This window comes from Streptomyces sp. BK340 (assembly GCF_007827595.1).
In the GTDB taxonomy this organism is placed as follows: domain Bacteria; phylum Actinomycetota; class Actinomycetes; order Streptomycetales; family Streptomycetaceae; genus Streptomyces.
In genome coordinates this window covers 110,696-226,038 of sequence record NZ_VISR01000013.1, presented here as the reverse complement: position 1 = coordinate 226,038, position 115,343 = coordinate 110,696, and the positions used below count along the sequence as shown (strand labels likewise).

Annotated in this window: 92 protein-coding genes, 2 tRNA genes, 1 other RNA gene and 2 pseudogenes (1 of these 97 cut by a window edge); 57 read left to right on the top strand and 40 right to left on the bottom strand. The window is 71.7% G+C overall.

Annotated features, from left to right (window positions below; translation table 11 throughout):
- Positions 1-103: 103 nt before the first annotated feature.
- Positions 104-793 carry a ribosome hibernation-promoting factor, HPF/YfiA family gene (gene hpf, locus FB157_RS23665; RefSeq protein WP_385166542.1) on the top strand — a complete coding sequence of 230 codons (690 nt, stop codon included), beginning with the start codon at positions 104-106 and terminating at the stop codon, positions 791-793.
- A gap of 204 nt (positions 794-997) precedes the next feature.
- Positions 998-1,744, top strand: a complete 747-nt coding sequence (locus tag FB157_RS23660) for a response regulator transcription factor (protein WP_145882607.1) — start codon at positions 998-1,000, stop codon at positions 1,742-1,744.
- On the opposite strand, the gene FB157_RS23655 is transcribed toward FB157_RS23660, so the two are convergent.
- A complete protein-coding gene (locus FB157_RS23655) occupies positions 1,741-2,943 on the bottom strand; it encodes a winged helix-turn-helix domain-containing protein (protein ID WP_145882606.1) in 1,203 nt (400 codons plus the stop codon). The two genes, FB157_RS23660 and FB157_RS23655, sit on opposite strands and share 4 nt — an antisense overlap.
- 63 nt (positions 2,944-3,006) lie before the next feature.
- Positions 3,007-3,579 carry a GNAT family N-acetyltransferase gene (locus tag FB157_RS23650; RefSeq protein ID WP_145882605.1) on the bottom strand — a complete coding sequence of 191 codons (573 nt, stop codon included), beginning with the start codon at positions 3,577-3,579 and terminating at the stop codon, positions 3,007-3,009.
- A gap of 252 nt (positions 3,580-3,831) precedes the next feature.
- Between FB157_RS23650 and secA the strand changes: the two genes are divergently transcribed.
- On the top strand, positions 3,832-6,642 hold the full coding sequence (secA, locus tag FB157_RS23645) for a preprotein translocase subunit SecA (protein ID WP_145882604.1): 2,811 nt from the start codon (positions 3,832-3,834) through the stop codon (positions 6,640-6,642).
- A gap of 98 nt (positions 6,643-6,740) precedes the next feature.
- Here secA and FB157_RS23640 read toward each other — a convergent pair whose 3' ends face one another.
- Entirely contained in the window at positions 6,741-7,226 is a 486-nt protein-coding gene (locus FB157_RS23640; protein ID WP_145882603.1) for an Rv3235 family protein, read from the bottom strand.
- Between the two features lie 291 nt (positions 7,227-7,517).
- On the opposite strand from FB157_RS23640, the gene FB157_RS23635 reads away from it, so the two are divergent.
- Complete coding sequence (locus tag FB157_RS23635) at positions 7,518-8,030, top strand: DUF6912 family protein (RefSeq protein ID WP_145882602.1); 513 nt, start codon at positions 7,518-7,520, stop codon at positions 8,028-8,030.
- 59 nt (positions 8,031-8,089) lie between these two features.
- Complete coding sequence (locus FB157_RS23630) at positions 8,090-8,758, top strand: HAD family hydrolase (protein ID WP_145882601.1); 669 nt, start codon at positions 8,090-8,092, stop codon at positions 8,756-8,758.
- 24 nt (positions 8,759-8,782) lie between these two features.
- Here FB157_RS23630 and FB157_RS23625 read toward each other — a convergent pair whose 3' ends face one another.
- Complete coding sequence (locus tag FB157_RS23625) at positions 8,783-9,349, bottom strand: DJ-1/PfpI family protein (RefSeq protein ID WP_145882600.1); 567 nt, start codon at positions 9,347-9,349, stop codon at positions 8,783-8,785.
- A gap of 588 nt (positions 9,350-9,937) precedes the next feature.
- Between FB157_RS23625 and FB157_RS23620 the strand changes: the two genes are divergently transcribed.
- The 3 genes from FB157_RS23620 (at position 9,938) to FB157_RS23610 (ending at position 16,972) form a co-directional block, all read left to right on the top strand.
- Entirely contained in the window at positions 9,938-14,896 is a 4,959-nt protein-coding gene (locus FB157_RS23620; RefSeq protein ID WP_145882599.1) for an NAD-glutamate dehydrogenase, read from the top strand.
- Positions 14,897-15,042: 146 nt separating this feature from the next.
- A complete protein-coding gene (locus tag FB157_RS23615) occupies positions 15,043-15,516 on the top strand; it encodes a GtrA family protein (protein WP_261386480.1) in 474 nt (157 codons plus the stop codon).
- Positions 15,497-16,972: a hypothetical protein gene (locus FB157_RS23610; protein WP_186581650.1), complete on the top strand. Its 1,476-nt coding sequence runs from the start codon at positions 15,497-15,499 to the stop codon at positions 16,970-16,972. The genes FB157_RS23615 and FB157_RS23610 overlap by 20 nt, the downstream gene beginning before the upstream one ends.
- 108 nt (positions 16,973-17,080) lie before the next feature.
- Here FB157_RS23610 and FB157_RS23605 read toward each other — a convergent pair whose 3' ends face one another.
- From FB157_RS23605 to FB157_RS23590, 4 genes are all read right to left on the bottom strand, one after another.
- Positions 17,081-18,745 carry a glycosyltransferase family 2 protein gene (locus FB157_RS23605; RefSeq protein WP_145882597.1) on the bottom strand — a complete coding sequence of 555 codons (1,665 nt, stop codon included), beginning with the start codon at positions 18,743-18,745 and terminating at the stop codon, positions 17,081-17,083.
- On the bottom strand, positions 18,742-20,937 hold the full coding sequence (locus tag FB157_RS23600) for a CDP-glycerol glycerophosphotransferase family protein (protein ID WP_145882596.1): 2,196 nt from the start codon (positions 20,935-20,937) through the stop codon (positions 18,742-18,744). The genes FB157_RS23605 and FB157_RS23600 overlap by 4 nt, the downstream gene beginning before the upstream one ends.
- Before the next feature lie 97 nt (positions 20,938-21,034).
- On the bottom strand, positions 21,035-21,892 hold the full coding sequence (locus tag FB157_RS23595) for an ABC transporter ATP-binding protein (RefSeq protein ID WP_145882595.1): 858 nt from the start codon (positions 21,890-21,892) through the stop codon (positions 21,035-21,037).
- Positions 21,885-22,796, bottom strand: coding sequence for an ABC transporter permease (locus FB157_RS23590; protein ID WP_145882594.1), 912 nt, complete (start codon positions 22,794-22,796; stop codon positions 21,885-21,887). The genes FB157_RS23595 and FB157_RS23590 overlap by 8 nt, the downstream gene beginning before the upstream one ends.
- Positions 22,797-22,997: 201 nt before the next feature.
- Between FB157_RS23590 and FB157_RS23585 the strand changes: the two genes are divergently transcribed.
- Positions 22,998-23,624 carry a TetR/AcrR family transcriptional regulator gene (locus FB157_RS23585; RefSeq protein WP_145882593.1) on the top strand — a complete coding sequence of 209 codons (627 nt, stop codon included), beginning with the start codon at positions 22,998-23,000 and terminating at the stop codon, positions 23,622-23,624.
- On the opposite strand, the pseudogene FB157_RS23580 reads toward FB157_RS23585, so the two are convergent.
- The 4 genes and pseudogenes from FB157_RS23580 to FB157_RS23565 all read right to left on the bottom strand — a co-directional run bounded on the left by FB157_RS23580 (position 23,611) and on the right by FB157_RS23565 (position 28,605).
- Positions 23,611-24,545, bottom strand: a pseudogene (locus FB157_RS23580) (ADP-ribosylglycohydrolase family protein). The gene FB157_RS23585 and the pseudogene FB157_RS23580 overlap by 14 nt on opposite strands.
- 48 nt (positions 24,546-24,593) lie before the next feature.
- Positions 24,594-25,574, bottom strand: coding sequence for a UDP-glucose 4-epimerase GalE (gene galE / locus FB157_RS23575; RefSeq protein WP_145882592.1), 981 nt, complete (start codon positions 25,572-25,574; stop codon positions 24,594-24,596).
- A gap of 105 nt (positions 25,575-25,679) precedes the next feature.
- A complete protein-coding gene (locus tag FB157_RS23570) occupies positions 25,680-27,290 on the bottom strand; it encodes a glycosyltransferase family 2 protein (protein ID WP_145882635.1) in 1,611 nt (536 codons plus the stop codon).
- A gap of 43 nt (positions 27,291-27,333) precedes the next feature.
- Entirely contained in the window at positions 27,334-28,605 is a 1,272-nt protein-coding gene (locus FB157_RS23565; protein ID WP_145882591.1) for a glycosyltransferase family 87 protein, read from the bottom strand.
- 262 nt (positions 28,606-28,867) lie between these two features.
- On the opposite strand from FB157_RS23565, the gene FB157_RS23560 reads away from it, so the two are divergent.
- Positions 28,868-30,415, top strand: coding sequence for a glycosyltransferase family 39 protein (locus tag FB157_RS23560; protein ID WP_145882590.1), 1,548 nt, complete (start codon positions 28,868-28,870; stop codon positions 30,413-30,415).
- Here the strand turns inward: FB157_RS23560 and FB157_RS23555 are convergent.
- Positions 30,363-30,875, bottom strand: coding sequence for a MarR family winged helix-turn-helix transcriptional regulator (locus FB157_RS23555; protein ID WP_145882634.1), 513 nt, complete (start codon positions 30,873-30,875; stop codon positions 30,363-30,365). The two genes, FB157_RS23560 and FB157_RS23555, sit on opposite strands and share 53 nt — an antisense overlap.
- 98 nt (positions 30,876-30,973) lie before the next feature.
- Between FB157_RS23555 and FB157_RS23550 the strand changes: the two genes are divergently transcribed.
- Positions 30,974-31,387: an organic hydroperoxide resistance protein gene (locus FB157_RS23550; RefSeq protein ID WP_145882589.1), complete on the top strand. Its 414-nt coding sequence runs from the start codon at positions 30,974-30,976 to the stop codon at positions 31,385-31,387.
- A 44-nt stretch (positions 31,388-31,431) separates the two neighbouring features.
- Here FB157_RS23550 and FB157_RS23545 read toward each other — a convergent pair whose 3' ends face one another.
- The 7 genes from FB157_RS23545 to FB157_RS23515 all read right to left on the bottom strand — a co-directional run bounded on the left by FB157_RS23545 (position 31,432) and on the right by FB157_RS23515 (position 45,854).
- On the bottom strand, positions 31,432-33,657 hold the full coding sequence (locus FB157_RS23545) for a bifunctional glycosyltransferase/CDP-glycerol:glycerophosphate glycerophosphotransferase (protein ID WP_145882588.1): 2,226 nt from the start codon (positions 33,655-33,657) through the stop codon (positions 31,432-31,434).
- A 6-nt stretch (positions 33,658-33,663) separates the two neighbouring features.
- Complete coding sequence (locus FB157_RS23540) at positions 33,664-35,874, bottom strand: bifunctional glycosyltransferase/CDP-glycerol:glycerophosphate glycerophosphotransferase (RefSeq protein ID WP_145882587.1); 2,211 nt, start codon at positions 35,872-35,874, stop codon at positions 33,664-33,666.
- Between the two features lie 125 nt (positions 35,875-35,999).
- On the bottom strand, positions 36,000-38,264 hold the full coding sequence (locus FB157_RS23535; RefSeq protein ID WP_145882586.1) for a bifunctional glycosyltransferase family 2 protein/CDP-glycerol:glycerophosphate glycerophosphotransferase: 2,265 nt from the start codon (positions 38,262-38,264) through the stop codon (positions 36,000-36,002).
- Between the two features lie 154 nt (positions 38,265-38,418).
- Entirely contained in the window at positions 38,419-39,330 is a 912-nt protein-coding gene (locus FB157_RS23530) for a carbohydrate ABC transporter permease (RefSeq protein ID WP_145882585.1), read from the bottom strand.
- On the bottom strand, positions 39,327-40,670 hold the full coding sequence (locus FB157_RS23525) for a carbohydrate ABC transporter permease (RefSeq protein ID WP_186581648.1): 1,344 nt from the start codon (positions 40,668-40,670) through the stop codon (positions 39,327-39,329). Before FB157_RS23525 ends, FB157_RS23530 begins: the two co-directional genes overlap by 4 nt.
- A 7-nt stretch (positions 40,671-40,677) precedes the next feature.
- Entirely contained in the window at positions 40,678-42,060 is a 1,383-nt protein-coding gene (locus tag FB157_RS23520) for an ABC transporter substrate-binding protein (RefSeq protein WP_145882584.1), read from the bottom strand.
- Positions 42,061-42,215: 155 nt separating this feature from the next.
- Positions 42,216-45,854 (bottom strand): FtsK/SpoIIIE domain-containing protein, encoded by a 3,639-nt coding sequence (locus FB157_RS23515; protein WP_145882583.1) that lies wholly within the window; start codon positions 45,852-45,854, stop codon positions 42,216-42,218.
- A 341-nt stretch (positions 45,855-46,195) separates the two neighbouring features.
- Between FB157_RS23515 and FB157_RS23510 the strand changes: the two genes are divergently transcribed.
- The 4 genes from FB157_RS23510 (at position 46,196) to FB157_RS23495 (ending at position 51,684) form a co-directional block, all read left to right on the top strand.
- Positions 46,196-47,881: a serine/threonine-protein kinase gene (locus FB157_RS23510; protein ID WP_145882582.1), complete on the top strand. Its 1,686-nt coding sequence runs from the start codon at positions 46,196-46,198 to the stop codon at positions 47,879-47,881.
- A gap of 111 nt (positions 47,882-47,992) precedes the next feature.
- On the top strand, positions 47,993-49,219 hold the full coding sequence (locus FB157_RS23505; RefSeq protein WP_145882581.1) for a serine/threonine-protein kinase: 1,227 nt from the start codon (positions 47,993-47,995) through the stop codon (positions 49,217-49,219).
- Positions 49,220-49,383: 164 nt separating this feature from the next.
- Positions 49,384-50,490 (top strand): peptide chain release factor 2, encoded by a 1,107-nt coding sequence (gene prfB / locus FB157_RS23500; protein WP_145882580.1) that lies wholly within the window; start codon positions 49,384-49,386, stop codon positions 50,488-50,490.
- A 291-nt stretch (positions 50,491-50,781) separates the two neighbouring features.
- Complete coding sequence (locus FB157_RS23495; protein WP_145882579.1) at positions 50,782-51,684, top strand: hypothetical protein; 903 nt, start codon at positions 50,782-50,784, stop codon at positions 51,682-51,684.
- Between the two features lie 93 nt (positions 51,685-51,777).
- Here the strand turns inward: FB157_RS23495 and FB157_RS23490 are convergent, their stop codons facing one another.
- Positions 51,778-51,972 carry a hypothetical protein gene (locus tag FB157_RS23490; RefSeq protein ID WP_145882578.1) on the bottom strand — a complete coding sequence of 65 codons (195 nt, stop codon included), beginning with the start codon at positions 51,970-51,972 and terminating at the stop codon, positions 51,778-51,780.
- A 340-nt stretch (positions 51,973-52,312) separates the two neighbouring features.
- On the opposite strand from FB157_RS23490, the gene ftsE reads away from it, so the two are divergent.
- The 5 genes from ftsE (at position 52,313) to ssrA (ending at position 56,344) form a co-directional block, all read left to right on the top strand.
- A complete protein-coding gene (gene ftsE, locus FB157_RS23485) occupies positions 52,313-53,002 on the top strand; it encodes a cell division ATP-binding protein FtsE (RefSeq protein WP_145882577.1) in 690 nt (229 codons plus the stop codon).
- A gap of 35 nt (positions 53,003-53,037) precedes the next feature.
- Positions 53,038-53,955 carry a permease-like cell division protein FtsX gene (gene ftsX, locus FB157_RS23480; protein ID WP_145882576.1) on the top strand — a complete coding sequence of 306 codons (918 nt, stop codon included), beginning with the start codon at positions 53,038-53,040 and terminating at the stop codon, positions 53,953-53,955.
- A 67-nt stretch (positions 53,956-54,022) separates the two neighbouring features.
- Complete coding sequence (locus FB157_RS23475) at positions 54,023-55,255, top strand: S41 family peptidase (RefSeq protein WP_145882575.1); 1,233 nt, start codon at positions 54,023-54,025, stop codon at positions 55,253-55,255.
- A 67-nt stretch (positions 55,256-55,322) separates the two neighbouring features.
- Positions 55,323-55,865 (top strand): SsrA-binding protein SmpB, encoded by a 543-nt coding sequence (smpB, locus tag FB157_RS23470; RefSeq protein ID WP_116150776.1) that lies wholly within the window; start codon positions 55,323-55,325, stop codon positions 55,863-55,865.
- Positions 55,866-55,975: 110 nt separating this feature from the next.
- Positions 55,976-56,344: a transfer-messenger RNA gene (gene ssrA / locus FB157_RS23465) on the top strand.
- A gap of 69 nt (positions 56,345-56,413) precedes the next feature.
- Here the strand turns inward: ssrA and FB157_RS23460 are convergent.
- From FB157_RS23460 to FB157_RS23450, 3 genes are all read right to left on the bottom strand, one after another.
- Positions 56,414-57,340 carry a hypothetical protein gene (locus tag FB157_RS23460; protein WP_145882574.1) on the bottom strand — a complete coding sequence of 309 codons (927 nt, stop codon included), beginning with the start codon at positions 57,338-57,340 and terminating at the stop codon, positions 56,414-56,416.
- Positions 57,341-57,359: 19 nt separating this feature from the next.
- Complete coding sequence (locus FB157_RS23455; RefSeq protein WP_145882573.1) at positions 57,360-57,809, bottom strand: hypothetical protein; 450 nt, start codon at positions 57,807-57,809, stop codon at positions 57,360-57,362.
- A gap of 163 nt (positions 57,810-57,972) precedes the next feature.
- Positions 57,973-59,277, bottom strand: a complete 1,305-nt coding sequence (locus tag FB157_RS23450; RefSeq protein WP_145882572.1) for an MFS transporter — start codon at positions 59,275-59,277, stop codon at positions 57,973-57,975.
- Between the two features lie 84 nt (positions 59,278-59,361).
- Here FB157_RS23450 and FB157_RS23445 point away from each other — a divergent pair, with 84 nt between their 5' ends.
- The 3 genes from FB157_RS23445 to FB157_RS23435 all read left to right on the top strand — a co-directional run bounded on the left by FB157_RS23445 (position 59,362) and on the right by FB157_RS23435 (position 63,147).
- Positions 59,362-60,327, top strand: coding sequence for a LysR family transcriptional regulator (locus FB157_RS23445; RefSeq protein WP_145882571.1), 966 nt, complete (start codon positions 59,362-59,364; stop codon positions 60,325-60,327).
- 185 nt (positions 60,328-60,512) lie between these two features.
- Positions 60,513-61,901, top strand: coding sequence for a NarK/NasA family nitrate transporter (locus tag FB157_RS23440; protein WP_145882570.1), 1,389 nt, complete (start codon positions 60,513-60,515; stop codon positions 61,899-61,901).
- An 85-nt stretch (positions 61,902-61,986) separates the two neighbouring features.
- Positions 61,987-63,147, top strand: a complete 1,161-nt coding sequence (locus FB157_RS23435; RefSeq protein WP_145882569.1) for a uroporphyrinogen-III synthase — start codon at positions 61,987-61,989, stop codon at positions 63,145-63,147.
- A gap of 79 nt (positions 63,148-63,226) precedes the next feature.
- On the opposite strand, the gene FB157_RS23430 is transcribed toward FB157_RS23435, so the two are convergent.
- Positions 63,227-63,790, bottom strand: a complete 564-nt coding sequence (locus FB157_RS23430) for a DUF1772 domain-containing protein (RefSeq protein ID WP_145882568.1) — start codon at positions 63,788-63,790, stop codon at positions 63,227-63,229.
- Positions 63,791-64,105: 315 nt separating this feature from the next.
- On the opposite strand from FB157_RS23430, the gene FB157_RS23425 reads away from it, so the two are divergent.
- Positions 64,106-64,639 (top strand): helix-turn-helix transcriptional regulator, encoded by a 534-nt coding sequence (locus tag FB157_RS23425; RefSeq protein ID WP_145882567.1) that lies wholly within the window; start codon positions 64,106-64,108, stop codon positions 64,637-64,639.
- On the opposite strand, the gene FB157_RS23420 is transcribed toward FB157_RS23425, so the two are convergent.
- Complete coding sequence (locus tag FB157_RS23420; protein ID WP_145882566.1) at positions 64,590-65,129, bottom strand: peptidoglycan-binding protein; 540 nt, start codon at positions 65,127-65,129, stop codon at positions 64,590-64,592. The genes FB157_RS23425 and FB157_RS23420 overlap by 50 nt on opposite strands.
- Before the next feature lie 318 nt (positions 65,130-65,447).
- On the opposite strand from FB157_RS23420, the gene FB157_RS23415 reads away from it, so the two are divergent.
- The 6 genes from FB157_RS23415 to FB157_RS23390 all read left to right on the top strand — a co-directional run bounded on the left by FB157_RS23415 (position 65,448) and on the right by FB157_RS23390 (position 72,501).
- The gene (locus tag FB157_RS23415) at positions 65,448-66,044 is read left to right on the top strand and encodes an ABATE domain-containing protein (protein WP_145882565.1); all 597 of its coding nucleotides are present in this window, start codon (positions 65,448-65,450) and stop codon (positions 66,042-66,044) included.
- Between the two features lie 279 nt (positions 66,045-66,323).
- Positions 66,324-66,908 (top strand): sigma-70 family RNA polymerase sigma factor, encoded by a 585-nt coding sequence (locus FB157_RS23410; RefSeq protein WP_079071569.1) that lies wholly within the window; start codon positions 66,324-66,326, stop codon positions 66,906-66,908.
- Between the two features lie 50 nt (positions 66,909-66,958).
- Positions 66,959-67,723, top strand: a complete 765-nt coding sequence (locus FB157_RS23405; protein WP_186581646.1) for an anti-sigma factor — start codon at positions 66,959-66,961, stop codon at positions 67,721-67,723.
- A 60-nt stretch (positions 67,724-67,783) separates the two neighbouring features.
- Positions 67,784-70,153, top strand: coding sequence for a UvrD-helicase domain-containing protein (locus FB157_RS23400; protein WP_145882563.1), 2,370 nt, complete (start codon positions 67,784-67,786; stop codon positions 70,151-70,153).
- A gap of 355 nt (positions 70,154-70,508) precedes the next feature.
- Positions 70,509-71,939: an NAD-dependent malic enzyme gene (locus FB157_RS23395; protein ID WP_145882562.1), complete on the top strand. Its 1,431-nt coding sequence runs from the start codon at positions 70,509-70,511 to the stop codon at positions 71,937-71,939.
- A gap of 280 nt (positions 71,940-72,219) precedes the next feature.
- A complete protein-coding gene (locus FB157_RS23390) occupies positions 72,220-72,501 on the top strand; it encodes an HU family DNA-binding protein (protein WP_018549700.1) in 282 nt (93 codons plus the stop codon).
- A gap of 137 nt (positions 72,502-72,638) precedes the next feature.
- Here FB157_RS23390 and murA read toward each other — a convergent pair whose 3' ends face one another.
- Positions 72,639-73,979 (bottom strand): UDP-N-acetylglucosamine 1-carboxyvinyltransferase, encoded by a 1,341-nt coding sequence (murA, locus tag FB157_RS23385; RefSeq protein ID WP_145882561.1) that lies wholly within the window; start codon positions 73,977-73,979, stop codon positions 72,639-72,641.
- A gap of 265 nt (positions 73,980-74,244) precedes the next feature.
- Here murA and FB157_RS23380 point away from each other — a divergent pair, with 265 nt between their 5' ends.
- The 9 genes and pseudogenes from FB157_RS23380 to FB157_RS23345 all read left to right on the top strand — a co-directional run bounded on the left by FB157_RS23380 (position 74,245) and on the right by FB157_RS23345 (position 83,937).
- A complete protein-coding gene (locus tag FB157_RS23380) occupies positions 74,245-74,817 on the top strand; it encodes a YqgE/AlgH family protein (protein WP_186581645.1) in 573 nt (190 codons plus the stop codon).
- Between the two features lie 29 nt (positions 74,818-74,846).
- Positions 74,847-75,128 carry a DUF3039 domain-containing protein gene (locus FB157_RS23375; protein WP_031159440.1) on the top strand — a complete coding sequence of 94 codons (282 nt, stop codon included), beginning with the start codon at positions 74,847-74,849 and terminating at the stop codon, positions 75,126-75,128.
- Between the two features lie 227 nt (positions 75,129-75,355).
- Positions 75,356-75,786: pseudogene (locus FB157_RS23370) on the top strand (carbohydrate ABC transporter permease); the annotation flags it as partial.
- Position 75,787: 1 nt separating this feature from the next.
- Positions 75,788-77,431 carry a beta-N-acetylhexosaminidase gene (locus tag FB157_RS23365; protein WP_186581644.1) on the top strand — a complete coding sequence of 548 codons (1,644 nt, stop codon included), beginning with the start codon at positions 75,788-75,790 and terminating at the stop codon, positions 77,429-77,431.
- Positions 77,432-77,655: 224 nt separating this feature from the next.
- Complete coding sequence (locus FB157_RS23360) at positions 77,656-78,549, top strand: xanthine dehydrogenase family protein subunit M (RefSeq protein ID WP_145882559.1); 894 nt, start codon at positions 77,656-77,658, stop codon at positions 78,547-78,549.
- Positions 78,546-80,114: a 2Fe-2S iron-sulfur cluster-binding protein gene (locus FB157_RS47430; protein WP_186581643.1), complete on the top strand. Its 1,569-nt coding sequence runs from the start codon at positions 78,546-78,548 to the stop codon at positions 80,112-80,114. Before FB157_RS23360 ends, FB157_RS47430 begins: the two co-directional genes overlap by 4 nt.
- On the top strand, positions 80,111-82,420 hold the full coding sequence (locus FB157_RS23350) for a xanthine dehydrogenase family protein molybdopterin-binding subunit (protein WP_145882558.1): 2,310 nt from the start codon (positions 80,111-80,113) through the stop codon (positions 82,418-82,420). Before FB157_RS47430 ends, FB157_RS23350 begins: the two co-directional genes overlap by 4 nt.
- The gene (locus FB157_RS48640; protein ID WP_261386469.1) at positions 82,417-82,542 is read left to right on the top strand and encodes a hypothetical protein; all 126 of its coding nucleotides are present in this window, start codon (positions 82,417-82,419) and stop codon (positions 82,540-82,542) included. The genes FB157_RS23350 and FB157_RS48640 overlap by 4 nt, the downstream gene beginning before the upstream one ends.
- Before the next feature lie 234 nt (positions 82,543-82,776).
- Positions 82,777-83,937 (top strand): SUKH-4 family immunity protein, encoded by a 1,161-nt coding sequence (locus FB157_RS23345; RefSeq protein ID WP_145882557.1) that lies wholly within the window; start codon positions 82,777-82,779, stop codon positions 83,935-83,937.
- 25 nt (positions 83,938-83,962) lie between these two features.
- On the opposite strand, the gene FB157_RS23340 is transcribed toward FB157_RS23345, so the two are convergent.
- The 3 genes from FB157_RS23340 to FB157_RS47425 form a co-directional block, all read right to left on the bottom strand.
- On the bottom strand, positions 83,963-84,751 hold the full coding sequence (locus FB157_RS23340) for a VOC family protein (RefSeq protein ID WP_145882556.1): 789 nt from the start codon (positions 84,749-84,751) through the stop codon (positions 83,963-83,965).
- A gap of 207 nt (positions 84,752-84,958) precedes the next feature.
- Positions 84,959-85,033 (bottom strand) — tRNA-Cys (locus FB157_RS23335).
- Positions 85,034-85,052: 19 nt separating this feature from the next.
- Positions 85,053-85,150 (bottom strand) — tRNA-OTHER (locus tag FB157_RS47425).
- Between the two features lie 175 nt (positions 85,151-85,325).
- Between FB157_RS47425 and FB157_RS23330 the strand changes: the two genes are divergently transcribed.
- The 6 genes from FB157_RS23330 (at position 85,326) to dapE (ending at position 93,037) form a co-directional block, all read left to right on the top strand.
- Positions 85,326-86,753, top strand: a complete 1,428-nt coding sequence (locus tag FB157_RS23330) for an MFS transporter (protein ID WP_145882555.1) — start codon at positions 85,326-85,328, stop codon at positions 86,751-86,753.
- Positions 86,754-87,003: 250 nt separating this feature from the next.
- Entirely contained in the window at positions 87,004-87,378 is a 375-nt protein-coding gene (locus tag FB157_RS23325; RefSeq protein WP_145882630.1) for a type II toxin-antitoxin system death-on-curing family toxin, read from the top strand.
- A gap of 117 nt (positions 87,379-87,495) precedes the next feature.
- Positions 87,496-89,295 (top strand): DEAD/DEAH box helicase, encoded by a 1,800-nt coding sequence (locus FB157_RS23320; RefSeq protein ID WP_145882554.1) that lies wholly within the window; start codon positions 87,496-87,498, stop codon positions 89,293-89,295.
- Positions 89,296-89,594: 299 nt separating this feature from the next.
- Positions 89,595-90,236, top strand: coding sequence for an IclR family transcriptional regulator (locus tag FB157_RS23315; protein WP_145882553.1), 642 nt, complete (start codon positions 89,595-89,597; stop codon positions 90,234-90,236).
- 198 nt (positions 90,237-90,434) lie between these two features.
- Positions 90,435-91,985, top strand: a complete 1,551-nt coding sequence (locus FB157_RS23310) for an amino acid permease (RefSeq protein WP_145882552.1) — start codon at positions 90,435-90,437, stop codon at positions 91,983-91,985.
- A complete protein-coding gene (gene dapE / locus FB157_RS23305; protein ID WP_145882551.1) occupies positions 91,982-93,037 on the top strand; it encodes a succinyl-diaminopimelate desuccinylase in 1,056 nt (351 codons plus the stop codon). The genes FB157_RS23310 and dapE overlap by 4 nt, the downstream gene beginning before the upstream one ends.
- Here the strand turns inward: dapE and FB157_RS23300 are convergent.
- Complete coding sequence (locus FB157_RS23300) at positions 93,018-94,586, bottom strand: CdaR family transcriptional regulator (RefSeq protein ID WP_145882550.1); 1,569 nt, start codon at positions 94,584-94,586, stop codon at positions 93,018-93,020. The two genes, dapE and FB157_RS23300, sit on opposite strands and share 20 nt — an antisense overlap.
- Before the next feature lie 118 nt (positions 94,587-94,704).
- Here FB157_RS23300 and FB157_RS23295 point away from each other — a divergent pair, with 118 nt between their 5' ends.
- From FB157_RS23295 to FB157_RS23285, 3 genes are read left to right on the top strand one after another with little or no spacing between them, the layout of a single operon-like run.
- On the top strand, positions 94,705-95,466 hold the full coding sequence (locus FB157_RS23295) for a chorismate synthase (RefSeq protein WP_145882549.1): 762 nt from the start codon (positions 94,705-94,707) through the stop codon (positions 95,464-95,466).
- Entirely contained in the window at positions 95,463-96,572 is a 1,110-nt protein-coding gene (gene menC, locus FB157_RS23290) for an o-succinylbenzoate synthase (RefSeq protein ID WP_145882548.1), read from the top strand. The genes FB157_RS23295 and menC overlap by 4 nt, the downstream gene beginning before the upstream one ends.
- 40 nt (positions 96,573-96,612) lie before the next feature.
- Complete coding sequence (locus tag FB157_RS23285; protein ID WP_145882547.1) at positions 96,613-97,404, top strand: S16 family serine protease; 792 nt, start codon at positions 96,613-96,615, stop codon at positions 97,402-97,404.
- Positions 97,405-97,448: 44 nt separating this feature from the next.
- On the opposite strand, the gene FB157_RS23280 is transcribed toward FB157_RS23285, so the two are convergent.
- The 4 genes from FB157_RS23280 to FB157_RS23265 all read right to left on the bottom strand — a co-directional run bounded on the left by FB157_RS23280 (position 97,449) and on the right by FB157_RS23265 (position 99,822).
- Positions 97,449-97,631, bottom strand: a complete 183-nt coding sequence (locus tag FB157_RS23280; protein ID WP_145882546.1) for a hypothetical protein — start codon at positions 97,629-97,631, stop codon at positions 97,449-97,451.
- Between the two features lie 31 nt (positions 97,632-97,662).
- Positions 97,663-98,247 carry a transcriptional regulator gene (locus FB157_RS23275; RefSeq protein WP_145882545.1) on the bottom strand — a complete coding sequence of 195 codons (585 nt, stop codon included), beginning with the start codon at positions 98,245-98,247 and terminating at the stop codon, positions 97,663-97,665.
- Positions 98,248-98,261: 14 nt separating this feature from the next.
- Positions 98,262-99,176, bottom strand: a complete 915-nt coding sequence (locus FB157_RS23270; protein WP_261386484.1) for an ABC transporter permease — start codon at positions 99,174-99,176, stop codon at positions 98,262-98,264.
- A gap of 163 nt (positions 99,177-99,339) precedes the next feature.
- Positions 99,340-99,822 (bottom strand): Lrp/AsnC family transcriptional regulator, encoded by a 483-nt coding sequence (locus FB157_RS23265; protein ID WP_186581642.1) that lies wholly within the window; start codon positions 99,820-99,822, stop codon positions 99,340-99,342.
- 122 nt (positions 99,823-99,944) lie between these two features.
- Between FB157_RS23265 and hppD the strand changes: the two genes are divergently transcribed.
- Positions 99,945-101,090, top strand: coding sequence for a 4-hydroxyphenylpyruvate dioxygenase (gene hppD, locus FB157_RS23260; RefSeq protein ID WP_145882543.1), 1,146 nt, complete (start codon positions 99,945-99,947; stop codon positions 101,088-101,090).
- Between the two features lie 31 nt (positions 101,091-101,121).
- On the opposite strand, the gene FB157_RS23255 is transcribed toward hppD, so the two are convergent.
- Positions 101,122-102,609, bottom strand: coding sequence for a lipopolysaccharide assembly protein LapB (locus tag FB157_RS23255; protein ID WP_145882542.1), 1,488 nt, complete (start codon positions 102,607-102,609; stop codon positions 101,122-101,124).
- Positions 102,610-102,701: 92 nt separating this feature from the next.
- On the opposite strand from FB157_RS23255, the gene FB157_RS23250 reads away from it, so the two are divergent.
- Complete coding sequence (locus FB157_RS23250) at positions 102,702-104,117, top strand: FAD-binding oxidoreductase (protein WP_145882541.1); 1,416 nt, start codon at positions 102,702-102,704, stop codon at positions 104,115-104,117.
- A 38-nt stretch (positions 104,118-104,155) separates the two neighbouring features.
- On the opposite strand, the gene FB157_RS23245 is transcribed toward FB157_RS23250, so the two are convergent.
- Positions 104,156-104,569, bottom strand: coding sequence for an SsgA family sporulation/cell division regulator (locus FB157_RS23245; protein ID WP_145882540.1), 414 nt, complete (start codon positions 104,567-104,569; stop codon positions 104,156-104,158).
- Positions 104,570-104,802: 233 nt separating this feature from the next.
- On the opposite strand from FB157_RS23245, the gene FB157_RS23240 reads away from it, so the two are divergent.
- Together FB157_RS23240 and FB157_RS23235 are read left to right on the top strand one after the other, a co-directional pair.
- Positions 104,803-106,344, top strand: a complete 1,542-nt coding sequence (locus FB157_RS23240) for an RDD family protein (RefSeq protein ID WP_145882539.1) — start codon at positions 104,803-104,805, stop codon at positions 106,342-106,344.
- Positions 106,345-106,419: 75 nt separating this feature from the next.
- Positions 106,420-107,172: an RDD family protein gene (locus FB157_RS23235; protein WP_145882538.1), complete on the top strand. Its 753-nt coding sequence runs from the start codon at positions 106,420-106,422 to the stop codon at positions 107,170-107,172.
- A 129-nt stretch (positions 107,173-107,301) separates the two neighbouring features.
- Here FB157_RS23235 and FB157_RS23230 read toward each other — a convergent pair whose 3' ends face one another.
- Positions 107,302-107,538, bottom strand: a complete 237-nt coding sequence (locus FB157_RS23230; protein WP_145882537.1) for a hypothetical protein — start codon at positions 107,536-107,538, stop codon at positions 107,302-107,304.
- A gap of 364 nt (positions 107,539-107,902) precedes the next feature.
- On the opposite strand from FB157_RS23230, the gene FB157_RS23225 reads away from it, so the two are divergent.
- Together FB157_RS23225 and FB157_RS23220 are read left to right on the top strand one after the other, a co-directional pair.
- Positions 107,903-110,257 (top strand): immune inhibitor A domain-containing protein, encoded by a 2,355-nt coding sequence (locus FB157_RS23225; RefSeq protein WP_145882536.1) that lies wholly within the window; start codon positions 107,903-107,905, stop codon positions 110,255-110,257.
- Positions 110,258-110,378: 121 nt separating this feature from the next.
- Positions 110,379-110,717, top strand: a complete 339-nt coding sequence (locus FB157_RS23220) for a hypothetical protein (protein WP_145882535.1) — start codon at positions 110,379-110,381, stop codon at positions 110,715-110,717.
- A gap of 71 nt (positions 110,718-110,788) precedes the next feature.
- Here the strand turns inward: FB157_RS23220 and FB157_RS23215 are convergent, their stop codons facing one another.
- Together FB157_RS23215 and FB157_RS23210 are read right to left on the bottom strand one after the other, a co-directional pair.
- Positions 110,789-111,382 carry a nicotinamidase gene (locus FB157_RS23215; protein ID WP_145882534.1) on the bottom strand — a complete coding sequence of 198 codons (594 nt, stop codon included), beginning with the start codon at positions 111,380-111,382 and terminating at the stop codon, positions 110,789-110,791.
- 98 nt (positions 111,383-111,480) lie between these two features.
- Positions 111,481-112,827 carry a nicotinate phosphoribosyltransferase gene (locus FB157_RS23210; protein ID WP_145882533.1) on the bottom strand — a complete coding sequence of 449 codons (1,347 nt, stop codon included), beginning with the start codon at positions 112,825-112,827 and terminating at the stop codon, positions 111,481-111,483.
- Between the two features lie 140 nt (positions 112,828-112,967).
- Here FB157_RS23210 and clpS point away from each other — a divergent pair, with 140 nt between their 5' ends.
- From clpS to FB157_RS23190, 3 genes are all read left to right on the top strand, one after another.
- Positions 112,968-113,285, top strand: coding sequence for an ATP-dependent Clp protease adapter ClpS (gene clpS / locus FB157_RS23205; protein WP_145882532.1), 318 nt, complete (start codon positions 112,968-112,970; stop codon positions 113,283-113,285).
- Between the two features lie 12 nt (positions 113,286-113,297).
- Positions 113,298-113,903 (top strand): DUF2017 domain-containing protein, encoded by a 606-nt coding sequence (locus FB157_RS23200; protein ID WP_145882531.1) that lies wholly within the window; start codon positions 113,298-113,300, stop codon positions 113,901-113,903.
- A 353-nt stretch (positions 113,904-114,256) separates the two neighbouring features.
- Positions 114,257-115,343, top strand: the 5' portion of a protein-coding gene (locus FB157_RS23190; protein WP_145882530.1) for an amino acid permease. It continues 332 nt past the right edge of the window; 1,087 of the gene's 1,419 nt are visible here — the first part of the coding sequence; its start codon is at positions 114,257-114,259; its stop codon lies beyond the right edge, outside the window.

The following is a 115,343-nucleotide window of genomic DNA, read 5'->3' as shown; positions in this document are numbered from 1 at the left end:
GAGGTGAAGTCACCGAGTCCGAGGTTCCGGGGCTCACCGGAACCTGGTGCAAAAGGGAGATGCTCCGCCGATGGAGCGGAGCGATCCGGGAACGGAGTTCTGCGTGGACATCGTCGTCAAGGGCCGCAAGACCGAGGTGCCCGAGCGGTTCCGCAAGCACGTGGCCGAGAAGCTGAACCTGGAGAAGATCCAGAAGCTCGATGGCAAGGTGATCAGCCTCGACGTCGAGGTGTCCAAGGAGCCCAACCCCCGTCAGGCCGACCGGTGCGACCGAGTGGAGATCACGCTCAGGTCCCGCGGTCCGGTGATCCGGGCGGAGGCGGCGGCCAGCGATCCGTATGCGGCACTCGACCTGGCGGCGGAGAAGCTGGACGCCCGGCTGCGCAAGCAGCACGACAAGCGATTCTCGCGCCGCGGCGCCCGCCGGATCTCGGCGGCGGAGGTTCCCGACCATGTCCCGGGCGTGGCGACGCTCAACGGCAACGGCGTCCCCGTCCACGAGGACGAGTCGGACGGAGTGCCGACCAGGAAGATCGGTTCGCTGGAGGTCAAGGGTGAAGGCCCCCTGATCGTCCGCGAGAAGACGCACGTCGCCTCCCCGATGAGCCTCGACCAGGCCCTCTACGAGATGGAACTGGTCGGCCACGACTTCTACTTGTTCGTCGACTCCGAGACCAAGGAACCGAGTGTCGTCTATCGGCGGCACGCCTACGACTACGGCGTCATCCACCTCAGCACTGAAGCGATGGTCGCCGAGGCGCCCCCGGCGGCAGGGGGCACGCTGGGTGGCTGACCCACCCGGCCGAAGCTGAGCCGGTGCCCCTGGATGCGCGCGTGCGCCCCCAGGGGCACCCGTGTGCGACCACTTCGCGCCCCGCTCGTCACCTCGGCGTCGTCCGGGCATGAAATCATGACCGCACCGGCCCAACCGGTGGGCCGGTGCCTTGGGTTGGCGATGGCGCAGGACCACAGGCCACAGCCTTCAGGGGGAGGAACGATGGCGGACACCTTCGGGCCGATGCGAGGCGATGACGCGGGCGACGATGTCATCGGCAGGGGCCCGGACACGGACTCTTCGCGCCGGGAGCCGATCAGAGTCCTGGTCGTGGACGACCATGCGCTCTTCCGCCGTGGCCTGGAGATCGTGCTCGCGGCCGAGGAGGACATCCAGGTCGTCGGCGAGGCGGGAGACGGTGCCGAGGCCGTCGACAAGGCCGCGGACCTGCTGCCCGACATCGTGCTGATGGACGTGCGCATGCCCAAGCGCGGCGGGATCGAGGCCTGCACCTCCATCAAGGAGGTCGCCCCCAGCGCGAAGATCATCATGCTGACGATCAGCGACGAGGAGGCCGACCTCTACGACGCGATCAAGGCGGGCGCGACCGGATACCTCCTCAAGGAGATCTCCACGGACGAGGTGGCCACCGCCATTCGTGCCGTGGCCGACGGGCAGTCGCAGATCAGCCCGTCCATGGCGTCCAAGCTCCTGACCGAGTTCAAGTCGATGATCCAGCGCACCGACGAACGCCGGCTGGTGCCCGCGCCACGGCTGACCGACCGCGAGCTGGAGGTCCTCAAGCTCGTCGCCACCGGGATGAACAACCGGGACATCGCCAAGGAGCTGTTCATCTCCGAGAACACCGTGAAGAACCACGTCCGCAACATCCTGGAGAAGCTTCAGCTGCACTCCAGGATGGAAGCGGTGGTCTACGCGATGCGGGAGAAGATCCTCGAGATCCGCTAGCCGAGAAGGCCGGCGAGTTCCCTGGTGAGGGGCTCGCGGAGCTCGGGTGCGTCCACCCGCTCCACCCGGACGTCCGTGCAGTTCACCCAGGTCGCGGCCTCGACGAGAGCCTGCGCCACCGCCGGGACCGCCTTCGGGCCGTCCAGGGTGACCTGCCTGGCCACCAGGGTGCTGCCCTCGCGGGCCGGGTCGACGCGCCCGACCAGCAGACCGCCCGCCAGCACCGGCATCGCGAAGTAGCCGTAGACCCGCTTCGGCTTGGGGACGTAGGCCTCCAGGCGGTGGGTGAAGCCGAAGATCCGCTCCGTCCGCGCCCGCTCCCAGATCAGCGAGTCGAACGGGGACAGCAGCGTGGTGCGGTGACGGCCGCGCGGCGGTGTGGCGAGGGCCACCGGGTCCGCCCAGGCAGGCTTGCCCCAGCCCTCCACCTCGACCGGCACCAGACCCGAGTCGGCGATCACCGCGTCGACCTGCTCGCCCTTGAGACGGTGGTAGTCCGCGATGTCGGCGCGCGTGCCGACGCCCAGGGACTCGCCGGCCAGCCGGACCAGGCGGCGCGTGCACTCGGCGTCGTCCAACTCGTCGTGCAGCAGCGCGCCCGGGATCGCGCGCTCGGCGAGGTCGTACACCCGCTTCCAGCCGCGGCGCTCGACGCACACCACCTCGCCGTACATCAGCGCCCGCTCGACGGCGACCTTGGTGCCCGACCAGTCCCACCAGTCGCTGGTCTTCTTCGCACCGCCCAACTCGGTGGCCGTCAGCGGGCCTTCCGTGCGCAACTGCTTGATCACCTGGTCGTAGGCGCCGTCGGGCAGCTGGTGGTTCCAGTGCGGGCGGCCGCGGTAGGCGCGGCGGCGGAAGGCGAAGTGCGGCCACTCCTCGACCGGAAGGATGCACGCCGCGTGCGACCAGTACTCGAAGGCATGCGGTCGTGCCGGAGCCCCGCCCGTGGATGCGGGCTTCCAGTACGCCGACTCGACGGTCGCGCGGCCGACCGCGCCGAGCCGGGCGTACGGGATCAGCTCGTGGGAGCGGGCGAGGACCGAGATCGTGTCGAGCTGGACCGCGCCGAGATGGCGGAGCACCCCCCGGACACCGGCCCGCCGGTCGGGCGCACCGAGGAAGCCCTGGGCCCGAAGGGCGATCCGGCGGGCGTCGTCCGCGGTGAGGGTGGTGGTGGGGCGCGGCAGGGTCGTCATGCCTCGGACGATAGGGGGTGGCACTGACAGTGCGGGGCGACCTGCGGTTTCGTCCGCCTGGGGTCAGATCCGGGCGGGCAGGTACGGTGCCGTGGACGGCAGGCTCAGGTCCGACGGGAGCAGGGAGCCGAGCCAGCAGTCCCGGCGCACCCCCTTGTTGTTGATGGCCGAGCGCAGGGTGCCCTCCATGGTGAAACCGGCGCGCTCCGCCACTGCGCGAGAGGGACCGTTCCCGACCTCCGCACGCCATTCCAGGCGGTCGACGGACAGGGCGAGGAAGGCCCAGCGGGCGGCGGCGAGGGTGGCCTCGGTGATGTAGCCGCGGCCACGGTGCTCCTTCACGGCCCAGAATCCGACCTCGCCGACCCCCAGGGCGCGCATGGTGATCCCGAGCATCCCCGCCAGTTCCCCGTCGGGAAGGAACACGCCGAACGTGTACATCGAGTCGTTCGCCCAGCCGTCGGGCACCATCTGCCCGGTGAAGCTCTCCGCGTGCTCGCGCAGGTAGGGCGACGGGAACTGGGAGATCCAGCGCTGCAGATCGGGGTCCTGGGCGGCCGCGTACACCGCCTCGGTGTCGTCAGGTCCGACGGTGCGCAGCACGAGACGGTCGGTGGGGAGAATGACGGGTTCCATCGGCCGATTCTGCGCGGGCGGCACGCGCCACGCCAGTGCTTTTCGCCGTGTGTGAGCGGGTGATCACACTTCGCGCAATTCCTTGTCGCGGAGCGGCACTATCCGCAGTGCCCGCCCGTTGTCCAGGGTGAAGCAGCCGTCGGGCCGCCAGGCCTCCCGGCGTGGCCGGGTCCTCGCATACGATGGCCGTTGCTCAGTACGTCAAAGGAAAACCGACCGTCCCAGGCCCGACCGGCAAGGAGACCAGCCCCCGTGTCCGTCCTCTCGAAGATCATGCGTGCAGGCGAAGGCAAGATCCTGCGCAAGCTGCACCGCATCGCGGACCAGGTCAACTCCATCGAAGAGGACTTCGTCGACCTCTCCGACGCCGAGCTGCGTGCTCTCACCGAGGAGTACAAGCAGCGCTACGCCGATGGTGAGAGCCTGGACGACCTGCTCCCCGAGGCGTTCGCCACCGTCCGCGAGGCCGCCAAGCGCGTCCTCGGCCAGCGGCACTACGACGTGCAGCTGATGGGTGGCGCCGCCCTCCACCTCGGCTACGTGGCCGAGATGAAGACCGGTGAGGGCAAGACCCTCGTCGGCACGCTGCCCGCGTATCTGAACGCCCTCTCCGGCGACGGCGTCCACCTGATCACGGTCAACGACTACCTGGCCGAGCGCGACTCCGAGATGATGGGCCGCGTCCACCGGTTCCTCGGTCTGACCGTCGGCTGCATCCTCGCCAACATGACGCCGGCCCAGCGCCGCGAGCAGTACGAGTGCGACATCACGTACGGCACGAACAACGAGTTCGGCTTCGACTACCTCCGCGACAACATGGCGTGGTCCCAGGACGAGCTCGTCCAGCGCGGCCACAACTTCGCGATCGTCGACGAGGTCGACTCCATCCTGGTCGACGAGGCCCGTACGCCGCTGATCATCTCCGGCCCGGCCGACCAGGCCACCAAGTGGTACGGCGACTTCGCCAAGCTCGTCACGCGCCTGAAGAAGGGCGAGGCGGGCAACCCGCTCAAGGGCCTGGAGGAGACCGGCGACTACGACGTCGACGAGAAGAAGCGCACGGTCGCCATCCACGAGAGCGGCGTCTCCAAGGTCGAGGACTGGCTGGGCATCGACAACCTCTACGAGTCGGTGAACACCCCGCTCGTGGGGTACCTGAACAACGCCATCAAGGCCAAGGAACTCTTCAAGAAGGACAAGGACTACGTCGTCATCGACGGCGAGGTCATGATCGTCGACGAGCACACCGGCCGTATCCTCGCCGGCCGCCGCTACAACGAGGGCATGCACCAGGCGATCGAGGCGAAGGAAGGGGTGGACATCAAGGACGAGAACCAGACGCTCGCCACGATCACCCTGCAGAACTTCTTCCGCCTCTACGGCAAGCTCTCCGGCATGACCGGTACGGCCATGACCGAGGCCGCCGAGTTCCACCAGATCTACAAGCTCGGCGTGGTCCCGATCCCGACGAACAAGCCGATGATCCGCAAGGACCAGTCGGATCTGATCTACCGGACCGAGGTGGCCAAGTTCGAGGCGGTCGTCGACGACATCGCCGAGAAGCACGAGAAGGGCCAGCCGATCCTCGTCGGCACGACGTCCGTCGAGAAGTCGGAGTACCTCTCCCAGCAGCTCAGCAAGCGCGGCATCCAGCACGAGGTGCTGAACGCCAAGCACCACGAGCGCGAGGCCTCGATCGTCGCCCAGGCCGGCCGCAGGGGCGCCGTGACGGTGGCCACCAACATGGCCGGCCGTGGTACGGACATCAAGCTCGGCGGCAACCCCGAGGACCTCGCCGAGGCGGAGCTGCGCCAGCGCGGCCTCGACCCCGAGGAGCACATCGAGGAGTGGGCGCACGCCCTGCCCGCCGCCCTGGAGAAGGCCGAGCAGGCGGTCAAGGCCGAGAAGGAAGAGGTCGAGGAGCTCGGCGGCCTCTACGTCCTCGGTACCGAGCGGCACGAGTCGCGGCGTATCGACAACCAGCTGCGCGGTCGTTCCGGCCGTCAGGGAGACCCGGGCGAGTCCCGCTTCTACCTGTCGCTGGGCGACGACCTGATGCGCCTGTTCAAGGCCCAGATGGTCGAGCGCGTGATGGCGATGGCGAACGTGCCGGACGACGTGCCGATCGAGAACAAGATGGTCACGCGCGCGATCGCGTCCGCGCAGTCGCAGGTCGAGCAGCAGAACTTCGAGACGCGTAAGAACGTCCTGAAGTACGACGAGGTGCTCAACCGGCAGCGCGAGGTCATCTACGGCGAGCGCCGTCGTGTCCTGGAGGGCGAGGACCTGCACGAGCAGGTGCAGCACTTCATGGACGACACGATCGACGCGTACGTCAGCGCGGAGACCGCCGAGGGCTTCCCCGAGGACTGGGACCTGGACCGGCTGTGGGGCGCCTTCAAGCAGCTCTACCCGGTGAAGGTCACCATCGAGGAGCTGGAGGAGGCGGCCGGTGACCGGGCCGGTCTGACCGCCGAGTTCATCTCCGAGTCCATCAAGGACGACATCCGCGAGCAGTACGAGTCGCGCGAGGCCCAGCTCGGCTCCGAGATCATGCGTGAGCTGGAGCGGCGGGTCGTGCTGTCGGTCCTCGACCGCAAGTGGCGTGAGCACCTCTACGAGATGGACTACCTCCAGGAGGGCATCGGCCTGCGCGCGATGGCTCAGAAGGACCCGCTGATCGAGTACCAGCGCGAGGGCTTCGACATGTTCACCGCGATGATGGAGGGCATCAAGGAGGAGTCCGTCGGCTACCTGTTCAACCTGGAGGTCCAGGTCGAGCAGCAGGTCGAGGAGGTCCCGGTCGAGGAGGCCCCGCCGGTGGTGGAGGGCGTCCAGGACACGGTGCCGGCGCAGGCGGGTGCGCGTCCGGAGATCCGGGCCAAGGGGCTCGACGTTCCGCAGCGGCGGGATCTGCACTTCTCCGCGCCCACCGTGGACGGTGAGGGCGGCATCCTGGAGCGCGACCTCGAGGACGACGAGCCGGTGCGCTCCGAGTCGGACGGGCTGACGCGTGCGGAGCGCCGTCGGCAGGCCAAGGGCGGGCGGCGCCGCAAGAAGTAAGGCGCGGCGCATCAGCCGTTGAACGAGGGCCGGGTCTCCTGTCGGGGGCCCGGCCCTTGGCTTGTCGTGCGGCTGCCCCCGGCTGTGCAGGGGGCTCGTCACGCCTCGTCGGCGTGGGGGCGGCTCGGGATGCCGAGTTCCACCGCCGTGCAGCGCCAGCGGAGGTCCGGGCCCTGTTCGAGGCGGAAGGCCATCGCACGGCGTTGGTCGCCGGCGGCGATGCGGGCGAAGACCTCGAGGGCGCCGGCGCGGGCCACGTAGTAGCCGATGTCGTCCACGACCGGGCGGGTGCCGTGGGTGCGCAGGGGGCCGCGTTCGGCGAGGCGGGCGAGGTCGTCGTAGGCGCGGCCCGCGGTGTGCCGGAGCATCCAGTGAACGGGGCGCTGACCGCTCAGGACGGCCAGCAGACGGTCGGCGAAGAGGTCGGTGGGGCGTGGCTGCGTCACGGCCGCCTCCGGCGCCGTACGGGCCCTGCCACGGGCGGGGTTGCGGGGCGGTGCGCTGCCGGGGCGGCGGGAGTCGTGGCGGGTCGGCGGGCGGTGTCGCGGGCGGGGCTGGGGCTTGCGGCTCATGACCTTGTTCATCGGGGTCCCCGTTCGGTCGGCCCGGTTGATACCGGGCGGTAACTCGCTGGTGGGGATCTTGTACGGGGGTGGGGACGGCCGTCGCAAGGAAGGCGGGGCGGGTGGCGAGGGGGCGGCTGCGTTCACCTATCCGGGTGGTGAGGGGACGGGGAAATCCCGTGGTTGAGCGGCCGGACCGGGTGAGTTCGGGGGCGCCGGGTGGACGCGGTCCCGGGTGTGGGCGGGGACTCGAAAGGGGACGGGCGCACGTATCCTGAAGGCCCGTCGGTGACCAGGAAAGAGCGGCCAGCCATGCGCGTCTACGTCCCCCTGACCCTCCCCGGTCTCGCCGAGGCGCACAAGACCGGTGAGCTGGGGACCGGCCCGTTCGTCGCGTACGCCGTCACGCCCGCGTTGCGTGAGTGGTACCTCTCCGACGACATCGAAGAGCTGGAGTACGCGGCACTCAGCCGCGCCGCGCTGGCTTCGCTGCGGCTGCTGGCGGCCGATCCGGGTGCCGTACGGCGCCGGGTCGTGGTCGCCGTCGACGTGTCCGACGGCGCCGCCACGGCGGACCCGGACCGCGGGCTCGATCCGGCCGCGCTCGGCGAGGTGACGGTGGCCGGCACGGTGGCGCTCGCGAAGGCGGCGGCCGTGCATGTCGACGCCGACGACGCGGAGGACGAGGTGGCCGCGGCGGCGGAGGCGCTGCAGGCGGCCGACGGCGGGGACGACGACGCGCAGTTCGTCGTGGACGGGGCCGACGACCACGAGCTGCTGTGGTTCGCCACGCAGGAGATTCCCACCCTGGTGCACGGGGTCTGAGCAGGCCCCGGCCCGTCTGCCCGCCCTGATTGTCAGTCGGGGCGGGTACGGTTTTCGGCATGGGGATGCACGGAAGCGCGCACATCGTCTGGGACTGGAACGGGACCCTGTTCCACGACAATGACGCGATCATCGGGGCGACGAACGCGGCCTTCGCCGAGCTGGGGCTGGCGCCGATCACGCTGGAGCAGTACCGCGCGCTGTACTGCGTGCCGGTGCCGAAGTTCTACGAGCGGTTGCTCGGGCGGCTGCCCACGGATGCCGAGTGGGAGCAGATGGACGAGGTCTTCCACCGGTACTACGCGGAGCACCGGGTCCGCTGCGGGCTGACCACGGGCGCGGCCGAGCTGCTCGCGGGATGGCGGTCTGCGGGGCACAGCCAGTCGTTGCTGAGCATGTACGGGCACGAGGAGCTTGTGCCGCTGGTACGGGGCTTCGGGATCGAGTCGCACTTCATACGGGTCGACGGGCGTACGGGACCGTCCGGTGGCAGCAAGGCCGAGCACATGGTGCGCCACCTCAAGGCGCTGTCCGGGGCGGTCGAGGTGGCGCGGACCGTGGTGATCGGTGATGCCGCGGACGACGCGGTTGCCGCGCGGCACGTGGGGGCGGGAGCCGTGCTGTACACCGGGGGGTCGCACAGCCGGGCCAGCCTGGAGGAGGTCGGGGTTCCGGTCGTGGACACGCTGGCCGAGGCGGTGGCGGAGGCGCAGCGGCTGGCGGCGTGAGCCTCGCCCGATCCTCCCCGGCGCTCAGCTGACCGGCGCCTTGGCCCTGAGCACCTTCAGGAACTCCCGCATCCACGCCGGATGGTCCGGCCAGGCGCGGGAGGAGACCAGGGTGCCGTCGACCACCGCTTCGCTGTCCTCGAAGTGGGCTCCCGCGGTCTGCATGTCCAGTTCCAGGGCCGGGTACGCCGTGACGCGGCGGCCGCGCAGGGTGTCGATCGCGGCGGTCAGCAGAGGGCCGTGGCAGATCTGGGCGACGGGCTTGTCCGCGTCGAAGAAGGCCTTGAGGATCTTGCGCAGTTCGGGGTCGTTGCGCAGGTACTCGGGGGCGCGGCCGCCGGGGATGACGATCGCCGCGTACTGACCGGGGTCCACCTCGGAGAAGGCGAGGTCGGCGGGCCAGGTGTAGCCGGGCTTCTCGGTATAGGTGTCGAAGCCGGGCTCGAAGTCGTGGACGACGAAGCGGAGCGTCTTGCGGGTGGGAGCCGCGATGTGGACGTCGTAGCCTTCCTCGCGCAGCCGCTGGTAGGGGTAGAGGACTTCCAGGGACTCCGCTGCGTCGCCGGTGATGATGAGGATCTTCGCGGGCATGTCGGCTCCTCCGGGGCGGCACTGTCCCCTCCGCGGGGGACGGGCACTGTTGCAGGCAACGTGCCTTCCCAGGGCGTGCTTGCCAAGAGGGCCCGTCGCTTTCAGGGTGCGTCCCGCGGCGTCCGGGCGCGACCGGATACGCCACCTGCCACCGCCCCGCCCCTGTGCAGAACGTCAAACTTCGACCCCCTGTTTTGTACACATACGGCTCATGACGGGGCCCGGGTAGGGAGCGATAGCCTTGTGGCGTGATCAGCGCGATATCTCGCGGGGGCGATCCTGCTCCCGCCCTGCGCCCGGGTTGCACGGAACACCTCCGTGACCGGGCGGCGGTCGCTGGTCTTCGCGGGCGGGACGGGGGCGCGGAAGCCCCCAGGACGCCGATGACGGCCCGGGAAGCGGCGGTGCCGAGAGCAGCGTCACATCTGACGGGCGCGCCAACAATGGCCGAATACCCCCCGCTCATCTCACCTCGCGGCATAGCGTCGGATCGGTCCGGAAACCCCGGGCCGTGGCGTCGAGCCGGAGGGGAAGAGACCGTTTTTCCTTCTACGTCACGCAACGGCGCGCGACAGGAGCCAGAGGACAATGCAGACCAAGCTGGACGAAGCCAAGACCGAGCTGCTCGAACGGGCCGCCCGGGTAGCTGAGAACAGCCCGGTCGGGGGGCACCTACCGACCGGGACGACGGGCGAGGGATCCGCCGGCACTCCCGACACCGAGTCCGTGCTCGCGTTCCTCCAGCGCTACTACCTGCACACCGCCCCGGAAGACCTCTCGGACCGCGACCCGGTCGACGTCTTCGGCGCCGCGGTCTCGCACTACCGGCTCGCCGAGAACCGCCCGCAGGGGACCGCCAACGTCCGGGTGCACACCCCGACGGTGGAGGAGAACGGGTGGACCTGCAGCCACACCGTCGTGGAGGTGGTCACCGACGACATGCCCTTCCTCGTCGACTCGGTCACCAACGAGCTGACCCGGCAGGGACGCGGCATCCACGTCGTCATCCACCCGCAGATCGTCGTCCGGCGCGACCTCACCGGCAAGCTCATCGAGGTGCTGCCCGCCGCGTCCCTCGCCGGCGACCTTCCGCACGACGCGCACATCGAGTCCTGGATCCACGTCGAGATCGACCGCGGGACGGACCGCGCCGATCTGAAGCAGATCACCGCCGACCTGCTGCGTGTCCTGTCCGACGTCCGCGAGGCCGTCGAGGACTGGGAGAAGATGCGGGACGCGGCGGCCCGGATCGCCGACGAGCTGGTGAGCGAGCCCCGGCCGGCCGACCTTCCCGCGCCCGAGGTCGAGGAGGCCCGCGAGCTGCTGCGCTGGCTGTCCAGCGACCACTTCACCTTCCTCGGCTTCCGCGAGTACCAGCTGCGCGAGGACGACACCCTCGCCGCCGTTCCCGGCACCGGCCTCGGCATCCTGCGCTCCGACCCGCACCACGCCGAGGACGACCAGCACCCGGTCAGCCCCTCCTTCGAGCGGCTGCCGGCCGACGCCCGGGCCAAGGCCCGCGAGCACAAGCAGCTGGTGCTGACCAAGGCGAACAGCCGGGCCACCGTGCACCGGCCGTCGTACCTGGACTACGTCGGCGTGAAGAAGTTCGACGCGGACGGCAACGTCGTCGGCGAGCGCCGTTTCCTCGGTCTGTTCTCCTCCGCCGCCTACACCGAGTCCGTCCGCCGGGTCCCGGTCATCCGGCGCAAGGTCGACGAGGTCCTGCAGCGCGCCGGCTTCTCGCCCGAGAGCCACGACGGCCGCGACCTGCTCCAGATCCTGGAGACCTACCCGCGCGACGAGCTGTTCCAGACCCCCGCCGCCGAGCTGCAGGCCATCGCGACGAGCGTCCTGTACCTGCAGGAGCGCCGCCGGCTGCGGCTGTACCTGCGCCAGGACGAGTACGGCCGCTACTACTCGGCCCTCGTGTACCTCCCGCGGGACCGCTACACCACCGGCGTCCGGCTGCGGATCATCGACATCCTGAAGGAGGAGCTCGGCGGCATCAGCGTCGACTTCACCGCCTGGAACACCGAGTCGATCCTGTCCCGGCTGCACTTCGTCGTCCGGGTCCCGCCGGGCACCGAGCTGCCCCAGCTGTCGGAGGCCGACAAGGACCGCATCGAGGCCCGCCTGGTCGAGGCCGCCCGCTCCTGGGCGGACGGGTTCGGCGAGGCGCTGAACGCCGAGTGCGGCGAGGAGCGCGCGGCCGAGCTGCTGCGCCGCTACTACGGCGGCAACTCCTTCCCGGAGGGCTACAAGGCCGACCACAGCCCGCGTGCGGCGGTCGCCGACCTGATCCACCTGGAGCGGCTCAGCGAGGAGAAGGGCAACGACTTCTCGCTCAGCCTGTACGAGCCGGTGGGCGCGGCCCCCGGTGAGCGCCGCTTCAAGATCTACCGCAAGGGCGACGCGGTCTCGCTGTCCGCCGTGCTGCCGGTCCTCAACCGGCTCGGCGTCGAGGTCGTGGACGAGCGGCCGTACGAGCTGCGCTGCGCGGACCGCACCGTCGCCTGGATCTACGACTTCGGCCTGCGCCTGCCCAAGGCGCTGGCCGGCCCCAGCGGCGACTACCTCGGCGACGACGGCCGTGAGCGGTTCCAGGAGGCGTTCGCCGCGACCTGGACCGGCCAGGCGGAGAACGACGGCTTCAACGCCCTCGTGCTGAGCGCCGGGCTGAACTGGCGGCAGGCGACGGTGCTGCGCGCGTACGCCAAGTACCTTCGGCAGGCCGGCTCCACCTTCAGCCAGGACTACATGGAGGACACCCTCCGCAACAACGTCCACACGACCCGGCTCCTCGTCTCCCTGTTCGAGGCGCGGATGTCCCCGGACCGGCAGAAGGCCGGCCTGGAGATCGTGGACGCCCTGCTGGAGGAGCTGGAGGCGGCCCTGGACCAGGTGGCGAGCCTGGACGAGGACCGCATCCTGCGCTCGTTCCTGACCGTCATCAAGGCGACCCTGCGCACGAACTTCTTCCAGGAGGCGCTCGGCGGCCAGCCGCACGAGTACGTGTCCATGAAGTTCGACCCGCAGGCCATCCCGGACCTGCCCGCGCCGCGCCCGGCCTACGAGATCTGGGTGTACTCGCCGCGTGTCGAGGGCGTGCACCTGCGCTTCGGCAAGGTCGCCCGAGGCGGCCTGCGCTGGTCGGACCGCCGTGAGGACTTCCGTACCGAGATCCTCGGCCTGGTCAAGGCGCAGATGGTGAAGAACACCGTCATCGTGCCGGTCGGCGCCAAGGGCGGCTTCGTCGCCAAGCAGCTGCCGGACCCGGCCGTCGACCGGGACGCATGGCTGGCCGAGGGCATCGCCAGCTACAAGACGTTCATCTCGGCGCTGCTCGACATCACCGACAACATGGTGGCCGGCGAGGTCGTGCCGCCGCAGGACGTGGTCCGCCACGACGGCGACGACACCTACCTGGTGGTCGCGGCCGACAAGGGCACGGCGACGTTCTCCGACATCGCCAACGGGGTCGCCGAGAAGTACAACTTCTGGCTCGGCGACGCCTTCGCCTCCGGCGGCTCGGCCGGCTACGACCACAAGGGCATGGGCATCACCGCGCGCGGCGCCTGGGAGTCCGTGAAGCGGCACTTCCGCGAGCTGGGCGTGGACACGCAGACCGAGGACTTCACGGTCGTCGGCATCGGTGACATGTCCGGTGACGTGTTCGGCAACGGCATGCTGCTGAGCGAGCACATCCGCCTGGTCGCCGCCTTCGACCACCGGCACATCTTCATCGACCCGACGCCGGACGCGGCCACCTCCTACGCCGAGCGCCGCCGTCTGTTCGAGCTGCCCCGCTCCAGCTGGGAGGACTACAACACCGAGCTGCTGTCGGCGGGCGGCGGGATCTTCCCGCGCACGGCCAAGGCGATCCCGCTCAACGCGCACATCCGTGAGGCCCTGGGCATCGAGGAGAAGATCTCCAAGATGACCCCGGCCGACCTGATGAAGGCGATCCTCCAGGCGCCGGTGGACCTGCTGTGGAACGGCGGCATCGGCACGTACGTGAAGTCGTCGGCGGAGTCCAACGCCGACGTCGGCGACAAGGCCAACGACGCCATCCGCGTCGACGGCGGCGACCTGCGCGTCAAGGTCGTCGGCGAGGGCGGCAACCTGGGCCTGACCCAGCTGGGCCGTATCGAGTTCGCGCTGCACGGCGGCCGGATCAACACCGACGCGATCGACAACAGCGCCGGTGTGGACACCTCCGACCACGAGGTGAACATCAAGATCCTGCTGAACGGCCTGGTCGCGGACGGCGACATGACCGTCAAGCAGCGCAACAAGCTGCTCGCCGAGATGACCGACGAGGTCGGCGCCCTGGTGCTGCGCAACAACTACGCGCAGAACACGGCGCTCGCCAACGCCCTCGCCCAGTCCAAGGACATGCTGCACGCGCAGCAGCGGTTCATCCGCCACCTGGTCCGCGAGGGCGACCTCGACCGGGCGCTGGAGTTCCTGCCCACCGACCGCCAGATCCGCGAGCGGCTCGGCCAGGGCCAGGGCCTGACCGGGCCGGAGACGGCCGTCCTGCTGGCGTACACGAAGATCACGGTCGCCGAGGAGCTGCTGCACACCTCGCTGCCGGACGACCCGTACCTGCGCACCCTGCTGCACGCGTACTTCCCGACGGCGCTGCGCGAGCGGTTCGCGGACGCGGTCGACAGCCACCCGCTGCGCCGCGAGATCACCACGACCGTGCTGGTCAACGACACGGTCAACACGGGCGGTACGACGTACCTGCACCGCCTGCGCGAGGAGACGGGTGCCTCGCTGGAGGAGATCGTCCGCGCCCAGACCGCGGCCCGCGCGATCTTCCGCTCGGCGCCGGTGTGGGACGCGGTCGAGGAGCTGGACAACAAGGTCGACGCGACCGTCCAGACCCGGATCCGGCTGCACTCGCGCCGCCTGGTCGAGCGCGGCACGCGCTGGCTGCTGAACAACCGGCCGCAGCCGCTGCAGCTCGCCGAGACCATGGAGTTCTTCGGCGAGCGGGTCGAGCAGGTCTGGCAGGAGCTGCCCAAGCTGCTGCGCGGTGCGGACCTCGAGTGGTACCAGCACGTGTACGACGAGCTGTCCGCCGTCGGCGTCCCGGACGAGCTGGCCACCCGCGTGGCCGGGTTCTCCTCGGCCTTCCCGGCGCTGGACATCGTCTCCGTGGCCGACCGCATGGGCAAGGAGCCGCTGGACGTCGCCGAGGTCTACTACGACCTCGCCGACCGCCTCAGCATCACGCAGCTGATGGACCGCATCATCGAGCTGCCCCGCGCCGACCGCTGGCAGTCGATGGCCCGCGCCTCCATCCGCGAGGACCTGTACGCGGCCCACTCGGCGCTCACGGCGGACGTCCTCGCGGCCGGCAACGGCTCCTCCAGCCCGGAGCAGCGCTACCAGGCATGGGAGCAGAAGAACTCGGCGATCCTGGGCCGGGCGCGCTCCACCCTGGAGGAGATCCGCGGTTCGGAATCCTTCGACCTCGCCAACCTGTCGGTGGCGATGCGGACGATGCGGACGCTGCTGCGCACGCATTCGTAGCCGTACGGCAGTCGTACGACTCAGGACGCCCTGGGCCGATGTCATATCGGCCCGGGGCGTTCCGTTTCTTGCCGACCTTTAGGCAAAAAAGATCAGCGAATTTACCCTTTCCTGCTAATCGGCGCGTTTCCGATATGGTCTGCGGTGTGACAGTGAACCTCACCGAGACCCGCCCGGTGGCAACCGCGCCGGCTCCGGCCCGGCCCGTCACGCGTGTCGTGCTGGAAGTCGTGAAATTCGGGGTCGTCGGCGGCAGCGGCGTCCTCGTCAATTTCCTGGTGTTCAACCTGCTGCTGCACGGCCTGCGTTGGCAGGCGATGACCGCGACGGTCCTGGCCAGCTGCATCGCGATGGCGACCAATTACCTGGGCTTCCGCTATTACGCCTATCGCGACCGGGCCTCGCGCTCCCGCCGTCAGATCGTCCTGTTCTTCGTCTTCAGCGGTCTCGGCGTGGTGATGGAAAGCGGCCTGTTCTGGGTCGGTTATCACGGGCTCGAAATGCACAGCGCGTTCGAATCGAATGTGGCGAAGGCGCTATCGATCGTGCTCGCCTCCGCCTTCCGTTTCCTCGTCTACCGCACCTGGGTGTTCCAGCAGGATGCGCGCCGCGCCGCCTAGCGCCGCGAGCGTGGTGCGGGCGTTGCCGCAGGCCGCCGCCGCGCTGGTACTGGTGCTGATGCTCCTGGTGATCGTCCGCCTGCCCTGGGCGGGCGACCTCGGCATGCACGCGGCCACCGTGCAGCGGCTGCGGCACAGCCTGCTGAACCCCGGGAACCCGCTGGTCGCCGCCGACACACCGAGCCCGTACTACTCGCCCTGGATGCTGCTGCTGGGCTGCCTCGCCAGGATCACCAGCCTGTCGGTGTTCGACGTGCTGCGGATCGGCGCGGTCGTCGGGCTCGGCCTGCTGGCCACCGGGGTGTGGCGGTACGTCCGCACGCTCAGCGCCCACCGTGCGGCGCCCGCCCTGGCGATCCTGAGCCTGCTCTTCCTCTGGGGCCCCCTCCTCTTCAACTGGAGCGGCTTCCTCGGCCTCAACTCGCTCGCGCTGACGGTGTCGTACCCCAGCGTGTTCGCGCTCGGCCTGTCCTTCCACTTCTGGGCCTGGCTCACCCGGGCGCTGCGCGCCGAGACCCGCTGGGCGGTGTGGCTGGGACTGGGGCTGCTGTGGGGGCTGATCCTGCTGTGCCACCAGTTCACCGGGGTGGTGGCCTCGCTGGGCGCGCTGGCGATGGTGATCGCGGCACGGCCGGGCCGTGAGGTGCTGCTGCGGCTCGGTGCCGCTCTGGCCCTCGGCGTGGTGCTGCTGTGGCTCTGGCCGTACTACGACTTCTTCTCGCTCTTCTCCGCGGGCGCGGACCTCGAGGCGATCCACCGGCCACTGTACGACCACCTCGCCGAGCGGTTCGGGCTGGCGCTGCTGGGGGTCGTGGCGCTGGGCCTGCGCGCGCGCCGGGACCGCTGGGATCCCCTCGTCCTCTTCTTCGTCCTCGGTGTGCTGGTGTTCGCCGCCGGCGGGCTGACCGGGCACTACTCGTGGGGTCGCGCCCTGCCGGCCGTGCTGATCCCCGCTCAGCTGGCGGCCGCGCTGGAGGTCGTGTCGGCGGGGAAGCGGGCCGTGCGAGCGGGCTGGGCGTGCGCGCTCGGCGCCGCGCTGGCCGTGGGCGCGTGGGCGCAGGCGGGGACGCTCGGGTACGTGGCCGGGCGGGACGCGTTGCCCGGTGCGGTCGCGGCGAAGTACCACACGCCGTGGGTCGGGTATCAGTGGATCACGCCCTGGGTGAAGTACGGGGACGTGGTCATGGCCCGTACGTTTCCGTCCCGGCAGATTCCCGCGTACGGGCCCTACACCGTGGCTCCCGGGTATCCCGATGTGTTCCTGCCGGACGCGGGGAGGCGGGATGCGGCGGTGACGCGGTACTTCGCGGCGGGTACGTCCGGAGACACGCGGCGGGCGATAGTGCGGGAGTACGGGGTGCGCTGGGTCGTGGGCGGCAAGGGGGCCGCGGAGCCGTGGTTGCGGCAGGTCGCCACCGGACCGGGTGGACAGGTGCTGTACCAGGTGGCGCGCTGACCGCCGCCGTACACCGCGGCCACACAGCCGACGGGGCTGCAACTCACCGGGGGCGCGTGGGAATTGCACGACCAGCTCCCACGCGCCCGCAGACGGATGACGGCCCCGCTAGCGCAGCACGCTCGCCGCAAGCCGGACCGCGTTGCGGACCTTCGGGCGGGCCACCTTCTGGACCATCGGGCGGATGACGCGGGCCGTGACTCCCACGGGGTGCCAGCGGATCTGCAGGCGGCCGGGGTTGCGGCCCTCCGGCTCGACGGTGACGTTGTGCGGGGTGGCGCCGGAGCGGTAGTCGATGCGGGCCGTGACGGCGGGGAAGTCCAGCGGGGCCAGGAGGAGGCCCGAGTGGGCCAGGCCCTGCTGTTCGAGGCGCAGCAGGGGGTGGCGTACTCCGGCGAAGCCCTGCACAGGAAGCGGCGCCGTCGAGAGGTCCAGGCGGACGCGGCCCTCGAAGACACCCGGGCGGATCGGGTCCAGGCGGAACGGGACCGTCATGCGGCGTCGGCCGGGGGCCACCACCAGACTGGCTCGCTGCGGTCCCACCGGGAGTCGCAGGCCGGGGTCGTAGGTGCGGATCGCGAGGGTGAGGGAGGCTCCGGGGCCCGGGACGAGTTCGGTGATCTCGTGGCGGAAGTGGGCGCTGGGGAAGGGGCGGGTGTCCAGCTCCAGGTCGGAGACGTCCAGTTCGTGACGGGCCCGGTCGGAGGAGGGGACGGTGTCGCCCCAGTACGTGGTGCCGGAGTCGTCGGCGGTGACGTGCCTCGGTGCCACGCCGTTGCCCAGGCCCCGCGCCGCCTGCTGGGCGTCGGACAGGCGGCCGTCGCGCAGGAGTTGGAGGACCACCCGTTCCGGGCGGGGCAGCCGGGCGAAGGCGCCCTCGGCCAGCGTGTCCAGGTACGGGTTCATGATCTCGGCGAAGGACTCCAGCCACTCGGAGTCCCGGTAGGGCAGGTCGCCCGCGTACATCCGGAAGTCGTGCTTGAGGAACTTGTAGTCCTTGTCCTCCCGCAGGGCCGCGTGTCCGCTCTCCACCAGGAAGTCGTCGATCAGGCGCTGTACGTGCACCCGGTCGCCGACGTTGGAGATCTTGTGCCGCTGGTTGGAGATGGACGCCGACGCGGCGGCCGCGAACGGCTCGATGTACCAGACGTACACCGGGTCCGGGATGATCGTGAACGCCTTGGCCAGGCAGTAGGCCTGCGCCGAGAAGAGCTGGTCCTCGTAGTGGATGCCCTCGGGGAAGCGGAGCCGGTGGCGGTCGAGGAACGCGCGGGCGTACATCTTGCTGGTGGACAGGTGCTCGAACAGCAGCCGGGGGTCGGACTCGATGCCCTCCACGGTGCGGTGCTCGGTCAGCAGGTGGGGCATCCAGGTCGAGCGGCGCCCGCTGTCCACCCGGACCCGGCGGACCGCACCCATCGTGAAGTCCACCTCCCGCTCCCGGTGTGCGGCCAGCAGCAACTCGACCGCGCGCGGCGGGAGTTCGTCGTCGCTGTCGAGGAACATCAGGTACGGCGCCCGGGCGATCTCGATGGCCCGGTTGCGCGGGGCGCTGCAGCCACCGCTGTTCTCCGGCAGGCGCAGGTAGCGGATGCGGTGGTCCTGGGCCGCCAACTCCCTTGCCACCGAAGGCGTCTCGTCGGTGGAGTGGTCGTCGCTGATGACGATCTCGATGTTGGCGTGGGTCTGGGCGCGAAGCGATGCGACCGCCCGGGGGAGACGTGCCGCGTCGTTGTAGACGATGACCGTCACCGTGACGTCGGGGGTCGTCATGCCGTGGCCTCCTCGGGGGTCGGGGCGGGGGTGCGTTCGTCGAGCGGGATCATCGGGGGCAGCGCGTGCTCGGGTTCGCCGAGGAAGACCCGGCGGACGACCCGTTCGGCGGCGCGCCCGTCGTCGTACTCGCAGAACCGGCGCCGGAACGCGGCCCGCGCCTTCGCCGCGCCCTCGTCGCGCCAGGCGCCCGAGAGGAAGATCTCCGCGAGTTCCTGCTGGGTGCGGGCGACCTGGCCGGGCGCCTCGGCCGTCAGGTCGAAGTAGACGCCCCGGGTGGTCCGGTACGTCTCCCAGTCGTCGGCGTAGACGACGATCGGGCGGTCCAGGTTGGCGTAGTCGAACATGATCGACGAGTAGTCCGTGACCAGTGCGTCGGCGGCCAGGCACAGCTCCTCGACGGGGTCGTAGGAGGAGACGTCGATGATCCGGCCGGAGCGGCGCAGGCCGGTCAGCGGGGAGGCGGCGCCGCCGTAGAAGTAGTGGGCGCGGACCAGGAGGACCGTGTCCTCGCCGAGGCGGTCGGCGAGCGCCGCGAGGTCGAGCCGGGGGGTGAAGCCGGCCTCGTAGTCGCGGTGGGTGGGGGCGTAGAGGACGGCTGTCCTGCCGGGGGCGATGCCGAGGCGTTCGCGGGCGGCGCGGACGTCGGCGGCCGTGGCGCTGTAGAAGACGTCGTTGCGCGGATAGCCGTAGTCCAGGGAGGTGTAGCGGGCCGGGTAGGCGCGCTCCCACATGCGCGTGGAGTGGCTGTTGGCGCTGACGCTGTAGTCCCACTTGTCGATGCGGGCCAGCAGCGCGGCGAAGTCCAGACCCTTGGCGGCGGCCGGGTGTTCCATCTGGTCCAGGCCCATGCGCTTGAGCGGGGTGCCGTGGTGGGTCTGGAGGTGGACCGCGTCGGGGCGTTTGACCACCGCGTTGGGGAAGTTGACGTTGTTGGTCAGGTACTTGGCGGTGGCCAGGGTCTCCCAGTAGCGGCGGGTGCCGGGGATCACGTGGTCCGTGCCGGGCGGCAGGAGGGCCGCGTTCTCCTTGTTGACCACCCACACCCTGTGGATGTGCGGGGCGAGTTCGGCGAGCTTGGCGGCGATGGCGGCCGGGTTGCAGGAGACCCCGCGCTCCCAGTAGGCCGCGAACACGGCCAGCTCGGGATCGACCGGGCGGCCGAGCGCCCTGCGGTACTGCTGGTCGCGGAGCTTCGCGCCCACCTGGCGCTTACGGCTTCGTACGGCCTTCCTGGCGGCCCGGCGGGTGCGGTTGGCGGCCTGGAAGGCGCGGTACTTGGTGTAGGCGCCCTCTTCGAGCAGGGCGTGCCGGACGCCCTCGATGCCGGCCGGACGCTGGTGGCCCTCGGGGCGCCAGCGGACCGCCGCAAGGGAGGCCCGGCGGAAGAACTCGCGGGCCACCGCGTCGGGCAGGTCCTCGCCGGCGAAGGTGCGCACCAGGTCGCGGACCATCAGGTCGTACAGGACCGCGCGGGCGGCGCGGCGGTCCCGGGCGAGCGGGAGCAGCGACTCGTAGCGGTCGATGAGCGCGAAGCGGTGCTCGGAGGTGCGGGGCGGCAGGCTCTCGGGGCGCAGCACGCGGTTCTCGTACGCCGCCTGGTTCAGGCAGGCGATACGGCCGGCGTGCAGCAGGGCCGCGTGGGCGGCGTACGGCTCGTCGTCGGTGGTGAGCTGCTCCTCGTGCGCCCGCCAGAACTCGGTGCGCAGGGCGCGGGTGCCGAGCAGCGGGGTGAGGCGCAGCAGGTCGGCCGCCTCCTCCAGGGCGAGGTCGGCGCGGCCGGCGCCGCCGAGGAGGCGGCCGTCGCGGGAGGGGGCGGCGGCGGTCTGCCAGGTGGTGGTGACGTGGTCCAGGAGAAGGACGTCCACCGAATCGTCCAGTTCGGCGGTGCGCTCGGCGATCAGCCGGGGCGCGCCGGCGGGCAGGCCGTCCTTGGCGTGCACGAAGTGCAGCCAGCGGCCGGACGCCCGCGCGGCGCCCGCCGTCCGGGCCGCCGCGTCACCGGTTCCTTCCGGCAGGGGCACCACGACCGTCTCGGGAGCATGACCCTCGGCCGTCTCCCGCGCCCAGGCGCCGACCGAGGCGACGATCACCTCGGCGTCCGGGAGCGGGCGGGCTTCCAGCGAGTCGAGCAGTTCGGTCAGATGCCCCTGGGCGTTCGGCCCGTAGACGATGACACTGAGTTGGGGCATCGCAGGGGACTCCTTCGGCTCGTCGGGGGGCATCTTTCATAACATACTGTCACTAGAGGTATGAAAGGGATAACCACGCCTGAGGTAAGAGCAGGGCTCACGAGGGAAGAGGGACCTTGGGAGCCTCGGGTTTCGGCGCGGCCTTCTTGGGTGCCGGCTTCTTCGCGGTCTTGTCGCCGGTGAAGGCCTCGTACTCCTTCATGACGTCCTCGGTCGGGCCGTCCATGCGCAGCTCGCCGCGCTCCAGCCACAGGACCCGCTCGCAGGTGTCGCGGATCGACTTGTTGTTGTGGCTGACCAGGAAGACCGTTCCCGCCTGCTCGCGCAGCTCGCGGATCCGCTCCTCGGAGCGCTTCTGGAAGGAGCGGTCGCCGGTCGCGAGGGCCTCGTCGATCAGCAGGACGTCGTGGTCCTTGGCGGCGGCGATGGAGAAGCGCAGACGGGCGGCCATGCCGGAGGAGTACGTCCGCATGGGCAGCGTGATGAAGTCGCCCTTCTCGTTGATCCCGGAGAAGTCGACGATGCCCTCGTAGCGCTCCTTGACCTGCTCGCGGGACATGCCCATGGCGAGGCCGCCGAGGTAGACGTTGCGTTCGCCGGTGAGGTCGTTCATCAGAGCCGCGTTGACGCCCAGCAGGGAGGGCTGGCCGTGGGTGTAGATGTGTCCGTTCTCCACCGGGAGAAGCCCGGCCACGGCCTTGAGCAGCGTGGACTTGCCGGAGCCGTTCGTGCCGATCAGTCCGATCGCCTCGCCCTTGTAGGCGACGAACGACACCTTCTTCACCGCGTGCACCCGGCGGACGCCGGCCGCCTTCTCGGCCTGCTTGCGGCGCAGCATGCGGTTGAGGGCGGCGGTGGCGGTGCCGCGGCCCGCGCCGGTGCCGTTGACCCGGTAGACGATGTCGACGCCGTCGGCGATGACGGTGGGGATGTTCTCTGCGGTCTGCTCAGCCACGGCCGTACGTCTCCTCAGCCTTCCAGAAGTAGATGAAGCCGCCGATGCCGGCCAGCAGCGCCCAGCCGGTGGCCGCTGCCCACACGTGCGGGGGGAGCTGCTTGCCGTGGAAGCTGTGGATCAGCGCGTACCGCATGAGGTCGATGTAGACGGCGGCCGGGTTGGTCTCCAGCAGGACCGTGACGATGTGCGGCAGGTTGTCCTTCTTGGTGAGCTTGCTGATGCTCCACATCACGCCGGACACGTACATCCAGGTGCGCAGCACGAACGGCATCAGCTGCGCGATGTCCGGGGTCTTGGCACCCCACCGGGCCATGATCATCGACACGCCCGCGTTGAAGACGGACTGCAGGATCAGCGCGGGGATCGCGAGCAGCCAGCGGGGCGTGATCGGGATGCCGAAGGACAGGATGATCACGACCAGCGCGGTCATCGAGAACAGCAGCTGCTGGAGCTGCTGGAGGCAGAAGGAGATCGGCAGCGCGGCGCGCGGGAAGTGCAGGGCGCGGACCAGGCCGAGGTTGCCCGAGATCGCGCGGGTGCCCGCCATGATCGAGCTCTGTGTGAACGTCCAGATGAACACGCCCGTGACCAGGAACGGGATGTAGTCCGGCACGCCCTTGCTGGTGCCCAGGAGCACGCCGAAGATGAAGTAGTAGACCGCCGCGTTCAGGAGCGGGTTCATGACCTGCCAGACCTGGCCGAGCTTCGCCTGGCTGTACTGGGCGGTGAGCTTGGCGGTGGCGAAGGCGGTGATGAAGTGGCGCCGGGCCCACAGCTGGCGGACGTACTCCGGCAGGGTCGGGCGGGCGCCGCTGACCGTGAGGCCGTGCCGGGCGGCCAGCGCCGAGAGGTCGTCGACCGGGACCTGGGTGGGGGGCGGTGTGTGGAGGACCTGGCTCACATCCGCTGCTTTCGCTCGGGGGAGGGGGGTGCGTCCGGCTGCCGCCGGGCCTGAGCGGTCCTCGTCCGCCATCCGCCGTTTCCTTACGCTTCTCTTCACGTTCTCTTACGTCGGGACGGGACCGTATCGTCGCAACGTGAGCCTAGAACCATCGACCGTCGGGACGCAACCGTTTCGTCGTAACGCCCTATGCTTGTTCGTATGACGACGAACGCCGACGAGGCCCCGAAGCGCGTGCGCCGCCGGACACCCGCCGGGGCTGCCGTGCTCCGGGAGGACGTGACCGAGGCCATCCGTGCGGCGGTCTTCGAGGAACTCGCGGCGGTCGGGTACGCCCGGATGTCCATCGAGGGCATCGCGCGGCGGGCGGGCGTCGGCAAGACGGCGGTGTACCGCCGCTGGCGCTCCAAGCTGCACCTGGTGCTGGACGTGGTGTCGGCGATGGCGGTACTGGGCCTGCCGGTCCCCGACACGGGCTCCCTGGAAGGGGACCTGCGGCTGCTGTACGAAGTGACGTCCCGCGCCCTGCGCCACCCCGTCGCCTCGCAGATCATCCCCGACCTCCAGGCGGAGGCGGCCCGCAATCCCGAGATCGCGGAAGCCATGCAGAAGGCGCTGCGGGACGGCCAGGAAGGGGTCGCCAGCAAGATCGTGGCGGCGGCGGAGGCCCGGGGCGAGGTCCGCGCCGGAGTCGACCCCGACCTGGCCCTGGACCTGATCTCCGGCCCCCTGTACTGGCGCTCGGTGGTGATCCGCTCCCCGAAACTGCCGAAGGGCTACCTGGAGAACCTGGCGCGGGCTACGGCGGGGGCGCTCAAGGCGTTGTGACCCCCTGCCCGCAGCCGGCCGCGGTCCATGCCGACCGCTCGGCCAGGCCGGCCGGTTCCCGTGCCCGCAGTACCCGGTCGCCGAAGCCCGGCAGCGGTACGTGCAGCGGCTGTGTCCAGCGTTCCGGTATCGCGCCGATCCCGTACACCGATCCCGCCGGCGCCCCGGCGACGGCCGCCACCGTGTCCGTGGCACCGCCCAGGCCGATCGCCGCGCGTACCGCCTCCTCGTACGACGTCGTCGTACGCAGGGCCCGGACCGCCGAGCCCAGGCACGGCCAGACCGCGCCGTTGAACTCGGTGGCCCGGTCCGGGTGCCAGCCGGGGGCGAGGACGGTCGCGTAGCGGGCCCGGTGGCCGGGGTGGAGTGCTGCCAGGGTGTCCGGTACGGCGGTGAGCGGATCCTCTCCGCTCAGGGCCACGCGGATCAGCTCGTGCAGGACGGCCGTGCCCTCCCGGGCCGCGGGGTCACCGTGGGTGAGGGCGGAGAGGCGGCGGGCGGCGCCCATGGTGGGCGCACGGCCGTGACGTGCGAAGCGGACGGCTGAAGGGGCCGCCCGCATCAGCGCCCCGTTCCCGGCGGCCCGTCGGTTCGTTCGGAAGTGCAGGGCCGCTGCCGTGTCCCAGGGGGCGCCGCTGGTCAGCACTGCCTCCGTCTGGAGGCCGATGTCCTTCGGGCCGTCGGCCGCCCAGCGCCGGAAGCGCCGGAACACGTCCGGGAGATCCGTCTCCCCGCGCTCCAGCAGCGACTCGGCGGTCAGTACGGCCATCTGCGTGTCGTCGGTCGCCTCGCCGGGGTCCCGGCCACCGTCCCCGCACATCTCGCCGCCGTGTCCGGGGTGCGGGAAACGGGCCGAGAAGGCGCCTTCGGGGCCGAACTCGAAGGGTGACCGAGGGCGTCGCCCACGGCGGACCCGAGCACGGCGCCGACGGCACGTTCGGTGCGCGAGGGGGCGGTCGTGCCCGGAGCCTATGACCGCGCCGCCTCCGGGTGCAGACGTACCCAGCCCTCCCAGGCCGAGGTGATCATGTCGTGGACGTCGTACTTGGCCTGCCAGCCGAGCTCGGTGGCGATGCGGTCGGCGGAGGCGACCACGCGGGCGGGGTCGCCGGGGCGGCGCGGGGTGACCGTCGGGGGGCGGTCGTAGCCGGTGGCCGCGTTGATGTGGTCGATCATCTCGCGGACCGAAACACCCTCCCCGCGGCCGATGTTGAGGGTCAGGTCGCGGCCGGGGGTGGAGCGCAGGGCGCGGGCGACCGTCACATGGGCCTCGGCCAGGTCGACCACGTGGATGTAGTCGCGGACGCAGGTGCCGTCGGGGGTCGGGTAGTCGTTCCCGAAGATGCGCGGCGCCGCGCCCTCGGTGAGCTTCTCGAAGACCATGGGGACGAGGTTGAAGACGCCCGTGTCGGCCAGGGCGGGGGTGGCCGCGCCGGCCACGTTGAAGTAGCGCAGGGACGCGGTCGCCAGGCCCGTCGCCCGGCCCGTCGCGCGGACCAGCCACTCGCCGGCCAGCTTGGTCTCGCCGTAGGGGGACAGGGGCAGGCAGGGGGTCTCCTCCGTGACCAGGTCCACGTCCGGCATGCCGTAGACGGCGGCCGAGGAGGAGAAGACGAAGGACGGGACGTCTGCCTGGGTCACGGCCTCCAGCAGGACGCGCAGGCCCTCCACGTTCTCCCGGTAGTAGTGCAGCGGGAGGTCCACGGACTCGCCCACCTGCTTCTTCGCCGCCAGATGGACGACCCCGGTCACCTCGTACTCGGCCAGCGTGCGCGCCAGCATCTCGCCGTCCAGGATCGAGCCCCGCACCAGCGGTACCTCGTCCGGTACGCGTCCGGCGACACCGGTGGACAGGTCGTCGTAGACCACGGTCCGCTCGCCCGCCTCGGTCATCGCGCGTACGACGTGCGCCCCGATGTATCCGGCACCGCCGGTGATCAGCCAGGTCATGTGCGGCCTCCCCTCGTCAGCCGGCCTGTCGTGACGTGGCCGGTGGCTCTCGGTCGTGCGGGTCCCCGGTGAAGTCCGATGGGTCCCGGTGAAGTCCAGTGGGTCTCAGTGAAGCAGGCGGCGGAGTCGTCCGTCGGCCACCTTCATGACACCCCGTATCCCGGTGGCCACGCGTAGTGCCAGTGCGCCGGAGTGGGTGGCGTACGGCTGGACCAGCAGCACGGCGTGCCGGAAGCTCGGGACGGCGTGCCGACGCAGTCGGCCGGCGCCCGCGAGGGCGTGCGCCGTCATGCTCCGGGACGCTCCGTCCGCGAAGTGCACGGTCAGGCGCAGGTCCCAGGTGCCCGCGCCGAGCCGGTCCAGGTCGACCGGTACCTCGGCCGACCAGCCGTCCGTGCCGGAGGGCGTGAAGGTGGTCCGCTCGTGCTGGGCCGTGTGTCCGTCCTCCCTCGACTGCCACTCCACCTCCACCTCCTGCGGCCCGGCCTCGGCCACCCGTCCGTACAGCTCGTGCAGCCGCAGGCGCAGCCGGGTGCCCCGCGCGCGGGGGCGCAGTTCCGCCTCCACGGTGAGCGGCAGGAGGCGGGTGGGGCGGGTCAGCAGGGGGGTGAGGGAGGCCTGGGGGAGGTCGGCGGACCAGACGGGCGTGCCGTCCGGCGTGCGGTCGTAGGGCGGGAGCAGCCGGGCCGGGCGCGCGGCCAGCTCCTTCAGCCGGGGCAGGTCGCACGGCTCCGGGGACTCCAGGACGACCCGCGCCAGCAGCCGGCCGGGTGCCGACGGGTTCGCCTCCCAGTCGGCGGCGTCGTAGCGCGCGAGGTACTCCCGGGTGTGCGCCCACCACGCGCGCTGGTAGTCACCGTCGCGCAGACCCAGTTCGCGCGCGTACATGCGCAGCTCGTGGTCGAGGAACTTCGCCCGCGCCGCCCGCGCCAGCTCCTTCTGCCCGGCGCCCAGCAGAATGTCGTACGCCATCGCGCACGCCTCCGTACGCGCCTTCCAGTTGTCGATCCGCCCCCGGTCCAGGGAGAGCGACAGCTGCTCGGCCGACCGGCGTACGTGCCACACGTACACGCGGTCCGGTACGAGCGTGATGCGCGGCGCGGCGGCGAGCACGCGCGCGGTGAACACGAAGTCCTCGTAGAGGAAGCGCCCCTCGGGGAAGCGGATGCCGTGCTCGCGCAGGAAGGCGGTCCGGTACAGCTTGTTGACGCACAGCGTGTCGTGGACCAGGCGGGGGCGCTGGGAGGGGTGCGTGAGGACGGTGTGCGCCGTGTACAGGCGCGCCTGCCACGGCTGTTCCCGCCCCGAGGGCAGCTCCCGGCGCACGCACAGCCCGCTCGCGACCTCGGCGTGCGCTCCCTCGGCCGCCGCCAGCAGCGCGTCCACCGCACCGGGCGGCAGCACGTCGTCGCTGTCCAGGAACATCACGTACGGCATCGTCACCGCGTCGATCCCGGTGTTGCGCGGGCTGCCGCAGCCGCCGCTGTTGGTCTCCCGGCGCACGATCCGTAGTCTGGGCTCGTCGGCGGCCAGGCGCGCCAGCAGCTCGCCGCTGCCGTCCGTCGAGCAGTCGTCCACGGCGACGACCTCACCGACGGCGGTGCCCTGGTCGAGTGCCGAACGTACGGCGTCGACCACGTGGTCGGCGTCGTTGTAGCCGATGACGACGACACCGACCTGAGGCGTAGGGTGCGGGTCTCGCGGGTCTGGATGCATGGGGTCCACAGGCCGGAGCGTAGAAATACTCGGTAATACGCCGTTAAGAGGCGCTTAGTGCTCGGTGTGGAAGACGGTCGGAATCCGGTCGGGGTTGCGTCGCGGGGCCGGGCCTTCCGGACGGCGGCCGCGCGGAGCGCCACAGCCGGATGAAGGACAGCACCGCGGCGACGGCCAGCAGCCCGTTGCGCGCCAGCACCAGCAGACAGCCGGTCCAGCTGCCCGCCACCACGTCGCGGTAGAACATCGGGAAGACCACGGAGCTGAGCGCGCTCGCCGCGAGGACCAGCACGGCCACCGGGCGCTGGCTGGTGTGCCGCGAGGTCAGGCACACGGCGGCGAGACCGATCAGCCAGATCATGTACTGGGGACTGATGACCCGGCTGGTGACGGTGAACAGCAGCACCGTGGCGAGCGCGGCGTCGTACGGCGTGGCCGGGCTCCAGTGCCGCGCCCGCACCCTCCACAGCACCAGCAGCCCGAAGGCGGCCACGGTGAGCACGAGGGAGGCGGTGGCGACGGCGGGCACGTGCGGGCCGACCATCTCGATCGCGCCGTACTGGTAGCGGGCCCGGCCGGACCAGCCGGCGTGCCGCGCCAGGTTGAGCGCCGAACCGCCGAACGACTCGATCTGTACACCCCGGCCGCCCTGCTCCCGCAGGAAGGCGAGCGGATTGTTGAACGAAAGGGCGAGGAGTGCGAGGCAGGCGCCTCCGGCGGCCACCGCCCATCCCCACGTCCGCCGTGTCATCGCCCCCCGGGGCGTGCCCAGCAGCACCAGGCCCGGCCACACCTTCACCAGCGCGCCCAGCGCGGCGAGAACACCGCCCGCGCGGGGGGAGCGTCCCAGCGCCAGCAGGGAGACGACGGCGAGCGCGGTCACCTGTACGTCGTACCGGGCGAGCGGCAGGTGCAGCAGCAGCGGCAGACCGCAGGTCCACAGTGTCGCGCCGAACAGGCTCCGTCCGGGGCGGAGCCCCGCGTGGACCAGGACCGCCGCGATCAGCGCGTCGGCGGCCAGCGTCAGCACCACGAACGCCTGAAAGTACGTCAACCACGGAAGCAGGCCCGGCGCCAGCAGTACCGCGCCGGCGCCGGGCGGGTACTGCCAGGTGCTGTCGTGCGCCGGGAAGGCGCCGTGCGACAGGACGCCGTACCAGTGGAAGTACAGCCGCCACACCTCGCGCGGCACCGAACCCCCGCCCAGCAGGGGCGAGCTGTCGTGCGTGAGGAGCCACGACATCAGGGCACGGGTGGCGAGCCATACGGCGGTGAGGGCGAGGACCGGGCCGGGGGTGACACGGAGACGGTTCATCGCGTGGGAGCCTAATCTGCGCGGATGGTGTATCCATGCCGATACGCCGTCAATGACCGGCAAAGGTTGGCTAATCGCAAAAGATCGGGCCATGGTGAACATCGGGCCTCTTGTGAAACCGCAGTCGCACAGGGCGGCTGCAGCAGCTGTCGTACCGGCTGATGCGCCGGATACACCGGACGCGTCGGATGTGCTGGACGCACCCGGTGCAACGACTCGCGCGGCGAGAAGTGCGCGGAGTGCGCTCGCCGTATGTGTGTCCGTGTCGCTGCCCGCGCTGGTCATGCTCGGGCTCGGGCTCTGGGGGCTGGACCGTGGCGGGATGTGGCGGGACGAGGCCGTCACCTTCCAGGTCGCGCGGCGCACGGTGCCGCAGATCTGGCGGCTGCTGCACGGGGTGGACGCGGTGCACGGCCTGTACTACCTGCTCATGCACGCCGTCCTCGGCGTGCGTTCCGGCGAGGTCGTCCTCCGGCTGCCGTCCGTGTGCGCGGCGGCGCTGACCGCGGGTCTGGTGGCCGGGCTCGGCACCCGGCTGGTGCGGCCACGGGTCGGGCTGTGGGCCGGACTGCTGTACGCGATCACGCCGATCGCCGGGCACTACGCGCAGGAGGGCCGTTCGTACGCCCTGGTCGCGGCCGGTGCCACCGGGGCGACGCTGCTGTTCGTCGGGGCCGTGCGGAGCGGGTCCTGGCGGGCGTACGGCGTCGTGCTCGGCCTCACCTGCTGGCTGCACGAGTTCGCCGTCCTGCTGCTGCTCGCCCACGCGGTGTCGCTGGCGCTGGCCCGGGTGGGGGCGCGGGTGTGGCGGGGCTGGGGGTGCACGGCGGGTGCCGTGGGGGTTGCGCTGGTGCCGATGGTGCTTGTGTCGCGGGCCCAGTCGGCACAGGTGGCGTGGTTGCGGGAGCCGACGTGGACGACGGCGGGAGGGCTGCTGCGGACGTTTCTCGGGCCGACGGACGGAGTGTACTGGGCGTGTCTGGGGTTGGCCGTGGTGGGGCTCGTGGGGTTGGTGGGGCGGCGGGGGGAGGTGACCTGCGCGGGGGTCGCTCTGCCGTCGGCCGTGCTGCCGCCGGCCGTGTTGATGCTGGTGTCGCAGGTTTCCCCGCTGTACGTCGACCGGTACGTGCTGTACGCCCTGTCGGGGGCGCCGTTGCTGGTGGCGGCGGGGGCCGAGCGGGTGGCCGGGGTCGCCGGGCGCCTGTGGTCGGCCGGCCGGCCGCAACGGCACCCTCGGCCGGCGCCGCCCCCGAAGACCGGCCCCCGGGCCGGCTCCTTCCTCCTCCCCCTGACCGGCGTCCTCCTGATCGCCCTGGCCCTGTCCCACCAACTCCCCCTGCTCAGAGGCGACCGCGACCCGGGCCGCCGCCCCGACGACCTGGCTGTCGTGGCGCGAGTTGCCGGGCGCCAGGTGCGGGACGGGGACTCCGTGCTCTTCATGCCGGCGCAGACGCGGAACGCGGCTCTGGCCTACCCGGGCGCGTTCCGGGGGGTGCGGGACGTGGCGTTGGCGGAGTCGGGGGCCGGGTCGGGGAGTCTGTACGGGCGGGAGGTCGGGGCGGAGACTCTGCTGCGGCGGATGGCGGGGCTCGACCGGGTCTGGGTCGTCGCCGACCGGGATCTGCTCGCGGGGCACTGGCGGCCGGGCAGTCCCGTCGAGCGGGCGAAGCTCGCCGTGCTGGCGGAGCGGTTCGTGCCCGGTGAGGAGTCCGTGCAGGGCGATGTGACCGTGCGGCTCTACGTCCGCCGGCCGGCTGTCAGCGGGAGCTCTCGGCCTCTTCCAGCGCCGCCGCGTCCAGCGCGGTGGTGAGCTGGTCGAGGCGTTCGCGCAGCTCGCCTATCTCCGCCAGGTCGAAGCCCGTCGCCGTCATGATGCGGCGCGGCACCTGGAGGGCCCGCTCGCGCAGCGCCGCGCCTTCCTCGGTGAGCCGCACCCGCACCGAACGTTCGTCCTGCGCGCTGCGCTCGCGCCGGACGAGGCCGGCCCCCTCCAGCCGCTTGACCAGCGGGGACAGCGTGCCGGAGTCCAGGCGCAGATGCTCGCCGAGCTTCTTGACCGGAAGGTCGCCCTGCTCCCACAGCACCAGCATCACCAGGTACTGCGGGTAGGTGAGCCCGAGGTCCTTGAGGATCACGCGGTAGACGCTGTTGAAGGCGCGGGACGCCGCGTGCAGCGAGAAGCAGATCTGGCGGTCCAGGCGGAGCCAGTCCGCCTCCGGAGCGGGGTTCTGGGTGGCGGTCATGTCTCCAGGGTAGCTCTTGCAGGCCATTGGATTGTGCACAACTTAATTGTGTGCTCTACTTGTGGTCGTGAGGGCGGCCGGACAGGAGCCGCCGGATCACATGACTTCGAGAGGGATGGTCTTCCATGGACGCGCTCTACACCGCTGTCGCCACCGCCACCCACGGCCGCGACGGTCGTGCCGTCTCCTCCGACGGCAAGATCGACCTCAAGCTGGCCCCGCCGGTGGAGCTCGGCGGCAACGGCGAGGGCACCAACCCCGAGCAGCTCTTCGCCGCCGGTTACGCCGCCTGCTTCGGCAGCGCCCTCGGCCTCGTCGGCCGCCAGGCCAAGGTGGACGTCAGCGACGCCGCCGTCACCGCCGAGGTCGGCATCGGCAAGCAGGGCGAGGGCTTCGGCCTGAAGGTGACGCTGCGCATCGAGCTGCCCGAGGGCGTGGACGAGGCGACCGGCCGCAAGCTGGTCGAGACCGCCCACCAGGTGTGCCCCTACTCCAACGCCACCCGCGGCAACATCGAGGTCGACCTCGTCATCGAGTAGCAACCGGGGTCAGCCCGGCACCGTCCGAGGTGACCTGCCTGCCCTCACGTCGGGGCCAGCAGGTCACCTCCGACGTTCTGGCCCGGGATCCGCACCGGAGCGCCCGCGGGCATCGACTCGCCCAGCAGCAGTGTCCGCACGACCCGCTCGGCGGCCCGGCCGTCGTCGAACTCGCAGAACCGCTCCCGGAAGTCCGCCCGCAGCCGCGCCGCCTCCTCGTCCCGCCAGGACCCGGAGCCGAACAGCCAGGCCAGCTCCCGGTAGGTGCGGGACACATGGCCCGGCGCCTCGGCGGTGATGTCGAGATAGGCGCCCCGGCTCGCGGTGTACGCGGCCCAGTCGTCGGCGTGGACCACGATCGGCCGGTCCAGGTTGGCGTAGTCGAACATCAGGGCCGAGTAGTCGGTGACCAGCACGTCGGAGGCGAGCATCACCTCCTCGACGTGCGGCTCGTCCGTCGCGTCGACCACGACCCCGCGCCGGGCCAGCTCGGTCAGACCCATCCCGCGCGCGGGACCGGTCGCGAGCGTCGGGTGCAGCCGGACCACGAGCGTGCAGTCCTGGCCCAGGTCGGCCGCGAACCGGGCCAGGTCGATCCGGTCCACGTACCCGCCCCGCCGGTAGTCCCGGCGCGTCGGCGCGTACAGCACCACCCGGTGGTCCTCGGGGATGCCGTGCCGCAGCCGGAAGGCGGCGCCGGCCTCCCCGGCACCGTCCGCCGCGCCGACCAGCACGTCGTTGCGCGGGCTGCCGGTGCGCAGCGAGGTGAAGTGGCAGGGGTAGGCCCGCTCCCACACCAGCTCGGAGTGGCGGTTGGCGACCAGGCTGTAGTCCCAGCGGTCGGCCCGGCGCAGCATCTGCGGCACGTCGAAGCCGAGCCGGGCCCCGGGCTTGTCCAGCAGGTCGGCGCCCATGTACTTGAGCGGGGTGCCCTGGTGGGTGTGGATGTGCACGCTGCCGGGCCGTTTGGCCAGTGAGCCGGGCCAGTTGACGTCGTTGACGAAGAACTTCGCCCGCGCGGTGACCTCCAGATAGCGCCGGGAGTCCACGAGCACGTGCTCCACATCGGGTGGCAGCTGCGCGGCGGCCTCCTCGTCGCGGACCACCCACACCCCGCGCAGCTGCGGGGCGATCTCCCGCGCCTTGCGGTACACGGCGGCCGGATCGCCCAGCACACCCCGGTGCGAGGACGCCGAGTACACCACCAGGTGCGGGTCCAGCGGGCGGTGCGCGTGCAGCCCGGCCCAGCCGCGGCGGGCGCGCAGCGCGCCCGCCCGGCGCAGCTGCTCCGTCCGCCGCCCGGCCTCGCGCCCGGCCCGCGCGGCCTGCCGCTTCAGCCGGTACGCCGGGTAGCCGCCCTCCAGCAGGGCGACCTCACCGTCCACCAGGGCGCCCTCGGGCCGGTGGCGGCGGAACATCTCGGCCGTGCGCCGGAAGAACTCGGCCCTGTCCGCGGGCGGCAGCCGGTCCGGCTTGGCGAGGATGTCCAGGCAGTGCTCGCCCATCTTGCGGTGCAGGTACGGCCGCCAGCCCGCCAGTTCCCCGTGCGCGTCCACGAAGGCGAAGACCCGCTCGTACTGGTCGTGGATGTCGAAGTGCTTGCGGCTCGTGGTGGACAGGATGTTGCCCTGCCGGCGCTGCCGGTAGTTCAGACAGATCCGGTCCAGGGCGGCGATCCGCCGGGCGCTGAGCATGACCGGGAACGTCCAGGGGGTGTCCTCGTAGTACCCGGGCGGGAACTCGAAGCCGTGCTCCTCGACGAAGTCGCGCCGGTAGACCTTGTTCCACACCACCATCAGCAGGTCCAGGATCTCCGGCCGGCCAGTGACCGTGAAGGTGTCCGTGCCCGCGTCGGCGAGCACCTGCGCGAGCACGTTGCGCCGGGTGCCGCCCCACCAGTAGGTGCGCGCGTAGTCGAAGACCAGCACATCCGGGTCGCCGGACTCCGCCAGCCGGTCGGCGACGGCGCGCAGCGCGCCCGGCGTGAGCGTGTCGTCGCTGTCCAGGAAGAACAGGTAGTCGCCGGTGGCGTGCGGCATACCCGCGTTGCGGGCCCGGCCGAGGCCGACGTTCTCCGGCAGGTGCAGCACCTTCACGCGCGGGTCGCGCTCGGCGTACTCGTCCAGGATCGCGCCGCAGCCGTCCGGGGAGCAGTCGTCCACGGCGATCAGTTCGAGGTCGTTGAAGGACTGCAGCAGCACCGAGTCCAGGCACTCGCGCAGGAAGCCCTGCACCTTGAAACAGGGGACGATGACACTGAAGCGGGGCACGGCGGGTCAGCTCCTCACGAGGGTCGCGGCGACGGGGGCGGGGATGCGCTCCGCGAGCGGAATCACCGGCGGGACCGCCTCCGGCGGCTCGCCGAGCAGCACCCGCCGTACCACGCGTTCGGCGGCCAGCCCGTCGTCGAACTGGCAGAACCGCCGGCGGAACGCGGCCCGTTGCGCCTTCGCCTCCGGACCCGCGTAGGAGCCGTCGCGGAACACGCGGGCCAGTTCCTCGGCGGTGCGGGCGACCGGACCCGGCGGCTCGGTCATCAGGTCGAGGTAGACGCCCCGCGTCTCCTGGTAGACCTCCCAGTCGTCGGCGTACACGACGATCGGCCGGTCCAGGTTGGCGTAGTCGAACATGATCGAGGAGTAGTCGGTGACCAGCGCGTCGGCCGCCAGGCACACGTCCTCCGAGGAGCGGTGCGCGGTTACATCGATGATTCGGCTGATCCGCCCGGGGTTCCGGGTGCGGCCCCCGTCGTAGAAGTAGTGGGCGCGCAGCAGCACGACCACGTCCTCGCCTGCCGCCTGGCAGAACGCCTCCAGGTCCAGGCCGGCCTCGAAACCGGTGTGGTGGTCGCGGTGGGTCGGCGCGTACAGCACGGCCGTGCTGCCCTCGGGCACGCCCAGCTCCCGCCGGACACGGGCGACGTCCTCGGCGGTCGACGTGTAGTAGACGTCGTTGCGCGGATAGCCGTACTCCAGGTGCTCGTACGAACCGGGGAAGGCACGCTCCCACGTCTGGGTGGAGTGGCGGTTCGACGAGAGGTTGAAGTCCCAGCGGTCGACCCGGCCCAGCATCCTGGCGAAGCTGCCGGACTGCGCCGCCACCACCGGGTACGTCGACTGGTCCACACCCATCGTCTTCAGCGGGGTGCCGTGCTGGGTCTGCAGATGGACGCTGCCCGGCCGTTTGACGACGCCCTCGGCGAAGTTGGCGTTGTTCACCAGGTACTTGGCGCGGGCCAGCACCTCCCAGTAACGGCGGGAGCCGATCACCGCGTGCTCGACGTCCTTCGGCATCGTATGCGCCTGGTCGGCCTCGACCAGGAACACCGAGCGGATGTGCGGGGCGAGTTCACGGGCCTTGGCGTGGATCGCGGCCGGGTTGCAGGCGTAGCCGCGGCCCCAGTAGGCGCAGTACACAGCCAGGTTGGGGTCGAGCGGGCGGCGCAGGTCGCGGGCGTAACGCAGCCGGGTGCGCAGCATGTGCGGGCGCGGCACGGTCTCGGCCACCCTCGCCGTCGCCTGATTGGCGCCGCGCAGCGCGCGGAACGCGGTGTACGCGCCGGCCGCCAGCAGCCGGTGCTGCACGCCGAGGCTGCCGCCCGGGGTCTGGTAGCCAGCGGGCCGGTGCCGCCGGTACAGCCGGCCGGCCCGGCGGAAGAACGCCCGGTGCCCGGAGGGCAGCCGCTGCGGCCGGGACGCCGTCTTCAGCACGTACCCGAAGAGCTGCTCGAAGAGTGCGTGGGTCCGCTCGGCGGACAGCCCGCCGGCGGCCGCCCGGGTCAGCACCAGCTCCACCTGGTCCAGCAGGGCGTGCTGGTGCGGTCCCGGCAGGTTGAGCCTGCTGCCCTGCCGGCGCAGCCGGTGGCGTACGACGACCCGGCGCAGCACCGCGATCCGCCCGGCGGCGATCGTGGTCAGCCCGCCCCAGCCCAGGTCGGTGAAGTGGCTCTCGGGAAACGTGAGCCGGTGCTCGGTGAGGAAGGTGCGGCGGTAGACGGCGCTCCACGCCGGCAGCTGCACACCCGTCAGTGCCGGGAACGCGTCCGGAGCGAAGGCTCCCTTTGGCGCCCCGGCCAGCAGCGGGGCCGCCGGGTTGCTCGGCTCCCCCTCCCACCAGGGGGTCCGCTCGTGCTCGACATGGAGCACGTCGACATCGGCGGTCTCGGTCAGCCGCGCGTCCAGCGCCGCCAGCGCGCCGGGCAGCAGCAGGTCGTCGCCGTCGAGGAACAGCACGTACGCGCCGGTCGCCGCCCGCACCCCGGCGTTGCGGGCCCCGCTCAGACCGGCGGCCGGGGGCGAGTCGACCGGTGTCACCCGGGAGTCGCGCTCGGCGTATGCGGCGGCCACCGCGGCGGCCGGGGCGTCGGGAGCGTCGCAGACCGGGATCAGCTCCAGGTCGCCGAAGGACTGGCCGAGGACCGAGTCCAGCGCCTGGGACAGCCGGCCGGCGACCCCGTGGGACGGGACGATAATGCTGAAGCGGGGCATTCTGTTCTTTCTGTTGTCTTGCGGAAGCGGCTCGGCCGTCCGGCGGGACGCCAGGTGGACGGCCGGACCGGAGTGGGCCGCGTCGTGCTGAGTGGCATGGGAACTCCCGCTAGGACCAACGCTGTTCAGCGGCTCTCGGTGACGGGGAGGGGGCCGGAAGGTTGCGCCACGGTGGCGGTCGGGGAGCAGTCGAGCGCAGCAGCGGCCGAGGGCACGGGCTTGCGCTCGGCGAGCGGCACGATCGCCGGCCGTCCCGCCGGCTCGCCCAGCACGACGTGCCGTACGACGCGCTCGGCGGCGCGTCCGTCGTCGTACGGGCAGAACCGCTCCCGGAACGCCGCCCGCAGCTGGGCGGAGCGCGAGCCGCGCCAGTGGCCGGTGGCGAAGATGTCGATCAGCTCGTCCTCGCTGCGGGCCACCGCGCCCGGCGGGAAGGCACGCAGGTCGAAGTAGGTGCCCCGGGCCGCGTCGTACGCGTCCCAGTCCTCGGCGTGGACCACGATCGGCCGGTCCAGGTTGGCGTAGTCGAACATCAGGGACGAGTAGTCGGTGATCAGCGCGTCCGAGGCCAGGCAGAGGGAGGCGATGTCCGGGTGGTCGCCGACGTCGACGACCCGGGCGGCACCCTCGGCGAGCCGGCCGGGGTGCCAGTAGTGGGCGCGGGCCAGGACCACGAAGCGCGGGCCCAGCCGGCGCAGCACCCGGTCCAGGTCGAGGGCGGGGCGCTGGGTGCGCTGGTAGTCGCGGTGGGTGGGGGCGTACAGCAGCGCGACCGTGCCCTCGGGGATGCCGAGCGACTCGCGGATCCGGGCCACGTCGGCGGACGTCGCCCGCTGGAACACGTCGTTGCGCGGGTAGCCGTACTCCAGTGTGGTGTAGCCGCCGGGGTAGACACGCTCCCAGGTCAGGGTGGTGTGGCGGTTCGCGGACAGCAGGTAGTCCCACTTGTCGACCCCCCGCACCAGCTCCTCGAAGTCCATGTCACCGGCGGCCGCCGGGCGTTCCTGGAGGTCGAGGCCCATGTGCTTGAGCGGGGTGCCGTGCTGGGTCTGGACGAAGACCTGGCCCGGACGCTTCCTCAGCCGGCGGTCGAAGTTGACGTTGTTGACCAGGTACTTGGAGCGGGCCAGCGCCGTCCAGTAGGCGAGGCTGCCCGGGCGCAGCCGACGCGGGCCCGGCGGGACGGTGTGCTGGTGCTCGGGGCGGGCGATCCAGGCGGTGCGGATGTGCGGGGCGTGGGTGCGGAACGCCTCCTCCAGGGCGCCCGGATTGCAGCCGTGGCCCCGGTTCCAGTACGCGGCGAAGACGGCCCGGTCGGAGCGCAGCGGGAGGCGCAGCTGGACGCGGTAGTGCAGCTGGAGGACGGCAGCCCGGACGGCCCGGGCGAGCTTGACGGTGACCTTGAGGGCGCGGCGGCGGGCGGACATCGCCAGCTGGAGCGCGCGATAGGTGCGGTGCAGGCCGAAGCGGACGAGGCCGTGGCGCAGCCGGGTGCGCAGCGGGACGGCGGCGCCCCGGACCTGGTAACGGCGATAGTGGGCACGGGCCTTGCGCAGGAACTCGCCCCGGGTGCCGCGCGGGAGCCGGTCCCGCTTGGTGAACACGGTCGAGAAGTGGTCGACCATGCGGCGGAACAACACCGGCCGCCAACGCGCGAGTTCGGGTCGGCCGGCGATGAACGCGAACACCCGGTCGTACTGCTCGAAGATGTCGAAGTGCTTGCGGCTGGTGGTGCTCAGGATGTTGCCCTGCCGCCGCTGCCGGTAGTGCACGCACACCCGGTCCAGGGTGGCGATCGACTCCGCCGCCATCAGGACCGGGAAGGTCCAGGGCGTGTCCTCGTAGTAGCCGGCCGGGAACCGGAAGCCCTGCTCCGCGACGAACTCCCGCCGGTACGCCTTGTTCCAGGCGACCATCAGCACCCGCAGCAGCCCCGGACGGTCCTCGAGACGGAAGGGTGCCGGGCCCTGCTGGGTGAGCTGGGCGGCGACCTTGTTGCGCTCCACCGTGCCGTTCCAGTAGGTGCGCGCGTAGTCGAAGACCAGCACGTCCGGCTCGCCGGTCTCCTTGATCCGGTCGGCGATCGAACGCAGCGAGTCCGGGGTGAGTGTGTCGTCGCTGTCCAGGAAGACCAGGTAGTCGCCCGTCGCCCGCGCCAGGCCGGCGTTGCGGGCGCGGCCCAGGCCCTGGTTCTCGGCCAGGTGCACGGCCTTCACGCGCGCGTCGCGGGCGGCGTACTCGTCGATGAGGGCACCGCAGGCGTCGGGGGAGCAGTCGTCCACGGCGATCAGTTCGAGGTCGGGATACGACTGTGAGAGCACCGAGTCCAGGCACTCCGAGAGGTACGCCTGGACCTTGTACGCGGGGACAATGACACTGAACCTGGGCAAGGGACATCCATGGGTCGGTCGGCGCGGGCGTTCTGCCCGGGAACGGCCAATGGAGTGATTTGGTTACGGTTCGTACGGCATGTGGGGGACGCCGGGTGAACGATGAGGGGCGGGCCTCTCAAGGCCCGCCCCTCGAAAAGGTTCCTTCCCGGTGCTACTTGACCGCGCCCGCCATGACCCCGGACACGAACTGCTTCTGGAACGCGAAGAACACGACCAGCGGGATCACCATCGAGATGAACGCGCCCGGCGCGAGCACGTCGATGTTGTTGCCGAACTGCCGTACCTGCGTCTGCAGGGCGACCGTGATCGGCTGCGAACCGGACTTGGTGAACACCAGGGCGACCAGCATGTCGTTCCACACCCACAGGAACTGGAAGATGCCGAGGCTCGCGATCGCGGGCCCGCCGAGCGGCATCACCACCCGTGTGAACAGCCGCAGTTCACCGGCGCCGTCGAGGCGGGCCGCCTCCAGCAGCTCCCGCGGGATCTCCGCGAAGAAGTTCCGCAGCAGGAACACCGCGAACGGCAGACCGAAGCCCACGTGGAACAGGATCACCCCGAAGATGGTCCCGAACAGGCCGATCCTGCCGAACAGTTCGGCGATCGGGATCAGCGCCACCTGCACCGGCACCACCAGCAGGCTGACCACGCCGAGGAACCACCAGTCCCGGCCCGGGAAATCCATCCACGCGAACGCGTAGCCCGCGAGCGAGCCGATCACCACGACCAGGATCGTCGCCGGGACCGTGATCAGCACGGTGTTCACCAGGGAGCTGGTGATGTCGCTGTTCTCCAGCAGTTTCTGATAGCTCTCGAACGTCAGCTGGGACGGCTGGCTGAACACCTTCCACCAGCCGCTCGCGCTCATGTCCTCCGGTGCGCGCAGGGAGGAGATGAGCAGACCGATGGTCGGCACCAGCCAGAACAGGCCGACGAGGATGAGGAACACACGGACCAGTCCGCCGCTGAGCCTCTCGGTGATCCTCGCACCGAGCGACTGCCGGGCCTTCACGGTCATGTCGGCGGGTGCCGCCTTTCCGATGCTTCCGGCAGCGGTCGTCATCGCCTGCCCTCCCGCCGCAGCCTGCGAATGTTGAACAGCATCACCGGGATCACCAGGAGCAGCAGGAAGACCGCGATCGCGCTCGCGATGCCCGGCTGGCTCTCCGCGAAGCCCTTGCGGTACAGCTCCAGGGCCAGCACGTTCGCGTCGTCCTGGGAGGAGCCCGGCGCGATGATGTAGACGAGGTCGAACACCTTGAGCACGTTGATCATCAGCGTGACGGTGACGACGGCCAGGACCGGCGCGAGCAGCGGCACGGTGACCCGGCGGAACACCTGCCACTCGTTGGCGCCGTCCACCCGCGCGGCCTCCAGCAGCTCCCGGGGCACGCCCGCGAGCCCGGCCGCGATCAGCACCATCGCGAAGCCCGCCCACATCCACACGTACGACCCGATGATGGCCGGGGTGACCAGCGACGGGCCGAGCCAGTCGACACCGTTGTACGGCTCCCTGAAGTTGCCCGCGGGAAGCCGCAGCCGGGCGCCGTCGGCCTGCGCGGGCAGCGTGAAGGTGCCGTCGTCGGCCGCCTTCGCGGACGCCACCACCTTGCCGTCCTTCACCGCCTCGATCCGCATCCCGGCGTAGCCCAGCTCGGACGGGTCGGGCACGCCCAGCTTCCCGACGCCCTTGCCGCGGGTGAAGTCCTGCCAGGTGGTACCGGTGATCCTCCCCGGCTCCGGCTTCGCCGCCACGGCCTTCTTCGCGCCGTCGGGCATCTGGTCGGGGGCGACACCGACCAGCGGGAGCGCGACCGTCTGCCCGGTGTGCACCGGGGCCGAGGTGATGAAGCCGCCCTGGTCCGGTTCGAGCGGCGACTCGCGGCCCGGGTGTGCCTTCGGGAACGCCGACGACTGCGCGAAGGTGTCGTGCACGCCCACCCACACCGCGTTGGCGACACCCTTGTCCGGGTCCTGGTCGTACACCAGCCGGAAGATGATCCCGGCCGCCAGCATCGAGATCGCCATCGGCATGAAGACGACCAGCTTGAACGCCGTGCCCCAGCGCACCCGTTCGGTCAGCACCGCGAAGACCAGACCGAGGGCCGTGGAGACGGTCGGCGCGAACACCACCCAGATGATGTTGTTCTTCAGGGCGGTGCGGATGCCGTCGTCGGTGAACAGCGCCTTGTAGTTGTCGATGCCGGCGAAGCCGTCGCCCGAGGCGTTGTAGAAGCTGCGGACGAGCGAGTACCCGATCGGATAGAGCACGAGCGCGCCCAGCAGCACCAGTGCGGGCAGCAGGAACAGGGCTGCCACCGCCTTGCGGGTGCCGGTCACGCTCCTGCGGCTCTTCGGTGCGGCGGGGCCCGGTGGGGGCCCGGCCGCCGCTGCCGACGCCATCGCCGGATCAGCTCCCGTTCCCGTAGGCCGCCGCCGCGTCCTTCTCCAGCTTCGCCTGGGTGCCCGCCACGTCCTTCGGGTTCTTCAGGAAGTCCTGCAGGTCCTTCCACTCGCCCTTGCCCGGGGTTCCGCCGAAGGCCTGCGGGGCCTGGTCGGACATGTCGAAGCGGAAGTCGTCGCCGGACGCGATCAGCGCCTTGGCGATCTTCTGCTGCACCGGGTTCGGGTAGGCCGAGTCCGGCACGTTCTTGTTCGGTGAGAGGTAGCCGCCGAGCTTGGCCTGGATGGTCGCCGCCTCCGGGGAGGCCAGGAAGGTGGCCAGCGCCTGCGCCGCCTTGGAGTCCTTCAGGATGACGGCCGCGTCACCGCCGGAGACCACCGGCGCGGCCGAGCCGACCGCGGGGAACGGGAACACCTTCGCGTCCGTGCCCACCTTCGCCTTGGTGTCACCGATGTTGACCTGGACGAAGTCGCCCTCGTAGACCATCGCCGCCTTCGGCTGGTCCCCGCCGGTGAAGGTCTGTGTGACGGAGTTCGGGAACTCGGTCTGCAGGGCACCGTCCGCGCCGCCCGCCACATAGTCCTTCTTGCCCCAGATCTGGGCGAGCGTGGTCAGGGCCTGCTTCACCGAGGGATCGGTCCACTTGATCTTGTGCTGGGCGAGCTGGTCGTACTTCTGGGGCCCGGCCTGGGACAGATAGACGTTCTCGAACCAGTCCGTCAGCGTCCAGCCGTCCGCGCCGCCGACCGAGAACGGGGTGACACCGGAGTCGTACACCGCCCGCGCGGCGGTCAGCAGCTCCTGCCAGGTCTTCGGCTCCTTGGCGCCCGCGTTCTCGAAGGCCTTGGCGTTGTACCAGATCAGCGACTTGTTGGCGGCCTTGTAGTAGACGCCGTACTGCTTGCCGCCGACCTTGCCGATGTCCTGCCAGCCCTGTGAGTAGTTCTTCTGCAGCTCCTTGAGCGCGTCCGGGCCGAGCGGCTTGGCCCACTTCTTGTCCACGGCCTGCTTGATCGCGCCGGGCTGCGGCAGCAGGGCCACGTCCGGCGGCTGACCGCCCGCGATCTTCGAACCGAGGAAGTTGATGATCGGGTCCTGGGCGGGCACGAACGTCACCTTCGCGCCCGTGCGCTTCTCGAACTCCGCCAGGACCTTCTTGAAGTTCGCCTGTTCGGTGCCGGTCCAGACGGCGGCGACCTCCAGGCTCGCGCCGTTCAGTTTCGGCAGGGAGACGCCGGAGCCGCTCGCGGTGTCCCCGCCGCTCGTGTCACCGCTGCCCTTCTTGCCGTCGCCGCTGGAGCAGGCGGTGAGCGCGAGGGCTCCCGCGAGCAGTGCGGCGACTGTGGTGACGGCCCTGTGTGTCCGGATGGTGTTGCTGTTGCCACGCATCACTTCCCCGTTCGTCGTTCTCCGCTGAACGTCAGAACACTGTTCCGTGCGGTCCGGTCTACGCCGGGCCGCACAGGGGCGGCAAGAGCGCCTGCGCCGTCCGGCGGGTCATCGTGACCGGCTCGTGATCAGGGAAGTATGCGTACGGATTCCGGCTACAGGAGCGAGGGCACCTCCGCCGCGGCGACCTCCCGGGCCGCCCGCTCCACCGCGCTCGCCAGCAGGGCCAGGTCGGTGGGGCCGTTGCCCAGTTCGCGCACGGGACGGCGGGCCGGCGGATCGCCCATCCGCTGCCACTCCAGCGGGACGACCGTGGGCCGCTGGGTCGCGGTGCGCGGGATGCGGCCCGTCACCCGGCCGCCCTGGAAACCGACGGTCCGCCCGTCCGGGTACGCCAGCCTGCCCCGCCCAGGCGCCGGCTCCTCGGGCCCGGCCGCCGGCGCGTCCAGCGTGACCCGCAGGGTGGCCTGCCGGGCCGGCTCCGTCTCCGCCGTACGACCGCCCGTCCCGGCCGCGGCCACCAGGTGCACGCCGAGCCGCTCACCCTCCCGGGCCACCGCCTCCAGGGCCCGCATCACCGATCCGGCGGCGGGCCGGCCCGGCGAGCCGAGCGCGGGGGAGACCAGCGCGTCCAGGTCGTCGACGACCACGAGGAGCCGGGGCAGCGGCGGTGCGGCCTCGGTCCGCTTGCGTGCGGCGCCGGGCCGCAGCCGCAGCGTGGAGCTGGGCGGCGTCTCTATGTCCCCGGCCCCGGAGGCCGCCGGGCGCCCGCCCGGGGTGCGCTGCGCGACGATACGGCCGGACACCTCACGCCCCGCGTGCCACTGGGCGAAGTCCGTCCGGCCCAGCAACTCCGCGCGCCGCTTCAGCTCGGCGCTCAGCGACTGCGCGAACTCCCGCATGCGGACGGGGTCGTTGGCGACGAGATGGGTCGTGACATGGGGTATGTCCGTGCAGACGTGCAGGCCTTCACCGCGCCCCGCGCCCGCGCCGACGCCGTCCCGGCCGTCGATCAGCACCATGCTCAGCCGGTCGGGCCGCTCCGCGGCGGCCAGTGAGGCGACCAGGGCCCGCAGCAGCTCGGTACGGCCGCTGCCGGCCGGCCCCTCGACCAGCAGATGCGGCCCGTCGGCCACCAGATCGGCGGTGAGCGGGCCGTGCGGCCCGGCACCGAGCACCGCCCGGGCCCGGCCACCCAGCGACTCCGTGTCGTCGGCCGCGTCCGCCCAGCGCGCCATCAGCGAGGCCGGGGTGGCCCGGGCCAGGCCCAGCTCGTCCAGCAGCCGCGCCGACTGCGGCAGCGGCACGGCCACGCGCGCGTGCCGCTCACCGACGGGGCCGTCGGGCCTGAGCGGCGCCAGCGCCCGCGCGAACCGCTCCGCCCAGGCCGGGGAGACGGCGTCCACGGTGGCGACGGCCCCCGGGCCCACGGGCCCGGTGGGCGCGACACGCATCAGGTGCAGCGCTCCGGCGACATCCCCGCTGAGCAGGGCCACGGCCCCGCAGTGCCGGAAGGTGGGCGTGATCGCCGAGGCCGCCTCGTACACCTGCGCCACGGGCGCGGCGGGCGTGGTGGCCGCGGTCTCGGCGAGGCAGACGACATGGATCCCGGCTCGCGGACCGGCCACGGCCAGTCGCGCCAGGGCTTCCTGCAGAGAGGCGCCGCCGGGGTCCCCGTCCACGACGACGACGGTGAACGGCCCCGGGAAGCCACCGAATCCGGCCGGCTCGGCGCCTTCCCTGGCCCAGGAGGGGCGGCGGGCGGAGGTGCTGGTGCCGTGAGTGCCGTGCGGGGAGGCGGGTGCCGTTTCCGGTGCGGCCGGCGAGCTCTGTCCGGCTGGGCCGGTGAAAGGGGCCCCGGACCCCGCCGCCGGGGCCGGCTGGGCCGTGCCCCGGCCCGTCGCAGCGAACTCCTCCACCCGGCGCAGCAGTTCCTCCGTGCGGGCCGCCGCCTGTTCGCGGTCGTAGGCCAGCAGCAGGCGGCAGTCCTGGCCGTGGCCCGGGCGGACGTGCGGGAGCCAGCCCAGCCAGGACCACTCCGCCGTCCGCTCCTCCTCGGGGCGGCTGCGGTCCGCGCTGATCAGCACGATCTCCAGCAGGTCGGGGGAGTGCAGCGCGGCCAGCTGGGCCAGCACCGCACGGGCCAGCCCGGACAGCCGGGGGCGCGGACCGGCCAGGCCCAGCGCACCCGCCTCGCGCAGTGCGGCGGTCACCGGTACGGCGGGCAGCACGCCCGAGCCGTCCGGTGCGCTCCGGTCGGCCGTGCCCAGCCGTACGGTCAGCGCCTCCGGGTGTCCCGGCCCCCGCTCCCACAGCCGGGGCCCCGGGCCCAGCGCCGTCAGCAGCAGCGCGGCGGGATCCGGCCAGGTCTCCGGCAGCTGCGGGCCATCGGCCGTCTGTATACCGCCCCCACCGGCCTGCGGGGCGCCGAACGTCTCCGGCCGGGCCGTGGGCTGCTCCCCGCGCCCACCGGCCAGCCGCCGCGCCCAGGCGCCGATTCCGCCCCGGCGGCGGCCGCTCTCGGGGGCGTCGGTGCCCCGGAGCGGGGTGTCCTTGCGGCCGCGGCCCTCTCCCGCGCCGGTGCCGGAGGAGGCGCTGTCCGAGGCCGGGCCACGGGTCGTCGTACCGGCGGGTGCGGCGCCGGTCGGGTCTCCCGGGCCGCCCGCGCCGTACCGCCCCGCGTGGGTGTCCCCGCCACGGGAGGTGGTGCCGGGCGCGCCGGGTGCGGCTGTTCCACCGCCCGGTCCGCCGGCCCCGGGGCGACCCGCGGCCGTGCCCCCGCCGTCGGCGGTCGCGCCTGGCAGCCCGGGTGCCGGCCGTTCTCCGCCCGGTCCGCCGGGCCCGAGGCCGCCCCCGCCGACGGAAGCCCTGCCGGGAGCCGAACCCGGCCCCACCGCGCTTTCGCCGCGCGTCTCGATGCTCGGTGCCCCGCCCTGGCCCGGTACCGCAGGCTGTTCGCCGCGCCGGTGCTTGATCCCCGGGTCCGGGGCAGCCCAGCCCGCGGTGCCGTACGCGTGGTGGGTCGGTCCCGAGGGGCCGTCGGCGGGCGGGCCCGAGGTGGGCTCCACGCGTGCGTGCCCGGCGCCGGCCGTACCCGGATCACCGGCTTCGCCGGCCGCCCCCGGGGCGAAGCGCACACAGCCCTCTCCGTCCGGCACCGTCCGCACCCGCGCTCCGGGGCCGCCGGACGGGGTGATCCGCAGGGCGGACTCGCCGATCCTCAGCAGGGCCCCCGGAGCGAACCGCACCGCGCGGTCGCTCACCCGGGTGCCGTCCAGGGCCGTGCCGTTGGTGGAGCCGAGGTCGGCCACCGAGACACGGCCGTCGGCGGCGACCGTGACCGCGCAGTGCAGGCGGGAGACGTCCGGGTCGTCCAGCGGGACGTCGGCGTCGGCGGAGCGGCCGACCGTGATCCGGCCGCCGTGCAGCAGATGGACCCCGCCCGCGTCCGGGCCCGCGACCACGTGCAGCTGGGCCGGGGCGTCGTCCAGCTCGGGATGCGGCTCTGGGGCCGCCGGGGCGCCCAGGGACAGCACTGCGCCGTCGACCAGGGGAGGCTCGCCGAGGGTGCAGCGGCGCGGGTCCAGCCGCTCCGCACCCGCGTACAGGACCACCGAGGCGCTGCCGGAGTCCCGGCCCGTGCCGCCGTCTCCGGTGATCGCCGTGGCCAGCGCCGACGTCACCGCCGCCAGGTCCGTGCCCGCGGGCGCCGTCACCAGCACGTCGCGGCTCGCGGCGCGGCCCCGCTGCGGGGACGGACCCAGCGGGTCCACGACGGTCAGCCGGATCTGCATCGGCGCAGCGGTCCCTTCTGCCCGGGCGCGGACATCCCCCACCCCCGCACGAGCACGTCGGCCAGTACTGCACGCATCCTCGCACCTGTCACGGACAACGCGCCCGCGGCCCGGTGCCAAGTGATCTTGATTGGTCAGCTCTGCCCCCAAAAGTGCCTGACCGTTAATCCATCGGTGATCAGTTGAGATCGGTCACGTCCGGCACTGGGCAACCAGGAGACGAAGGCGAGCGTCTTTCCTTCGAACATCGACGGGAACGCTTACGTAGTGCCCTCGGGGGCGGCACTACAGTGGGCCGGAACACCGGAACACAGGCGAACAGACAGCAGGGAGCGCGGAACGTGCGGCCAGTCGGCAGCAAGTACCTGCTCGAGGAGCCGCTCGGACGCGGCGCCACGGGCACCGTCTGGCGTGCCCGCCAGCGCGAGACCGCGGGCGCCGAGGCGGCCGTGGCCGGCCAGCCCGGCGAGACGGTCGCGATCAAGGTCCTCAAGGAGGAGCTGGCGAGCGACCCGGACATCGTGATGCGGTTCCTGCGGGAACGCTCCGTCCTGCTCCGGCTCACCCACCCCAACATCGTCCGGGTCCGCGACCTGGTCGTCGAGGGCGATCTGCTGGCCCTGGTCATGGACCTCGTCGACGGTCCCGACCTGCACCGCTACCTGCGCGAGAACGGCCCCTTCACGCCGGTCGCCGCCGCGCTGATGACGGCGCAGATCGCCGACGCCCTCGGCGCGAGCCACTCCGACGGCGTCGTCCACCGCGACCTGAAGCCCGCCAACGTGCTGCTCCAGCAGTTCGACGGGCGGATGCACCCGATGCTGACCGACTTCGGCATCGCCCGCCTCGCCGACTCCCCGGGCCTGACCCGCACCCACGAGTTCGTCGGCACGCCCGCGTACGTGGCGCCGGAGTCCGCCGAGGGCCGCCCGCAGACCTCCGCCGTCGACATCTACGGCGCCGGCATCCTGCTGTACGAACTGGTCACCGGCCACCCGCCGTTCTCCGGCGGCACCGCCCTCGAGGTGCTGCACCAGCACCTGAGCGCCGAGCCGCGCCGCCCCTCCACCGTCCCGGACCCGCTGTGGACGGTGATAGAGCGCTGCCTGCGCAAGAACCCCGACGAGCGGCCCAGCGCCGAGAACCTCGCGCGCGGTCTCCGGGTCGTGGCCGAGGGCGTCGGCGTGCACGCGAACGCCGCCCAGATCGCCGCCGCCGAGGGCGTCGGTGCCCTGCTGGCCCCGGACCCGGCCCCGGCCGCCGTCCCGGGCGTGCCCGGCGCCGCCGACCCCACCCAGGTGCTGCCGACGAACGCGCCGCAGGGGGCGTTCGACCCGAACGCGGCAACCAGCGTCCTGCCGCACACCGGCGGCCCCGTCGGCGCGGCCGACCCCACCGCCGTCCTGCCGAGCACCGGCGCGGCCGACCCGACGGCCGTCCTGCCGCCGGTGCCGCAGGGACAGCCGGGCCAGCACCCCGATCAGCCGCACCCCTGGCAGAACCAGCTGCGCGCGGCCCGGGACCGCAACGAGCAGACGCAGATCCAGTACCTCGACCCCGACGAGGACCCGCTGCGCCGCCGCCCCCAGCGGCAGGTCGCCCGGCCGCAGCAGCAGCCGCGCCAGGCCCCGCAGGCGCGCCCGCAGCAGCCGCAGGCGCGCGGCCGGCAGCAGCAGCCGCACGCCGGGTACGGCTACCCGCAGCAGCAGCCCCAGCAGTACGCCCCGCCGCAGCAGCCCCAGCGGTACGCGCCCCCCGCCCCGGAGCCGCAGCGCCCCGCACGCGAGCCCCGGCCGGCGCGGCAGCGCAGCGCCAACCCGATGAAGATCCCCGGACTCGGCTGCCTGAAGGGCTGCCTGTTCACGATCGTCATCCTGGTCGTCGCCAGCTGGCTGATCTGGGAGCTGACCCCGTTGCACACCTGGGTCGGCCAGGGCAGGGGCTACTGGCACGAGGTGAGGCACTTCGCCGGACAGGTGAGCCACTGGGTCAAGGAGCTGGGCTCGTCCTCCGGCAGCGGCAACTGACCGCGAGTTTGGGGATTTGTCGACACCTGACGGGTGATTTCCGTCTCCGCGGTGAAGGTTGGCTCGTTCGACGCGTAGTTTTGTCGGCAACACGCGTCAGTAGGAGCAGTCTTGGCACGGAAGATCGGCAGCCGGTACACCGCCAACCAGATCCTGGGGCGGGGCAGCGCCGGCACGGTGTGGCTGGGCGAGGGACCCGAGGGGCCCGTCGCGATCAAGCTGCTGCGTGAGGACCTCGCGTCCGACCAGGAGCTCGTCGGGCGCTTCGTCCAGGAGCGCACCGCACTGCTCGGCCTGGAGCACCCGCACATCGTCACCGTGCGCGACCTCGTGGTCGACGGCAACGACCTGGCGCTCGTCATGGACCTGGTGCGCGGGACCGATCTGCGCACCCGCCTCGAGCGTGAACGACGCATGGCCCCCGAGGCGGCCGTGGCGATCGTCGCCGACATCGCCGACGGGCTCGCGGCGGCCCACGCGGCCGGGGTCGTGCACCGGGACGTCAAGCCCGAGAACGTCCTGCTGGACATGCAGGGCCCGCTCGGCCCGGGCGGCGCGCACCCCGCCCTGCTGACGGACTTCGGCGTCGCGAAGCTGATCGACTCGCCGAAGCGGACCCGGGCCACGAAGATCATCGGCACGCCGGACTACCTGGCCCCGGAGATCGTCGAGGGCCTGCCACCGCGCGCCTCGGTCGACATCTACGCCCTCGCGACGGTGCTGTACGAGCTGCTGGCCGGCTTCACCCCGTTCGGGGGCGGGCACCCGGGAGCGGTGCTGCGCCGCCATGTGACGGAGACGGTCGTACCGCTGCCGGGGATCCCCGACGAGCTGTGGCAGCTGATCGTGCAGTGCCTCGCGAAGGCCCCGGCGTCGCGGCTGCGGGCGTCCGAGCTGGCGTCGCGACTTCGGGAGCAGCTGCCGACGCTGGCCGGGATGGCGCCGCTGGACGTCGACGAGCCGGACGCGGAGTCGGCCGAGGAGGGTCCGGAGGAGGCACCGGCCCCGGCGGCGCCCGGGGAGCCCGTACGGCGCCGGGGAGCGGTCTCCCTGGTACCGGGGGCCAAGCCGGACTCCAACCGGGACACCCACACGTCGATGCGGGTGCCCGCGCCCGACGAGCTGGCCGGAGGAGCACGGGGCACGGCGCGAGTCCCCCGCGCGTCGGGTGCTCCCCGCCCCGGCTCGGCCCGCCACCGCGCGGCCGTCCGGCGCCGCCGGATCACGCTGGGCGTCGCGGGGGTGGTCCTGGCCGCGGCGATAGGTGTCGGCGCGTGGGCGGCCACCTCGGGGGACGACGAGCCGCCGCGGGAGACGCACAGCACGTCGACGCCGTGACTTCCGGGTGCGGGTTCGCACCCGCCGGCCCGCCCCGCGCCTGAGGACGAGGCCGTTCGGTCCGGAGCGGGGCCCCGGGGACGCAGGCCCCCGGCAGGGCCCGCGCCGGGGTCGGCTGCCCGCACCCTGCCCAGGGTGCCCGGCGGAGCCGTTACGCTGGAGGCGTGGCAGTCGTCGATGTATCCGAAGAGCTGAAGTCCCTCTCCTCGACCATGGAGTCGATCGAGGCCGTCCTGGACCTCGACAGGCTGAGGGCAGACATCGCCGTGCTCGAGGAGCAGGCGGCCGCGCCGTCCCTGTGGGACAACCCGGACGAGGCGCAGAAGATCACCAGCAAGCTCTCCCACCTCCAGGCCGAGGTCAGGAAGGCGGAGGCGCTGCGCGGCCGGATCGACGATCTGGCGGTCCTCTTCGAGATGGCCGAGGAGGAGGACGACCCGGACACCCGCGCCGAGGCCGAGTCCGAGCTGGCCTCCGTGCGCAAGGCGCTGGACGAGATGGAGGTCCGGACGCTGCTCAGCGGCGAGTACGACTCCCGTGAGGCACTCGTCAACATCCGTGCCGAGGCCGGTGGCGTCGACGCCGCCGACTTCGCCGAGAAGCTGCAGCGCATGTACCTGCGCTGGGCCGAGCAGCACGGTTACAAGACCGAGCTCATCGAGACGTCGTACGCGGAAGAGGCCGGCATCAAGTCGACCACCTTCGCCGTGCAGGCGCCGTACGCCTACGGGACGCTCTCCGTCGAGCAGGGCACGCACCGCCTCGTGCGTATCTCGCCCTACGACAACCAGGGGCGCCGCCAGACCTCCTTCGCGGGCGTCGAGATCCTCCCCGTGGTCGAGCAGACCGACCACATCGAGATCGACGAGTCCGAGCTGCGGGTGGACGTGTACCGCTCCTCCGGCCCCGGCGGCCAGGGCGTCAACACCACCGACTCCGCGGTGCGCCTGACCCACATCCCCACGGGCATCGTGGTCTCCTGCCAGAACGAGCGGTCGCAGATCCAGAACAAGGCCACCGCGATGAACGTCCTCCAGGCCAAGCTGCTGGAGCGGCGCCGCCAGGAGGAGCAGGCCAAGATGGACGCCCTCAAGGGCGACGGCGGCAACTCCTGGGGCAACCAGATGCGTTCGTACGTGCTGCACCCGTACCAGATGGTCAAGGACCTGCGCACCGAGTTCGAAGTCGGTAACCCGGAGGCCGTGTTCAACGGCGAGATCGACGGATTCCTGGAGGCCGGCATTCGCTGGCGCAAGCAGCAGGAGAAGTAACTTTGTCGACATGACAACTGCCGCCCCAGAGGCGGCAGTTGTCTTTTGTCTGGGTTTTACATCACACTCACAGGCTCCAACTGCCCCCAAACGCCGCCCTGTCGGACATTGCGCGCGCAATGGCCTTGACGTTGCTTTGAAAAATGGGAAGGCTGAAGCGTGGCATGCGTATCTCTGGGGCGCATGTGAACCGGGGGAATTGGCACACATCTCGTCACGGCTACCTCCGTCGATCACGGCAAGCCCCGCACGCCGCCTCATTGACGAACAGCTACTGGGGGTAGCAACCATATGACGAAGAAGACGCGGATCCGGGTCGCGCGGATAGCCGCCGGCGCCGTGATCGCGGCCGGCGCCTCGCTGACTGCCGCGGGCGCCGCCTCGGCCCTGGACCTCGGCGTCCAGGCAGGCCCGATCACCCTGGGCGTGAGCGCGGACGGCAACGACGACGGCGGGACCACCGGAGGCTGCGACCCCGTCGGTGTCTGTGACACCACGGGCGGCACCTCGACCGGTGGCGACGACTCCACGGGCGGCACCACCACGGGTGGCGACGACTCCACCGGTGGCACCACCACCGGCGGCGACGACTCCACGGGTGGCACCACCACCGGCGGCGACGACAGCACCGGCGGCACCACCACCATCGGTGGCGTCATCGGCGGTGGCGACAGCAGCACCGGCGGCACCAGCTCCACCGGTGGCGACACCGGCGGCACCGGTGGCACCAGCTCGACCGGTGGCGACACCGGCGGCACCGGTGGCACCAGCTCCACCGGTGGCGACAGCAGCACCGGCGGCACCAGCTCCACCGGTGGTGGCAACAGCTCCGGTGGCGGCAGCTCGACCGGTGGCGACACCGGCGGCAACGGCAACTCCGGTGGCAACGGCAACTCCGGTGGCAACGGCAACTCGGGTGGCAACGGCTCCTCCGGTGGCAACAGCAGCACCGGTGGCAACGGCCACACCACCCCCGACGGTGGCAACAACAACGCGTCCCAGGAGGAGGGCTCCTCGGCCCTCACCGACACGGGCTCGGACACCTCGGCCCAGGGCGGCGACAAGCAGCTCGCCGAGACCGGTGCCGGTCAGACCGCGTTCCTGATCGTCGGCGCCGCGACCATGATCGCCGGCGGCATCGGCTTCCGCGTCCTGCCGCGTCTGGTGAACGGCCGGGGCGGCGCGGCCGCCTGAGCGTAGCCTCACGGTCACGTGCTGTAGGCACAGTGCAGACGGAAGGGCCCGGAGCTCGACGCTCCGGGCCCTTCCGGCGTTCCTGGGGGCTTCCTACGCGGTCTGGTGCGCCAGCAGCGCGACCGCGGCGATCAGTACCGCGAGCAGCATGATCAGCGCCATCGGGTTCAGCCCGGCGAAGAAGCCCTCCTGCTGCTGCAGCCGCTCGCGATTGGCGCGGCACACCGGGCACCGGCCCTCACTCACAGGCGACGCGCAGTTCGCGCACACCAACCGGTCGTACGTCATGCGCTCGCCCTCCTTGCACCGGCCATCACACATATAACGCACCCGGGAACGAGAACGTTCCCCCTCCACTCTGCCAGGTTCCCGCCGAGCTTGCGCGGGGCGGCTGCAGAGGGGTGGATTCCGTCGCAGCGCGGCTGCGGGCCCCGGGGGGCCGGGCGCGGCCCCGCGGCGCGGTCCTACATCGATACAGCCCGCGCTCCTGGGTGGGAAAGCTCACGCTCGTCGAAAAGTCCCGTACAAAAACGCACAAGCCTCCCCCAACCCCGCCCGGACCCTGCACCCCCGCCCTCGGTTCGCGTATGGTCACGCACATCTACCCCCGGCGACCCGTGGTGCATCCGTGATCCGATTCGACAACGTCTCCAAGGTCTACCCCAAGCAGACCCGCCCCGCGCTCAGGGATGTGTCCCTGGAAGTGGAGAAGGGCGAGTTCGTCTTCCTCGTGGGGTCCTCCGGCTCCGGAAAGTCCACCTTCCTGCGGCTCGTCCTCCGCGAGGAGCGGTGCAGCCACGGCCAGGTGCACGTCCTGGGCAAGGACCTCGCGCGCGTCTCCAACTGGAAGGTGCCGCAGATCCGCCGCCAGCTCGGGACGGTGTTCCAGGACTTCCGCCTCCTGCCCAACAAGACGGTCGCGGAGAACGTGGCCTTCGCGCAGGAGGTCATCGGCAAGTCGCGCGGCGAGATCCGCAAGTCCGTGCCGCAGGTGCTCGACCTCGTCGGGCTCGGCGGCAAGGAGGAGCGGATGCCGGGCGAGCTCTCCGGTGGTGAGCAGCAGCGCGTGGCCATCGCGCGGGCCTTCGTCAACCGGCCCAAGCTGCTCATCTGCGACGAGCCCACCGGCAACCTCGACCCGCAGACCTCCGTCGGCATCATGAAGCTGCTCGACCGCATCAACCGGACGGGCACCACCGTGATCATGGCGACGCACGACCAGAACATCGTGGACCAGATGCGCAAGCGCGTCATCGAGCTGGAGAAGGGCCGACTCGTCCGCGACCAGGCCCGCGGCGTCTACGGCTACCAGCACTGACCGACGAGATCCACGGAAAGGCTTAACCAGACGCCATGCGCGCCCAGTTCGTCCTGTCGGAGATCGGTGTCGGTCTCCGCCGCAATCTGACGATGACCTTCGCCGTCATCGTCTCCGTCGCCCTGTCCCTGGCCCTGTTCGGTGGTTCGCTGCTGATGAGCGACCAGGTGAGCACCATGAAGGGGTACTGGTACGACAAGGTCAACGTCTCGATCTTCCTGTGCAACAAGAGCGACGCACAGTCGGACGTCAACTGCGCCAAGGGTGCGGTCACCGAGGACCAGAAGAAGCAGATCCTCAACGACCTGCACAAGATGACGATCGTCGAGAAGGTCGCGTACGAGTCGCAGGACCAGGCGTACAAGCACTACAAGGAGCAGTTCGGCAACTCCCCGCTGGCCAGCTCGCTGACGCCGGACCAGATGCAGGAGTCGTACCGCATCAAGCTCAAGGACCCGCAGAAGTACCAGGTGATCGCGACCGCGTTCAACGGGCGCGACGGTGTCCAGTCGGTGCAGGACCAGAAGGGCATCCTGGACAACCTCTTCCAGCTGCTGAACCTGATGAACCGGGCGGCGCTCGGCGTGATGGCGCTGATGCTGCTCGTCGCGCTGCTGCTGATCGTCAACACCGTGCGTGTCTCGGCGTTCAGCCGTAGGCGCGAGACCGGCATCATGCGCCTGGTCGGTGCCTCGGGCTTCTACATCCAGGCGCCGTTCATCATGGAGGCAGCGGTCGCCGGTCTCATCGGCGGTGGCCTCGCCTGCATCTTCCTGGTGGTCGGGCGGTACTTCACCATCGACCACGGCATGGCGCTGTCCGCCAAGCTCACGCTGATCAACTTCGTAGGCTGGGACGCGGTGTTGACCAAGCTCCCGCTGATCCTCGCCACCAGCGTCCTCATGCCGTCACTGGCGGCATTCTTCGCGCTGCGCAAGTACCTGAAGGTGTGACGCATCCCAAGAGGGCCGTACGGACATCCGACCGTACGGCCCTTCGCGTTCCCCTAGACTCACGGCCATGTCAGGCCGAGACCTGTTCTCCCGCCCGTCGCCCACCGCCGCCCTATCCGACGCGCTGCGCGCGACCCCTTTCAATTCAACCCGCCGCATCCGCCGCGGGGCCGCCCTGACATTGGTGTTCGCCGGCGTCCTCGTCGCGGGCGCCGTCACCGGCTCCCTCCCGGACACCGGCCAGGCGGTCGGTGCCGGCCGCAAGGCCGCCGCGGGTGCCGCGCACCCGGATCCCGGGCACGAGGACGTGCAGCAGGCCGCCGCGGAGGCCATGGCCGACGGCAAGTCGCCCATGGAGGCCGCCGAGCGGGCCGTCAGCCGCAGCGGCGACCGCTGGGGCGCCGTCTACTCCGAGGGCGAGTACCAGGAGTTCCAGGAGGCCCTCGACGGCCAGTACACCGGCGTGGGCCTGTGGGCGAGGCGCGAGCGGGACGGCCGGATCGCGGTGACCCGGGTGCAGCCCGGCTCGCCCGCGGCCGACGCCGGGGTCCGCAGGGGCGACCGGCTGCGCAGCGTCGACGGCGACACGGTCGACGGGCGGCCGGTCACCGAGGTCGTCTCCTTACTGCGCGGCGACGCGGAGGACGCGGCCGCCGGCACGACGGTCACGCTCGGCCTGCAGCGCGGCACGCGCGCGTGGAGCGAGACCCTGCACCGGGCCCGCCTGTCCACTGACTCGGTGACCGTCCGCAGGCTGCCCGACGAAGTCACCGTCATCCAGATCGCCGCCTTCACCAAGGGCTCCGCCGCCGCCGTCCGCGCCGCCGTACGGCAGGCCCCGGCCGACGCCGGCATCATGCTCGACCTGCGCGGGAACTCCGGCGGCCTGGTCACCGAGGCGGTGGACACCGCCTCCGCCTTCCTCGACGGCGGCCTGGTCGCCACCTACGACGTCGACGGCGCCCAGCGCGCCCTGCACGCGGACACCGGCGGTGACACCGCCCGGCCCCTGGTCGCCCTGGTCGACGGGGGCACCATGAGCGCGGCCGAGATGCTGACCGGCGCCCTGCAGGACCGGGGCCGCGCGGTCGTGATCGGTTCCCGCACCTTCGGCAAGGGCTCCATCCAGATGCCGACCGAGCTGCCCGACGGCTCGGTGGCCGAGCTGACCGTGGGCCACTACCGCACCCCCTCCGGCCACAAGGTGGACGGCCGGGGCATCACCCCGGACCTGGAGGCGGGGCCGGAGGCGCTCCAGCGGGCGGAGACGGTGCTCACCGGCCTCGGCGACCCCTCCTAGCGTCCTTAATACGCTTCCCACCCACCCCCTCCATGGTGCGAAAATGGTCGGCACTATGAGCAAGGGAATGTACGTACCGAAGGAGTCCCAGCCCAAGCAGGGCGGTGGGGCCGCGAAGGCCAGGGACGGCGAGAAGGGCGGCAAGCGCAAGATCGTCGCCCAGAACAAGAAGGCCCGGCACGACTACGCGATCGTCGACACCTACGAGGCCGGGCTCGTGCTCACCGGCACCGAGGTCAAGTCGCTGCGTGAGGGACGGACCTCGCTGACCGACGGCTTCGTCCAGATCGACCGGGGTGAGGCGTGGCTGCACAACGCCCACATCCCCGAGTACCACCAGGGCAGCTGGACCAACCACTCCGCGCGCCGCAAGCGCAAGCTTCTCCTGCACCGCGAGGAGATCGACAAGCTGGAGTCCAAGGCCCAGGAGACGGGTCACACGATCGTGCCCCTCGCCCTGTACTTCAAGGACGGCCGTGCGAAGGCCGAGATCGCCCTCGCACGAGGCAAGAAGGAGTACGACAAGCGGCAGACCCTGCGGGAGAAGCAGGACCGGCGTGAGTCGGACCGTGCGATCGCGGCGGCGAAGCGGAAGCAGCGCGGCGTCTAGCCCGGGCCGCCGGTAATGAGCTGGCATCGGCGTGCGTCGGTCACGTACAATGGCATCGCACTCCACAGAGGGTGCACCCCCCTCGCCCGAGGGGATTGAAAAATCAACATGGGGATGATCGGTTTCGACAGCGGTTGTCGAAGCAGGGGAAGCGTGTCGAGGAAGCGGCAATGATCTCGTAAACCATATGTCGCAAAAAATAATCGCCAACACCAAGCGCGATTCCTTCGCCCTCGCTGCCTAAGTAGCGACTTGCGAAGTGTCAGCCCGGGGCTGTTCCCGACCCGGATCCTGGCATCAGCTAGGGAACTAAACCTTGATCCCGGTCACGGGGTGAAGAGGGAAACCAAACAGTGACTGGGCCCGTCGGCGACTTGTTCGCGTGATCGCCGGGGCCGAGAAAATCACAGCGGACTGCACACGGAGAAGCCCTGATTCCGCACCGTTGGACGCGGGTTCGATTCCCGCCATCTCCACTCATCCCATGTGGGCGAAGGCCCCGCTGCCTCGGCAGCGGGGCCTTCGCCGTTGTCCGGGACATACCCCCGTCATGCCCCGTACGCGCGGGCCAGCCGCGTGATGCGGGAGTTCTCCGCGTCACGCTCGGCCTGGGCGGCCTTGAACTCCTTCTGCCGGCCGGCGATCGCGGCGTTCTGGTACTCCGACTCGACGGCGAACCAGACGCCCACCAGGTTGGTGCTCTCCTTGCAGCCGACGTCGGCCCGGGCCTCGCGGATCTCCGTGCGGTCCGGCTCGGCCCGCTGGACCGAGGGCAGCTTGGCCCCCGCCTCCATCGGGTCCGGTTCGTCGAAGCCGTGTGTCCGCATGCAGGCCGACCAGCGGGCGAAGACCTTCCGTACCCGGGGGTCGGCCAGCGAGCGGGCGAAGCTGTCGCTCTTGGTGGCCGCGACGATCCCGTCGGGTCCGGCACCGGTGCCGATCCGCCGGGCGGCCTCGCCCTCGCACCCTCCCTCGGGCAGCTTGCGGCCCTTGTAGGCGGTCACCGGCCGGCGCTCGGCGTTCCTGGCGAACATGACCGCCTGCTCTGCGGCGGACGGCCTCAGCGCCGCGCTGCCGGCCGGCGCCGACGACTTCGTGCGCGGCAGGTGGTACCCCCAGGTCGCGACGCTCGCGGGATCCGTCACGCCGTACCTGCGGTACATCACCGAGTCGGCGGCGGAGGCCACGGGCTTCGGCCCCATGGGGAAGTCGAGGCCGTACTTCTTCATGCAGTCCTCGACGATCCTGCCGTGCACCCAGCCGCGCCGCGCCGTCTGCTCGGGCGTGAGCATGTAGTCCTCGATCGGCAGGTGCAGGTTCATGACCTGCGCCGGACCGGGCGTGGGCGTGGGAACGGGCGTGGCCGCGGCGGCCGACGGCGGGTCCGGCCGGCCCGCGCAGCCCACCGCGGTGGTGAGCGCGAGCAGCAGCGTCCCCGCCTTCAGGCCTCGCCGGAGGGCGCATGCGGCGATCATGTTCTTTTCCCCGTCCGGATCAGACGTCGGGGCACTGGTCGTACGGGTCGTGGCCCCCGTAGTGACCGTCGATCGCGATGGACGCCTCGTTGTTCCGCAGCTGCCCGTTGAGGTTGCCGCCGGAGCCGCCGTCGATGTAGTTCGAGTTGCCCACGTAGTTGGGGTAGACCCAGGTGCGCACGTCGCAGTACACGGAGTTCTCCATGGACGCGGCATCGTTGCGGATGATGTGGCCGTCGTTGAAGTTGCCGGAGATCGTGGAGACCTGGGTGACGTTGTAGCCCACCATGCCCCCCGCGTGGTTCGGCGAGTAGTACAGGCAGAAGAAGTAGCCGTCGCATCGCGAGCTCGTGGACCACGAGGAGACGTTGCTGTCCGTCGCGCTCGCCTGCCCCGCGGACACACCCAGCGCCAGCGCGGCACTTGCCGCCGCGACGCCCGCACGCCGGCCGAACTTGCTGAGAATCATGCGCTTTTCCTTCGTCGAGGGGAGATCCGTTGCCGCGGCGGATTGAATTCTGCATGCCGGGCGACCTCAACGCGGCGCGGAATGGGCTGCTTTGTCGTACCCCTTGCTCGTCCCAAGTCTCTGACCTGCGGTTTGGGACGCGTCCCTGAGACGGAGCGGGCCCTCAGGACGCGTTGCGGGGTGCGTCGCGGGGCGCGGTGCTCGCGCGGTCGCCGGTGTGACGGGCATGGCGGTCGGCGGTTCGGCGGGAGGAACGCGTGGCCGCCGCAGCCGAGTTGATGAGCACGGCCGTGCCCGCCGCGGCGGCCGGGACGGCGTAGGCGAGGGCGGGGGAGAGGTGGTCCGCCGCCCAGCCGCCGGCCGCCGAGCCGCATGCGATGCCGGTGAGCAGGCCGGTGACGACGAGGCTCATGCCCTCGTTGAGCCGGTCCGCCGGGGTGCGCTCCTGCACCTGGGTCATCGCGGTCACCATCGTCGGCGCGGTCGCCATGCCGGCCAGGAGCAGCGCGCCCGCCAGGACCGTGAGCGAACCCGCGGTGGCGGCCGCCAGCCAGGGCAGGGTCATCAGCCCGGCCATCGCGAGCAGGCACCGGGAGAGGCGGAGGCCGGCCGGCTTCAGCGACCCGTACAGCAGGCCCGCCGCGCAGGAGCCGGCCGCCTGCAGCGCGAGGACCGCACCGGCCGCCGCGCGATGCCCCTGGGCGTCGGCGTAGGCGATGGTGACCACCTCCATCGAGCCGAACACCGCGCCGGTCGCCACGAAGCAGGCCAGCAGCGGGGGCATTCCCGGGCTCCGCAGTGGTGACGGAGCCTTCGAACGGGCCTGTGGAGGCGGCTCGGTCGCCCGCTGCGCGGTGAACAGCAGCATGCCTGCCAGCAGCAGGACGGTCCCGGCGAGTGTGCCCGCCTCCGGGAAGAACGTGCCGGTCAGGAAGGACGCCAGCACGGGGCCGAGCATGAAGCACAGCTCGTCGGCCGCCTGCTCGAAGGAGTTCGCGGTGTGCAGTGCGCCGGGGTCGTCGCGCAGCAGATGGGCCCAGCGGGCGCGGGACAGGCCGCCGATGTTCGGGGTGGCCGCGGTGGCGGCGTACGCGGCGAACAGGGTCCAGTCGGGGGCGTCGTAGCGCACGCACAGCAGCAGCGCGAGGCTGCCGAGCACGGCGACGAGCGTGGCCGGTACGGCGACCCGGGCCTGCCCGTGCCGGTCGACGAGCCGGGCGATCCAGGGCCCGGCCAGCCCGGTCGCCGCGAGCCCGGTGGCCGTGACGGCACCGGCGAGGGCGTACGAGCCCCGGGACCCGGCGATCATCACGACCGCACTCACGCCGAACATGCCCATGGGGAGGCGGGCGATCAGGTTGCCGGCGGTGAAGGCGCGGGTGCCGGGGAGGGAGAAGAGACGGCGGTATCCGGTTGATCGTGCTGGTCCGCTGGGTATTCGGGTGTCTTCGGCGGTCTGGTGCGGCATGGCTCTACGTTCGCCCGGAGTCGATCACCGGGTCCAACACCTTCTCGATGCCGATTCACGCACCAGCGTTGTAAATTGCCCGCCATGCCCGCCGCCATAGAGCCCCGCCTCCTGCGCGCCTTCCTCGCCGTCGCCGAGGAGCTGCACTTCACCCGCGCCGCGGCCCGCCTGTACGTCGCCCAGCAGGCGCTCAGCCGGGACGTGCGGCGGCTGGAGCGGGAGCTGGGTGCCGAGCTGTTCGTGCGGACCACCCGGCAGGTGACGCTGACCGCGGACGGCGAGCGGCTGCTGCCGCACGCCCGGCGGGTTCTCGCCGCCCAGGACGACCTGCTCGCCGCCTTCGGCCAGGCCCGGCCGCTGCTGGTCGACCTCAACTCCGCGGGCCTGGCCACCGGCCGCCGTGTGCTGCACCGGGCCCGGGAACTCGCCCCCGACTGCGAGCTGATGGCCCGCTACGAGAGCGGCCTCACCGGAGCCGCGGCCGATCTGCTCGCCGGCCGGCTCGACGCCTCCTTCGGGCGCTTCGCGGGCCTGGACCCGGCCCTGCGCTCCGGTCTGGAGCAGCAGCCCGTGCGCTACGAGCCGATGGCGGTGCTGCTGCCCGAGGACCACCCGCTGGCCGCGCGGCCGGAGGTGCCGCTGGCGGCGCTGGCCGGGGAGACCGTGTACGCCGGTGCTGGGAACCCGCGGACCCGGGAGTGGACCGACCTGGCCCTTCGCCTCTTCGAAGGGCGCGGCATCCGGCTCGCGCCCCCTCTTCCGCTGGCGGTCGGGGACGAGGAGTTCGAGCGGATCATGTCCAAGACCCGCAACCCGATCCTGGCCGTCGTGGACTTCCCCGTCATGCCCCGCACGGTGTTGCGGCCGCTCGTCGACCCCGTTCCGCTGTCACCCGTCTCGCTCGTCTGGCGCAGGGGGCTGGTCCACCCCGCGCTGGACGCGCTCCGGAGGGCCGCGGCCGAGATCGCGAAGGCCGAGGGCTGGCTGCGACGACCCGCCGACCGATGGATTCCGGCCATGGATGACGATGCGATGAACCCGCGCGACTGAGGCGTTCCCATGGCCCCCGATTCTTCCCTCACCGACGGCTCTCCTCGCGAGTGAGAGCAACGTTCCCTTCCGGTCACCCACAGCCACAGGCAGGAAACGCGCCCTCCCTACCTTCGGGACTCATCACCGCTCATCACCGCTCATCACCCGGAACCACCTGAGCCCCGGAGCACCGTGGAGGCGTCATGACAGCCCCGAGTACAGCCCCCGCCGCGAGCAGCAGCAGGGGAGGCCGCTGGATCGAGCAGTGGGATCCGGAGGACGAGGCGTTCTGGAACGCGACCGGTGAGAAGGTCGCCCGCCGGAACCTGCTCTTCTCCGTCCTCTCCGAGCACATCGGATTCTCGATCTGGACCATGTGGTCCGTACTGGTGCTCTTCATGGGCCCGGAGTACGGGCTGACCCCGGCGGACAAGTTCCTGCTGACCTCGGTGGTCACGCTCGTCGGCGCCGCCGTCCGCGTCCCCTACACCTTCGCCGTCGCCGTCTTCGGCGGGCGGAACTGGACGATCGTCTCGGCCGGTCTGCTGCTGGTGCCGACGGTCGCCGCCTTCCTCGTCATGAAGCCGGGTACGTCCTTCGACACCTTCCTCCTGGTCGGTCTGCTCGCGGGCATCGGCGGCGGGAACTTCGCCTCCAGCATGACCAACATCAACGCCTTCTTCCCGCTGCGCAAGAAGGGGTGGGCCCTCGGCCTCAACGCCGGCGGCGGGAACATCGGCGTCCCGGTCATCCAGCTGGTCGCCCTCGCGATCATCGGGGCGAGCGGCGGGCCGCGGGTGCTGCTCGGGATCTACATCCCGCTGATCGTCGTCGCCGCCGTCCTCGCCGCGGTGTTCATGGACAACCTCGCCTCCGTGAAGAACGACACCGGCGCAGCCAAGGACGCGGCCAAGGACGCCCACACCTGGATCATGGCGTTCCTCTACGTCGGGACGTTCGGCTCCTTCATCGGGTACAGCTTCGCCTTCGGACAGGTCCTGACGAACCAGTTCGGGCGCACCCCGCTGCAGGCCGCCTACCTCACCTTCGTCGGCCCGCTGCTCGGCTCGCTCATCCGGCCCGTCGGCGGCTGGCTCGCCGACCGCTACGGCGGGGCCCGCATCACCCTCTGGAACTACGTCGGCATGGCCGCCGCCACCGCCGTGCTCGTCTTCGCCAGCATGCAGAAGTCCCTGCCGCTGTTCGTGTCGGTCTTCGTCGTGCTGTTCGTGCTCAGCGGGCTCGGCAACGGGTCGACGTACAAGATGATCCCCGGGATCTTCCAGGCCAAGGCCGTCGCCAAGGGACTCCGGGGCGAGGAGGCGGCCGCCCACGGCCGGCGCCTGTCCGGTGCCTCCATGGGACTCATCGGCGCCGTCGGCGCGCTCGGCGGTGTCGGCATCAACATGGCGTTCCGTCAGTCCTTCCTCTCCTACGGCTCCGGCACGGGCGCCTTCGTCGCCTTCCTCGCCTTCTACGGCGCCTGCTTCGTCATCACCTGGGCCGTATACCTTCGCCGCCCGGCGGGCCAGGTTCCCGCTGCGGCCGCAGCTTCCGAGGCGAAGCCCCAGCTCAGCTACGCCGAAGTGTGACGTAACACCGGCGACATCGAGCCGAACCGAGCCTGTCACGAGCCGTTGACAGGCTCGCTCGGCATGCGGGCCAGGTAGGAGAGCCATGTACGAGGAACAGCAGCAGGCGGGACAGACGGAACACGGGCCCCTCGCGGGCTTCACGGTAGGTGTGACCGCCGCGCGCCGTGCCGACGAGCTGGGGGCGCTGCTCCAGCGGCGCGGAGCCGCCGTCCTGCACGCGCCCACCCTGCGCATAGTGCCCCTTGCCGACGACGGCGAACTGCTCGCCGCCACCAAGGAGATCATCGACCAGGCGCCGGACGTGGTGGTGGCGACCACCGCCATCGGGTTCCGGGGCTGGGTCGAGGCCGCCGACGGCTGGGGGCTCGGGGAGCAGCTGCTGGAGCGGCTGCGCGGGGTGGAGCTGCTGGCCCGCGGGCCCAAGGTGAAGGGGGCCATCCGGGCCGCCGGGCTCACCGAGGAGTGGTCGCCGTCCAGCGAGTCCATGGCCGAGGTGCTCGACCGGCTGCTGGAGGAGGGCGTCGACGGGCGCCGGGTCGCCGTGCAGCTGCACGGGGAGCCGCTGCCCGGGTTCGTCGAGGCGCTGCGGGCCGGGGGAGCGGAGGTGCTTCCGGTGCCGGTGTACCGCTGGATGCCGCCGGAGGACATCGGCCCCGTCGACCGGCTGCTGGACGCCGTCGTCTCGCGCGGGGTGGACGCGCTCACCTTCACCAGCGCGCCGGCCGCCGCGTCCCTGCTGTCGCGGGCCGAGGAGCGGGGACTGCTCGCCGAGCTGCTGACCGCGCTGAGCCATGACGTCCTGCCCGCCTGCGTGGGCCCCGTCACCGCGCTGCCGCTGCAGGCCCGGGGCGTGGACACCGTACAGCCGGAGCGGTTCCGGCTCGGGCCGCTCGTCCAGCTGCTCTGCCAGGAACTGCCCGGGCGGGCACGGTCCTTGCCGGTCGCCGGGCACCGGGTGGAGATCCGGGGCCACGCGGTGCTGGTGGACGGCGACCTGAAGCCGGTGCCGCCGGCGGGCATGTCCCTGCTGCGGGCGCTGTCCCGGCGCCCGGGCTGGGTGGTGGCCCGCGCCGAGCTGCTGCGCGCGCTGCCGGGCGCCGGCCGCGACGAGCACGCGGTGGAGACGGCGATGGCCCGGCTGCGTACGGCACTCGGGGCGCCGAAGCTGATCCAGACCGTGGTGAAGCGGGGGTACCGGCTGGCGCTGGACGCGGCGGCGGACGCGAAGTACGCGGACGCGTGAGCGGCCGCCCGGTGCGGTGACCTCCGTCGCGCCGGGCGGAGCCGGAGCGGGCTTCTTCGCGCGCCCGCCGGGGCCGGCCTCACGAGGCCGCGCTCGCTCCAGGTGCACTGCGACGGGACGTGAGCGGCGCGGACGGCTGTGCTGCCTCGCCCGGCTTCTGCCCGGAACGCCCGTGCACCAGCAGCGCCCGCGTCAGGAGTGCCACCGCCGCCGTCGACCCCACCGCCCGGGCCACGTTCCACGCCACCCACGGTCCTTCGAAGTGCTCGCGGAGGGCGGACGGATCCCGCTTCGCCGCGAGGGCGTTGTTCAGGGGGATGTTGAAGGCCACCGTGACGAAGAAGACCAGGGCGTAGGCCGCCAGGGCCGCGCAGGTCCAGCGGGCGGCGGGTGTGGCGCGCAGTTGCCACGCCGACCATCCGGTCAGTGCCGGCGCCCCCATGAAGCTCAGGAAGAACACCGGGTTCTGGATCACGTCGTTGATGTTGCGCATGACCTCGACGTAGGTGCGGTCGTCGCTGCGGGCCAGGGCCGGCATGACCGCGCAGGCGAAGATGTAGAAGACCCCGGCGATCAGGCCCATCGCGACCGTGGCCGCGCTCAGGACGACTGTGCCGGTCCGGGTTTCCCTCGTATTCGTCATGCCTTGCAGCCAACCGGAGCGGCCCCTGCCCCGGACATGGCCGAAGCGCGCACCCGCATACGCAGGCGTCCGGCTACGCCGACGCCGGTACGGCCGTACGACGTTCTGGGTACCGGGTCACCGGCGACGGGCCGGGCGGTGCAGGCAGGCCCCGGGACGGAGGGCGCTCGGCTCACGCAGTGCGACCACGCGTGCTCCGGGCTGCCGGGCGTGCGCTCTGCCGGATGTTTTCGGCCGGGCGTCAGGCTGACGCCGGACCGTGGCGGGGAGGGACCGCTCCCGGGGACGTCGCGGCGAGCACTCGGGGGGACGAGGATGACACGCTGGCAGCCGTTGCCGGATTCGCTGCCGCGGGAGACCCGGCACCTGGTCGAGCAGATGCGCGTCCTGAAGGGCCGTACCGGACTCAGCCTCGCCGAACTGGCCCGGCGCACCGCGTACAGCAAGTCGTCCTGGCAGCGTTATCTGAGCGGGACCAAGCTGCCGCCGAGGGGAGCGGCGCAGGTCCTCGGCCGGCTGGCCGGAGCGGACCAGGCGCGGCTGCTGGCGCTGTGGGAGCTGGCCGAACAGGCATGGCGGCCCGGCGAGCCGGAGCCCGCCGGGCCGCCGCGGGATGCCGCCGCAGCCGGTGCGGTGGGCGATGCCGGGGCCGGGCCGGAGCCGGCCGGCGGCGCGCACCGGTGGTGGCGGACGGCGGCGCTGGCCGCGTTCGCCGTCATCGTGCTGCTGGTCGCGGGGCTGCTGTGGGCGCTGCCCCGCAGGGCGGGCGACCGAACGGCCACCCGCCCTCGGGGTGTTCTCAGCCGAGCTTGTCGTAGTAGGCGACCTTCCAGGGGCCGGTGCCCTTGATCCGCACCCGGTACTTGCCGCTGACGCGCTTGAGGGTGGCGTTCCGTGCGTCACCCAGGTATGTCACGGTGCCGCCCGAGGCCGGGCCGGTGAGCCAGTGCTGGGCGAACTCCCAGCTCGGGCCCGTGACGACGCCGTCGTTCTCCGTGATGCCGTAGTGCTCCTGCCACCACTGGGTGGCCGACTCGGTCTCGGGGCCGAAGGTGCCGTCGATCTGGCTCTTCTGGAAGGTGTGCGTGTCGCCGTCCTCGTCCTGCCACTGGGCGCCGTCCGCGTACAGGACGGTCTGCCAGAGAGCCGTGGCGTTGCTCTCCGCGTAGTTGTCGACGCCGAGGTCCTCCTCGTCCTGGAAGTCGTCGGTGACGGCTCCGTTGCCGTCGATGCCGTGGTACGAGGCGGCACTCGCGCCGGGTGCCAGGGCGATACCGGTCGCTCCGGCGCCCAGCAGCGCGGCCGTCGCCATCGCGACGACCCGGGTGCGCATGCTCATGAACATTTCCTTTCTGAACCGCCGTCCCCCGTGGATCCCTGGGGCGGCTCCGGTGCTTTCGCAGGACACAGCGTCATGGCCGCGGGCACGGGCCACGAGCCCTGCCCGGGTTTCTGGACCGGAAGGGGCCGACCCGTGCTCCGGGCTCCGGCATCCCCGCCGGGGACGGGTCGGGCGGGGAACACCGCGGGCCGGACGGGCCGGCGCAGCGAAAGGCGGCGTGCCGCCTGCGGTACGAGGGGTTCCGCAGTCGTGTGCGGGCAGGCACTGTGAAGAGGAGCGACGGAACGTTCCCCTGTCCTAGGCGGTGACAGGCACATGGCACTGGGTACGGCCACGGTCCCGTACGAGCTGCGGTTCGACGCCGGGCGGATCTGCCTGGATCTCCTCGCGACCACCCACCCGGCCGAACGGCTGGACGCCGTCGGGCCGTTGCGTGCCTGGATCGGCGGGTCGGGGCTGGTGCCGCCGGGCACCCCGCTGGGCCATGCCGACGTCTCCTGGCTGGCGGGGTTCCGGGAACTGCGCGGGTGCATCGGCCGGTTGGTGCGCACCGCGAACCCGGCCCACTCGCCGCCGTACGAACGTGCTCTCGTCCGGCTCAACGAGGTCGCCGCCCGTGCCGCGCCCCCGGTCCCGCGTGCGGTGCGCGGCGAGGACGGCACGCTGGTGCGGGAGTTGGCGCAGGCGCCCGGGTGCGCGGGGCTGCTCGCTCTCGTCGCGCGCGACGCCGTCGAGCTGCTCACCGATCCGGTGGCGCGGGCGGCCGTGCGCGAGTGCGAGGGGGACAACTGCCCCATCGTGTACCTGGACACGTCCCGGGGACGCAGGAGGCGCTGGTGCTCCAGCGAGGTCTGCGGCAACCGTGAACGGGTCGCCCGGCACCGACGACGGGCAGCCCTCGCGCAGGCCTGAGTGTCCGGTACGGGCCTTCTGTCGCATTGCGCCCTTGCGGCGCCCGGAGTGATTTCCGCAACACCGCGCGGCGCCGGGTTTGTTGACGGTCCGACACGGGCAGCTCGGCCGCCTCCGGCGATGTGTCGGAAATGTAAAGATCACGCGGTGGGAATGTGTGTGCATGTCCCGCTCGTCACACCACTCCTGAGAAAACTCCCAGCTCGCTTTGAACATCACGACACCCCTGTCCGTACGGGTGGGCGAGCGACCGACTGGGGGAACCCCCGGACACCGGAGGTGGGCGTGCGCAAGGATGCGGCCGTGGCCAATGAACGTGGAACGAGGGCCCGACATCGCATGTCCTCACAGCCCTCGGAACCGGATGAGGAGCTGATGCGTGCGCTGTATCGCGAGCACGCCGGACCTCTGCTTGCTTATGTCCTCAGGCTGGTCGCCGGAGACCGGCAGCGCGCCGAGGACGTCGTGCAGGAAACGCTCATCCGTGCCTGGAAGAACGCCGGTCAGCTCAATCGGGCGACCGGTTCGGTACGCCCCTGGCTGGTGACGGTCGCGCGCCGCATCGTCATCGACGGCCACCGCAGCCGGCAGGCCCGGCCGCAGGAGGTCGATCCGTCGCCGCTGGAGGTCATCCCCGCGGAGGACGAGATCGACAAGGCGCTGTGGCTGATGACGCTGTCTGACGCGCTCGACGACCTGACCCCGGCCCACCGGGAGGTGCTCGTCGAGACGTACTTCAAGGGGCGTACCGTCAACGAGGCGGCCGAAACCCTGGGCATACCCAGCGGAACCGTCCGTTCTCGGGTGTTCTACGCCCTGCGGTCCATGAAGCTGGCACTGGAGGAGCGGGGGGTGACGGCGTGATGAGCATGTACGGGGGGTTCGGCACGGGTGGTTCGGGTATGTCTGGGTCCATGCAGGGATCACAGGCTCCGAACGAGCACGAAACCGTCGGCGCCTACGCCCTCGGGATCCTCGACGACGCCGAGGCAACCGCTTTCGAGGCCCACCTCGCGGGCTGCGAGTGGTGCGCCCAGCAGCTGGACGAGCTGGCCGGGATGGAGCCGATGCTGGCCGCCCTCGCGGACCTGCCCAACTCCGGCAGCACGCCCGCGATCGGCGAGTCGCTGTCCGCCAAGCCGAGCCCGAGACTGGTCGAGAAGCTGGTCGACGAGGTCTCCGAGCGCCGCGCGCTGAAGCGGCGCAAGGGCTTCTACCTGGTCGCGGCCGCGGCCGCGCTGATCATCGCCGGCCCGGTGGCCGTCATGGCGACGAGCGGCGGGAGCGACTCGGGGCAGACCGCCACACCGCTGGCGGCCACCGCCCAGACGACCTTCGACCAGCTGCCCAAGAAGGTCTCGGGCACCGACAGCACGACGGGCGCCAGCGCGACCGTCGCCATGGGAGAGAAGAACTGGGGCACCTCGACGGTGCTCGAGCTCAAGGGCGTCAAGGGTCCGCTCAAGTGCTCCCTGGTCGCCGTCACCGGCAGCGGCGAACGCCAGACGCTGGGCTCCTGGTCCGTCCCGAAGTGGGGCTACGGCATTCCGGACGCCAAGACCGCGGAGGCCAAGAACCCGCTCTACATCGGCGGCGGCACGGCCCTCAAGCCGAGCGAGATCGACCACTTCGAGGTTGTGACGTTCGACGGGAAGAAGCTCGTCCAAGTGGACGCGTAGCCTCTGCGGGCCCCCTTCGCGTACGGTTGACGGCTGCCCAGCACGTCAGAAGGGGGCCCGGTGGCCGCTCAGGCTCAGCAGGAAACCGCGCTCGACTCGGTCCGGGACCGGGAGATCAGCGTCGAACAGGAACACCTCGACCGGGTGTACCACCGCCTGGAGGAGAAGATCCACGAGGCGGAGTTCCTCATGAACGACGCGGCCAAGCGCGGCCAGGTCGGCACGCCCGGCGCGCTCGCCGAGCGGGACGCCCAGGTGTTCCGGGCCGGTGTCCACCTGAACCGGCTCAACAACGAGTTCGAGGACTTCCTCTTCGGCCGGATCGACCTGCTGCTCGGCAGGGACGGCAAGAAGGGCCCGGACGGGGCGTACACGGCGGTCGAGCCCGCCGAGGGCGCGGTCCGGCCCGACAACACCGCCGACATCGCCGAGACCCTGCACATCGGCCGGATCGGCGTGCTCGACGAGGACTACTCGCCGCTGGTCATCGACTGGCGGGCACCGGCCGCCGCGCCCTTCTACCGGTCCACGCCGAAGGACCCCGGCCGGGTCGTCCGGCGCCGGGTCATCCGCTCCAAGGGCCGCCGGGTCCTCGGCGTCGAGGACGACCTGATGCGCCCGGAGCTGACGGCGTTCCTCGGCGACCGCGAGCTGCCCGTCATCGGTGACGGAGCGCTGATGGCCGCCCTCGGCCAGGCCCGCAGCCACACCATGCGGGACATCGTCTCCTCCATCCAGGCCGAGCAGGACCTGGTCATCCGCGCCCCCGCCGCCTCCGTCACGTACGTCGAGGGCGGCCCGGGCACCGGCAAGACGGCGGTCGCCCTGCACCGCGCGGCCTACCTGCTCTACCAGGACCGCAGACGCTACGCGGGCGGCATCCTGATCGTCTCGCCGACCCCGCTGCTGGTGTCCTACACCGAGGGCGTGCTGCCCTCGCTCGGCGAGGAGGGCCAGGTGGCCATCCGCGCGATCGGCTCCCTCGTCGACGGCGTGGAGGCCACGCTGTACGACTCCCCGTCCGTGGCCCGCGCCAAGGGCTCGTACCGGATGCTGAAGGTGCTGCGGAAGGCCGCCCGGGGCGCGCTGGAGCTGGGGCCGGCCGCTCCGGCGGGGCAGCTCGCCCTGGACGAGGACAGCGAGCCGCGGGCCTTCGACGGCCCCCCGTCCCGCCTCCGCGTCGTCGCCTTCGGGCGCCGCCTCGAACTGGAGGCCGCCGAGCTGGAGCGCGTCCGCCGCACCGCCCTGAGCGGCACCGCGCCGGTCAACCTGCTCCGCCCGCGCGCCCGCAAGCTGCTCCTGGACGCCCTGTGGTCGAAGTCCGGCGCGGCCGGCCGGCACAGCGACCCGGAGCTGGCCGCCGAGCTGCGTTCCTCCTTCGACGAGGACATCACGACGGAGGACGTCTTCATCGCCTTCCTCGACGCCTGGTGGCCCGAGCTGACCCCGAAGGGGGTCCTGGCCGCCATGGCCGACGAGCGGCGGCTCGGCCGCTGGGCCCGCCGCATCCTCAACCCCGGCGAGGTCCGCCGGGTCGCCCGCTCGCTGAAGCGGGACGGGTACTCCGTCCACGACGTCTCCATGCTCGACGAGCTGCAGGCGATCCTCGGTGCCCCGGCCCGGCCGCGAAAGAAGCGCGAACTCGATCCGCTGGACCAGCTCACCGGCCTGGAGGAGCTGATGCCGGTGCGCGAGGAGACCCAGCGCGAGCGGGCCGAGCGCCTGGCCCAGGAGCGCACCGAGTACGCGCACGTCATCGTGGACGAGGCGCAGGACCTCACGCCGATGCAGTGGCGCATGGTCGGCCGCCGCGGCCGGCACGCCACCTGGACGATCGTCGGCGACCCGGCGCAGTCCTCCTGGTCCGACCCGGACGAGGCGGGCGAGGCCCGCGACGAGGCCCTCGGCAGCCGCCCCCGGCGCCGCTTCCAGCTCACCGTGAACTACCGCAACCCGGCCGAGATCGCCGAGCTGGCGGCCAAGGTGCTCGCCCTCGCCATGCCGGGCTCCGAGGCGCCGTCCGCCGTACGGTCCACCGGGGTCGAGCCCCGTTTCGTGAGGACGCACGACGGACACGGCACCCCCGCGCGGGACTCCCTGGAGAGGACCGTGCACGCGGAGGCCGAGCGGCTCCTCGGCCTGGTGGACGGCACGGTCGGCGTGGTCGTCGCGATGAACCGGCGCGAGGAGGCCCGGCGCTGGCTGGCCGGGCTGGGCGACCGGGTGGTGGCGCTCGGCAGCCTGGAGGCCAAGGGCCTGGAGTACGACGCGACGGTCGTCGTCTCCCCGGCGGAGATCGCCGACGAGTCCCCGGCCGGCCTGCGGGTGCTGTACGTGGCGCTGACCCGGGCCACCCAGCAGCTGACGGTGGTCTCCGGAGAGCGGGACGAACCGGACGCGGCGGGGGTGCCCGACCTGCTGCGGGACTGAAAGCTGTGAAGTCGGCCGACGGGAATGGCCTTACCGGATCCGTTTGTTAGCCTGGGTGTGGCACCGGCCCGATCCAAGCCCCCGGGCCCAACCTTCGTCCCTCAGAGGGACCACTTGCCGCGAGGCGAGCATGGCGGGTCGGTGTCGTGAACGTGTGGGAGGCCCACATCACCAAGTGATGTGGGCCTCTTTCATTGCCTGATCGATTCTCGTATGGTGGAAGTGATTTTCCGAAATCGCGTCACCCGCTGTGAACAAAACAACCGCAATCCCAGGCGGCTATCACGTACTCACCGGTAGGTGCGACGATCGGACGGCACAACTCGCGACACGGTGAAAGCAGAGGAAGTCGGCCATGGCAACGGCGCCCAGCGTCTCCTACTCGATGACCATCCGGCTGGAGGTGCCCGCGAGCGGAACAGCCGTCTCGCAGCTCACCAACGCCGTGGAGTCCTCCGGAGGCTCGGTCACCGGCCTCGACGTCACCGCGTCCGGCCACGAGAAGCTCCGCATCGACGTCACCATCGCGGCCACCTCGACCACGCACGCCGAAGAGATCGTCGAGAAGCTCCGCGGCATCGAGGGCGTCACGCTCGGCAAGGTCTCCGACCGTACGTTCCTGATGCACCTCGGCGGCAAGATCGAGATGCAGTCCAAGCACCCGATCCGCAACCGTGACGACCTCTCGATGATCTACACGCCGGGTGTGGCCCGCGTGTGCATGGCCATCGCCGAGAACCCCGAGGACGCCCGCCGCCTCACCATCAAGCGCAACTCGGTTGCGGTCGTGACGGACGGCTCCGCCGTGCTGGGCCTCGGCAACATCGGCCCCAAGGCCGCGCTGCCCGTCATGGAGGGCAAGGCGGCCCTCTTCAAGCGCTTCGCCGGCATCGACGCCTGGCCGCTGTGCCTGGACACCCAGGACACCGACGCGATCGTCGAGATCGTCAAGGCGATCGCCCCCGGCTTCGCCGGCATCAACCTCGAGGACATCTCCGCGCCCCGTTGCTTCGAGATCGAGGCCCGCCTGCGCGAGGCCCTCGACATCCCCGTCTTCCACGACGACCAGCACGGCACCGCGATCGTCGTCCTCGCCGCCCTGACCAACGCGCTTCGCGTCACCGGCAAGGCGATCGAGAACATCCGGGTCGTCATGTCCGGCGCCGGCGCGGCCGGTACGGCCATCCTCAAGCTGCTGATCGCGGCGGGCGTGAAGAACGCCGTCGTCGCCGACATCCAGGGCGTCGTGCACGCCGGCCGCGCCGACCTGGTGGACGCCCCGGCCGACTCCCCGCTGCGCTGGATCGCCGACAACACCAACCCCGAGGGCCTGACCGGGACCCTGAAGGAGGCCGTGCGCGGCGCCGACGTCTTCATCGGCGTCTCCGCCCCGAACGTCCTCGACGGCGACGACGTGGCCGCCATGGCCGAGGGCGCGATCGTGTTCGCGCTCGCGAACCCGGACCCCGAGGTCGACCCCGCAATCGCCCGTCAGACGGCCGCTGTTGTGGCCACCGGCCGCTCCGACTTCCCGAACCAGATCAACAACGTGCTGGTCTTCCCGGGTGTCTTCCGCGGCCTGCTGGACGCGCAGTCCCGCACGGTCAACACCGAGATGATGCTCGCCGCCGCGAAGGCCCTCGCCGACGTGGTGACCGAGGACGAGCTGAACCCGAACTACATCATTCCGAGCGTCTTCAACGACAAGGTCGCGGGCGCGGTCGCCGGAGCGGTGCGCGACGCGGCCAAGGCGGTCGGAGCGGCGTCCCAGCCGCTCGTACCGTAGGGTTTCAGAAGCTGTGAGACCGACCGTGCAGGGGCTGTGAGGATCGACACGGCAGCCCCCGCACCGGCGCGTCGTGGAACCCCCCACCGGCGGGTGCCCTCTAGGGTGACGGCCGAGCAGGCGCTTTTCGTGTGACTCCCTAGGGTGTTCTCACGACTCCTACGGGTGCCGGATTGGCTTTCCCGCCGCAGGTAGGGGCAGGATGCGTCTTTGGGCGCGAGCGCATCGGCATCGATCTCACCTCACGCCTCAACGGCAAGAAGAACACGGGAGTAACAACATGAACCGCAGTGAGCTGGTGGCCGCGCTGGCCGACCGCGCCGAGGTGACCCGCAAGGACGCCGACGCCGTTCTGGCCGCGTTCGCCGAGGTCGTCGGCGACATCGTCTCCAAGGGCGACGAGAAGGTCACCATCCCCGGCTTCCTGACCTTCGAGCGCACCCACCGTGCCGCTCGTACCGCGCGCAACCCGCAGACCGGTGAGCCCATCAACATCCCGGCCGGCTTCAGCGTGAAGGTCTCCGCGGGCTCCAAGCTCAAGGAAGCGGCCAAGGGCAAGTAAGCGCTCCGCCGAGAGCGTCGAAGGGGCGGCACCCGGAGTCCGGGTGCCGCCCCTTCGCGGTTGCGGTCAGAAACGGCCTCGAACGCCCCCACTCTCGGCTTCGCTCGAGCGGGACCCCCAGGCCGGGCCGCTCGTCGTCAGCCGAGTGCCTTGCCCGGCAGTTCGACCTTCGCGCCGAGCTCCATCAGCTTCTCCATGAAGTTCTCGTAGCCGCGGTTGATCAGTTCGATGCCGTGGACCCGGGAGGTGCCCTCGGCCGCGAGAGCCGCGATCAGGTACGAGAAGCCGCCGCGCAGGTCGGGGATGACCAGGTCGGCGCCCTGCAGCTTGGTCGGTCCCGAGACGACCGCGGAGTGCAGGAAGTTGCGCTGGCCGAAGCGGCAGTCGGAGCCGCCCAGGCACTCGCGGTAGAGCTGGATGTGCGCGCCCATCTGGTTGAGCGCGGAGGTGAAGCCGAGCCGGGACTCGTACACCGTCTCGTGGATGATGGACAGGCCCGTGGCCTGCGTCAGGGCCACCACCAGCGGCTGCTGCCAGTCGGTCTGGAAGCCGGGGTGCACGTCCGTCTCCAGCGCGATGGACTTCAGCTGGCCGCCCGGGTGCCAGAAACGGATGCCCTCGTCGTCGATCTCGAAGGCACCGCCCACCTTCCGGTAGGTGTTCAGGAACGTCATCATCGAGCGCTGCTGGGCGCCGCGGACGTAGATGTTGCCGTTGGTCGCGAGAGCCGCCGAGGCCCAGGACGCGGCCTCCAGACGGTCCGACAGGGCGTGGTGGGTGTAGCCGCCGAGGCTGTCCACACCGGTGATGCGGATCGTGCGGTCGGTGTCGATCGCGATGATCGCGCCCATCTTCTGCAGAACGCAGATGAGGTCCTCGATCTCCGGCTCGACGGCCGCGTTGGACAACTCCGTGACGCCCTCGGCCAGTACGGCCGTCAGCAGCACCTGCTCGGTCGCGCCGACTGACGGGTACGGCAGCCGGATCTTCGTACCGCGCAGCCGCTGCGGCGCCTCCAGGTACTGGCCGTCCGCGCGCTTCTCGATGGTCGCGCCGAACTGCCGCAGCACGTCGAAGTGGAAGTCGATGGGCCGGCCGCCGATGTCGCAGCCGCCGAGGCCCGGGATGAAGGCGTGGCCGAGACGGTGCAGCAGCGGACCGCAGAAGAGGATCGGGATACGGCTGGAACCCGCGTGGGCATCGATGTCAGCGACGTTCGCGCTTTCCACATGGGTGGGGTCGAGTACCAGCTCACCGGGCTCCTCACCCGGTCGGACCGTCACCCCGTGCAACTGCAGCAGGCCGCGTACGACACGCACGTCACGGATGTCCGGAACGTTGCGCAGTCGACTCGGCGCGCTGCCCAGCAGGGCGGCGACCATGGCCTTCGGTACGAGGTTCTTCGCACCGCGGACACGGATCTCGCCCTCCAGCGGGGTTCCGCCGTGGACAAGCAGGACATCGTCGTTGACGGTCATGAATCTCGCGTTCCGATGAGTCGGGCAGGGGCCGGCCGATCACTTAGCGCGGGGGCCGGAGAGACAGGGTAATCGCCGATCGCCCCCCTGCCGTATGCCCAAGTACCACCCAGCCACGTCATAGGTGTGTCACAACACGAACCGTTCCGCACCGGGCACATGGGGTCACCACGCGCGGGGCTTGCGCCCACGCGCCCTGAGCTGCGTTCACCCGCACACCCGATTGGCTCCCCACGCCGGGGGAAGATGCGGGATCATGTCTGGCATGACCGAGGTGTCCTCGCTCACAGGGCGGCTGCTCGTGGCCACGCCCGCCCTGGCGGACCCGAACTTCGACCGCGCTGTGGTGCTCCTTCTCGACCACGACGAGGAGGGCTCCCTCGGTGTCGTCCTCAACCGCCCCACCCCCGTGGACGTGGGCGACATCCTGGAGGGCTGGGCCGATCTCGCGGGCGAGCCCGGCGTGGTCTTCCAGGGCGGACCCGTCTCGCTGGACTCGGCGCTCGGCGTCGCGGTCATCCCGGGCGGCGCCAACGGGGACCGCGCCCCGCTCGGCTGGCGGCGGGTGCACGGCGCGATCGGCCTGGTCGACCTGGAGGCACCGCCGGAGCTGCTCGCCTCGGCCCTCGGCTCACTGAGAATCTTCGCCGGATACGCCGGCTGGGGTCCCGGTCAGCTGGAGGACGAGCTGGTGGAGGGGGCCTGGTACGTCGTCGAGTCCGAGCCGGGCGACGTCTCCTCGCCGGCCCCGGAGCGACTCTGGCGCGAAGTGCTCCGCCGCCAGCGCAACGAGCTGGCGATGGTGGCCACGTATCCGGACGACCCGTCGCTCAACTGATGCCTGTGAGCTTCAGTACCCTTGCTGATATGAGCACTCTCGAGCCCGAGCGCGGGACTGGTACGGGGACCCTCGTAGAACCGACGCCGCAGGTGTCCCACGGCGACGGCGACCACGAGCGCTTCGCCCACTATGTCCAGAAGGACAAGATCATGGCGAGCGCCCTCGACGGTACCCCCGTCGTGGCGCTGTGCGGCAAGGTGTGGGTGCCCGGCCGCGACCCGAAGAAGTACCCCGTGTGTCCCATGTGCAAGGAGATCTACGAGTCCATGGGCAGCGGCGGCGACGACAAGGGCGGGGACAAGAAGTAGGGGTCTCCCCGCCCGGCTGAGGACGGCAAGGCCCCCGGGACGCGTCTCGACGCGTCCCGGGGGCTTTTGTGTTTTACGGCCACAGAGTGGTCGAGACCTCTTGTCGCCATGTTCGTGTTGCCCATAGCCTCCCATGGTGTTGTGCAGAGCGAAACGTTCATTGCATGTACTGCAACACTCGTGGCAGTTCGTGGCGGATGTCCCGGCCCTGCCGATCGCGGCCGCCGGCGCCGTCCCCGGACTCCTTCCGGCGGGTCTTCGGGCGGCAGGAATTCGGCCGTCACTTCGTCAACGGCGTGGTGGTGGCGGGCGGTGTGGTGATCGCCCCGGCGCTGATCGCGTTTCTCGCCGTGACCGCCGTCGCGCGATTCCGTTTCCGCTTCCGGACCGCCTTGCCGATCAGGTTTCCGGTGGCCCGGACGGCGCCCGTGGAAGGCCGCGGGGGATTCCTCCGCAGATCCTTTTCCCGCTCTTCCTCCCGGGCCTGGTGGCCATGAGCGTGTTTTCCTTCGTCTCGGCCCGGAACGACTTCCGGTTCGCCGAGTCCTTCATCATCAGCGACACCTCGCGGCCGACCCCGCCGACGGCCCTGCTGGCCTTCTTCGTACTCGTACAGCGACGCCCGGTCCCGGGGCTGGGCGGAGCGGACAAGGACTGACGTGACTGACAACGTGGATCTGATTCCGGCTCCGGCGCGCTGTTCCCGGAACACCGCCGGCCGCACGAGCCTCGGCAGCGGTACGGCCCTTGAGGCGCGGCCGGGCACGGAAGGCGTCGCGCGCTGGCTGCGCGCCACGGTCGGTGCCGCGACCGGACTGCCGTTCCCGGAGGCGGGCGAGGGTGCCGACCGGCTCGTGCTGAGCATCGAGCCCGACCTGCCGCCGGAGGGCTACCGGCTGGTCAGCGACGGTGGCCCGTACCGCATTCAGGGCGGCGGCGCGGCCGGTGTCTTCTGGGGGGCGCAGACCTTCCGGCAGCTGCTCGGCCCCGACGCGTTCCGCCGGGCGCCGGTGCGGCCGGGACGGGAGTGGGACCTGCCGAGGGTCACCGTCGAGGATTCCCCCCGCTTCCGCTGGCGCGGTCTCATGCTCGACGTCGCCCGGCACTTCATGCCCAAGGAAGGTGTCCTGCGTTACCTGGACCTGATGGCCGCGCACAAACTCAACGTCTTCCACTTCCACCTGACGGACGACCAGGGCTGGCGGATCGAGATCCGGCGCCATCCCAGGCTGACCGAGGTCGCGTCCTGGCGGGCACGGACGAAATTCGGGCACCGGGCCTCGCCGCTGTGGGAGGAGAAGCCGCACGGGGGTTACTACACCCAGGACGACATCCGGGAGATCGTCGCCTATGCCGCCGAGCGGCATATCACCGTCGTCCCCGAAATCGACGTGCCGGGCCACTCGCAGGCCGCTGTCGCCGCGTATCCGGAACTGGGCAACACCGACGTCACCGACACCACCGCCCTGACCGTGTGGGACACCTGGGGAATCTCGGCCGACGTACTCGCCCCCACCGACACCACCCTGCGGTTCTACGAGGGGGTGTTCGAGGAAGTCCTGGAGCTGTTCCCGGCGGACGCCGCCGAGTTCTCGGCGTTCATTCACATCGGCGGCGACGAATGCCGCAAGGAGCAGTGGAGCGAGTCGGTGGCCGCCAAGACCCGCATCGCGGAACTCGGGCTCGCCGACGAGGACGAGTTGCAGTCCTGGTTCATCGGGCACTTCGACAAGTGGCTTACCGCGCGCGGGCGTCGGCTCATCGGCTGGGACGAGATCCTGGAGGGCGGACTCGCGCCGGGGGCGGCCGTGTCCTCCTGGCGCGGCTACGGCGGTGGCGTGGCGGCCGCGCGGGCCGGGCACGACGTCGTCATGTGCCCGGAGCAGTACGTCTACCTGGACCACCGGCAGGCGCCGGGCGAGGACGAGCCCGTGCCGATCGGCTTCGTGCGCACCCTGGAGGACGTCTACCGGTTCGAGCCGGTTCCGTCGCAGCTCAGTGAGGCGGAGGCCCGGCATGTGCTGGGCACCCAGGCCAACGTCTGGACCGAGGTGATGGAGGACGCCGCGCGGGTGGACTACCAGACCTTCCCGAGGCTCGCGGCCTTCGCGGAGGTCGCCTGGAGCAGCCTTCCCGCCCCGCAGGAGCGGGACTTCGCGGACTTCGAGCGCCGTATGGCCGCCCACTACGGGCGACTTGACGCCCTCGGCGTGGCCTACCGGCCGCCCAGCGGGCCGCGGCCGTGGCAGCGGCGCCCGGGTGTGCTCGGCCGGCCGCTGGAGGGACCGCCTCCGAACAGATAACGGAAAAAGCCCGTCGGTATCACCGAAGAGTGGCAATCAGAATACACGGGTGAAGCGGTGCGAAAACGGACTATCTACCCGATGAGGTGGGCGAATGCCTCCTAGCGGACCCCCGCGTTCGGGTCTTGCGAAGATGTGCCAGAGTTGCCACGTCCGCCCTGTGAGCACGTACCGTACGGCCACACAGGAGGGACCAGGTGGGGCAGCGGGAAGGGGCAGCCGGTTTGACCACGCACGCACCGCAGGCGGCGCAGGCCGTCACGCTGCCCACGACACTGGACGAGGCCGTGGCGGCCCTCACCGCCATGCCCACGGCCGTTCCCGTGGCGGGCGGCACCGACCTGATGGCCGCAGTCAACTCCGGCCAGCTCAGGCCCGCCGCACTGGTGGGCCTCGGGCGGATCAGCGAGATCCGCGGCTGGCAGTACCAGGACGGCCACGCGCTGCTCGGCGCGGGCCTCACCCACGCACGCATGGGCCGTCCCGACTTCGCGGCCCTGATCCCGGCGCTCGCCGCCGCCGCGCGCGCCGCGGGCCCGCCGCACATCCGCAACGCGGGCACCCTGGGCGGCAACATCGCCACCGCCGCCCCCACCGGGGACGCGCTGCCGGTGCTGGCCGCCCTGGAGGCGACGCTGATCATCGCGGGCCCGGGCGGAGCCCGCCGGGAGATCCCGGTGTCGCACCTGCTGGCCGGCGTGGAGATGCTGCGCGGCGGCGAGCTCATCGGCTTCGTGCGCGTGCCGCTGCTGCACGCCCCACAGGTCTTCCTCAAGGCGACCGGACGTACCGGCCCGGGCCGCGCGGTGGCCTCCGTGGCCCTGGTGCTCGACCCGGCCCGGCGCGGGGTGCGGTGTGCCGTCGGTGCCATAGCGCCGATGCCGCTCAGGCCCCTGGAGGCCGAGCAGTGGGTCGCCGGGCTCATCGACTGGGACAACGACCGCGCACTCGTCCCGGAGGCCCTGAACGCCTTCGGGGAGTACGTCGCCGCGGCCTGCATCCCCGACCCCGTACCGGAGCCGGACGGTTCCGTGACCCCGCTTCCACCCGCCGTACTGCACCTGCGGCGCACCGTCGCCGCGCTGGCCCGACGAGCACTGGGGAGGGCACTGTCGTGACCGACGACCAGCACGGAGAGGGCACGTCCCGGGGCGGCGGCCGCTGGGACCCACTGCCCCAGGGCGACTACGACGACGGGGCCACCGCCTTCGTCAAGCTCCCCGAGGGCGGCATCGAGGCCCTGCTGTCCGGTGACAGTCCCCTGGCCGCACCCGGCCACGGCTACGTGCCGCCGCAGATAACGGCGACCCACGGGACGAGCGACCCGGCCGCCTCCGGCAGCTGGACCGTGCCCGGCGACGGCCACCAGTGGCCCGACCCGAACGCCGTGCCCCAGGAGCAGGCGGCGGACGACCGGTTCACGTACCACCCCGCCACCACCCAGCAGTGGACCTTCGAGGAGCCCGCGGCCCCGTCCGGGCCCGGGCACGACGTCACCGGGCAGTGGTCCATCCCGGTCGCCGGCGGCGATCTCCCGGACGAGTCGGGCGAGTTCACCACGTCCTCGCTGGTCGAGCAGTGGGGCGGCACCCCGCCGGCCACCCTGCCCGGCGGCGCGCCCGCGCCCTGGGCGACGGAGCCCGCGGACGGGCCCTGGGGCCAGCCGGAGCCCGCCGCCGAACCCCACATGGCCGACGCGTCCCCGGCGCCGGAGTTCGCGCCCCCGGCGCCGTACGCCGCCACAGCGCCCGCACAGGCCCCTGAGGGCCCCGCTGACGGCCCGGCGCGACACGGTGAGTCCGAGGCCCCACCGGCCGCGCAGGAGGCCGTGGGAACGCCGGACACGGCCGCACCCCCGGCCCCGGAGGCCGCCGAGACGGACCCGGCGGCCGGCCCGTCGGAGGACACCGGCACGGCGGACCCCGTCGAGTCCGCGGCACACGCCCCGGCCCCCGAGGACCCGGAGGCCTCCGGGCACGACGCCGCCGAGGACCCGGAACGGACCGCCCAGGGGCCGCAGGACGACCATCCCCTCGCCTCGTACGTGCTGCGCGTCAACAGCGCCGACCGGCCCGTCACCGACGCCTGGATCGGCGAGTCCCTGCTGTACGTCCTGCGGGAGCGGCTGGGCCTCGCCGGGGCCAAGGACGGCTGCTCGCAGGGCGAGTGCGGCGCCTGCAACGTGCAGGTGGACGGACGCCTGGTGGCCTCGTGCCTGGTACCGGCGGTCACCGCGGCCGGCGCCGAGGTCCGTACCGTCGAGGGCCTGGCCGTCGACGGGCAGCCCTCCGACGTGCAGCGGGCGCTCGCCCGGTGCGGTGCCGTGCAGTGCGGTTTCTGCGTGCCGGGCATGGCGATGACCGTGCACGACCTGCTGGAGGGCAACCCGGCGCCGACCGAGCTGGAGACCCGCCAGGCCCTGTGCGGCAACCTGTGCCGCTGCTCCGGCTACCGGGGCGTCCTGGACGCCGTCAGGGAGGTCGTCGCCGAACGCGAGGCGCACACCGCCGCCGACGCCGAGACGGGCGGCGACGAGGCACGTATTCCGCACCAGGCGGGCCCGGGCTCCGGCGGCGTCAACCCGTCGGCGTTCCATGCACCCGGTGTCTTCGACAGTCCCGGCACCTTCGGCGCACCGGGACCGCACGACCAGCACTACGGCCAGGACGGAGGCCAGGCGTGAGCAACGAAGCCGCCACCGCGACCACCGCGGCCGAAGCGGCCCCGGCGGCCGAGCCGCTGCCGCACGGCCTCGGCGCCTCGCTGCCGCACGCCGACGCGCGCGCCAAGACCGAGGGCACCTTCCCGTACGCGGCCGACCTGTGGGCCGAGGGCCTGCTGTGGGCGGCCGTCCTGCGCTCCCCGCACGCGCACGCGCGCATCTTGTCCATCGACACCACCCACGCGCGCGAGATGCCCGGCGTACGGGCCGTCGTCACCCACGAGGACGTGCCCGGCACCCCCCGGTACGGACGGGGCACACCCGACCGCCCGGTGTTCGCCTCCGAGGTCGTACGCCACCACGGCGAGCCCATCGCGGCCGTCGCCGCCGACCACCCGGACACCGCGCGGATGGCGGCCGCCGCCGTCATCGTCGAGTACGAGGTGCTCGACCCGGTCACCGACCCGGAGCAGGCCTTCGAGGCCGAGCCCCTGCACCCCGACGGCAACCTGATCCGGCACATCCCGCTGCGCCACGGCGACCCGGACGCGGTCGGCGAGGTCGTCGTCGAGGGCCTGTACCGCATCGGCCGCCAGGACCCGGCCCCCATCGGCGCCGAGGCCGGTCTCGCCGTGCCGCGTCCCGACGGCGGCGTGGAGCTGTACCTGGCCTCCACCGACCCGCACACCGACCGCAACACCGCCGCGGCCTGCTACGGGCTGTCCCCCGATCGGGTGAAGATCGTCGTCACCGGGGTGCCTGGCGCCACCGCCGACCGCGAGGACCAGGGCTTCCAGCTCCCGCTCGGCCTGCTCGCCCTCAAGACCGGCTGCCCGGTGAAGCTCACGGCCACCCGCGAGGAGTCCTTCCTCGGCCACGCCCACCGCCACCCGACCCTGCTGCGCTACCGCCACCACGCCGACGCCGACGGCAGGCTGGTCAAGGTCGAGGCGCAGATCCTCCTCGACGCGGGCGCCTACGCCGACACCTCCGCCGAGGTCCTGGCCGCCGCCGTCTCCTTCGCCTGCGGCCCGTACGTCGTCCCGAACGCCTTCATCGAGGGCTGGGCCGTACGCACCAACAACCCGCCCTCCGGCCATGTGCGCGGCGAGGGCGCCATGCAGGTGTGCGCCGCCTACGAGGCGCAGATGGACAAGCTCGCGAAGAAGCTGGGCGAGGACCCGGCCGAGCTGCGCCTGCGCAACGTGCTCGCGACCGGGGACGTCCTGCCGATCGGCCAGACGGTCACCTGCCCGGCGCCGGTGGCCGAACTCCTCCAGACGGTCCGTGACCACCCCCTTCCGGCGCTGCCCAAGGACACGCCCGAGGAGGACTGGCTGCTGCCCGGCGGTCCCGAGGGCGCGGGCGAGCCGGGTGCGGTGCGCCGGGGCGTCGGCTACGGCCTGGGCATGGTGCACATGCTCGGCGTGGAGGGCGCCGACGAGGTCTCCACGGCGACCGTGAAGGTCCACGACGGCGTCGCGACCGTGCTGTGCGCGGCCGTGGAGACGGGACAGGGCTTCAGCACCCTCGCCCGCCAGATCGTCCAGGACACGCTCGGCATCGACGAGGTGCACGTCGCACCGGTCGACACCGACCAGCCCCCGGCGGGCGCGGGCTGCCGCGGCCGCCACACCTGGGTCTCCGGCGGCGCGGTGGAACGCGCGGCCAAGATGGTCCGCGCGCAACTGCTGCAGCCCCTGGCGCACAAGTTCGGCATGTCGACCGAGCTGCTCCAGATCACCGACGGCAAGATCACCTCGTACGACGGCGTGCTGTCGACGACCGTCACCGAGGCGATGGACGGCAAGGAGCTGTGGGCCACCGCCCAGTGCCGCCCGCACCCCACCGAGCCCCTCGACGCCCAGGGCCAGGGCGACGCCTTCGTCGGCCTCGCCTTCTGCGCGATCCGCGCGGTGGTGGACGTGGACATCGAACTCGGCTCGGTCCGCGTGGTCGAGCTGGCGGTCGCCCAGGACGTGGGCCGGGTGCTGAACCCGGCGCAGCTGGCCTCGCGCATCGAGGCGGGTGTCACCCAGGGCGTGGGCATCGCCCTCACCGAGAACCTGCGGACGGCCCGCGGCCTGATCCGCCACCCCGACCTGACCGGATACGCCCTGCCGACCGCGCTGGACGCGCCGGACATCCGGATCGTGAAGCTGGTCGAGGAGCGGGACGTGGTCGCCCCCTTCGGCGCCAAGTCGGTCAGCGCGGTCCCGGTGGTGACGTCCCCGGCGGCGATCGCCTCGGCCGTCCGCGCGGCGACGGGCCGCCCGGTCAACCGCCTCCCGATCCGTCCGCAGGCCGCGGTGGTGACCCCGCAGTGACCACGCCCCCCGAGGAACCCCGCTACGAGCCCCCGCCGAGCCTGGGCAAGTTGTTCCTGTGGATCCTGATCTTCGCCGTGGCGGCCCTGGCGGTCGTCCTGGGCGGCATCTACTTCACCTGAGGAACGCGGGCGCCGTCACCGGGGTGACGGCGTCCGAGCAGGCCGACGGTCGCGCGACTCCTGGCGGGAGTGGAACGGGCGAGGGCCGCCCGGCGTCCTTTCCCACGGGCGTTGTCAGTGGTGCGGCGTAGTGTTCCGGGCAATGGGGGACCGCCGCTCTCCGAGGGAAGCCGGAGCGCGGCCGGGCACGCCCAGCCCAGGGACCGACGCACCGAGGAAGATCGCGGGGGAGCGATGAGCACGACCGATGCCGGGGTGCCGGCGATCACGCTGACCGAGGCGGAGCTGGACCGGTACGTCACGCACGCGCCGACGCGCGGCCTGCTCACGGGCCCCGGACTGCCCGCGGACACCGACCTGTTGACGTTCTCCCCGCTCCGCACGCACGGCCTGCGCACCCTCGGCGACGCCACGGACGGCCCCTTCCACCTCGCGGAGGAGCTGCGCAGCCGCCTGGTCATAGGCGAACTCCTCAACCCCGCCGGCATGGAGCGCGAGTCGATCCTGCTCGACGGCGACACGGGCGAGCTCACGACGGCCTACCTCTTCACCCCGTCCGACCCCCGCCCCTTCGCGCCCTCCCTCGACACCCTCCTGCGCTTCGCCGCCGTCACGGAGGAACTCGCGGGCCTGCGAGGCCGTTTCTCCTCCCTGTCGGGCCAGTACGGCCCCAAGACGGTGACCGAGGCCTCCCGCCGCCTCCTCGCGCTCTTCGAGGAGGGCACGGACGGCGCGGTCCCGCCGTACTGGAAGGCGGCGGCCCTGATCCGCCCGCTCGCCCTCATCGCCGACCCCGGCACCACGTCCGGCCTCAGCCTGGACGTCCCCGCCCGCGTCCTGGACCAGGAGTTCGGCCACGGCCGGGTGGCCCGCTTCGAGGAGGTGGACTTCCCCACCACGCTCACCCACGAGCCGACCCGCCGCTTCCTGCGGGAGACGGGACTGCCGGAGGAGGCGGTCCTCTTCCACGCCGACACGGACGTCCCGCTGCCGACCCTCACCGAGTACTTCACCGGCGAGCGGGCCGGGGAGTACCCCCTGGAGGATCTCCCGGCCCACTCCGACCACCTGATCCGCCTCGGCTACCTGGTCGAGGACAACAGCCTGGTGATCGACGGCAGAACGGGCGCGATCCTCACCTTCAGCGAGCCGGAGGCGACGCTCTACCCCCTGAACACCGACGTCTCCACGCTGGCCTTCACCCTCTGGCTCCTGCACCACGAGCGCACGATCGACGAGCACCTGGGCAACGAACTGACGACCGACGCCTACGACCAGCTGGCCGCGGCGATGATCCAGACCCTGACCTCGGTCGACCCCACGGCCCTGTCCGAGAACACCGACTGGCACTACTGGACGGAACTCTTCCAGGACGAGGCGGGCGGGGTGCTCTGAGGCGTGTGGCGCCGGGACCGCACGCTCAGCCCATGACGGTCCTGATGACGGCGAAGGGCGCACCGGCCGGGTCGAGGAACATGGCGAAGCGGCCGATCCCCGGCGCGTCGGTGGTCGGGATCAGGACGGTGGCCCCGGCGGCGGTGGCTCCGGCGAACGTGGCGTCGCAGTCGCTCACCTCGAAGTAGGGATGCCACTCCGCCGTCGATCCGGCGTCGAGGTTCTCCTGGGGCAGCTGCATCAGCCCGCCGTGGCTCCCCTCCTCGCCGGCACCGGACGGGGCCAGGAGCGTGTACGTCAGCTCCGGGCCCATCGGCACATCGGTCATCCGCCAGGAGAAGACCGACCCGTAGAACGCCTTCGCCGCGGCCGCGTCGGAGGTGTACAGCTCGGCCCAGGACAGGCTGCCGGGGACGCCGACAGCCTCCAGGCCGCTGGTCCCGCCCGGCTGCCAGACGGCGAAGTCCGCGCCCGTGGGGTCGGTGAAGGCGGCCATCCGCCCGAAGGAGAAGACGTCCGCCGGAGCGACCCGGACCCTGCCGCCCGCCTGCTCCACGGCCTTGGCGGTGGCGTCGGCGTCCGGCGTGTGGAAGTACACCGTCCAGGAGGGACTCGCCCCCTCTTCGGTGAGCGGACCGAGGCCCGCAACCGTCTTCCCGTCCTGCTGGAAGAAGCCGTAGCCGCCCGCCTCCGGTCCCGCCGAGCGGAAGTCCCAGCCGAAGACGGCGGCGTAGAAGGCGGCGCTCGCGTCGGTGTCCGGACTCCCCAGGTCCAGCCAGTTCGGAGCGCCCGGCACGTACTCGGTCGTCAGCATGGTGTGGTCCTCCACCCTGGGTTCGGCACGCCGCCGCCCGCCGCAACAGCCCGGGCGGTCCGCGTTTCTCGGGTCCGCACCGAGAAACGAATACGGCTGTGCGGGGTTTCGGCCCACTGCACGCCGATGGCCGAACCACTGGGCGAATGATCGATGGGGCGGCGCCCCTCCCGGGGTGCCGCCCCTTCCTTTGCCCTGGTCAAGGACTGGAGGCCGTGGCGGGAATCGAACCCACGTAACTCGCTTTGCAGGCGAGCCCCTAAACCACTCGGGCACACGGCCGTGATCATCTTCTGTTGTCCGGCCGTGGCGGGAATCGAACCCGCGGAACTCCCCGCGAGCGGAGCTCGCTGATGGATGCAGCGCAGGCGAGCCCCTGAACCACTCGGGCACACGGCCGTGTTTCGTGGAATGAACGTACGGGGCGGCGAAGGAGGGGTTCAAGGGAAAGTCCGCCGCCGCAATGGGACTGCCACACTGCGTTCATGAAACGGCGGGTGTACGACCAAGGTCGCAGCCGGGGTGGGACTACCGACAGGGGTCACATGCGGTTGCGGGCCTTACGCTGGCGAGCATGAGTGCCCTTGAGTCCCCTGACACCGCTGTTGTGGATGATGCCGTCGGCAGAGACGGCGGTGTGCTGGGCAGGGCCTATCGGGCGCTCAGCGTCGGGATCGTCTCCGTCGTGCTGCTCATAGCCTTCGAGGCGACCGCGGTGGGGACGGCGATGCCCGTCGCTGCGCGGGAGCTGGACGGCGTGGCGCTGTACGCGTTCGCCTTCTCGGGGTACTTCACGACCAGCCTGTTCGGGATGGTGCTCGCCGGGCAGTGGTCCGACCGCAAGGGCCCGCTCGGGGCGCTGACCTCGGGGATCGCCGGCTTCGCCGCGGGGCTCGTCGTCGCCGGGACCGCGCAGAGCATGTGGGTGTTCATCCTGGGCCGGGCCGTGCAGGGCTTCGGCGGCGGGCTGGTCATCGTCGCGCTGTACGTCGTCGTCGGCCGCGCCTACCCCGAGCGGCTGCGGCCCGCGATCATGGCGGCCTTCGCCGCGGGGTGGGTCGTACCGTCCATCGTCGGCCCCCTCGCCGCGGGCGCCGTGACGGAGCACCTCGGCTGGCGGTGGGTCTTCCTCGGCATTCCGGTGCTGGTCGTCTTCCCGCTCGCGCTGGCGCTGCCGCAGATACGGCGCAGGGCGTCGGGCCCGGTGGCCGGCAGCGAGGACTCCGGCTCCTTCGACCGGCGCCGTATCCGGCTCGCCCTCGGCATCTCCCTGGGCGCGGGACTCCTCCAGTACGCCGCCCAGGACCTGCGCTGGCTCTCCCTGCTCCCCGGCCTCGCCGGAGCCGCCCTGCTCGTGCCCGCCGTCCATGGCCTGCTGCCTCGCGGCACCTACCGAGCCGTCCGCGGGCTGCCCTCCGTCGTGCTGCTGCGCGGGGTGGCCGCCGGGTCCTTCATCGCCGCGGAGTCCTTCGTACCGCTGATGCTGGTCACCCAGCGGGGGCTGTCGCCGACGCTGGCCGGGTTCTCACTGGCCGCGGGCGGGGTGACCTGGGCGCTGGGCTCGTGGGTGCAGTCCAGGCCGCGCATGGAGCAGCACCGGGACCGGCTGATGACGGTCGGGATGGTGCTGGTCGCCGCCGCGATCGTCGCCGCGCCGAGTGTGCTCGTGCAGGCCGTGCCCGTCTGGACCGTCGCCGTCGCCTGGGCCTTCGGCTGCTTCGGCATGGGGCTGGTGATCGCCTCCGCCAGCGTGCTCCTGCTCCAGCTGTCCGCGCCCGAGGAGGCCGGCGCCAACTCCGCCGCCCTGCAGATCTCCGACGCCCTCTCCAACGTGGTCCTCCTGGCCGCGACAGGCGCCGCCTTCGCCGCTCTGGGCGGTGGCAGCACCTCGGCCACGGCGGCCGACCCCACCCGCCCCGCCGCCTTCGCCGCCGTGTTCCTGCCGATGGCGGTGGTGGCGCTGGTGGGGGCGTGGGTGACGACCCGGGTGCGGGAGCGCTGAGCCCGCGGCAAATCGATCACCTGGCGGTGCCGCCGGGCCCTGGCCCTCCCGCATGTACGAGCTGACCCTCTCCCTCGGCCGCGCCCTCCGGCAGGCGCTGGACGACCGCGCGGACGCGTCCGGACGCCGTACCGAGGAGGTGGTGCTGGAGGCGGTACGCCGGTATCCGGACGAGGAGGGGGGCGGCCGTGCGCACCCACGCCGAGCGTCTCGCGCTGAGCCACGCCGACCTGCTGCGGAGGCCGGGCGAATGAGCCGCCACCCCACCTGCACCGACGTCACGGCCATCGCCGAGCTCGCCTTCGGCGGGCGGCCGCCGAAGGCCCGGGAGCCCGGGCTGCCGGCCTCCGCCGTGCACCGTCCGCGCGCCCGGATGTTCGGTACGGCCGCCTACGAGGACCCGTACGAGCAGGCCGCCGCCCTCTTGCACGGCCTCGCCGCCAACCACCCCTTGGTCGACGGCAACAAGCGCACCGCCTGGCCGGCCACGGCCACGTTCCTCGCCCGCGACGGGGTCGATCTCGCCGACGTCGACCAGGCCAGCGCATACGACCTGGTCATCGACGTGGTCTCCGGCGACCTCGGCGACCTCCCGCAGATCGCGGGGCGGCTGCGGCAGTTGTGACGTGGGTCCCACCCACGGGCGACCCGGCCTCGTCCGGGCGTTGACGGGGGTGGGGCGCCGGTAGGGTGGCCCGGTTGTCATACGTAGCCGCCGCCCGACCCCCCTTCCACGGAGACCGTGACTACCACCGCCGCTTCCTCGACGCACTCCCACCATCTCTCGCCCGCCTTCCCGGGCCGCGCGCCCTGGGGTACCGCCAGCAAGCTGCGTGCCTGGCAGCAGGGGGCGATGGAGAAGTACATCCAGGAGCAGCCGCGCGACTTCCTCGCGGTCGCCACGCCCGGCGCCGGCAAGACGACCTTCGCGCTGACCCTGGCCTCCTGGCTGCTGCACCACCATGTCGTGCAGCAGGTGACCGTGGTCGCGCCGACCGAGCACCTGAAGAAGCAGTGGGCCGAGGCCGCGGCGCGGATAGGGATCAAGCTCGACCCCGAGTACAGCGCGGGCCCGCTCGGCAAGGACTACGACGGGGTCGCCGTCACGTACGCCGGTGTCGGTGTCCGCCCCATGCTGCACCGCAACCGGGCCGAGCAGCGCAAGACGCTCGTGATCCTCGACGAGATCCACCACGCCGGTGACTCCAAGTCCTGGGGCGAGGCGTGCCTGGAGGCGTTCGAGCCCGCGACCCGCCGGCTCGCGCTGACCGGTACGCCGTTCCGGTCCGACACCAACCCCATCCCCTTCGTCACGTACGAAGAGGACAACGCCGGCATCCGGCGCTCCGCCGCCGACTACACCTACGGGTACGGCAACGCCCTCGCCGACCATGTCGTCCGGCCGGTGATCTTCCTCAGCTACAGCGGCAACATGCGCTGGCGCACGAAGGCCGGTGACGAGATCGCCGCCCGGCTCGGCGAGCCCATGACCAAGGACGCCGTCAGCCAGGCCTGGCGCACCGCCCTCGACCCGCGCGGCGAGTGGATGCCCAGCGTGCTGCGCGCCGCCGACCAGCGGCTGACCGAGGTCAGGAAGGCCATCCCGGACGCGGGTGCGCTGGTCATCGCCTCGGACCAGGAGTCCGCGCGCGCCTACGCCAAGCTGATCCGTGAGATCACGGGGACCAAGGCGACGCTCGTGCTGTCCGACGACGCCGGCGCGTCCGGCCGGATCGACGAGTTCAGCGGCAACAACGACCGCTGGATGGTCGCGGTGCGGATGGTGTCCGAGGGCGTCGACGTGCCGCGGCTCGCCGTCGGGGTGTACGCCACCACCATCTCCACGCCCCTGTTCTTCGCCCAGGCCGTCGGGCGTTTCGTACGGTCCCGGCGGCGCGGGGAGACCGCCTCCGTGTTCCTCCCGACCATCCCCGACCTGCTCACCTTCGCCAACGAGATGGAGGTGGAACGGGACCACGCCCTCGACAAGCCGAAGAAGGAGGGTGAGGAGGACCCGTACGCCGAGTCCGAGAAGGAGATGGACGAGGCGAACAAGGAGCAGGACGAGGACACCGGCGAGCAGGACATGCTGCCGTTCGAGGCGCTGGAGTCCGACGCCGTCTTCGACCGGGTGCTGTACGACGGCGCCGAGTTCGGGATGCAGGCCCACCCCGGGAGCGAGGAGGAGCAGGACTACCTCGGCATCCCCGGACTGCTGGAGCCCGAGCAGGTGCAGCTGCTGCTGCAGAAGCGGCAGGCCCGGCAGATCGCGCACAGCCGCAAGAAGCCGGACTCCGAGGCCGACCTGCTCGAACTGCCCGCCGAGCGGCGGCCGGTGGTCAGCCACAAGGAGATGATGGAGCTGCGCAAGCAGCTCAACACGATGGTCAGCGCGTACGTCCACCAGAGCGGCAAGCCGCACGGGGTGATCCACACCGAGCTGCGGCGGGTGTGCGGGGGGCCGCCGAGTGCGGAGGCGACCGCGGGACAGCTGCGGCAGCGGATCGCCAAGGTCCAGGAGTGGGCCACCCGTATGAGGTGACCCCACCTCCGTGTGCGTATCGCGTCCGTGCGTGTATGCGGACGAATGCTGGCAGTTCATCCCCACCCTTGCCCGGATTCTGGACGGAGACTTCCGCTCAGCGAACCGGCTTCGCTACTGTCCCGCTACGCACACGCCCCGTGGCAGCGCCGCCGCGGAGCGCAGCCGTGAAGCGACATGGTCCGGAGCCGCCGGACCGTCCTGCCGATCGGCGGCCTCTGAAGCGCGTCGCCGACGGGACTCGGTCACGCATCCGCCGCCCAGAGGCTGCCGACCTCACCGCCGAAGGAGTGGGCGTCGTGACCGCGGAGACATCCCAGACGCTCGACCGGGGACTACGTGTCCTCAAGTTGCTGGCCGACACGGACCATGGCCTGACCGTCACCGAGCTTTCCAACAAACTGGGCGTGAACCGGACCGTGGTGTACCGGTTGCTCGCCACGCTGGAGCAGCACGCACTCGTACGCCGTGATCTGGGCGGGCGAGCCCGGGTCGGGCTCGGGGTGCTGCGGCTCGGCCGGCAGGTGCATCCGCTGGTACGGGAGGCCGCGCTGCCCGCGCTGCGCTCGCTCGCCGAGGACATCGGGGCGACGGCGCATCTGACGCTGGTGGACGGGACGGAGGCGCTGGCGGTCGCTGTCGTCGAGCCGTCGTGGACGGACTATCACGTGGCCTACCGCGCCGGTTTCCGGCATCCGCTGGACCGGGGAGCCGCGGGCAGGGCGATTCTCTCCGCGCGTCAGTCGCCGTCCGCCGATCCCGGCTACACGCTGACGCACGGCGAGCTGGAGGCGGGGGCCAGCGGAGCCGCCGCGCCGCTCATCGGCGTGACGGGTGTCGAGGGCAGTGTGGGCGTGGTGATGCTCGCGGACTCCGTCCCGGAGCGGGTGGGACCGCGGGTGGTCGACGCGGCGCGGGAAGTCGCCGAAGCGCTGCGCTGAGCGCTGCTTTCGGCGGGGTGCGTCCGGTCTCTGGCGCGGGTCTGCGGGGGCTGGTCGCTCCCCCCAGTTCTCGGCTTCGCTCGAACAGGGGGCACCCCCACCGCGGCGGAGCCGCATATCGACGCAGCCTCGCGCCCCTTCGGCGCGTGCCGCTCGCCACCTAGGCACCGTCGGACCGGTGCTTTGGCCATCCCGCCAATGGCGGACCTCGACCTTTGGCCGTTCCCCCCACCCCCTGCTGACCGCCCCTCCGCATCATCAAGGGCCATACAGCCCCGATGCGGAGGGAGCGGCACGGTGGAAAGAGTCGGGACCAGGCCACAGGCCGAGGGACGGACAGGGAAGAACAGGCTCACCCGGCGGCAGGCCGTCGGCACGCTCGTGGGCGAGGCCGCTGCCAGTCCGCTCCGGCGGACCATGGGAGTCGCCCAGCTCACGCTGCTCAGCGTGGGGGCCACACTCGGTACCGGCATCTTCGTCGTGCTCGGGGAAGCCGTCCCCGAGGCCGGTCCCGCGATCGTCGTGTCGTTCGTGCTCGCCGGAGTGACCGCCCTGTTCTCGGCGCTCTCGTACGCCGAGCTGGCCGGCATGATCCCCGGATCGGGATCGTCGTACAGCTACGCCTACGCCACCCTCGGCGAGCTGGTCGCCTGGGTGTGCGGGTGGTGTCTGATCCTGGAGTACGGGGTGTCCGTGGCCGCCGTGGCCGTGGGCTGGGGGCAGTACGTCAACGAGCTGCTCGACCTGGTCTTCGGCGTCACCCTGCCCGACTCGCTCAGCGCCCCGCCCGGACTCGGGGGCACCCTGAACATCCCGGCCGCCCTCATCGTCGTACTCGCCATGGTCGTGCTGCTGCGCGGGGCCAGGGAGAGCGCGGTCGCCAACACCGTCATGGTCGGCGTCAAGATCGCCGCGCTGGTGATGTTCTGCGCCGTCGCCTTCACCGCCTTCCGCGCCGGGAACTTCCACCCCCTCTTCCCGCTCGGCGCCGCAGGCATGAGCGCCGGGGCGGCCTCCCTCTTCTTCTCCTACATCGGCTTCGACGCCGCGTCGACGGCCGGTGAGGAGGCCAGGAACCCCCAGCGGGACCTGCCGCGCGCGATCATCCTCTCCCTCGTCCTCGTCACCGCCCTGTACGTCCTCGTCGCCGTGGCCGCGCTCGGTGCCATGCCGTGGAAGCAGTTCGCGGGGACCGAGGCGACCCTGAGCCAGGTCCTCGTGCGGTCCGTCGGGGGCGGGAACCTGTGGCCGGTCCTGCTGTCGATCGGGGCCGTCGTCGCCACCACCAGCGTGGTGCTCACCGTGCAGTACGGGCAGATCCGCATCCTGTTCGCGATGGCCCGGGACGGACTGGTGCCGCCGCTGTTCGCCCGGGTCCACCCGCGTACCGGGGTGCCGCGCGCCAACACCGTCATCGTCTCCGGCTTCATCGCCGTACTCGCCGCCCTCGTCCCGCTCGGCAGCCTCGCCGACGCCACCAGCATCGGCACGCTCTTCGCGTTCATGCTGGTCAACCTGGCCGTCGTCATCCTGCGCCGGCGCAGCCCGGGCACGCCGCGCTCCTTCCGGGTCCCGCTCTCGCCGCTCACGCCGCTGCTCGGTGTCGGGTTCTGCGTCTACATGCTGTTCAGCCTGGGCGCCGGCACCTGGATCGCCTTCGGGGTGTGGATGGCGGCCGGGCTCGTGATCTACGGCCTCTACGGCATCCGGCACTCCAAGCTCGACGCACCGCACGAGGACCCCGCATGACCGCTCTCGATCTCACCACCGACGTCGTCACGCTCACCCGGGCCCTGGTCGACCTCCCCTCCGAGAGCGGAGAGGAGCGGCGGATCGCGGACGCCGTGGAGACGGCCCTGCGCGCCCTGCCCCACCTCACCGTCGACCGGGTCGGCGACTCCGTCGTCGCCCGCACCACCCTCGGCCGGCCCGAACGCGCCCTGCTGGCCGGTCACCTGGACACCGTCCCCGCCGCCGGGAACCTGCCCTCACGGCTCGACGGCGGGCGCGTCCACGGGCTCGGCGCCTGCGACATGAAGGGCGGGGTGGCGGTGGCGCTGCGGATCGCCGCGACCGTCCCCGCGCCCGTCCGCGACCTCACCTACGTCTTCTACGAGTGCGAGGAGGTCGAGGGGGAGCGCAACGGGCTCGCCCGGATCGGCGCCGCGCGGCCGGAGCTGCTGGAGGAGGCCGGTCTGGCGATCCTCATGGAGCCCTCCGACGCCGGCGTCGAGGCCGGCTGCCAGGGCATCCTCACCGCCGACATCGTCGTGAAGGGCGCCCGCGCCCACACCGCCCGCGCCTGGCGTGGCGTCAACGCCGCCCACAAGGCCGCCCGGGTGCTCCAGCGGCTCGACGAGCACACGCCCGAGCGGGTCGTCGTGGACGGACTGGAGTACCGGGAGGGGCTGAGCGCGGTCGCGGTGCGCGCCGGGGTCGCCGGGAACGTCGTACCGGACGAATGCGTCGTCACCGTCAACTGCCGCTTCGCACCCAGTCGTTCGCCCGAGGAGGCGGAGGCGTACGTGCGCGGGCTGTTCCCGGAGTACGAGGTGCGGGTCACCGAGGTCGTCGCGGGGGCCCTGCCCCGGCTGGACCGGGTCGGCGGCCTGGTCGCCGCGCTCGGCGCCGAGCCCCGGCCCAAGCTCGGCTGGACGGACGTGGCCCGGTTCGCCGCGCTCGGCGTGCCCGCGCTCAACTACGGCCCCGGGGACCCGTCGCTGGCCCACACGGCGGGCGAGTACGTGCCCGTGGAGCACCTGCGGCAGTGCGAGGAGCGGCTCAGGCGGTGGCTCCGCTGAGCCCGGCCAGCGCCCTCAACTGAAGCCACAGCACCAGCCGTTCGTCGGGGTCGTCCAGGTCGACCCCGGCGTGCTGCTGGAGTTGTCTGAGCCGGTAGCGGCAGGTGTTGGGGTGCACGGCGAGCAGCTTGGCAGCGCCCGCCATGTCGCAGCCCGCGTCGAACCAGCACACCAGAGTGCGGGCGTACTCCGTGCCGTTCGCGGCGTCGTACGCCAGCACCCGCCGCCACGCGCCCGCGCTCAGCTCCCGCCGCTCGCCCATCACTTCGGCGAGCCGCAGCAGTGTCACGCGCGGGCGCACCTCGTCCACCGTGGCGACCGGCAGCTCCGCGTCCAGCACCCGCAGCACCAGGTCCGCGTCCGCCCGGGAGTCCGCGAGGCCGGCCGCGTCCGGCACCACCTCGCCCAGCGCCGCCCGCACCGGCACCCGCAGCGCCTGTCCGGCCCGCCCGACGATGTCCTCGGCCAGCGTCCGATGGCTGTGTCCGTCTGTTCGCCTCCGGGGCGCTTCAGCCGGGAGCACCGCGTACACCACCCCGTCCACCAGCACGCACGCGTGCCGCCCGTAGCGCGCCTCGCACTGCAGGCGTACGACGTCCAGCAGGCGCAGCGCCGTCCGTTCGGCGTCCGGGACGCTCGCTGCGGAGTCCAGCACGAACGCGGCCACCCGGGCCGGCCCCGTGACACCGAGCCGCTGGGCGGCCGTCGGCGCGTCCGTCGTGCCCTCCAGTAGGCGGCGCAGCAGATCGCTGCCCCGGTGCCGGGCCAGTTCGCGCGCCGCGCGGGCCCGGAGCAGGAGCAGGGCGGCCGTGGAGGCGCCCTGCACGAGGGTGTCCTCGGCGTCGGGGGCGAGCGAGCCGCCGTCGATCACCCAGACGGAGCCGAGCGTCTCCCCGCCGGCCCGCACCGGCATCGCGAGCCGGGGCAGGCCCGAGCCGGTCAGCGCGGGCAGCCGCACCGGCCGGTCGGCCGCGAACAGCCGCCGGTACTGCTCGGTGTTCTCCGCGCTGGGCGGCACCTGCAGGCCGAGGATGCCCTGCCGCCGGTCCTCGTCCACCTGCTGCCCGGGGACGGTCGAGTAGGCGAGGATCCGCTGCCGCGGGTCCTCGATCGCCGTGGCCCCGCCGGTGCCCGCCGCGATCGCGTCGGCCAGCGCGAACAGATCACCGAGGCCGGTGTCGGAGGCGGTGGCGGGCCGCGCGCCGATGGCCGAGGCCAGCAGCAGGTGCACCTGGTGCCAGGCGGCGTCCTCGGCGACCGACAGCAGTGCGACGCCGTGCGCCTCCGCCTCCTCGACCGGCCCGTCCGGGCCCCGCACCACGACACCGGTCAGCCCGGCCTCCGCCGCCGCCCGCACCAGGGGACCCGCCTGCGCCGCCGGCACCCCGACCGCCAGCAGCAGCCCGCCGGGCAGCCGGGGGAGGGGGGTCCGGCCGTCGTGGAGCACCGCCTCGGTGACCGGTACGCCCTGCCCGGCGGGGGCGGTGTGCAGGTGCAGGGCGGGGCCGCCGACGACGTCCAGGAGGTCGCCGAGGGTGCACGCGTCCATGGAAGTCCTCGCGGGGTCGGCTTGGCTGATGCTGCAACGAACGTACGCATCCCTTGGCCGCTCGCACAACACACGGCTCCGCGTGGCCTCCGAGACTCGTCCCATGACAGCAGGAGTCATGACCACAGGAGTCACCGTCCGTACGGTCCACGACGTCGCCGGGCTCGCGGCCGTGGCCGACCACTTCAGCGACGTCTGGCACACCCCCCGTACCGCCCCGCCCTACCCGGCCGAGGTGCTGCACAGCCTGGTGCACGCCGGTGGCGCCGTGCACGCCGCGTACGACGGGCAGCGGCTGGCCGGGGCCGCCGTGGCCGTGCTCGGAGCGGAGGGCAGCACGTACTCGCTGGTGGCGGCCGCCGACCGGGGCCTCGGGTACGCAGTGAAGCAGGCGCAGCGCGACTGGGCCGCCGGGCTCGGCGCCCGCACCATGCGCTGGACCTTCGACCCGCTGGTCGGCCGAAACGCCCGCTTCAACCTGGTCAAGCTGGGTGCCGTCGGCACGGAGTACCTGGTCGACTTCTACGGCCCGATGACGGACGGCGTGAACGACGGCGACGAGAGCGACCGGCTGACGGTCACCTGGGATCTGGATCCGACGGCGCCGAGAGCGCCGTACGACACGGACGCCCACGGACCGGTCACCCGGACCGCCCCCGACGGCGGCCCGCTCGCCCGCCGCGACTTCGCCGACCGGTACGTCTGGTGCCGGGTCCCCGACGACATCGTCGCGCTGCGCGCGGCCGACCCCGCGCTCGCCCTGCGCTGGCGGCACGCCGTGCGCGAGGTGTTCCTGGAGGCGTTCGTGGCGGGCTTCCGGGCGACGGGCATGTCCCGCGACGGCTGGTACACGCTCACCCGGACGGAGGGGGCCGCATGAAGCTGGAGCGCGTGGAGATCGTGCACGTGGCGATCCCGCTGGTCACGCCCTTCCGGACGTCCTTCGGCACGATGACGACGAAGGACACCTTCCTCCTGCACGTCGTCACGGACGAGGCCGAGGGCTGGTCGGAGTTCGCCGCCGACCCCGAGCCGCTGTACTGCTCGGAGTTCGTGGCCGGCGCCGAGATCGTGCTGCGCGACTTCCTGCTGCCCCGGGTGGCCGCCCTGCCACACCTCACGACAGCCGCGCTCGCCCCGGCCATGGCGAAGATCAAGGGGCACGAGCTGGCGAAGGCGGCCCTGGAGACCGCGGTGCTCGACGCCGAGCTGCGGGCGTACGGCATGCCGCTCGCGACCTACCTCGGCGCCGTACGGGACCGGGTGCCCGCCGGGGTCTCCGTCGGCATCAAGGACAGCGTGCCCGAGCTGCTGGACGACGTCGAGCGCTACCTCGCCGAGGGGTACGTGCGCATCAAGCTGAAGATCGAGCCCGGCTGGGACGTCGAGCCGGTCCGGGCGGTCCGCGAGCGCTTCGGCGCCGGGCTGCCCCTCCAGGTCGACGCCAACACCGCGTACACCCTCGCGGACGCCGAGCATCTGCGGCGGCTGGACGAGTTCGGGCTGCTGCTGATCGAGGAGCCGCTGGAGGAGAACAACCTCCACGCCCACGCGCAGCTCCAGAAGCGCCTGGCGACCCCGGTCTGCCTGGACGAGTCCCTGCACCACGCCCGGGACACCGCCGCCGCGATCGCCATGGACGCCTGCCGGGTGGTGAACGTCAAGCCCGCCCGGGTCGGCGGCTACCTGGAGGCCCGCCGGGTCCACGACGTGGCCCACGCGCACGGGATCCCGGTGTGGTGCGGCGGGATGCTGGAGACCGGCATCGGCCGTGCCCCCAACCTGGCGCTGGCCGCCCTCCCCGGCTTCATCCTGCCGGGCGACACCTCGGCCTCCTCGCGCTACTTCGCCGAGGACATCACCGAGCCGTTCGTCCTGGTGGACGGCCACCTCCCGGTGCCGGCCACGCCCGGGAGCGGCGTCGAGCCGCTGCCGGACGCGCTGCGCCGGTTCACCCGTGAGCGCCGGGACCTGTACACCGCATAGGAGACGGGGGAGGCGGGTGGCCGTCACGTAGATTGATTACGTGCTCTCACGTCTCACACGCCCCCAGGCCGTCGCCGTCTGCGCCGTGCCCGTCGTGGCCCTGCTCGCCACGGCGGTCCTCGCGCCGCTGCCGTTCTCGGTGGCGCAGCCCGGGATGACGGCGGACGTGCTCGGGAAGAACCAGGGCACCCCGGTGATCACCGTCTCCGGTGCACCCACCCGGACGACCGGCGGGCAGCTGCGGATGACGACGATCGAGGCGACCGGCCCGGACGCCCGGGTGTCCCTCAAGGACGTGATCGGCAACTGGTTCCGCACGGACCGGGCCGTGATGCCCCGCGACGCGGTCTACCCGAGCGGCAACAGCGTCAAGGAGATCGAGAAGCACAACGCGGAGCAGATGCAGCAGTCCCAGGACGCGGCGACCCAGGCGGCGCTGAAGTATCTGAACCTGAGCGCCGACAAGGTCGACGTCGGCCTGAAGCTCGCCGACGTGGGCGGGCCCAGCGCGGGGCTGCTGTTCACCCTGGGGATCATCGACAAGCTGAACGGCGACGGCAGCGGCGGTGACCTCACGGGTGGCCGCACCATCGCCGGCACGGGCACGATCGACGCCTCCGGGAAGGTCGGCGCGGTCGGCGGGGTGGCGCTCAAGACGCAGGCCGCCCGGCGGGACGGGGCCACCGTCTTCCTGGTGCCGAAGGCCGAGTGCAGCGATGCCAAGGCCGAGCTGCCCGAGGGGCTGCGGCTGGTCCCGGTGACCACGCTGAAGGGCGCGGTGGACTCCCTGGTGGCGCTGGAGAAGGGGAAGGGCTCGGTTCCGAGCTGTTAGGCGGTCAGGCGGCGTTCCGGGCCGTCCGGCGGCGCTCCGGGCCGTCAGGCGACGGCGGGAGCCGGCTTCCGGGCGGCCGCGAGCCGCAGGCCGACCTCCACGAGGGTCCAGCCGACGCGGGTGCGCAGTTCGACCGGGGGCTTCGCCTCGGTGGCGAGGCGGTGGGCGGCGGCCTCGGCGTTCAGGTCGGCGACGTGCTGCTGGGCGAGCTGGGTGGTGAGCTGCATGGCGGGGCCTCTCAATCCGTCTCGGTCGGTCTCAGTCGGTCTCGATGGGGAACAGGTGCGTGTGGATGCGTACTTGCTCGGAACCGGGCGTGTCCGTGCCGGTGCCGCGGCTGCGGTAGTCGTCGATCAGGGCGTGCATCTTCGCGACGAGTTCGGCGGCCAGCTCTGGTGTGAGCCGTAGCGTCGCGTCGCTCATGTCGGAGCCGCGGGACCAGTCCGCGGACCACCGGTCCCGGGTGTTGAGCCAGGTGGCCAGCTCGCGGGCGTGGGTGCCGGCGACCTCGTGCAGGAACACCTCGGCCAGTCCTCTGACCTCGGGACCGGCGCCCTCGAACTCGTCGGTGTCGAAGACGATCCCCTGGTCCACGGCCCGCCACCAGCGCTCCCGGCCCTTGCCGTGCTCAGGTGCGTCCTCGACGAAGCCGTGTGCGGCGAGCTGGCGCAGGTGGTAACTGGTCGCGCCGCTGGACTCGCCGAGCCGGTCCGCCAGCTGGGAGGCGGTGGCGGGTCCGCGCTGGCGCAGCGTGTCCAGCAGCTGCATCCGCAGCGGGTGCGCGAGCCCCCGCAGCGAGCGGGGATCCAGCCGGCGCTGTTTCCGTTCCTCGTGCTCCGTCATGCGTACAAAGATAGCTATGCAAAGAGTCCTTTGCAAGGACTTCTTTGCATCGAATCCGGCGTGTGCGGCGGCAGCAGGGCCTCCGCCAGCGAGGCCAGCCAGTCGACCAGCAGGGCGAGGGCGAGGGTGAGGACCGAGCCGAGCACCAGCACCGGCATCCGGCGTTCGGCGATACCCGTGGTGATCAGCACGCCCAGGCCGCCGCCTCCGCCGAACGCCGCCAGGGCGGCCGTACCGACGTTGAGGACCAGGGCCGTGCGGGCGCCCGCGAGGATCAGCGGGGCGGCGAGGGGGAGCTCGACGCGGGCGAGGACGGCGAGCGGGGACATGCCGATGCCGCGGGCCGCCTCCAGCAGGTGCGGGTCGGTGGCCCTCAGGCCCGCGACGGTGTGGGCGAGGACGGGCAGGACCGCGTAGACGGCGATGCCGATCAGGACCGCCCACGTGCCCGAGCCGAGCGCGATCACCAGCAGGGCGAGCAGGCCGACCGCCGGGGTCGCCGGGCCCAGGCCCGCGACCGTCGTCGCCACCGGGGCGACCCTCCGGAACGCCCGGCGGGTCAGCAGGACGCCCAGCGGGATCGCGACGGCCAGGACGAGGAAGGTCGAGAGCGCCGTCAGCCGCACGTGCTGCCACAGCGCCCCGGAGACCCGCCCACCGGACAGCGCGTTCGCGGAGACGGGATCGAGGTCCGCCTGCCGGAACCACAGCCAGGTACCGAGCAGCAGGGCGACCAGGAACGCGGGCAGCAGGGTCAGCCGCCGCCAGGTCAGACGGGGCGCGGGGGCCTCCGGCCGGGGCGACGGGGCCTCCTGCTCCGCGGCGCCGAGGGCGCCCGCGTCGCGGTGGGCGGGTCTGGCCTCCCCCTTGTCTCCATCGCTGCTGCGGGTGAGCCCGGTCCCGCGCTTGCCCTCGTCGAGGTGGGGCAGCCGGATTTCGGGCTCGCCCCCGGGGTGCCGGGCGGTGCTCACGCCTTGTTCCCGTCTCCGGCGCGGCGGGAGGACCGCACCCGCGTGCTCGTAGGCGTCCCTGAGCAGCTGCCGGCGGCGGCTGCTCAGGTACTCCCAGAAGCTCAACGGTGCTCCAGGTCGGCTAGGTCCCTTCCCGACTGTCCTCGGCCGCCTGTTCCACGAGCGGGATGATCCGCAGCGGAACGGGGTTCTCCATGACGATCGCCGTGGAGGCCCGGACGATGCCATCAAAACCGACGACCCGGTCGATCACCCGCTGAAGATCGGCGTTCGAGCGGGCCACCAGCCGGCACAGCATGTCCCCGCTGCCGGTGGTGGTGAGCAGTTCCAGCACCTCCGGAACGGTCGCCAAGTGCGCCCGGACATCGGGCCCTTGCCCCTGCCGGATCTGCAGCGTGGCGAACGCGGTGACCGGGTAGCCGATGGCCGCCGGGTCCACCTGGGGTCCGAAGCCGCGGATCACTCCATTCGACTGAAGCCGGTCCAGCCGCGCCTGCACCGTCCCCCGGGCGACCCCCAGCCGCCGGGACATCTCCAGCACGCCGATGCGCGGCTCCCGGGCCAGCAGCACGATGATCCGGCCGTCCAGATGATCGATCGCCACGGCACCTCCCGGGGTGGTCATCCTGTACAGAAGGACCGCAGAAACGGTCACAGCACCAAGCAGATTGCCCAGTGAACAAAGAAACTATTGCGCACCTTGCAGGGCGGGGCCACCCTTCCGGCATGACGCAGACCACACACCACACTCCCGACACCGCCCGGCAGGCCGACCCCTTCCCGGTCAAGGGAATGGACGCGGTCGTCTTCGCCGTGGGCAACGCCAAGCAGGCGGCGCACTACTACTCCACCGCCTTCGGCATGAAGCTGGTCGCCTACTCCGGACCGGAGAACGGCAGCCGCGAGACCGCGAGCTACGTGCTCGAGAACGGCTCCGCCCGCTTCGTGTTCACCTCGGTGATCAAGGCGAGCACCGCCTGGGGCGAGTTCCTCGCCCGGCACGTGGCCGAGCACGGCGACGGCGTCATCGACCTGGCCATCGAGGTCCCGGACGCCCGCCGTGCCTACGCCTACGCGATCGAGCACGGCGCCCGCCCGGTCGCCGAGCCGTACGAGCTGAAGGACGAGCACGGCACCGTCGTCCTCGCCGCGATCGCCACCTACGGCGAGACCCGCCACACCCTCGTCGACCGCTCCGGCTACGACGGCCCGTACCTGCCCGGGTTCGCGGCCGCCGCGCCGATCGTCGAGCCGCCCGCCCAGCGCACCTTCCAGGCCATCGACCACTGCGTCGGCAACGTCGAGCTCGGCCGCATGAACGAGTGGGTCGGCTTCTACAACAAGGTCATGGGCTTCACGAACATGAAGGAGTTCGTGGGCGACGACATCGCCACCGAGTACAGCGCGCTGATGTCGAAGGTCGTCGCGGACGGCACCCTCAAGGTGAAGTTCCCGATCAACGAGCCCGCGATCGCCAAGAAGAAGTCCCAGATCGACGAGTACCTGGAGTTCTACGGCGGCGCCGGCGTCCAGCACATCGCGCTGAACACCAACGACATCGTCGCGACCGTCCGCACCATGCGCGCGGCCGGGGTCCAGTTCCTCGACACCCCGGACTCGTACTACGACACCCTCGGCGAGTGGGTCGGCGACACCCGCGTGCCGATCGACACCCTGCGCGAACTGAAGATCCTCGCCGACCGCGACGAGGACGGCTACCTGCTGCAGATCTTCACCAAGCCGGTCCAGGACAAGCCGACCGTCTTCTTCGAACTCATCGAACGGCACGGCTCGATGGGCTTCGGCAAGGGCAACTTCAAGGCCCTGTTCGAGGCGATCGAGCGCGAGCAGGAGAAGCGCGGCAACCTGTGACCCGGCACCCCGGCCCCAGGCCCTGCCGGGCCTAGGACAGGTCGGCGGGCAGGGGCTCCTCCGGCAGTGCGTCGAGCCCCTGCAGCGCCGCCTGTGCCGCCGGGACCCGCAGCGGCGAGAAGTACGGGTTGATCCGCAGCGCCTCCTCCAGGTGCCGCCGGGCCGGCCCGTACAGCTCCAGCTCGCGCTCGATCATGCCCCGGTGGTACGCGTACAGCGCGCTGCGCACCCCGCCGCCCTTCGTCTTGTCCGTCGCCGTCGTGGCGTAGTCCAGCGCCTCCTCGTCGTCGCCGGCCCGGTGCAGCGCCCAGCCGAGGGCGTCGGCCACCTCGATCCCGGGCTGGCGCCGCCACTCCTCCTCCAACCGCACCACCGCGTCCTCCGGGTCCGCGTGATCGGCCTCGAACTGCCCGATCAGCAGCTCCTCGTCGACCCCGCCCGCGACCGCCTGCCGTACCCGCTCGTGCAGCAGCTCGTACTGCTCCCGGGCCGCTCCGGGCTGTCCCAGCGACTCGTACAACTCGCCCAGTTCCAGCGCGACCTGTGGGTCCGCCCGGTCGGCCAGGGCCGTCCGGTACGCGGTGAGCGCCTCCTGGGTGCGGCCCAGCGCGGCCAGCGCCCGCCCCTGCCCGGCGAGCGCCGCCCGCTGGTCCGGGTCGAGGCGTACGGCCGCCCGGAAGTGCCGCAGCGCGTCCTCACGGTCCCCCCGCTCCCAGGCCAGCTGCCCGGCCCCGGTCAGATAGGCGGCCTGCTCGGCAGGGGTGCCGGCGGCCGACGCCGCGTCCGTCAGCTGGGCCGCGGCGTCCTCGCGCCAGCCCCGGTCCCGGTAGACCGCCGAGGCCCGCGCCATCACGGCGGGCCGCTCGGCCGCGCCGGTGCGCAGCCCCATCAGCTTGTCCAGGGCGCTCCGGGCCGCCTTGTAGTCGCCGAGCCCGTTGTAGGCCTCGATCAGCGGCGCGTACGAGGTCCACCGCTTCGGCGCCAGCTTCAGCGCCTGCTCGCCGTACCGCTTGGCCGCCGGGAAGTCCCGGCGCGCGTTCGCCAGCGCGGCCAGCCCGCCGAGCGCCTGGACGTTGCCCGTGCCCCGCACCTCCATCGAGGTCTGCAGCGCCCGCTCGGCCTTCGGATAGTCCGCCGCGGCGGCGCCGTGCCGCCCCTGCTCCAGGTACGCGCTGCCCAGCACCGCCCATGCCAGGGCGTCCCGCGGCTGCGCCCGCACCCGGCTCTCCTGCTGTCCGATCAGCGCCGCCAGCTCCGGCAGCGCGGCCGGCATCCCGGAGGAGACCGCGGCCAGCGTCTGCGCCTGCAGCCGGGCCTGGGCCCGCGGGCCCGGTGCCGCCGGTGCGGCAGAGGGGTGCGGCTCGGCCGGCAGCAGGATCAGGGCCGCGCCCGCGGCGACCCCGCAGACACACCCGGTGACCAGCACACGCCGCAGCCACCGACCGGGGCGGCGCGGCGGAGGCGGCTCGGTCACCACGGACGTACCGGGGGCGGAGTGGCCGTACTGTCGGATCTCCATGCCGCTCACTGTGCGGCAGTACGACCGGCACGTCCGGGTGGCCCAAGGGCGGCACGGACGGGGTTCACACCGATGGCCCCGGGTGCGACGCTGTGATCATGAGCCGTATCGAAGCGCGTCCCGACGAAGACGCCGTACACACCGGTAACCTCACCGACCGGCTCCTGGCCGGCCTGCCCGCCGAGGCCGTCCTCACCGACCCCGACGTCATCTCCTCCTACGCCAACGACATGGCGAGCTTCTGTCCGGCCGGTGCCCCGGCCGTGGTCGTCCTGCCACGCACCGTCGAACAGGTCCAGCACGTCATGCGCACCGCCACCGAGCTGCGCGTCCCGGTGGTCCCGCAGGGCGCCCGCTCCGGTCTGTCCGGGGGCGCCAACGCCACGGAGGGCTGCATCGTGCTGTCCCTCACCAGGATGGACCGCATCCTGGAGATCAGCCCCGTCGACCGGATCGCCGTCGTCGAACCGGGCGTCATCAACGCCACTCTCTCCCGCGCCGTCGAGGAGCACGGCCTGTACTACCCGCCCGACCCCTCCAGCTGGGAGATGTGCACCATCGGCGGCAACATCGGCACGGGGTCGGGCGGCCTGTGCTGTGTGAAGTACGGCGTGACCGCCGAGTACGTCCTCGGCCTCGACGTCGTCCTCGCCGACGGCCGCCTGATGTCCACCGGCCGGCGCACCGCGAAGGGCGTGGCGGGCTACGACCTCACCCGGCTCTTCGTCGGCTCCGAGGGCTCGCTCGGCATCGTCGTCCGCGCGGTCCTCGGGCTGCGGCCCAAGCCGCCCCAGCAGCTCGTGCTGGCCGCGGAGTTCGGCTCGGCGGCCGCCGCCTGCGAAGCCGTGTGCCGGATCATGGAGGGCGGGCACGTGCCCTCCCTCCTCGAACTGATGGACCGTACGACCGTCAAAGCGGTCAACGATCTCGCCCACATGGGTCTCCCGGAGACCACCGAGGCGCTGCTGCTGGCCGCCTTCGACACCCCGGACCCCGCCGCCGACCTCGGCGCGGTCGGCGCGCTGTGCGAGGCCGCCGGTGCCACCCAGGTCGTCCCGGCCGAGGACGCCGCCGAGTCCGAACTCCTCCTCCAGGCGCGGCGGCTCTCGCTGACCGCGCTGGAGGCGGTGAAGGGCACGACGATGATCGACGACGTGTGCGTGCCCCGCTCGAAGCTCGGCGCGATGCTCGCCGGCGTCGAGCGGATCGCCGCGAAGTACGGGCTCACCATCGGGGTCTGCGCACACGCCGGCGACGGCAACACGCACCCCACCGTCTGCTTCGACGCCCAGGACCCCGACGAGTCCCGGCGGGCCCGCGAGTCCTTCGACGAGATCATGGCCCTCGGCCTGGAACTCGGCGGCACCATCACCGGCGAACACGGGGTGGGCGTCCTGAAGAAGGAGTGGCTGGCGCGGGAGATCGGCCCGGTCGGCGTGGAGATGCAGCGGGCGGTGAAGCAGGTCTTCGACCCGCTCGGCATCCTCAACCCCGGCAAACTGTTCTGACCCTGCCTTCTCGGACCCTGCCTTCTCGGACCGTGCGCTCACCGGGCGAGCAGTTGGTCGAGCGCGTCGTCGATGCCCAGCTGTCCGCCCTCGGCCCCAGGGGGCACCACGCGCAGTGTCCGCTCAAGCCAGGCGGACACCTGTGCGGACGGCGCCTCCAGCAGGGCGTCCCCGTCCGGCGAACTCAGCGCCATCAGCACGACGCCGCGCCCGTCGACCTTGGCGGGCCACACCCGCACGTCCCCCTGTCCGCACGGCCGGAACACCCCTTCCACCAGGAGCTCCCGGGCGAACGTCCAGTTCACGGGGTGCTCGGAGTTGATGTGGAAGGAGATGTGGATCGCGTACGGGTCGTCGGAGCGGTAGCTGAGCCGGGCCGGGACCGGGATGCTCCGCTCGGGCGACAGGATGAGCCTCAACTCCAGCTCCCGCTCCACCTCGGTGTGCTGCATGACCTGCTTCTCCTTCGTGCCGGGGCCCTTCGGACCGGGCCCGTACCAGGGGAGAGGGGGCGGATGCGCGGGCATTACGCGGGTTCGGGAAACTTTTTCGGCCCAGGTGCGGGACCCGTGCACGGCGTTGCCCGGAAAGAGGTGGGTACGGCGGGACTGGCGGTGTGGCGTGCCCCGGTCTGATAGATGTGGGGGACCCGATTCCACCCCCGAGCAGATACGGGACGACGGACATGAGCGCCCCAACGCCGGCCCCCGGTGACGACAGGCCCCGCGAGGGCTACTACCCGGACCCGTCCATCCCCGGCTACGTCCGGTACTGGAACGGCGCCTCCTGGGTGCCGGGCACCAGCCGGCCGGCGCCGAAGGACGGCGAACCGCTCACCCCGCCGCCCGGCGCCCGCCCGGCGGCACCGTCCGTCGAGGAGACGGGCCCGCACTTCTTCGACGAGGACCCGCAACCGCAACCCTCCGGGCAGGACCGGCCGTCCGCCTGGGGCACCGACCCCCGTGTGCCCGCGGCCGATCCGTCCCAGCCGTCCGGCCACGCCGCCCGCACCGACGGCACGGCGTCCATCCCGCCCGCGGACGACGCCGCGCCCGATCCCGGCACCTTCATCTTCCGCCGCCCGGTCCCCGGCCCCGCGGCGGTCACGGACGACGGCGCGATGACCTTCGGACCGGGTCAGGGCAGGCAGGCCGGGCCGGCCGGCTCCTCGGGCACGCCCGGCTCCGGCGCACCGGCCTCCGGACCGGCGGCCGCGGGCGGCTCAGGTGCGGGCGGCTTCGGTCCGGCGCCGGCAGGGCCCGGTGCGGGGGCGGGCTTCGGTCCACCGGCTTCCGGCGAGCCGGGTGGCGCGGGCCCTGCTGCGCAGGCGTCCGGCTCGGCGGCTGCCGGTGGCTTCGCGGGCCAGGGGCCGGTCGGGGCGCCGCACGCGGGGCTCGGTGGCCCAAGTGGTGGTGCGGCGGGCGGGCTTGGCGGTCCCGGTGCGCAGGGCCCGATCGGGGCGTCCGGCGCACGGCCGGCGGCGCCCAACGGTCCCGGGTTCGGTGCCGGGAAGGCCGCCGCGGCGCGTGCCTCGGCCGCGCAGGCGCCCCAGGCCTCGGCCGGCGTGGCCCCCTCGGTGCCCCAACAGGCCGGTTCCGGCACCCCGATGGCGTCGGGGCCGGGTGGCGGTCAGGCCTCCTGGGCCCAGCAGGTGCACCAGCTGGCCGGGGGCGCGGACGAGCAGGTAGCTCCGTGGAAGCCGCCGGTGGAGGACATCTTCCAGGCGGCCGCCCGCCGGCAGGCCGCGGCCCGTCCGGCCGGCCTCGGCAAGCGGTTCGCCGCCCGTCTGATCGACAGCCTGGTCGTCGGTGCCGTCACCGCCGCCGCGGCGGTCCCGTTCGCCGCACCGGCGGTCGACCACGTCCAGCAGAAGATCGACGTGGCCAAGCTGTCCGGCCGTACCGTCACGGTCTGGCTGCTCGACGGCACCACCGGCACGGCCCTCGGCATCGTGCTGGCCGTCCTCCTCCTGTTCGGCGTCCTGTACGAGGTGCTGCCCACCGCCAAGTGGGGCCGCACCCTCGGCAAGAAGCTGTGCGGCCTGGAGGTCCGGGACATCGAGGCGCACGAGCCCCCGACGTTCGGCGCGGCCCTGCGCCGCTGGCTGGTCTACAGCATCCCGGGCCTGCTCGGCATCGGGATCGTCGGCGTGCTGTGGTGCCTGTTCGACCGGCCCTGGCACCAGTGCTGGCACGACAAGGCGGCCCACACCTTCGTCGCGAGCTGACCCGACGGGCGGCCCCGTACCCCGTACGGCCGCCCGCCGGATGCGGAGCCGGAGCGTTCGCGGTCCACTCGGGCCATGAGCAGCGAACCGCCCCCCGGCTCAGGAGAGCAGCCCCCCGAGGACGACCCCTTCAGGAAGCGGCCCCCCGCGGACCACGGGTCGGGCTCGCCGTACGACACCCCGTCGGGAGCCCAGCCGCCCCCACCGCCCGGCGGTCCGCCGCCGCCTCCGGGCGGCCAGCAACCGCCGCCCGGAGGGCCTCCGCCCTGGGGCGGCCAGCAGCCACCCTCCTACGGCGGTGGCGAGCCCTACGGTGGAGGCCCGTACGGCGGTCCCGGTGGTCCGGGCGGCCCGGGCTACCCGGCCGACCCGCTCGCCGGCATGCCGCCGCTCGCCGACAGCGCCAAGCGGACCATCGCGCGCATCATCGACATGATCCTCGTGGGCATCGTCGTCTGGCTGGTCACCTGGCCCCTCGGGGTCCACCAGTACTCCGTGAACGGAGAGCGCGTCGAGGTCAGCCGGTCCCTGTGGCAGTCCCTCGTCGCCGCCGTCCTCTACGTCGCCTACGACACGATCATGATCGCCAGGACGGGGCAGACCCTCGGCAAGAAGTGGTTCAAGATGCGGGTGGCCAACCTGAACGACGGTGCCACGCCCTCGATGCAGACCTCGCTGATCCGGGCCCTGGTGCTGTGGCTGCCGTTCGCCTTCTGCTGCGCCTGCATCTGGACGGTGATCTGCGGTGGCTGGAGCTACTTCGACAAGCCCTACAAGCAGGGCCTGCACGACAAGGCCGCCAAGACCGTGGAGGTCAGCACCGGGTGAGCGCCGCGGTGTGAGACGTGCGGTGCGAGACGTGCGGTGCGAGAAGTGCGGCGCACGGCGCACACGAGAGCGGCGGGTCCGGACTCCCACGGACCCGCCGCTCTCGTGTGCGCCGTGCGGGCGCGTCGTTCACAACGTGGTCGGGACCCGCTCGCTCTCGGGCGCGGTCTCGGCCGGCGGCGCGATCGTGCGCGGCCTGGGCAGTGGCACCGTCATCGCGACGAGCAGCCCGAGCGCGAGCGCGGCCAGGGCGATCACGGTGACCCCGAGGCCCGAACTCGTCTGGGACAGCAGCAGCATGGCGAGCGTCGAGAAGATCACGGTGCACGAACCGTAGGCGAGCTGTGCGGCGGTCGGACGAGGCATGGCAATCGTGTCCTCGGAAGAAAGGTGGGGGCGCCATTCGACTCTCATCGCGTGCATGCCCGAGCCGGACGCGTGGTAAGCGTGACCTAACCCACGGTACCGGTGCACGGGGGGCGCACGGAGTCATGGGGTCCGGGAAGTGGACGGGTGCGCGCGCCCGTTGACCGACAGGCACGCGCGTTCGTAAAGCGAACGCCCGCTCCGCATAGTGCACTTGTCCTGCTCAAGTCAAGGTCTGTCTTTTCTTCTAAACCTCTAGTCAAATGTCGTCACTTGATTACACGCGTTGATCGTGCGCGCACGGACCCCTTCCCATGACCGAGGACCCCCCTGTCCGTGCGTGCGGCGCGGGGGAGGAACTCAAGTGACCAGCAGACCCTGGATGTTCAGAGCTGCCGCCATCGGTGTGGCGCTCGCCACGGCCTCCGCCACCTTCGCGACGTTCGCCGTCGCCGAGGCGAGCACCACGGCCCGCCCGGCTGCCGCGAACCGGCACGACCCGGCCCCGGTGAAGCAGCAGTCGCACGACCTCGACGGCCCCATGAGCAAGACGCAGAAGGCCCAGCGCCAGGAGGCCCTGAACCAGCTCATATCGGGCAAGGTCAAGGCCAAGGACCGCAACGGCTCGAAGGTCGTCCAGCTCAAGAGCAAGAAGGGCGACAGCAAGTACGTCGAGCTGAGCCGCGAGAAGACCGACAAGATCTTCACGATCCTGGTGGAGTTCGGGGACCAGACCGACCCGAAGTTCGGCGGCACCCCCGGCCCGCTGCACAACACGATCGCCGCGCCGGACCGCAAGAAGGACAACTCGACGGCCTGGCAGAAGGACTACAGCCAGAAGCACTACCAGAACCTCTACTTCGGCACCGGCAAGAAGACCGAGTCGCTGAAGAAGTACTACGAGAAGCAGTCCTCGGGCCGCTACTCGGTCGCCGGTGAGGTCTCCGACTGGGTCAAGGTGCCCTACAACGAGGCCCGTTACGGCAACAACGCCTGCGGCTCCACCAACTGCCCGAGCGTGTGGAACGTCGTCAGCGACGGTCTGAACGCCTGGGTCGCCCAGCAGAAGGCGGCCGGCAAGTCCGACGCCGCCATCAAGGCGGACCTGGCCAAGTACGACCAGTGGGACCGCTACGACTACGACGGCGACGGCAACTTCAACGAGCCCGACGGCTACGTCGACCACTTCCAGATCGTGCACGCCGGCGAGGACGAGTCCGCGGGCGGCGGCGCGCAGGGCAAGGACGCGATCTGGGCCCACCGCTGGTACGCCTTCGGCACCGACGCCGGCGCCACCGGCCCCGACAACAACAAGCTCGGCGGTGCGCAGGTCGGCGACACCGGTGTCTGGGTCGGCGACTACACCATCCAGCCGGAGAACGGCGGCCTCGGTGTCTTCGCCCACGAGTACGGCCACGACCTCGGCCTGCCCGACGAGTACGACACCAGCGGCGGGGACAACTCCACCGGCTTCTGGACGCTGATGTCCTCCGGCTCCTGGCTGGGCACCGGCAAGGAGTCCATCGGCAACCTGCCCGGCGACATGAACGCCTGGGACAAGCTGCAGCTGGGCTGGCTGAACTACGACAGCGCCAAGGCCGGCGTCTCCTCCTGGCACAAGCTGGGCGTCGCCGAGTACAACACCAAGTACCGTCAGGCGCTGGTCGTCACGCTGCCCACCAAGGCGGTCAAGACCGAGATCGTCACCCCGGCGCAGGGCGCGACCCAGTGGTGGAGCGGCAGCGGTGACAACCTCAAGAACACGCTGACGCGTTCGGTGGACCTCACCGGGAAGACCTCGGCCGCGCTCACCCTCGACGGCTGGTACGACATCGAGAACGGCTACGACTACCTCTACACCGAGGTGTCGACCGACGGTGGCGCCAACTGGACCGCGCTGGACGGCACGGTGGACGGCCAGGCCATCCCGCGCGACGGCTCGGGCAAGCCGACCCTGACCGGCACGGTCGACGGCTACAAGAAGCTGTCGTACTCGCTGGACGCCTACGCGGGCAAGAAGATCGACGTCCGCTTCCGCTACCAGACCGACGGCGGTGTGGCCCAGAAGGGCTTCGCGGCCGACGAGATCGCGGTGACCGCGGACGGTACGGCGCTCTTCTCCGACAACGCCGAGACGGCGGACGCCGGTTGGACCGCGGCCGGGTTCTCCCGCATCGGCGCGTCCTTCACCAAGGACTACAAGCAGTACTACCTCGCCGAGAACCGCCAGTACGTGTCGTACGACAAGACCCTGAAGGTCGGCCCGTACAACTTCGGCTTCACGTCGCGTCCGGACTGGGTGGAGCACTACCCGTACCAGAACGGTCTGTTGATCTGGAAGTGGGACACCTCCCAGGCGGACAACAACACCAACGCCAGTGAGCACCCGGGCACCGGCCTGATCCTGCCGGTCGACGCGCACTGGAAGGCGCTGAAGTACTCCGACGGCACGCTGCTGCGCAACCGCATCCAGGCCTTCGACTCGCCGTTCAGCCTCGACGCCACGGACGCCTTCACGCTGCACAAGGCGGACAAGGCGACCAAGATCAAGTCGCAGAAGGGGGTCTCGGTCTTCAACGACCACACGAGCACCTACTACGACGGGTCGAACCCGACCGGCGGTGTCAAGATCACTGACACCAACACCAAGATCAAGATCACGAAGCAGGCCAAGGATGGCTCGACGATCGAGCTGGAAGTCGGCCCCGCGGTGAAGTAGCGGATATTTCTGCAGGTCAGAAGCGTATCGGCGGTGACCCCCTGGCGGGTCGCCGCCGATCGTGTTTAGGTGCGTCCTGTGGCTCGCTTATTGACACCGACCGAAACGGGGATGTGACCGCATGGCCGCAGGAGGCTTCTGCAAGCTGCCGAACGGCACGGTGGTGGTGGCACTGAATCTGCCCAGCCCCGGTCCCGCCGGCGGCTCGACCGGGGTGCGTGTCCTGGTCCACGCCCAGAACCGCGCCAGGGCCCTGACCCGCCTGCGCAACCTGGGCCTACGCGCCGTCTACCTCCGGGGCAACGCCGCGCCCCCGACCCCGGACGAGATCACCGCGGTCCTGCACCACCCCGACGGCCTGATATGGCGTACGGCACCGGACAACGGTGTCATCGTGACGGAGCTGTGGCATCCCATCCGGGCGTTGCTTCGCAGGTCGGCGGTGGTGCAGCAGGGCTGAGGGCGGCTCCGCCGGGTGGGCGACGGCAGGGCCTGCGCGGCCCGCCCGGCGTGGCCCTTTCCCGGCGCCTGCTAGCCGCTGACGACCGGCTTGCCCGTGAGCTCCACGCCGGCCTCGCGCAGTTCCTCCAGGGCCCGGTCGGTCGTCTCCTGGGCCACCCCCGCGGTCAGGTCCAGGAGGACCTGGGTGCGGAAGCCCTCCCGGGCGGCGTCCAGGGCCGTGGCGCGTACGCAGTGGTCCGTCGCTATGCCCACCACGTCGACCTCGTCGATGTGGCGGTCCCGGAGCCACTCGGCGAGCCGGACACCGTTCTCGTCGGTGCCCTCGAAGCCGCTGTAGGCCGCCGAGTACGCGCCCTTCTCGAAGACCGCGTCCACCGCCCCGGAGGCGACCGCCGGGGCGAAGTTCGGGTGGAAGCCCACCCCCTCCGTGCCCGCGACGCAGTGCGCGGGCCAGGAGCGGACGAAGTCGGGGTTGTCCGCGAAGTGGCCGCCGGGCGCGATGTGGTGGTCCCGGGTGGCGACCACGTGGCGATAGCCGGTACCTGCCGCCTGGCCGATCAGCTCGGTGATCGCGGCGGCCACGTCGGCGCCCCCGGAGACCCCGAGGCTGCCCCCTTCGCAGAAGTCGTTCTGCACATCTACGACGATCAACGCGCGACGCATGATGGGTGTCCTTCGACCGAGGGTTAAGTAACTGAGCCTAGAGACTTTGCGGCTTGTTCGGGAGGGGGCATTGACAGGGAGCGGACGGCGGTCGCGCTCTAGCTACCCGAGCGCCCCTGGACATACTCCGTCGGAAGGACGGGTTCCCCGCGGGAGAGCTGTGTAGCGGACAGCGGCAGGTTGGCCCGCGCCGCGATGTGCCGCGCACGCGGTACGTCGAGCGGCTCGCGGGCGACGACCTCGCCGCCCTTGACCAGCTGCACCAGCAGCTGCCGGTCGGCCAGCTCGTCCGGCACCGGTCCGGTGCCGATCACCTCGGCCTCGGCCACCCCCTCGTCGTCCAGCCGCCGTGCCGCCCACTTGCGTCCGCCCACGGAGGTCTTGCCCCCGGTGGACTTCTTCGCGACCGGCACCAGCGGTGCCGCCGGGTCGGCGGACTCGGCGCGGGCGACCAGCTTGTAGACCATCGAGCAGGTCGGGTGCCCGGAGCCGGTCACCAGCTGGGTGCCGACGCCGTACGCGTCCACCGGCGCCGCGGCCAGCGAGGCGATGGCGTACTCGTCCAGGTCGGAGGTCACGACGATCTTCGTGGCGATCGCCCCCAGCTCGTCCAGCTGATGACGTACCCGGTGGGCCACCAGGAGCAGGTCGCCGGAGTCGATGCGGACCGCGCCCAGCTCGGGACCGGCCACCTCCACCGCCGTACGGACCGCCTCGGCGACGTCGTAGGTGTCGACCAGCAGGGTGGTGCCCCGGCCGAGGGCGGCCACCTGGGCCCGGAAGGCGTCCCGCTCCTGGTCGTGCAGCAGGGTGAAGGCGTGCGCGGAGGTGCCGACGGTCGGGATGCCGTACCGGAAGCCGGCCGCGAGGTCGGAGGTGGTCGAGAAGCCGCCGATGTACGCCGCCCGGGACGCGGCCACCGCCGCCAGCTCGTGGGTGCGGCGGGCGCCCATCTCGATCAGCGGGCGGTCACCGGCGGCGGAGGCCATCCGGGAGGCCGCGGCCGCGATCGCCGAGTCGTGGTTGAGGATGGAGAGGATCACGGTCTCCAGCAGCACACACTCGGCGAAGGTGCCCTCGACCCGGACGATCGGCGAGCCGGGGAAGTACACCTCGCCCTCGGGGTAACCCCAGATGTCGCCGCTGAAGCGGTAGCCGGCGAGCCACTCCAGGGTCTGCTCGTCCACGATCTCCCGCTCCCGCAGGAAGCCGAGGACGTCCTCGTCGAAGCGGAAGTTCTCGACCGCGTCCAGGACCCGCCCGGTGCCCGCCACCACGCCGTAGCGGCGCCCGTCCGGCAGCCGCCGGGTGAAGACCTCGAACACGCTGCGCCGCTCGGCCGTACCGGCCCGCAGCGCGGCCTGCAGCATCGTCAGCTCGTACTGGTCCGTGAAGAGCGCTGTCGAGGGAACGTCCACCGGCAGCCCAAGGTCCGCCACATTCACCAAAGCCTCCGTCAGCTCGTGAGTTGCCGGGTACCCCGGGTAAGGCCGGGGGTCCGGGGGTTGTCCCCCGGTGTATGCAGCATGGCAATGGATCGTACCCCCATTTCGTCAGTGTGACGATTTGTAGGGCGCGTGGCAGCATGGAGTGCGTGACGTCACCCGCGCCCGTAGAGATCGAACGCACCGAGTCGGCGGAGGAGGTCTTCGCCGTACCCGAGCCCGACGTCCCCTGGGTCACGATCGTCCACAACGACCCGGTCAACCTCATGAGCTATGTGACGTACGTCTTCCAGGCGTACTTCGGGTATCCGAAGGACAAGGCCACCAAGCTCATGCTCGACGTCCACCACAAGGGCCGGGCGGTCGTCTCCAGCGGCACTCGCGAGGAGATGGAACGCGACGTGCAGGCGATGCACGGCTACGGACTGTGGGCCACCCTCCAGCAGGACCGGAAGTAGCGAATCCTCTTCATGTCCGGACACTTCGAACACATCCCGGGCGGCGGCGCGGCCGTCGCACTCGACGGCGTCGAGATCTCCATCATCCGGTCGCTGGCCGTCCAGCTCCTGGAGCTCATCGGCCCGGGGCCCGCGGCGGACACCCCCGCCGACCCGCTGGCCGAGCTGTTCGCCGAGGGGCCCAGCGAGCCGCCCAGCGACCCCGTCCTGCGCAGACTCTTCCCCGACGCCTACAGCGACCCGGAGCGTGCGCCCGGCTCCCCGGCCGAGGCCGAGGAACGCCTGGCGCACTCGGCCGAGTTCCGCCGCTACACCGAGAACGACCTCAGGGCCGGCAAGCGGGAGAACGCCCTCGCGGTGATCCGCAGCCTGGACGCGCTGTCCCCGGTGGACGAGAGCGGGGGCGTCCTCAAGCTGTCCCCGGAGGAGTCGAGGTACTGGCTCGGTGCCCTCAATGACCTGCGCCTGGCGATCGGCGCCCGGCTGGAGATCACCGACGAGGACGACGCCGATCTGCTCTACCGGCTCCCTGACGAGGACCCGCGCAAGCCGATGGTGATGGCGTATCTGTGGCTCGGCGGCCTCCAGGAGACGCTCGTCACCACTCTTATGCCGTAACTTGTCCCGATTTCGAGTGCGTGCGGCGTTCGCTCAGAGGACGCTCAAATCCGGATAACGATCACGTCACCGTTGCGGCCTGGTTTGCCGCTTTAGAGCGTTCTTTGTCCGCTTTTCCCTGTGCGGTGCGTCACATCGTGCTTCTGTGATCAATATTGCGGCCGTGATAAATCTTCACGACCGCCCGGCCGACACCACCCATGTCCGGCCGGGTGCGCCACCGAGCCGGCGACCGTCGGCCAGGCACGAGCGGGCTCGCGAAACCCGCTCAGCTCCATCAATCCGGGGGGATCGAAACCCGATCCGAGGCCGACGAAAGGCCCGGGTCGGCATGGAGAAAGGCGCACCACGACATGACCTCTGAGAGGGTCACCGAAGCCCCTGAGGAGGGCTACGAGCGCGGGCTCGGCAGCCGCCAGGTCCAGATGATCGCGATCGGCGGCGCCATCGGCGTCGGTCTGTTCCTCAAGGCCGGGGCCAACATCGAGAAGGCGGGCCCCAGCCTCATCCTGATGTACGCCCTCGCAGGCGTGATCATCTTCTTCATCATGCGAGCCCTGGGCGAGCTTCTGCTCTACCGCCCGGTCTCCGGTTCGTTCGCGGACTACTCCCGCGAGTTCCTCGGCCCGTTCTTCGGCTACTTCACGGCCTGGACGTACTGGCTGATGTGGGTGGTCACCGGCATGGCCGAGCTGACGGCCGCCGCGATCTACATCAACTACTGGTTCCCGTCCGTTCCACAGTGGGTGACGGCACTCGTCTTCCTGGTGGTCCTCTTCGGGGTGAACCTGATCTCCGTGAAGCTCTTCGGCGAGCTGGAGTTCTGGTTCTCGATGGTCAAGGTCACCGCCCTGATCGGCATGATCGTGATCGGTCTCGGTGTGCTCACCTTCGGCTTCAGCGCCGCCGGTGACACCGCGTCCGTCTCCAACCTGTGGCAGTTCGACGGCTTCTTCCCCAAGGGCATCGGCTCCTCGCTGATGACCCTGCAGGGCGTGATGTTCGCCTACCTCGCCGTCGAGCTGGTCGGCGTCACCGCGGGCGAGTCCGAGAACCCGGAGAAGACCCTCCCGAAGGCCATCAACACGCTGCCCTGGCGCATCGGCCTGTTCTACGTCGGTGCCCTCACCGTCATCCTGTGCGTGGTGAAGTGGACCGAGTTCACCGAGGGCGTCAGTCCCTTCGTGAAGGCCTTCGCCATGATCGGCATCCCGGCCGGCGCCGGCATCGTCAACTTCGTGGTGCTCACCGCGGCCCTGTCGTCCTGCAACTCGGGCATGTACTCCACCGGCCGCATGCTGCGCACCCTGGCCGACAACGGCGAGGCCCCGCGGGCCTTCTCGAAGCTGTCGGCGTCCAAGACCCCGGCGCTCGGCATCACCGTCTCGGTGCTGTTCATGGGCATCGGCGTGGTGCTGAACTACGTCGTCCCGGAGAAGG

Coding starts and splice junctions, on each gene's coding strand:
- FB157_RS23625 (WP_145882600.1), bottom strand. CDS start 9,349: ATGCCCGCGAAGATCCTCATCATCACCGGCGACGCAGCGGAGTCCCTG.
- FB157_RS23655 (WP_145882606.1), bottom strand. CDS start 2,943: ATGACGACCCTGCCGCGCCCCACCACCACCCTCACCGCGGACGACGCC.
- FB157_RS23640 (WP_145882603.1), bottom strand. CDS start 7,226: ATGAACAAGGTCATGAGCCGCAAGCCCCAGCCCCGCCCGCGACACCGC.
- FB157_RS23215 (WP_145882534.1), bottom strand. CDS start 111,382: ATGCGTCGCGCGTTGATCGTCGTAGATGTGCAGAACGACTTCTGCGAA.
- FB157_RS23565 (WP_145882591.1), bottom strand. CDS start 28,605: ATGAACCGTCTCCGTGTCACCCCCGGCCCGGTCCTCGCCCTCACCGCC.
- FB157_RS23325 (WP_145882630.1), top strand. CDS start 87,004: ATGAGCCGCCACCCCACCTGCACCGACGTCACGGCCATCGCCGAGCTC.
- FB157_RS23295 (WP_145882549.1), top strand. CDS start 94,705: ATGACCACAGGAGTCACCGTCCGTACGGTCCACGACGTCGCCGGGCTC.
- FB157_RS23555 (WP_145882634.1), bottom strand. CDS start 30,875: ATGGCCTGCAAGAGCTACCCTGGAGACATGACCGCCACCCAGAACCCC.
- FB157_RS23255 (WP_145882542.1), bottom strand. CDS start 102,609: ATGGAGATCCGACAGTACGGCCACTCCGCCCCCGGTACGTCCGTGGTG.
- FB157_RS23450 (WP_145882572.1), bottom strand. CDS start 59,277: ATGCCGCACCAGACCGCCGAAGACACCCGAATACCCAGCGGACCAGCA.
- FB157_RS23420 (WP_145882566.1), bottom strand. CDS start 65,129: ATGAGCATGCGCACCCGGGTCGTCGCGATGGCGACGGCCGCGCTGCTG.
- FB157_RS23380 (WP_186581645.1), top strand. CDS start 74,245: ATGACCGAGGTGTCCTCGCTCACAGGGCGGCTGCTCGTGGCCACGCCC.
- FB157_RS23440 (WP_145882570.1), top strand. CDS start 60,513: ATGACAGCCCCGAGTACAGCCCCCGCCGCGAGCAGCAGCAGGGGAGGC.
- FB157_RS23630 (WP_145882601.1), top strand. CDS start 8,090: ATGGGGATGCACGGAAGCGCGCACATCGTCTGGGACTGGAACGGGACC.
- FB157_RS23525 (WP_186581648.1), bottom strand. CDS start 40,670: ATGGCGTCGGCAGCGGCGGCCGGGCCCCCACCGGGCCCCGCCGCACCG.
- FB157_RS23600 (WP_145882596.1), bottom strand. CDS start 20,937: ATGCCCCAACTCAGTGTCATCGTCTACGGGCCGAACGCCCAGGGGCAT.
- FB157_RS23280 (WP_145882546.1), bottom strand. CDS start 97,631: ATGCAGCTCACCACCCAGCTCGCCCAGCAGCACGTCGCCGACCTGAAC.
- murA (WP_145882561.1), bottom strand. CDS start 73,979: ATGACCGTCAACGACGATGTCCTGCTTGTCCACGGCGGAACCCCGCTG.
- FB157_RS23425 (WP_145882567.1), top strand. CDS start 64,106: ATGACACGCTGGCAGCCGTTGCCGGATTCGCTGCCGCGGGAGACCCGG.
- FB157_RS23435 (WP_145882569.1), top strand. CDS start 61,987: ATGTACGAGGAACAGCAGCAGGCGGGACAGACGGAACACGGGCCCCTC.
- FB157_RS23460 (WP_145882574.1), bottom strand. CDS start 57,340: ATGATCGCCGCATGCGCCCTCCGGCGAGGCCTGAAGGCGGGGACGCTG.
- FB157_RS23570 (WP_145882635.1), bottom strand. CDS start 27,290: ATGCATCCAGACCCGCGAGACCCGCACCCTACGCCTCAGGTCGGTGTC.
- FB157_RS23515 (WP_145882583.1), bottom strand. CDS start 45,854: ATGCAGATCCGGCTGACCGTCGTGGACCCGCTGGGTCCGTCCCCGCAG.
- FB157_RS23310 (WP_145882552.1), top strand. CDS start 90,435: ATGGCGGACCTCGACCTTTGGCCGTTCCCCCCACCCCCTGCTGACCGC.
- FB157_RS23415 (WP_145882565.1), top strand. CDS start 65,448: ATGGCACTGGGTACGGCCACGGTCCCGTACGAGCTGCGGTTCGACGCC.
- FB157_RS23585 (WP_145882593.1), top strand. CDS start 22,998: ATGACGACGAACGCCGACGAGGCCCCGAAGCGCGTGCGCCGCCGGACA.
- FB157_RS23340 (WP_145882556.1), bottom strand. CDS start 84,751: ATGCTGACGACCGAGTACGTGCCGGGCGCTCCGAACTGGCTGGACCTG.
- FB157_RS23430 (WP_145882568.1), bottom strand. CDS start 63,790: ATGACGAATACGAGGGAAACCCGGACCGGCACAGTCGTCCTGAGCGCG.
- FB157_RS23245 (WP_145882540.1), bottom strand. CDS start 104,569: ATGCAGCACACCGAGGTGGAGCGGGAGCTGGAGTTGAGGCTCATCCTG.
- FB157_RS23220 (WP_145882535.1), top strand. CDS start 110,379: ATGGCCGCAGGAGGCTTCTGCAAGCTGCCGAACGGCACGGTGGTGGTG.
- menC (WP_145882548.1), top strand. CDS start 95,463: ATGAAGCTGGAGCGCGTGGAGATCGTGCACGTGGCGATCCCGCTGGTC.
- FB157_RS23445 (WP_145882571.1), top strand. CDS start 59,362: ATGCCCGCCGCCATAGAGCCCCGCCTCCTGCGCGCCTTCCTCGCCGTC.
- clpS (WP_145882532.1), top strand. CDS start 112,968: ATGGAGTGCGTGACGTCACCCGCGCCCGTAGAGATCGAACGCACCGAG.
- hppD (WP_145882543.1), top strand. CDS start 99,945: ATGACGCAGACCACACACCACACTCCCGACACCGCCCGGCAGGCCGAC.
- FB157_RS23530 (WP_145882585.1), bottom strand. CDS start 39,330: ATGACGACCGCTGCCGGAAGCATCGGAAAGGCGGCACCCGCCGACATG.
- FB157_RS23275 (WP_145882545.1), bottom strand. CDS start 98,247: ATGACGGAGCACGAGGAACGGAAACAGCGCCGGCTGGATCCCCGCTCG.
- dapE (WP_145882551.1), top strand. CDS start 91,982: ATGACCGCTCTCGATCTCACCACCGACGTCGTCACGCTCACCCGGGCC.
- FB157_RS23300 (WP_145882550.1), bottom strand. CDS start 94,586: ATGGACGCGTGCACCCTCGGCGACCTCCTGGACGTCGTCGGCGGCCCC.
- FB157_RS23405 (WP_186581646.1), top strand. CDS start 66,959: ATGCAGGGATCACAGGCTCCGAACGAGCACGAAACCGTCGGCGCCTAC.
- FB157_RS23605 (WP_145882597.1), bottom strand. CDS start 18,745: ATGACGACCCCCGACGTCACGGTGACGGTCATCGTCTACAACGACGCG.
- ftsX (WP_145882576.1), top strand. CDS start 53,038: ATGCGCGCCCAGTTCGTCCTGTCGGAGATCGGTGTCGGTCTCCGCCGC.
- FB157_RS23540 (WP_145882587.1), bottom strand. CDS start 35,874: ATGCCCCGCTTCAGCATTATCGTCCCGTCCCACGGGGTCGCCGGCCGG.
- FB157_RS23240 (WP_145882539.1), top strand. CDS start 104,803: ATGAGCGCCCCAACGCCGGCCCCCGGTGACGACAGGCCCCGCGAGGGC.
- FB157_RS23475 (WP_145882575.1), top strand. CDS start 54,023: ATGTCAGGCCGAGACCTGTTCTCCCGCCCGTCGCCCACCGCCGCCCTA.
- FB157_RS23650 (WP_145882605.1), bottom strand. CDS start 3,579: ATGGAACCCGTCATTCTCCCCACCGACCGTCTCGTGCTGCGCACCGTC.
- FB157_RS23660 (WP_145882607.1), top strand. CDS start 998: ATGGCGGACACCTTCGGGCCGATGCGAGGCGATGACGCGGGCGACGAT.
- FB157_RS23235 (WP_145882538.1), top strand. CDS start 106,420: ATGAGCAGCGAACCGCCCCCCGGCTCAGGAGAGCAGCCCCCCGAGGAC.
- FB157_RS23395 (WP_145882562.1), top strand. CDS start 70,509: ATGGCAACGGCGCCCAGCGTCTCCTACTCGATGACCATCCGGCTGGAG.
- FB157_RS23550 (WP_145882589.1), top strand. CDS start 30,974: ATGGACGCGCTCTACACCGCTGTCGCCACCGCCACCCACGGCCGCGAC.
- FB157_RS23330 (WP_145882555.1), top strand. CDS start 85,326: ATGAGTGCCCTTGAGTCCCCTGACACCGCTGTTGTGGATGATGCCGTC.
- FB157_RS23495 (WP_145882579.1), top strand. CDS start 50,782: ATGACGAAGAAGACGCGGATCCGGGTCGCGCGGATAGCCGCCGGCGCC.
- FB157_RS23230 (WP_145882537.1), bottom strand. CDS start 107,538: ATGCCTCGTCCGACCGCCGCACAGCTCGCCTACGGTTCGTGCACCGTG.
- FB157_RS23390 (WP_018549700.1), top strand. CDS start 72,220: ATGAACCGCAGTGAGCTGGTGGCCGCGCTGGCCGACCGCGCCGAGGTG.
- smpB (WP_116150776.1), top strand. CDS start 55,323: ATGTACGTACCGAAGGAGTCCCAGCCCAAGCAGGGCGGTGGGGCCGCG.
- FB157_RS23520 (WP_145882584.1), bottom strand. CDS start 42,060: ATGCGTGGCAACAGCAACACCATCCGGACACACAGGGCCGTCACCACA.
- FB157_RS23455 (WP_145882573.1), bottom strand. CDS start 57,809: ATGATTCTCAGCAAGTTCGGCCGGCGTGCGGGCGTCGCGGCGGCAAGT.
- galE (WP_145882592.1), bottom strand. CDS start 25,574: ATGACCTGGCTGATCACCGGCGGTGCCGGATACATCGGGGCGCACGTC.
- FB157_RS23490 (WP_145882578.1), bottom strand. CDS start 51,972: ATGACGTACGACCGGTTGGTGTGCGCGAACTGCGCGTCGCCTGTGAGT.
- FB157_RS23345 (WP_145882557.1), top strand. CDS start 82,777: ATGAGCACGACCGATGCCGGGGTGCCGGCGATCACGCTGACCGAGGCG.
- FB157_RS23620 (WP_145882599.1), top strand. CDS start 9,938: ATGCAGACCAAGCTGGACGAAGCCAAGACCGAGCTGCTCGAACGGGCC.
- FB157_RS23200 (WP_145882531.1), top strand. CDS start 113,298: ATGTCCGGACACTTCGAACACATCCCGGGCGGCGGCGCGGCCGTCGCA.
- FB157_RS23610 (WP_186581650.1), top strand. CDS start 15,497: ATGCGCGCCGCGCCGCCTAGCGCCGCGAGCGTGGTGCGGGCGTTGCCG.
- FB157_RS23375 (WP_031159440.1), top strand. CDS start 74,847: ATGAGCACTCTCGAGCCCGAGCGCGGGACTGGTACGGGGACCCTCGTA.
- FB157_RS23635 (WP_145882602.1), top strand. CDS start 7,518: ATGCGCGTCTACGTCCCCCTGACCCTCCCCGGTCTCGCCGAGGCGCAC.